Origin of the sequence: Hydrogenophaga sp. T2, assembly GCF_049843535.1 — a bacterium.
Classification (GTDB): Bacteria; Pseudomonadota; Gammaproteobacteria; order Burkholderiales; family Burkholderiaceae_C; genus Hydrogenophaga; species Hydrogenophaga crocea.
This window is the reverse complement of the sequence record NZ_JBBHZJ010000001.1, coordinates 390538-501709: the sequence shown is the minus strand read 5'-3', so window position 1 is coordinate 501709 and position 111172 is coordinate 390538. Positions and strand designations below refer to the sequence as shown.

106 protein-coding genes, 2 tRNA genes and 1 pseudogene (2 of these 109 running past the window's edge) are annotated in these 111172 nt (G+C 69.6%); 78 read left to right on the top strand and 31 right to left on the bottom strand.

Going from position 1 to position 111172, the window contains the following annotated elements; translation table 11 throughout:
- A protein-coding gene (locus tag WDZ95_RS02395; RefSeq protein WP_425776030.1) for an AEC family transporter crosses the window boundary here: on the bottom strand, positions 1 to 445 show its start. Its footprint begins 470 nt before the window's first position; only the first 445 of its 915 coding nucleotides appear in the window; the start codon lies at positions 443 to 445; its stop codon lies beyond the left edge, outside the window.
- Between the two features lie 123 nt (positions 446 to 568).
- Here WDZ95_RS02395 and WDZ95_RS02390 point away from each other — a divergent pair, with 123 nt between their 5' ends.
- Complete coding sequence (locus WDZ95_RS02390; protein WP_425776251.1) at positions 569 to 1543, top strand: tripartite tricarboxylate transporter substrate binding protein BugE; 975 nt, start codon at positions 569 to 571, stop codon at positions 1541 to 1543.
- A gap of 11 nt (positions 1544 to 1554) precedes the next feature.
- Positions 1555 to 2472, top strand: coding sequence for a site-specific tyrosine recombinase XerD (gene xerD, locus WDZ95_RS02385; protein ID WP_425776029.1), 918 nt, complete (start codon positions 1555 to 1557; stop codon positions 2470 to 2472).
- 6 nt (positions 2473 to 2478) lie between these two features.
- On the opposite strand, the gene WDZ95_RS02380 is transcribed toward xerD, so the two are convergent.
- The 4 genes from WDZ95_RS02380 to WDZ95_RS02365 all read right to left on the bottom strand — a co-directional run bounded on the left by WDZ95_RS02380 (position 2479) and on the right by WDZ95_RS02365 (position 6588).
- Positions 2479 to 3054 (bottom strand): DUF1439 domain-containing protein, encoded by a 576-nt coding sequence (locus tag WDZ95_RS02380; protein WP_425776028.1) that lies wholly within the window; start codon positions 3052 to 3054, stop codon positions 2479 to 2481.
- A gap of 34 nt (positions 3055 to 3088) precedes the next feature.
- Complete coding sequence (locus tag WDZ95_RS02375) at positions 3089 to 4564, bottom strand: sensor histidine kinase (protein ID WP_425776027.1); 1476 nt, start codon at positions 4562 to 4564, stop codon at positions 3089 to 3091.
- Entirely contained in the window at positions 4561 to 5589 is a 1029-nt protein-coding gene (locus WDZ95_RS02370; RefSeq protein WP_166227069.1) for a sensor histidine kinase, read from the bottom strand. Before WDZ95_RS02370 ends, WDZ95_RS02375 begins: the two co-directional genes overlap by 4 nt.
- Positions 5590 to 5736: 147 nt before the next feature.
- The gene (locus tag WDZ95_RS02365) at positions 5737 to 6588 is read right to left on the bottom strand and encodes a ferritin-like domain-containing protein (protein WP_425776026.1); all 852 of its coding nucleotides are present in this window, start codon (positions 6586 to 6588) and stop codon (positions 5737 to 5739) included.
- Between the two features lie 60 nt (positions 6589 to 6648).
- On the opposite strand from WDZ95_RS02365, the gene WDZ95_RS02360 reads away from it, so the two are divergent.
- Both WDZ95_RS02360 and WDZ95_RS02355 read left to right on the top strand, forming a co-directional pair.
- Positions 6649 to 7173: a gamma carbonic anhydrase family protein gene (locus tag WDZ95_RS02360; RefSeq protein ID WP_425776025.1), complete on the top strand. Its 525-nt coding sequence runs from the start codon at positions 6649 to 6651 to the stop codon at positions 7171 to 7173.
- 35 nt (positions 7174 to 7208) lie between these two features.
- Entirely contained in the window at positions 7209 to 8186 is a 978-nt protein-coding gene (locus tag WDZ95_RS02355) for an Hsp33 family molecular chaperone HslO (protein ID WP_425776024.1), read from the top strand.
- Here the strand turns inward: WDZ95_RS02355 and WDZ95_RS02350 are convergent, their stop codons facing one another.
- The 4 genes from WDZ95_RS02350 to WDZ95_RS02335 all read right to left on the bottom strand — a co-directional run bounded on the left by WDZ95_RS02350 (position 8187) and on the right by WDZ95_RS02335 (position 12225).
- Positions 8187 to 8831, bottom strand: coding sequence for an AAA family ATPase (locus WDZ95_RS02350; RefSeq protein WP_425776023.1), 645 nt, complete (start codon positions 8829 to 8831; stop codon positions 8187 to 8189).
- Between the two features lie 17 nt (positions 8832 to 8848).
- Positions 8849 to 9124 (bottom strand): septum formation initiator family protein, encoded by a 276-nt coding sequence (locus WDZ95_RS02345; RefSeq protein ID WP_425776022.1) that lies wholly within the window; start codon positions 9122 to 9124, stop codon positions 8849 to 8851.
- 104 nt (positions 9125 to 9228) lie between these two features.
- Positions 9229 to 10512: a phosphopyruvate hydratase gene (gene eno, locus WDZ95_RS02340; RefSeq protein WP_425776021.1), complete on the bottom strand. Its 1284-nt coding sequence runs from the start codon at positions 10510 to 10512 to the stop codon at positions 9229 to 9231.
- Positions 10513 to 10554: 42 nt separating this feature from the next.
- Complete coding sequence (locus WDZ95_RS02335) at positions 10555 to 12225, bottom strand: CTP synthase (protein ID WP_425776020.1); 1671 nt, start codon at positions 12223 to 12225, stop codon at positions 10555 to 10557.
- A 113-nt stretch (positions 12226 to 12338) separates the two neighbouring features.
- Here WDZ95_RS02335 and coaBC point away from each other — a divergent pair, with 113 nt between their 5' ends.
- The 3 genes from coaBC to WDZ95_RS02320 all read left to right on the top strand — a co-directional run bounded on the left by coaBC (position 12339) and on the right by WDZ95_RS02320 (position 15132).
- Complete coding sequence (coaBC, locus tag WDZ95_RS02330; RefSeq protein WP_425776019.1) at positions 12339 to 13550, top strand: bifunctional phosphopantothenoylcysteine decarboxylase/phosphopantothenate--cysteine ligase CoaBC; 1212 nt, start codon at positions 12339 to 12341, stop codon at positions 13548 to 13550.
- Positions 13551 to 13572: 22 nt separating this feature from the next.
- Positions 13573 to 14178 (top strand): nitroreductase family protein, encoded by a 606-nt coding sequence (locus WDZ95_RS02325; protein WP_425776018.1) that lies wholly within the window; start codon positions 13573 to 13575, stop codon positions 14176 to 14178.
- A gap of 87 nt (positions 14179 to 14265) precedes the next feature.
- On the top strand, positions 14266 to 15132 hold the full coding sequence (locus tag WDZ95_RS02320) for a putative selenate ABC transporter substrate-binding protein (protein ID WP_425776017.1): 867 nt from the start codon (positions 14266 to 14268) through the stop codon (positions 15130 to 15132).
- Between the two features lie 13 nt (positions 15133 to 15145).
- Here the strand turns inward: WDZ95_RS02320 and WDZ95_RS02315 are convergent, their stop codons facing one another.
- Positions 15146 to 16051 carry a LysR substrate-binding domain-containing protein gene (locus tag WDZ95_RS02315; RefSeq protein ID WP_425776016.1) on the bottom strand — a complete coding sequence of 302 codons (906 nt, stop codon included), beginning with the start codon at positions 16049 to 16051 and terminating at the stop codon, positions 15146 to 15148.
- Positions 16052 to 16204: 153 nt separating this feature from the next.
- Here WDZ95_RS02315 and WDZ95_RS02310 point away from each other — a divergent pair, with 153 nt between their 5' ends.
- From WDZ95_RS02310 to WDZ95_RS02255, 12 genes are all read left to right on the top strand, one after another.
- Complete coding sequence (locus tag WDZ95_RS02310; RefSeq protein ID WP_425776015.1) at positions 16205 to 16864, top strand: extracellular solute-binding protein; 660 nt, start codon at positions 16205 to 16207, stop codon at positions 16862 to 16864.
- 35 nt (positions 16865 to 16899) lie between these two features.
- Positions 16900 to 17934, top strand: a complete 1035-nt coding sequence (locus WDZ95_RS02305; RefSeq protein WP_425776014.1) for an amidohydrolase family protein — start codon at positions 16900 to 16902, stop codon at positions 17932 to 17934.
- Between the two features lie 20 nt (positions 17935 to 17954).
- On the top strand, positions 17955 to 18638 hold the full coding sequence (gene ligK, locus WDZ95_RS02300; protein ID WP_425776013.1) for a 4-carboxy-4-hydroxy-2-oxoadipate aldolase/oxaloacetate decarboxylase: 684 nt from the start codon (positions 17955 to 17957) through the stop codon (positions 18636 to 18638).
- Positions 18639 to 18647: 9 nt separating this feature from the next.
- Positions 18648 to 19580: an amidohydrolase family protein gene (locus WDZ95_RS02295; protein ID WP_425776012.1), complete on the top strand. Its 933-nt coding sequence runs from the start codon at positions 18648 to 18650 to the stop codon at positions 19578 to 19580.
- 1 nt (position 19581) lies between these two features.
- Entirely contained in the window at positions 19582 to 19956 is a 375-nt protein-coding gene (ligA, locus tag WDZ95_RS02290) for a protocatechuate 4,5-dioxygenase subunit alpha (RefSeq protein ID WP_166227053.1), read from the top strand.
- Positions 19957 to 19960: 4 nt separating this feature from the next.
- A complete protein-coding gene (locus WDZ95_RS02285; protein ID WP_425776011.1) occupies positions 19961 to 20824 on the top strand; it encodes a class III extradiol dioxygenase subunit beta in 864 nt (287 codons plus the stop codon).
- 2 nt (positions 20825 to 20826) lie between these two features.
- Positions 20827 to 21792, top strand: coding sequence for a Gfo/Idh/MocA family oxidoreductase (locus tag WDZ95_RS02280; RefSeq protein ID WP_425776010.1), 966 nt, complete (start codon positions 20827 to 20829; stop codon positions 21790 to 21792).
- Position 21793: 1 nt separating this feature from the next.
- The gene (locus tag WDZ95_RS02275) at positions 21794 to 22801 is read left to right on the top strand and encodes an aldo/keto reductase (protein WP_425776009.1); all 1008 of its coding nucleotides are present in this window, start codon (positions 21794 to 21796) and stop codon (positions 22799 to 22801) included.
- Positions 22802 to 22906: 105 nt separating this feature from the next.
- Entirely contained in the window at positions 22907 to 24082 is a 1176-nt protein-coding gene (locus tag WDZ95_RS02270; protein WP_425776008.1) for an acyl-CoA dehydrogenase family protein, read from the top strand.
- A gap of 101 nt (positions 24083 to 24183) precedes the next feature.
- A complete protein-coding gene (locus WDZ95_RS02265; protein WP_425776007.1) occupies positions 24184 to 24648 on the top strand; it encodes a Spy/CpxP family protein refolding chaperone in 465 nt (154 codons plus the stop codon).
- 29 nt (positions 24649 to 24677) lie between these two features.
- Positions 24678 to 25364 (top strand): response regulator transcription factor, encoded by a 687-nt coding sequence (locus tag WDZ95_RS02260; protein ID WP_425776006.1) that lies wholly within the window; start codon positions 24678 to 24680, stop codon positions 25362 to 25364.
- A gap of 6 nt (positions 25365 to 25370) precedes the next feature.
- Positions 25371 to 26690 carry a HAMP domain-containing sensor histidine kinase gene (locus WDZ95_RS02255; RefSeq protein WP_425776005.1) on the top strand — a complete coding sequence of 440 codons (1320 nt, stop codon included), beginning with the start codon at positions 25371 to 25373 and terminating at the stop codon, positions 26688 to 26690.
- 24 nt (positions 26691 to 26714) lie between these two features.
- Here the strand turns inward: WDZ95_RS02255 and WDZ95_RS02250 are convergent, their stop codons facing one another.
- The gene (locus WDZ95_RS02250) at positions 26715 to 27611 is read right to left on the bottom strand and encodes a LysR substrate-binding domain-containing protein (protein WP_425776004.1); all 897 of its coding nucleotides are present in this window, start codon (positions 27609 to 27611) and stop codon (positions 26715 to 26717) included.
- A gap of 64 nt (positions 27612 to 27675) precedes the next feature.
- On the opposite strand from WDZ95_RS02250, the gene WDZ95_RS02245 reads away from it, so the two are divergent.
- Genes WDZ95_RS02245 through WDZ95_RS02235 form a run of 3 tightly spaced genes read left to right on the top strand, consistent with a single transcriptional unit; the run spans position 27676 to position 30415 of the window.
- A complete protein-coding gene (locus WDZ95_RS02245; RefSeq protein ID WP_425776003.1) occupies positions 27676 to 29037 on the top strand; it encodes an acyclic terpene utilization AtuA family protein in 1362 nt (453 codons plus the stop codon).
- Entirely contained in the window at positions 29030 to 29392 is a 363-nt protein-coding gene (locus WDZ95_RS02240) for an AtuA-related protein (RefSeq protein WP_287469037.1), read from the top strand. The genes WDZ95_RS02245 and WDZ95_RS02240 overlap by 8 nt, the downstream gene beginning before the upstream one ends.
- Before the next feature lie 33 nt (positions 29393 to 29425).
- Positions 29426 to 30415, top strand: coding sequence for a Bug family tripartite tricarboxylate transporter substrate binding protein (locus WDZ95_RS02235; RefSeq protein WP_425776002.1), 990 nt, complete (start codon positions 29426 to 29428; stop codon positions 30413 to 30415).
- A 46-nt stretch (positions 30416 to 30461) separates the two neighbouring features.
- Here the strand turns inward: WDZ95_RS02235 and rpoD are convergent, their stop codons facing one another.
- The 5 genes from rpoD to WDZ95_RS02210 form a co-directional block, all read right to left on the bottom strand.
- The gene (gene rpoD, locus WDZ95_RS02230) at positions 30462 to 32831 is read right to left on the bottom strand and encodes an RNA polymerase sigma factor RpoD (protein WP_425776001.1); all 2370 of its coding nucleotides are present in this window, start codon (positions 32829 to 32831) and stop codon (positions 30462 to 30464) included.
- A gap of 297 nt (positions 32832 to 33128) precedes the next feature.
- Complete coding sequence (gene dnaG, locus WDZ95_RS02225; RefSeq protein WP_425776000.1) at positions 33129 to 35072, bottom strand: DNA primase; 1944 nt, start codon at positions 35070 to 35072, stop codon at positions 33129 to 33131.
- A 40-nt stretch (positions 35073 to 35112) separates the two neighbouring features.
- Positions 35113 to 36912: a gamma-glutamyltransferase family protein gene (locus tag WDZ95_RS02220; RefSeq protein ID WP_425775999.1), complete on the bottom strand. Its 1800-nt coding sequence runs from the start codon at positions 36910 to 36912 to the stop codon at positions 35113 to 35115.
- Positions 36913 to 36937: 25 nt separating this feature from the next.
- Positions 36938 to 37696 (bottom strand): 3-hydroxyacyl-CoA dehydrogenase, encoded by a 759-nt coding sequence (locus tag WDZ95_RS02215; RefSeq protein WP_166227039.1) that lies wholly within the window; start codon positions 37694 to 37696, stop codon positions 36938 to 36940.
- Between the two features lie 167 nt (positions 37697 to 37863).
- Positions 37864 to 38469: a hypothetical protein gene (locus tag WDZ95_RS02210; RefSeq protein WP_425775998.1), complete on the bottom strand. Its 606-nt coding sequence runs from the start codon at positions 38467 to 38469 to the stop codon at positions 37864 to 37866.
- Positions 38470 to 38668: 199 nt separating this feature from the next.
- On the opposite strand from WDZ95_RS02210, the gene ppk2 reads away from it, so the two are divergent.
- Positions 38669 to 39577: a polyphosphate kinase 2 gene (gene ppk2 / locus WDZ95_RS02205; RefSeq protein ID WP_425775997.1), complete on the top strand. Its 909-nt coding sequence runs from the start codon at positions 38669 to 38671 to the stop codon at positions 39575 to 39577.
- 60 nt (positions 39578 to 39637) lie between these two features.
- Here the strand turns inward: ppk2 and WDZ95_RS02200 are convergent, their stop codons facing one another.
- Positions 39638 to 40687, bottom strand: coding sequence for an extracellular solute-binding protein (locus WDZ95_RS02200; RefSeq protein WP_425775996.1), 1050 nt, complete (start codon positions 40685 to 40687; stop codon positions 39638 to 39640).
- Between the two features lie 88 nt (positions 40688 to 40775).
- Here WDZ95_RS02200 and WDZ95_RS02195 point away from each other — a divergent pair, with 88 nt between their 5' ends.
- Positions 40776 to 41708, top strand: coding sequence for a patatin-like phospholipase family protein (locus WDZ95_RS02195; RefSeq protein ID WP_425775995.1), 933 nt, complete (start codon positions 40776 to 40778; stop codon positions 41706 to 41708).
- On the opposite strand, the gene WDZ95_RS02190 is transcribed toward WDZ95_RS02195, so the two are convergent.
- Positions 41671 to 42369, bottom strand: coding sequence for a phosphatase PAP2 family protein (locus WDZ95_RS02190; RefSeq protein WP_425775994.1), 699 nt, complete (start codon positions 42367 to 42369; stop codon positions 41671 to 41673). The genes WDZ95_RS02195 and WDZ95_RS02190 overlap by 38 nt on opposite strands.
- 275 nt (positions 42370 to 42644) lie before the next feature.
- Here WDZ95_RS02190 and WDZ95_RS02185 point away from each other — a divergent pair, with 275 nt between their 5' ends.
- The 16 genes and pseudogenes from WDZ95_RS02185 to fabG form a co-directional block, all read left to right on the top strand.
- A complete protein-coding gene (locus WDZ95_RS02185; RefSeq protein WP_166227034.1) occupies positions 42645 to 42884 on the top strand; it encodes an acyl carrier protein in 240 nt (79 codons plus the stop codon).
- Positions 42885 to 42886: 2 nt separating this feature from the next.
- Complete coding sequence (locus WDZ95_RS02180; protein ID WP_425775993.1) at positions 42887 to 44143, top strand: beta-ketoacyl-[acyl-carrier-protein] synthase family protein; 1257 nt, start codon at positions 42887 to 42889, stop codon at positions 44141 to 44143.
- Positions 44144 to 44199: 56 nt separating this feature from the next.
- Positions 44200 to 44487 carry a phosphopantetheine-binding protein gene (locus WDZ95_RS02175; protein WP_287469030.1) on the top strand — a complete coding sequence of 96 codons (288 nt, stop codon included), beginning with the start codon at positions 44200 to 44202 and terminating at the stop codon, positions 44485 to 44487.
- The gene (locus WDZ95_RS02170) at positions 44484 to 45131 is read left to right on the top strand and encodes a hypothetical protein (RefSeq protein ID WP_425775992.1); all 648 of its coding nucleotides are present in this window, start codon (positions 44484 to 44486) and stop codon (positions 45129 to 45131) included. The genes WDZ95_RS02175 and WDZ95_RS02170 overlap by 4 nt, the downstream gene beginning before the upstream one ends.
- 4 nt (positions 45132 to 45135) lie before the next feature.
- A complete protein-coding gene (locus WDZ95_RS02165; protein ID WP_425775991.1) occupies positions 45136 to 46482 on the top strand; it encodes an AMP-binding protein in 1347 nt (448 codons plus the stop codon).
- Positions 46469 to 46801, top strand: a complete 333-nt coding sequence (locus WDZ95_RS02160; RefSeq protein WP_425775990.1) for a hypothetical protein — start codon at positions 46469 to 46471, stop codon at positions 46799 to 46801. The genes WDZ95_RS02165 and WDZ95_RS02160 overlap by 14 nt, the downstream gene beginning before the upstream one ends.
- Positions 46798 to 47706 carry an acyl-CoA synthetase gene (locus WDZ95_RS02155; RefSeq protein WP_425775989.1) on the top strand — a complete coding sequence of 303 codons (909 nt, stop codon included), beginning with the start codon at positions 46798 to 46800 and terminating at the stop codon, positions 47704 to 47706. Before WDZ95_RS02160 ends, WDZ95_RS02155 begins: the two co-directional genes overlap by 4 nt.
- Positions 47703 to 48278 (top strand): LolA-related protein, encoded by a 576-nt coding sequence (locus WDZ95_RS02150; protein WP_425775988.1) that lies wholly within the window; start codon positions 47703 to 47705, stop codon positions 48276 to 48278. The genes WDZ95_RS02155 and WDZ95_RS02150 overlap by 4 nt, the downstream gene beginning before the upstream one ends.
- Positions 48275 to 50632, top strand: coding sequence for an MMPL family transporter (locus tag WDZ95_RS02145; protein WP_425775987.1), 2358 nt, complete (start codon positions 48275 to 48277; stop codon positions 50630 to 50632). Before WDZ95_RS02150 ends, WDZ95_RS02145 begins: the two co-directional genes overlap by 4 nt.
- Before the next feature lie 11 nt (positions 50633 to 50643).
- The gene (locus WDZ95_RS02140; RefSeq protein WP_287469026.1) at positions 50644 to 51306 is read left to right on the top strand and encodes an alpha/beta hydrolase-fold protein; all 663 of its coding nucleotides are present in this window, start codon (positions 50644 to 50646) and stop codon (positions 51304 to 51306) included.
- On the top strand, positions 51303 to 52133 hold the full coding sequence (locus WDZ95_RS02135) for a polysaccharide deacetylase family protein (protein ID WP_425775986.1): 831 nt from the start codon (positions 51303 to 51305) through the stop codon (positions 52131 to 52133). The genes WDZ95_RS02140 and WDZ95_RS02135 overlap by 4 nt, the downstream gene beginning before the upstream one ends.
- Positions 52130 to 52849, top strand: coding sequence for an SAM-dependent methyltransferase (locus WDZ95_RS02130; RefSeq protein WP_166227023.1), 720 nt, complete (start codon positions 52130 to 52132; stop codon positions 52847 to 52849). The genes WDZ95_RS02135 and WDZ95_RS02130 overlap by 4 nt, the downstream gene beginning before the upstream one ends.
- A gap of 14 nt (positions 52850 to 52863) precedes the next feature.
- Positions 52864 to 54054: a beta-ketoacyl-[acyl-carrier-protein] synthase family protein gene (locus tag WDZ95_RS02125; RefSeq protein WP_425776249.1), complete on the top strand. Its 1191-nt coding sequence runs from the start codon at positions 52864 to 52866 to the stop codon at positions 54052 to 54054.
- Entirely contained in the window at positions 54051 to 54839 is a 789-nt protein-coding gene (locus WDZ95_RS02120; protein ID WP_425775985.1) for a beta-ketoacyl synthase chain length factor, read from the top strand. Before WDZ95_RS02125 ends, WDZ95_RS02120 begins: the two co-directional genes overlap by 4 nt.
- A 3-nt stretch (positions 54840 to 54842) precedes the next feature.
- Positions 54843 to 55307, top strand: coding sequence for a hydroxymyristoyl-ACP dehydratase (locus WDZ95_RS02115; protein WP_425775984.1), 465 nt, complete (start codon positions 54843 to 54845; stop codon positions 55305 to 55307).
- A pseudogene (fabG, locus tag WDZ95_RS02110) lies at positions 55304 to 55960 on the top strand (3-oxoacyl-ACP reductase FabG); the annotation flags it as partial. The gene WDZ95_RS02115 and the pseudogene fabG, both read left to right, overlap by 4 nt.
- Before the next feature lie 43 nt (positions 55961 to 56003).
- Here the strand turns inward: fabG and WDZ95_RS02105 are convergent.
- From WDZ95_RS02105 to WDZ95_RS02085, 5 genes are all read right to left on the bottom strand, one after another.
- The gene (locus tag WDZ95_RS02105) at positions 56004 to 56771 is read right to left on the bottom strand and encodes a glycosyltransferase family 2 protein (RefSeq protein ID WP_425775983.1); all 768 of its coding nucleotides are present in this window, start codon (positions 56769 to 56771) and stop codon (positions 56004 to 56006) included.
- 31 nt (positions 56772 to 56802) lie between these two features.
- Entirely contained in the window at positions 56803 to 57552 is a 750-nt protein-coding gene (locus WDZ95_RS02100; RefSeq protein ID WP_425775982.1) for a lysophospholipid acyltransferase family protein, read from the bottom strand.
- Positions 57549 to 58535 carry a hypothetical protein gene (locus WDZ95_RS02095; protein ID WP_425775981.1) on the bottom strand — a complete coding sequence of 329 codons (987 nt, stop codon included), beginning with the start codon at positions 58533 to 58535 and terminating at the stop codon, positions 57549 to 57551. Before WDZ95_RS02095 ends, WDZ95_RS02100 begins: the two co-directional genes overlap by 4 nt.
- A gap of 58 nt (positions 58536 to 58593) precedes the next feature.
- Entirely contained in the window at positions 58594 to 59925 is a 1332-nt protein-coding gene (locus WDZ95_RS02090) for an NAD(P)/FAD-dependent oxidoreductase (protein WP_425775980.1), read from the bottom strand.
- A gap of 304 nt (positions 59926 to 60229) precedes the next feature.
- Positions 60230 to 60772: a phasin family protein gene (locus tag WDZ95_RS02085; RefSeq protein WP_166227015.1), complete on the bottom strand. Its 543-nt coding sequence runs from the start codon at positions 60770 to 60772 to the stop codon at positions 60230 to 60232.
- A gap of 254 nt (positions 60773 to 61026) precedes the next feature.
- On the opposite strand from WDZ95_RS02085, the gene WDZ95_RS02080 reads away from it, so the two are divergent.
- The 8 genes from WDZ95_RS02080 to WDZ95_RS02045 all read left to right on the top strand — a co-directional run bounded on the left by WDZ95_RS02080 (position 61027) and on the right by WDZ95_RS02045 (position 68584).
- Positions 61027 to 62016 carry a histone deacetylase family protein gene (locus tag WDZ95_RS02080; protein WP_425776247.1) on the top strand — a complete coding sequence of 330 codons (990 nt, stop codon included), beginning with the start codon at positions 61027 to 61029 and terminating at the stop codon, positions 62014 to 62016.
- The gene (locus WDZ95_RS02075) at positions 62013 to 62462 is read left to right on the top strand and encodes an acyl-CoA thioesterase (RefSeq protein WP_425775979.1); all 450 of its coding nucleotides are present in this window, start codon (positions 62013 to 62015) and stop codon (positions 62460 to 62462) included. The genes WDZ95_RS02080 and WDZ95_RS02075 overlap by 4 nt, the downstream gene beginning before the upstream one ends.
- Positions 62459 to 63175: a nitroreductase gene (locus WDZ95_RS02070; protein ID WP_425775978.1), complete on the top strand. Its 717-nt coding sequence runs from the start codon at positions 62459 to 62461 to the stop codon at positions 63173 to 63175. The genes WDZ95_RS02075 and WDZ95_RS02070 overlap by 4 nt, the downstream gene beginning before the upstream one ends.
- A 32-nt stretch (positions 63176 to 63207) precedes the next feature.
- A complete protein-coding gene (locus WDZ95_RS02065; RefSeq protein ID WP_166227012.1) occupies positions 63208 to 63555 on the top strand; it encodes an FKBP-type peptidyl-prolyl cis-trans isomerase in 348 nt (115 codons plus the stop codon).
- A gap of 25 nt (positions 63556 to 63580) precedes the next feature.
- Positions 63581 to 64984, top strand: a complete 1404-nt coding sequence (locus tag WDZ95_RS02060; RefSeq protein ID WP_425775977.1) for a sodium:proton antiporter — start codon at positions 63581 to 63583, stop codon at positions 64982 to 64984.
- 26 nt (positions 64985 to 65010) lie between these two features.
- Positions 65011 to 66009, top strand: coding sequence for a 2-hydroxyacid dehydrogenase (locus WDZ95_RS02055; protein ID WP_425775976.1), 999 nt, complete (start codon positions 65011 to 65013; stop codon positions 66007 to 66009).
- On the top strand, positions 66009 to 67406 hold the full coding sequence (rmuC, locus tag WDZ95_RS02050; protein ID WP_166227009.1) for a DNA recombination protein RmuC: 1398 nt from the start codon (positions 66009 to 66011) through the stop codon (positions 67404 to 67406). The genes WDZ95_RS02055 and rmuC overlap by 1 nt, the downstream gene beginning before the upstream one ends.
- 62 nt (positions 67407 to 67468) lie before the next feature.
- Positions 67469 to 68584 carry an MFS transporter gene (locus tag WDZ95_RS02045; RefSeq protein ID WP_240936649.1) on the top strand — a complete coding sequence of 372 codons (1116 nt, stop codon included), beginning with the start codon at positions 67469 to 67471 and terminating at the stop codon, positions 68582 to 68584.
- On the opposite strand, the gene WDZ95_RS02040 is transcribed toward WDZ95_RS02045, so the two are convergent.
- Positions 68485 to 69207 (bottom strand): TetR family transcriptional regulator, encoded by a 723-nt coding sequence (locus tag WDZ95_RS02040; RefSeq protein WP_425775975.1) that lies wholly within the window; start codon positions 69205 to 69207, stop codon positions 68485 to 68487. The genes WDZ95_RS02045 and WDZ95_RS02040 overlap by 100 nt on opposite strands.
- 109 nt (positions 69208 to 69316) lie before the next feature.
- On the opposite strand from WDZ95_RS02040, the gene WDZ95_RS02035 reads away from it, so the two are divergent.
- The 3 genes from WDZ95_RS02035 to WDZ95_RS02025 are packed head-to-tail and all read left to right on the top strand — an operon-like array spanning position 69317 to position 75082.
- Entirely contained in the window at positions 69317 to 70525 is a 1209-nt protein-coding gene (locus WDZ95_RS02035; protein WP_425775974.1) for an efflux RND transporter periplasmic adaptor subunit, read from the top strand.
- 17 nt (positions 70526 to 70542) lie between these two features.
- Positions 70543 to 73701 carry an efflux RND transporter permease subunit gene (locus tag WDZ95_RS02030; protein ID WP_425775973.1) on the top strand — a complete coding sequence of 1053 codons (3159 nt, stop codon included), beginning with the start codon at positions 70543 to 70545 and terminating at the stop codon, positions 73699 to 73701.
- Positions 73691 to 75082, top strand: coding sequence for an efflux transporter outer membrane subunit (locus WDZ95_RS02025; RefSeq protein ID WP_166227004.1), 1392 nt, complete (start codon positions 73691 to 73693; stop codon positions 75080 to 75082). The genes WDZ95_RS02030 and WDZ95_RS02025 overlap by 11 nt, the downstream gene beginning before the upstream one ends.
- Before the next feature lie 87 nt (positions 75083 to 75169).
- On the opposite strand, the gene WDZ95_RS02020 is transcribed toward WDZ95_RS02025, so the two are convergent.
- From WDZ95_RS02020 to earP, 4 genes are all read right to left on the bottom strand, one after another.
- Positions 75170 to 76039: a TIGR00730 family Rossman fold protein gene (locus tag WDZ95_RS02020; RefSeq protein WP_166227003.1), complete on the bottom strand. Its 870-nt coding sequence runs from the start codon at positions 76037 to 76039 to the stop codon at positions 75170 to 75172.
- Positions 76040 to 76086: 47 nt separating this feature from the next.
- Positions 76087 to 76965 carry an AEC family transporter gene (locus WDZ95_RS02015; protein ID WP_166227002.1) on the bottom strand — a complete coding sequence of 293 codons (879 nt, stop codon included), beginning with the start codon at positions 76963 to 76965 and terminating at the stop codon, positions 76087 to 76089.
- Positions 76966 to 77029: 64 nt separating this feature from the next.
- Positions 77030 to 77584, bottom strand: a complete 555-nt coding sequence (gene efp / locus WDZ95_RS02010; RefSeq protein ID WP_166227001.1) for an elongation factor P — start codon at positions 77582 to 77584, stop codon at positions 77030 to 77032.
- Between the two features lie 86 nt (positions 77585 to 77670).
- Complete coding sequence (gene earP / locus WDZ95_RS02005) at positions 77671 to 78708, bottom strand: elongation factor P maturation arginine rhamnosyltransferase EarP (protein ID WP_425775972.1); 1038 nt, start codon at positions 78706 to 78708, stop codon at positions 77671 to 77673.
- 50 nt (positions 78709 to 78758) lie between these two features.
- Between earP and uvrC the strand changes: the two genes are divergently transcribed.
- Genes uvrC through WDZ95_RS01990 form a run of 3 tightly spaced genes read left to right on the top strand, consistent with a single transcriptional unit; the run spans position 78759 to position 82323 of the window.
- Positions 78759 to 80816: an excinuclease ABC subunit UvrC gene (gene uvrC / locus WDZ95_RS02000; protein WP_425775971.1), complete on the top strand. Its 2058-nt coding sequence runs from the start codon at positions 78759 to 78761 to the stop codon at positions 80814 to 80816.
- Between the two features lie 18 nt (positions 80817 to 80834).
- Positions 80835 to 81404: a CDP-diacylglycerol--glycerol-3-phosphate 3-phosphatidyltransferase gene (gene pgsA / locus WDZ95_RS01995; protein WP_425775970.1), complete on the top strand. Its 570-nt coding sequence runs from the start codon at positions 80835 to 80837 to the stop codon at positions 81402 to 81404.
- A gap of 58 nt (positions 81405 to 81462) precedes the next feature.
- Complete coding sequence (locus WDZ95_RS01990) at positions 81463 to 82323, top strand: DMT family transporter (protein ID WP_425776245.1); 861 nt, start codon at positions 81463 to 81465, stop codon at positions 82321 to 82323.
- Here WDZ95_RS01990 and WDZ95_RS01985 read toward each other — a convergent pair.
- On the bottom strand, positions 82280 to 83272 hold the full coding sequence (locus WDZ95_RS01985) for a LysR family transcriptional regulator (RefSeq protein WP_425775969.1): 993 nt from the start codon (positions 83270 to 83272) through the stop codon (positions 82280 to 82282). The genes WDZ95_RS01990 and WDZ95_RS01985 overlap by 44 nt on opposite strands.
- Positions 83273 to 83378: 106 nt before the next feature.
- Between WDZ95_RS01985 and WDZ95_RS01980 the strand changes: the two genes are divergently transcribed.
- The 7 genes from WDZ95_RS01980 to WDZ95_RS01950 all read left to right on the top strand — a co-directional run bounded on the left by WDZ95_RS01980 (position 83379) and on the right by WDZ95_RS01950 (position 89111).
- The gene (locus WDZ95_RS01980) at positions 83379 to 84464 is read left to right on the top strand and encodes a tartrate dehydrogenase (RefSeq protein ID WP_425775968.1); all 1086 of its coding nucleotides are present in this window, start codon (positions 83379 to 83381) and stop codon (positions 84462 to 84464) included.
- A gap of 262 nt (positions 84465 to 84726) precedes the next feature.
- Positions 84727 to 84999, top strand: coding sequence for an HU family DNA-binding protein (locus WDZ95_RS01975; protein WP_166226995.1), 273 nt, complete (start codon positions 84727 to 84729; stop codon positions 84997 to 84999).
- A gap of 20 nt (positions 85000 to 85019) precedes the next feature.
- Positions 85020 to 85095 (top strand) — tRNA-Val (locus WDZ95_RS01970).
- Positions 85096 to 85175: 80 nt separating this feature from the next.
- Positions 85176 to 87101 (top strand): SurA N-terminal domain-containing protein, encoded by a 1926-nt coding sequence (locus WDZ95_RS01965; protein WP_425775967.1) that lies wholly within the window; start codon positions 85176 to 85178, stop codon positions 87099 to 87101.
- A 39-nt stretch (positions 87102 to 87140) separates the two neighbouring features.
- Positions 87141 to 87216, top strand: a tRNA-His gene (locus WDZ95_RS01960).
- 172 nt (positions 87217 to 87388) lie between these two features.
- Positions 87389 to 88675: a tyrosine-type recombinase/integrase gene (locus tag WDZ95_RS01955; RefSeq protein WP_104301909.1), complete on the top strand. Its 1287-nt coding sequence runs from the start codon at positions 87389 to 87391 to the stop codon at positions 88673 to 88675.
- A 112-nt stretch (positions 88676 to 88787) separates the two neighbouring features.
- Positions 88788 to 89111 carry a hypothetical protein gene (locus WDZ95_RS01950; protein ID WP_146076039.1) on the top strand — a complete coding sequence of 108 codons (324 nt, stop codon included), beginning with the start codon at positions 88788 to 88790 and terminating at the stop codon, positions 89109 to 89111.
- Here the strand turns inward: WDZ95_RS01950 and WDZ95_RS01945 are convergent, their stop codons facing one another.
- Positions 89112 to 91889, bottom strand: a complete 2778-nt coding sequence (locus tag WDZ95_RS01945) for a conjugal transfer protein TraG N-terminal domain-containing protein (protein WP_425775966.1) — start codon at positions 91887 to 91889, stop codon at positions 89112 to 89114.
- A 246-nt stretch (positions 91890 to 92135) separates the two neighbouring features.
- Between WDZ95_RS01945 and WDZ95_RS01940 the strand changes: the two genes are divergently transcribed.
- On the top strand, positions 92136 to 93650 hold the full coding sequence (locus WDZ95_RS01940; protein ID WP_104301910.1) for a transposase: 1515 nt from the start codon (positions 92136 to 92138) through the stop codon (positions 93648 to 93650).
- A gap of 503 nt (positions 93651 to 94153) precedes the next feature.
- Here the strand turns inward: WDZ95_RS01940 and WDZ95_RS01935 are convergent.
- Positions 94154 to 95041 carry a LysR substrate-binding domain-containing protein gene (locus tag WDZ95_RS01935; protein ID WP_250195638.1) on the bottom strand — a complete coding sequence of 296 codons (888 nt, stop codon included), beginning with the start codon at positions 95039 to 95041 and terminating at the stop codon, positions 94154 to 94156.
- Positions 95042 to 95133: 92 nt separating this feature from the next.
- Here WDZ95_RS01935 and phnC point away from each other — a divergent pair, with 92 nt between their 5' ends.
- The 16 genes from phnC to WDZ95_RS01855 form a co-directional block, all read left to right on the top strand.
- Positions 95134 to 95982 (top strand): phosphonate ABC transporter ATP-binding protein, encoded by an 849-nt coding sequence (phnC, locus tag WDZ95_RS01930; RefSeq protein WP_375142782.1) that lies wholly within the window; start codon positions 95134 to 95136, stop codon positions 95980 to 95982.
- Positions 95943 to 96821 (top strand): phosphate/phosphite/phosphonate ABC transporter substrate-binding protein, encoded by an 879-nt coding sequence (phnD, locus tag WDZ95_RS01925; RefSeq protein WP_250195637.1) that lies wholly within the window; start codon positions 95943 to 95945, stop codon positions 96819 to 96821. Before phnC ends, phnD begins: the two co-directional genes overlap by 40 nt.
- A gap of 17 nt (positions 96822 to 96838) precedes the next feature.
- Positions 96839 to 97624, top strand: a complete 786-nt coding sequence (gene phnE, locus WDZ95_RS01920) for a phosphonate ABC transporter, permease protein PhnE (protein WP_250196698.1) — start codon at positions 96839 to 96841, stop codon at positions 97622 to 97624.
- A gap of 14 nt (positions 97625 to 97638) precedes the next feature.
- Positions 97639 to 98604: an NAD(P)-dependent oxidoreductase gene (locus WDZ95_RS01915; RefSeq protein WP_259373448.1), complete on the top strand. Its 966-nt coding sequence runs from the start codon at positions 97639 to 97641 to the stop codon at positions 98602 to 98604.
- Positions 98605 to 98767: 163 nt separating this feature from the next.
- A complete protein-coding gene (locus WDZ95_RS01910; RefSeq protein WP_250195636.1) occupies positions 98768 to 99511 on the top strand; it encodes a LysR family transcriptional regulator in 744 nt (247 codons plus the stop codon).
- A gap of 25 nt (positions 99512 to 99536) precedes the next feature.
- Complete coding sequence (locus WDZ95_RS01905; RefSeq protein ID WP_250195635.1) at positions 99537 to 100391, top strand: transposase; 855 nt, start codon at positions 99537 to 99539, stop codon at positions 100389 to 100391.
- A gap of 513 nt (positions 100392 to 100904) precedes the next feature.
- Positions 100905 to 101186, top strand: a complete 282-nt coding sequence (locus WDZ95_RS01900; protein ID WP_425775965.1) for a helix-turn-helix transcriptional regulator — start codon at positions 100905 to 100907, stop codon at positions 101184 to 101186.
- Between the two features lie 32 nt (positions 101187 to 101218).
- Complete coding sequence (locus tag WDZ95_RS01895; RefSeq protein WP_425775964.1) at positions 101219 to 101788, top strand: Hsp20/alpha crystallin family protein; 570 nt, start codon at positions 101219 to 101221, stop codon at positions 101786 to 101788.
- Between the two features lie 93 nt (positions 101789 to 101881).
- Positions 101882 to 104731: a heat shock survival AAA family ATPase ClpK gene (clpK, locus tag WDZ95_RS01890; RefSeq protein ID WP_425775963.1), complete on the top strand. Its 2850-nt coding sequence runs from the start codon at positions 101882 to 101884 to the stop codon at positions 104729 to 104731.
- A gap of 17 nt (positions 104732 to 104748) precedes the next feature.
- Entirely contained in the window at positions 104749 to 106179 is a 1431-nt protein-coding gene (gene cls / locus WDZ95_RS01885) for a cardiolipin synthase (protein ID WP_425775962.1), read from the top strand.
- A gap of 27 nt (positions 106180 to 106206) precedes the next feature.
- Complete coding sequence (gene ftsH, locus WDZ95_RS01880; RefSeq protein ID WP_425775961.1) at positions 106207 to 108087, top strand: ATP-dependent zinc metalloprotease FtsH; 1881 nt, start codon at positions 106207 to 106209, stop codon at positions 108085 to 108087.
- Complete coding sequence (gene trx-GI / locus WDZ95_RS01875; RefSeq protein ID WP_104301916.1) at positions 108084 to 108524, top strand: heat resistance system thioredoxin Trx-GI; 441 nt, start codon at positions 108084 to 108086, stop codon at positions 108522 to 108524. The genes ftsH and trx-GI overlap by 4 nt, the downstream gene beginning before the upstream one ends.
- 3 nt (positions 108525 to 108527) lie before the next feature.
- Positions 108528 to 108770, top strand: a complete 243-nt coding sequence (locus WDZ95_RS01870; RefSeq protein ID WP_104301917.1) for a potassium transporter KefB — start codon at positions 108528 to 108530, stop codon at positions 108768 to 108770.
- A complete protein-coding gene (locus tag WDZ95_RS01865) occupies positions 108767 to 109264 on the top strand; it encodes a phosphate-starvation-inducible PsiE family protein (protein WP_128001234.1) in 498 nt (165 codons plus the stop codon). The genes WDZ95_RS01870 and WDZ95_RS01865 overlap by 4 nt, the downstream gene beginning before the upstream one ends.
- Positions 109242 to 110207: a zinc metalloprotease HtpX gene (locus WDZ95_RS01860; RefSeq protein WP_425775960.1), complete on the top strand. Its 966-nt coding sequence runs from the start codon at positions 109242 to 109244 to the stop codon at positions 110205 to 110207. Before WDZ95_RS01865 ends, WDZ95_RS01860 begins: the two co-directional genes overlap by 23 nt.
- A 24-nt stretch (positions 110208 to 110231) precedes the next feature.
- Positions 110232 to 111172, top strand: the 5' portion of a protein-coding gene (locus tag WDZ95_RS01855) for a S1C family serine protease (RefSeq protein WP_104301920.1). Its footprint extends 211 nt past the window's final position; 941 of the gene's 1152 nt are visible here — the first part of the coding sequence; it begins with the start codon at positions 110232 to 110234; the stop codon falls past the right edge of the window.

Below are 111172 nucleotides of genomic sequence, written 5' to 3'. Positions count from 1 at the left end.
GCGCCATGGGCCAGACCGCGCCGATGTTGAAGATAGGCACGCAGAAACCGATGATCACGGCCACCATCAGCAGGCCTTGCGGCCCGGCCACGCGGTCGGCCAGCGCGAGCAGGATGAAGGAGTTGAAGCGAAAGCCCACCTGCGCGCTCGCGGCGTGCAGCCGCACGTCGATGAAGCGGCCCAGCAGCGGCCAGTGCGGCAGCGAATAGGTGAGGGCGATGGCGCACACCGCGAGCGAGATCGCCGCGCCCACCAGGCTGGAGGCGGCCGACAGATCGAGCGGGCTCTTCACGATGCTGTGGAACAGCAGCACCGGGAACAGAAAGTAATAGACCAGGCTCTCCACCTGCTCCCACACGGTGCGGTTGAGCTTGGTGAAGCGGCACACGAGGTAGCCGCAGAGGATGAGCGAGAAGTCGGGGAAGAGCAGTTGGGCAAAGTTCACCGCGCGAGCATAGCGGCACGCCGGGTTTCCCCTTATGTAGTGTCCCGAAGGCGCCAGGCGCGTTCAACTGGGTAAAGTCGGCGCTTCACATCCGTGTCATCCCCTCAGGAGAACCAACCCATGATGAACCGTCGCACCGCCCTGGCCAGTGCCGCCGCTATTGCCGCACTCGGAACCCAGGGCCTTGCCCTGGCGCAGGCGTTCCCCAGCAAGACGATCACGCTGCAGGTGCCGTTCGCACCCGGCGGCACCACCGACATCATCGGCCGCGTCATGTCCGAACCCCTGGGCAAGGCCCTGGGCCAGAGCGTGATCGTGCTCAACCGCGCAGGCGGCGGCGGGGTGGTGGGTGCGCAGGAGCTCTCGCGCCAGGCGCCCGACGGCCACTACATCGGCGTGGCCACGGTGTCGACCACCGCGGCCAACCCGGCGATCAACCCCAAGATCCCGTACGACACGCTCAACGACTTCACGCCCATCATCAACATCGCCGCCACGCCCAACGTGATCGCGGTGCACCCGAGCTTCCCGGCCAAGGATTTCAAGGGCTTCCTCGACGTCATCAAGAAGAACCCGGGCCGCTACAGCTACGCGAGCTCGGGCACGGGCGGCATCGGCCACCTGCAGACCGAGCTGTTCAAGAGCCTGACCAACACCTTCATCACGCACATTCCCTACCGCGGCGCGGGCCCGGCCCTCAACGACACCGTGGGCGGCCAGGTGCCCATCATCTTCGACAACCTGCCCTCGGCGCTGCCGCACATCCTCGCCGGCCGCCTGATCGCCATCGTGGTGGCCGCGCCGCAGCGCGTGGCCGCGCTGCCCAACGTGCCCACCTTCAAGGAAGTGGGCCTGGAGCCCGTGAACCGCATGGCCTACTACGGCCTCATCGGCCCCAAGGGCATGGCGCCCGAGGTGGTGAACAAGATCCACGGCGCCGCGGTCGAGGCGCTCAAGGACCCGGCGGTGCGCAAGCGCATCGAGGACACCGGCTCGCTCGTGGTGGGCAACTCGCCGGCCGAGTTCGCGGCCCAGATCAAGGCCGAGTTCGAGGTCTACAAGCAGGTGGTCGCCAAGCAGCAGCTCAAGCTCGAGTGACACCGAGCGCGATGCCCGACGCCCCCGCCGGCAGCGAACACGCGTCGCTGTCGGCCTTCATCGACAGCCTCTGGCTCGAAGAAGGCCTGTCGCGCAACACGCTCGACGCCTACCGCCGCGACCTTGCGCTCTTCGCCCAGTGGCTGGGCGAACGCGGCACGGCCCTGCCGGACGCGCAGGAAAGCGACATCCAGGCCTACTTCGCCGCGCGCCATGCGGCCAGCCGCGCCACCACGGCCAACCGCCGGCTCACGGTGTTCAAGCGCTTTTTCCGCTGGGCCCTGCGCGAGCACCTGATCACCGCCGACCCCACGCTGCGCCTGCTGCCCGCGCGCCAGCCGCTGCGCGTGCCCAAGACCCTGAGCGAGGCCCAGGTCGAGGCCTTGCTCGCCGCGCCCGACGCGGCCACACCGCTGGGCCTGCGCGACCGCGCCATGCTCGAACTGATGTACGCAAGCGGATTGCGCGTGAGCGAATTGGTCACGCTCAAGACCTGGCACGTGGGCCTGAGCGAACACGTGCTGCGCATCACCGGCAAGGGCAACAAGGAGCGTCTGGTGCCCTTCGGCGCGGTGGCGGGGCAGTGGCTGCAGCGCTACCTGGGCGAGGGCCGGCCCGCGATCCTGCAGGGCCAGTCGAGCGAAGACCTGTTCGTGACCTCGCGCGGCGCGCGCGCGGGCGAGGCCATGTCGCGCGTGATGTTCTGGCAACTCGTGAAGAAGTACGCCGTGCAGGCGGGCATCACCGCGCCGCTGTCGCCGCACACCCTGCGCCACGCCTTCGCCACCCATCTGCTCAACCACGGCGCCGACCTGCGCGCCGTGCAGATGCTGCTCGGCCACGCCGACATCTCGACCACCACGATTTACACCCACGTGGCGCGCGAGCGGCTCAAGAGCGTGGTGGCGCAGCACCACCCGCGGGGCTAGGGCCGCTCACAGCGGCTTGAGCACCAGCCCGATCACCAGCCCGTCTTTCGTGACCGTGATCGGCCCGGGCTGCATGCCCATGGTGTCGATGGCGCGCAGGTCGGACGGCTGCAGCTGGTGCAGCACCACTTCCTGCAGCGCGCGCTCGGCCACGGCGGGGGCGTAGGTGTTGAGCAGCTCCTGCGCGGGCGGCTGCATGTTGGGGAAGTTCAGCCGCGCCAGGCGCAGCTGGTGGGCGCGCACGGTGCGGTCGCTGGCCTCGTAGCGCAGCGCGAAGTCCACGTCGAAGCGGCCCGGGTGCACGCGCGAGAGCAGCGGGCCCGCCACCTCCACCGCCATCGCGGCGCGCAGGCGGTTCTGCTCGGGCAGCATCTGCAGGCGCGGGGCCTGCACGTCGAGATTGAGCACGCCGTGCACCGGGTAGCGCAGCGGGAAACGCTGCGCCACCATCTGTTGCAATTGCGCGGTGCTCACCGCGTAACCGGGCGGCTTGCCGCTGTCGGCGTCGGCGTCGGCCGCGTGCGCGGCGGCGGGCGCGCCGCTCAGGGCACCCAGAGCGAAGAAGAGGTGTCTGCGTCGCATGGCACCCCTTGCGATCCCCGCGCGGCCGCGAGGTTCACGCGCCGAGCGTGAAACGGATCGTGGCACCTTCGCCCGGCCGGCCTTCGGCCCAGATGCGGCCGCCGTGCCGGCCCACGATGCGCTGCGCGATGCTCAGGCCCAGGCCGGTGCCGCCATAGGTCTGTTCGCTGTGCAGGCGGAAGAAGGGGCTGAAGAGCTGCGCACTGTGCTTCATGTCGAAGCCGCAACCGTTGTCGCTCACCGCGTAGACCGGCTCGCCGTCCTGTTCCTCGGCGCTGAAGCGGATGTGGGCGCGTTCGCGCTCGCGGCTGAACTTCCAGGCGTTGCGCAACAGGTTGTCGAGCACGCTGCGGATCAGTGCCGGGTCGGCGGTGGCCATCAGCGAGTCGGGTGTGTCGAAGTCGACCGCCCGGCCCGGCTCGGCCTGGCGCAAGGCCTCGCCGATCTCGCGCGCCATCACGGCCAGGTCCACGGGCTGCGGGTGCAGGGGCGCGCGCGACAGCTTGGACAGGCCGAGCAAGGCCTCGATGAGTTCGCCCATGCGCCGCGCGGCCTGGCGCATGCGGTCGAGCATCTGGCGGCCGTCGTCGCCGAGCTGCTCGCCGTGCAGTTCCGTGAGGATCTCGCCCAGGCCCGCGATGGCGCGGATCGGCGAGCGCAGGTCGTGCGCGGCGGTGTGGCAGAAGGCCTCGAGTTCCTGCACGTGCTGGCGCAGTTCGGCGGTGCGCTCGGCCACGCGCTCTTCGAGTTGTTCGTTGGTGCGCAGCATCGCCAGGCGCGCGCGTTCGCGCGCGCTCACGTCCTGCACCACGCCGCGCATGCGGCCGTCGTCGGTGGTGGTGACGTCGATCTGCAGCCAGTGTTCGAGGCCTTCGGTGCTCACCAGGCTGAGCACGTGGCGCCGGTTCACGCCGGGGCGCAGGTCTTCGCGCATCTGCTCGCGGTCGGCGGCGCTCAGCCTGGCCAGGAAGGCGTCGACGGTTTGCGCCTGCCCGGACACGAAGCCCAGCGTGGCGCCGGGCGCGCCGTTCATGCGCACGGTGTCGTGCGCCAGGTCGATCTCGATCGTGCCCATCAGCGCGGCCTCGAGCGCCTGGTTCAGCAGCTGCTGGCTGTCCCTGAGCGCGGTCTGCACCTGGTGGCGTTCGAGCGCCATCTGGATGGTGGCGTGCAGCTCGCGTTCGGAGAACGGCTTGATGAGGTAGCCGTAGGGCTGGGTCTGGCGCGCGCGCTCCAGCGTGGTGTCTTCCGAGTAGGCGGTGAGGTAGATGATGGGCAGCGCGTGGTCGCGCGTGAGCATGCGCGCGAGCTCGATGCCGTCCATCTCGCCCTTGATGTGGATGTCCATGAGCACCAGGTCGGGCCGCTGGCTCGAGACCAGCGACAGGCCTTCGTTGCCCGATTCGGCCAGGCCGGTGACCTGGTAGCCCATCTGCTGCAAGCGCTGCTGCAGGTTGAAGGCGACGATGCCTTCGTCTTCGACGATGAGGATCTTGGGTTGCGCGCTCATGTGTCGCCTCCGAGTGCAAAGCGCAGCGTGAACCGCGTGGGCGCGGCCCGCTGCACCTGCAGGCTGCCATTGAGCTGACGCGCCAGCAGCTGCACCAGCTGCAGGCCGAGCGAGGGCGTGTGTTCAAGGTTCAGGTCGGCGGCGATGGGTTCGCCGTCGTTGCTCACCGAGAGCTCGACCTGGCGCTCGGCAAGCTGCTGGATGGAGACCTCGATGCGGCCGCTGCGCCCCTGGGCGAAGCCGTGCTTGAGCGCATTGCTCACCAGCTCGTTGATCACCAGGCCGCAGGGAATGGCTTCGTTGATGGGCAGCTGCACCTTGTGCGCGTCGACGACGATGTCGACCTTGCCGGCCACCGAGCGGTACGACTCGGTGAGGCTGGGCAGCAGGTCGTCGAGGAAGCGCTGGAAGTCCACGCGCGCGAAGTTGCGCGACTGGTAGAGCGTCTGGTGGATCAGCGACATCGAGCGGATGCGGTTCTGGCTGTCGCGCAGCACCTCCACCACCTCGTTGTCGCTCAGCTTGAGCGCCTGCAGGTCGAGCAGGCTGTGGATCACCTGCAGGTTGTTCTTCACGCGGTGGTGCACCTCGCGCAGCAGCAGGTCTTTCTGCGTGAGCGCGTCCTGGATGCGCTTTTCGGCCTGCTTGCGCTCCGACAGGTCCAGGATCACCGACAGGATCATGGTGCCTTCGCCGGTCTCCACCGGGTTGATGCCGATCTCGACCGGGAATTCGCTGCCGTCCTTGCGCAGGCCGCTGAGGTCGCGGCCCAGGCCCATGGGGCGCGCCGTGGTTTCGGCGAGAAAGCCCTGGCGGTAGCCCGGGTGCGCCGCGCGAAAGCGCGTGGGGATGAGCACCTCGACCGGGCGCCCGATGAGCTCGGGCGCGTCGTAGCCGAAGGTGGTTTCGGCCAGCTGGTTGACCCGCGTGATTTCGCCACGCTGGTTCACCACGATCATGGCCACCGGGATGCGGTGGAAGGCCTGCCCCAGGTAGTCGTCGAGCTCTATGCGTCTGTTGGTCATGCGCGGTGGGGATAGCTGAGGGCCATGCTATGCCATCGGGGGTATCGACACAGGGGGGTTTCCCTTGAACGGGGCATCTTGTGTGCCGGAATCATGATGAACACCACGCGCGCCGGGCCCGGGGCGGGCGCGATGGGGTCTTCGGTACTACTCGGGCTGGCCGGCCGCTGCGCCGGCCAGCTCCGCGAGCTCGGCCTCGCTGAAGCCGGCCGAGCGCCGGGCCTCGAGGTTGAAGGGCCCGCGCAGGCGCGGCGCGGCGTGCTGCCGCGCGAGCTGGCGGTAATGCGCCACCGGCGCCAGACCCTGGCGCCCGCACAGCCAGGCGTACCAGCGGTTGCCCACGGCGACGTGGCCGATCTCGTCGCGCAGGATCCGGTCGAGGATCTCCACCACGCGACGCGCCTCGGGCGTGTTCACCTGCCTGAGCCGTGCCTGGATCAGCGGCGTGGCGTCGAGCCCGCGCGCCTCCAGCGTGCGCGGCACCAGGGCCATGCGCGCGGTCACGTCGTGCCGGGTCTTCACGCACATTTCCCACAGGCCGTTGTGCGCGGGAAAGTCGCCGTAGGCGTGGCCCAGGGCCTGCAACTGCTCGCTAAGCAGGCCGAAGTGCGTGGCCTCTTCGTGCGCCACCTGCAGCCACTGGCGGTAGAAATCGGTCGGCATGGCGGCGAAGCGCCAGACCGCGTCGAGGGCCAGGTTGATGGCGTTGAACTCGATGTGCGCGATGGCGTGCACCAGCGCGGCCAGGCCTTCGCGCGTGAACGGCGATCGTTGCGCGACGGCGTGCGGTGCCACCAGCACCGGCCGTTCGGGCCGGCCGGGCAGGGGCTGGGCGGGGTCGGGCACGAGGGCGCTGGCGGCGTCCCAGGCCACGGTGTCATCGGCGCCCAGGGCGCGCCAGCGCTGCCAGAGTGCGTGCGTGCGCGCGGCCTTGTCGGCCGGTTCGGCGGTGCACAGCGCGGCCAGCGCCTCGCGGCGCAGCGATGGGGTGGGGGGCATCCCTACAATTCTAGGTTTGCGATCCCAAGCCTTTCCGACACCCATCCGCAGGAGACCCCGATGGCCTTGTACGAACTCGATGGCATTGCGCCGCAGCTGGCCGAATCGGCCTGGGTGGCCGACAGCGCCCAGGTCATGGGCAACGTGCAGCTCGCCGAGGGCAGCAGCGTGTGGTTCGGCGCCGTGCTGCGCGGCGACACCGAGACCATCACCGTGGGCCGGGACAGCAACGTGCAGGACGGCACCGTGATGCACGCCGATTACGGCTTTCCGCTGGTGGTGGGCGAGCGCGTGACCATCGGCCATCAGGTGATGTTGCACGGCTGCCAGATCGGCGACGAGACGCTGATCGGCATCGGCGCCACCGTGCTCAACGGCGCGAAGATCGGCAAGAACTGCCTGGTGGGCGCCCGTGCCCTGGTCACCGAGGGCAAGGAGTTTCCCGACGGCTCCATGATCCTGGGCAGCCCCGCGAAGGTCGTGCGTCAGCTCACGCCCGAGCAGATCGAGGGCCTGCGCCGCAGCGCGGCCCATTACGTTGAAAACGCCGAGCGTTACCGCAAAGGCTTGAAAAGCATCGGCTGAGCGCCATCTGCCGGTCTTTCGTTCGAAGGAAACCCGTGTCCGAGCTCCACAAATTCGTGTTCGAAGGCCTGCCCGTGCGGGGCATGCTGGTGCGCATCACCGACGCCTGGCAGGAGATCCTGCAGCGCCGTGAGCAGGCCGGCGGCTACCCGGTGGCCGTGACCGAGCTGCTCGGGGAGATGACGGCCGCGGCCACGTTGATGCAGGCCAACATCAAGTTCAATGGCGCACTGGTGATGCAGATCCAGGGCGACGGCCCGGTGAAGCTTGCGGTGGCCGAGATCCAGCCCGACCTGCGCCTGCGCGCCACCGCCACCGTGACCGGCGAGGTGGCCGACGACGCGCCGCTGTCGCACATGGTCAACGTGAACAACCAGGGCCGCTGCGCGATCACGCTCGACCCCAAGGACCGCCAGCCCGGCCAGCAGCCCTACCAGGGCGTGGTGCCGCTGTTCGGCGACCGCCACGAAAAGCTCGAGAAGCTCAGCGAGGTGATCGAGCACTACATGCTGCAGAGCGAACAGCTCGACACCCGGCTGGTGCTGGCCGCCAACGACCAGATGGCCGCGGGCCTGCTGATCCAGCGCCTGCCGCTGCAGGGCGAGGCCAACCTCGCGGGCCAGTCGACCCAGCGCGACGAGGACCAGATCGGCCGCAACGAGGACTACAACCGCATCGCCATCCTCGCCTCCAGCCTCAAGCGCGAAGAGCTGCTCACGCTCGACGCCGAGACCATCCTGCGGCGCCTGTTCTGGGAAGAAGACCTGCGCCGCTTCGAGCCGCTGCACGGCAACACGGGGCCGCGCTTTGCGTGCACCTGCTCGCGCGAGCGCGTGGGCAACATGCTGCGCACGCTGGGCCGCGACGAGGTTGAGTCCATCATCGAAGAGCAGGGCGGCGTACAGGTGAACTGCGAGTTCTGCGGCGCGGGCTACACCTTCGATCCGGTGGACGCTGCGCAGATCTTTCTGAAGGTGCAGAACCAGCCGCCCGGCAGCGACCAGCAGCACTGATCAGCCGCCGCGGCGCGCGATGAGCGCGCGAAACAGCCGGTGTTCGCACTCGGGGTCGCTGCAGGCTTCGCACTGCCAGCGGCCCGTGCCCTCGCGCAGCACCGGGTCGTCGGGCAACAGGCCGCGGCCCAGGGCCGTGGCCACTGCCGCGAGCGCGGCGCGCAGGCGCTGCGGGCCCTGTCCGTAGATGGTCTGGTAGGCCACGCCCGCGGCCTGCAGCTCGCGCCGCAGCAGGGCATCGATGGCTTCGCGCACCGCAGGGCTCTCACGGAAGAAGCCGTCGCTCTGCCAGGGCAGGTCCAGGCCCATGAGCAGCGTGAGGCCGATGCGCCGCTGCGCCGCGATCGCCTCGGGCCAGAGGCTGCGGTCGCCGAAGTAGTGCTCGCTGTAGGCCGCCACCACCAGGGCAGTGGTGTCGGCGATGACCACGCCGGCGCGGGCCTGCTCGATGAGGGCGGTCTGTTCGGCCGCGATGGCGGCCTGCTCGTGCGCCAGGGGCGCGCGGCCCGCGGCCTCGCACCAGGCGCGCAGGTGCTCGGGCACCAGGGCCGTGGCCAGGCCCTGCGCCGCCAGGGCCTCGTGGAGCTGCCGTGCCAGCGTGCTCTTGCCGCTGGATTCGCCGCCGAGCAGCGCGACGCTGAGCATGGGCGAGGGCGCGCGGCTCAGCGCGCGATCTGCACGAAGATTTCGTTGGGCTTGACCATGCCCAGCTCGCGCCGCGCGAGCTCTTCGACCATTTCCAGGCCTTCCTGCAGATCGCGCAGCTCGCTGGCGATCTGCTGGTTGCGCTGCTGCGCGTCGGCGTTGGCCTTTTGCTGGGCCACGAGCTCGCGCTCGAGCTTCTTCACCTGCGGCACGCTGCCGCGCCCGAACCACAGCTGGGCGTGCAGCACCAGCAGCAGTGCCACGAGCAAGCCGGGGATCAGGCGAGCACCCATTCAGAAACTCCCTTGAAGCCGGCCGCCGCGCCGGGCCGCCCCAAGCAAGGCCAGCCCCCATGGGGGGCAGCGACCCGCGGAGCGGCGGAGCGTGGGGGCGAACATCATTTCAGGTTGTAGAACGCGTCGCGGCCCGGGTACACCGCCACGTCGCCCAGGTCTTCCTCGATGCGCAGCAGCTGGTTGTACTTGGCCATGCGGTCCGAGCGCGAGAGCGAGCCGGTCTTGATCTGGCCGGCGTTGGTGCCCACGGCGATGTCGGCGATGGTGTTGTCCTCGGTCTCGCCGCTGCGGTGGCTGATGACCGCGGTGTAGCCCGCGCGCTTGGCCATCTCGATGGCGGCGAAGGTTTCGGTCAGCGTGCCGATCTGGTTGATCTTGATCAGGATCGAGTTGCCGATGCGCTTGTCGATGCCTTCCTTGAGGATCTTGGTGTTGGTGACGAACAGGTCGTCGCCCACCAGCTGCACCTGCTGGCCCAGGCGCTCGGTGAGCACCTTCCAGCCGTCCCAGTCGCCTTCGGCCATGCCGTCTTCGATGCTCACGATCGGGTACTTGTCGCACCAGGTGGCCAGCACGTTGGTCCATTCCTCGGCGGACAGCACCAGGCCTTCGCCTTCGAGGTGGTACTTGCCGTCCTTGTAGAACTCGCTCGAGGCGCAGTCGAGGCCGAGCGCGATCTGCTCGCCGGGCGTGTAGCCGGCGGCGCTGATGGCGTCGAGCAGCAACTGCAGCGCCGCTTCGTGGCCGTCGATGTTGGGCGCGAAGCCGCCTTCGTCGCCCACGGCCACGCTCATGCCCTTGTCGTGCAGGATCTTCTTGAGCGCGTGGAACACCTCGGCGCCCCAGCGCAGCGCTTCGCGAAAGCTCGGCGCGCCCACGGGGATGATCATGAGCTCCTGCAGGTCGAGGTTGTTGTTGGCGTGGGCGCCGCCGTTGATGACGTTCATCATCGGCACCGGCATCTGCACCGCGCTCATGCCGCCGAAGTAGCGGTACAGCGGCAGGCCGGCTTCTTCGGCGGCGGCGCGGGCCACGGCCATGGACACGGCCAGCATGGCGTTGGCGCCCAGGCGGCTCTTGTTTTCGGTGCCGTCGAGGTCGATCAGGGTCTTGTCCAGGAAGGCCTGTTCGGAGGCATCCAGGCCCAGCACGGCCTCGCTGATCTCGGTGTTGATGTGCTCGACCGCCTTGAGCACGCCCTTGCCCAGGTAGCGGGTCTTGTCGCCGTCGCGCAGCTCGATGGCTTCGCGCGAGCCGGTGGACGCGCCCGAGGGCACGGCGGCGCGGCCCATCACGCCGCTTTCCAGCAGCACGTCGCATTCAACGGTGGGATTGCCGCGGCTGTCCAGCACTTCGCGGCCGACGATGTCAACGATGGCACTCATGGATCAAGGGTCCTCAGGTTCAGAAAAAACGATCGACAGGTATCAGGCCACGGCCTTGCTCGGCTGGCGCTGGGCCTGGTGCACCAGCGCGGCCTTCACGTAGGCATTGAACAGCGGGTGGCCGGCCCAGGGCGTGGACTTGAACTCGGGGTGGAACTGCACGCCCACGTACCAGGGGTGCACGCTTTGCGGCAGCTCGACGATCTCGGTGAGCTGTTCTCGCTGCGTGAGTGCAGAAATCACCAGGCCGGCTGCGCGCAGCTGGTCGAGGTAGTTCACGTTGGCCTCGTAGCGGTGGCGGTGGCGCTCGGTCACCACGTCGCCGTAGATGCTGTGCGCCAGCGTGCCCTTGGCCACGTCGGAGCTCTGCGCGCCCAGGCGCATGGTGCCGCCGAGGTCGGAGTTGGCGTCGCGCACCTGGATGCTGCCGTCCTCGTTCTTCCACTCGGTGATGAGGGCGATCACGGGGTGCGGCGTGTCGGCTTCGAATTCGGTGCTGTTGGCGTCTTTGAGGCCGGCCACGTGCCGCGCGTATTCGATGGTGGCGACCTGCATGCCCAGGCAGATGCCCAGGTAGGGCACCTTGTGCTCGCGCGCGAAACGCGCCGCGCAGATCTTGCCTTCGACGCCGCGCTTGCCGAAGCCGCCAGGCACGAGGATGGCGTCGAAGTGCCCCAGCACCTGCGCCACGTTGGCGGGGGTGATGGTTTCCGAGTCGATGTACGAAATGGCGGCCTTGGCCTGGTTCTTCAGGCCCGCGTGGCGCAGCGCCTCGTTGAGCGACTTGTAGCTGTCGGACAGGTCGACGTACTTGCCGACCATGGCGATCTGCACCGTGGCCTTGGGGTGCTCGACCGCGTGCACGAGGTCGTCCCAGCGCTTGAGGTTGGCCGGCGGCGTGTTCAGGCGCAGCTTGTCGCAGATCAGGCCGTCGAGCCCCTGCTCGTGCAGCATGCGCGGCACCTTGTAGATGGTGTCCACGTCCCACATGCTGATCACGCCCCATTCGGGCACGTTGCTGAACAGGCTGATCTTGGCGCGCTCTTCGTCGGGAATGCGGCGGTCGGCGCGGCACAGCAGCGCGTCGGCCTGGATGCCGATCTCGCGCAGCTTCTGGGCGGTGTGCTGCGTGGGCTTGGTCTTGAGCTCGCCGGCGGCGGCGATCCAGGGCACGTAGCTCAGGTGCACGAAGGCCGAGCTGTTGGGACCCAGGCGCAGGCTCATCTGGCGCACGGCCTCGAGGAAGGGCAGCGACTCGATGTCGCCCACGGTGCCGCCGATCTCGACGATGGCCACGTCGACCGCGTCGGCCGTGCCTTCGCCCGAGCCCTTGCGGATGAATTCCTGGATCTCGTTGGTGACGTGCGGGATCACCTGCACGGTCTTGCCGAGGTAGTCGCCGCGGCGTTCCTTCTCGAGCACCGACTGGTAGATCTTGCCGGTGGTGAAGTTGTTGGCCTTGCGCATGCGCGTTTCGATGAAACGCTCGTAGTGGCCCAGGTCGAGGTCGGTCTCGGCGCCGTCGTCGGTGACGAACACCTCGCCGTGCTGGAACGGCGACATGGTGCCCGGGTCCACGTTGATGTACGGGTCGAGCTTGATGAGGGTGACTTTGAGGCCGCGCGATTCGAGAAGCGCGGCAAGCGACGCAGAAGCAATGCCCTTGCCCAGGGAGGACACCACACCGCCGGTGACGAACACGTATTTGGTCATGACTCGGGCGAGCCCGCGGGCTCGCTCAGGTGGGAAATTCCGATTATAGGTGGGGTGCCCCGCCCGCCCTGAGGCCCTCGGGGTTGTCCCGGGGCGCTGCTACATTGCGCCCCATGAGCGATCTCGCGGGAAAACACATCGTGCTCGGCCTCAGTGGCGGGGTGGCCTGTTACAAGGCGGCGGAGTTCTGCCGCGCCCTGATCAAGGCCGGCGCCACGGTGCAGGTGGTCATGACCGAGGCGGCCGAACACTTCATCACCCCGGTGACCATGCAGGCCCTGTCGGGCCGGCCGGTCTACAGCTCGCAGTGGGACGCCCGCGAGGGCAACAACATGCCCCACATCAACCTCAGCCGCGAGGCCGACGCCATCGTGATCGCGCCCGCGAGCGCCGATTTCATGGCCAAGCTGCTGCACGGCCGCGCCGACGACCTGCTCTCGCTGCTGTGCCTGGCGCGCCCGATCGAGCGCGTGCCGCTGATCGTGGCGCCCGCCATGAACCGCGAGATGTACGCCCACCCGGCCACGCAGCGCAACCTCGCGCAGCTGCGCGCCGACGGCACCGTGGTGCTGGGCGTGGGCTCGGGTGACCAGGCCTGCGGCGAAACCGGCGACGGCCGCATGCTCGAGCCGCACGAGCTGCTCGACGAGCTCATCGCCCACTTCCAGCCCAAGCGCCTCGCGGGCCGCCACGTGCTGATCACCGCGGGCCCCACCTTCGAGGCGATCGACCCGGTGCGCGGCATCACCAACCGCAGCAGCGGCAAGATGGGCTTTGCCATCGCCCGCGCCGCGCGCGAGGCCGGTGCGCAGGTGACGCTGGTCGCCGGCCCCGTGGCCTTGCCCACGCCGCGCGGCGTGCAGCGCGTGGACGTGCAATCGGCGCTGGACATGCAGCGCGCGGTGCAGGCCAGCGCCGACGCGGCCGACGTGTTCATCGCCGCCGCGGCGGTGGCCGACTGGCGGCCCGCCACCGAGGCCGGCCAGAAGATCAAGAAAGACGGCAGCGGCGCTGTGCCCGCGCTGGCTTTTGTGGAGAACCCCGACATCCTCGCCAGCGTGGCCGCCAGTGCGCGTGCGCAAAGCGGCGCGCTCTATTGCGTGGGCTTCGCCGCCGAAAGCCACGACCTGCTGGCCCACGCCCAGGCCAAGCGCGCGCGCAAGGGCGTGCCGCTGCTGGTGGGCAACATCGGCCCCGACACCTTCGGCCTCGACCACAACGCGCTGCTGCTGGTTGACGCGCAGGGCGCGCGCGAACTGCCGCGCGCCGACAAGCACTCGCTGGCGCGCGCGCTGGTGGCCGAGATCGCGCAGCGCCTGGGCTGAGCGCCGCGAGCCCGTGCCCCGAATGGACACCCCCGCCAGCCCGGCCGATCCCCTGACCCCCTGGCTCACGCGTGTCTCCGTGGGCACGCGCCACCTGCGCAGCCCCGCGCCCAGCCCGGCCGATCTGCTGCGCATGACCGAGGCGGCCCTGCGCGCCCCGGACCACGCGGGCCTGGTCCCGTTTCGGTTCGCCGCGGTGCGCGGCGGCGCCCGCGAGCGGCTCGGTGCGCTCTTCGAGCGGGTGGCGCTGGCGCAAGGCAAGGCCCCCGAGCAGGCGCTGCGCGACCGCGCGCGCGCCACCGACCCACCGCTGCTGGTGGCCGTGATCGCGCGCATCGACGCCGGCCACCCGCTGGCCACCGTGCACGAGCAGTGGATCGCGCTCGGCGGCGCGCTCAGCAACTTCCTCACGGCGGCCCACGCCATGGGCTACGGCGGCAAGATGCTCTCGGGCAGCAAGGTGCGCGCCGAGGCCGTGATGTCGGCCTTCTGCCGCCCGGGCGAAAGCCTGGTGGGCTGGATGGTGTTGGGCACGCCGCAGGGCCAGGGCCGCCCCAAGTTCCACAAACCCCGCGCCGATGCGGTGTTGACCGACTGGATGGCGCCGGGCGACACGCCGGGCCAGTAACATCCGCCGCCGGCCTGACGCCTTCCCTTGTCTGCAAGGCGTCGGCCGTTTCTTCGAGTCCGTTCCTCTCTTCATCAGGAAGCCGCCATGAGTCTCCGTTCCTTCTTCCAACCCGTTCGCGGCGTGCTGCTGCTGGCCGCCGGCCTGATCGCCTTCGGCGCGCAGGCCCAGGCCGTGTTCCGCGTCACCACCATCCCCGAAGAAGCCGCCACCGAGCAGGTGCGCAAGTTCACGCCGCTGGCCCAGTACCTCGAGAAGCAGCTCGGCGTGAAGGTGGAATTCACCCCGGTGAACGACTACCCCGCGGCGGTGGAAGCGCTGGTGAACAAGAAGGTCGATCTGGTGTGGTTCGGCGGCTTCACCTTCGTGCAGGCCAACCTGCGCTCGGGCGGCAAGGTGGTGCCGCTCGCGCAGCGCGAAGAAGACACCAAGTTCCAGTCGGTGTTCATCGCCAAGACCGATTCGGGCATCAAGTCGCTGGCCGACATGAAAGGCAAGCAGGTGTCGTTCGGCTCGCAGAGCAGCACCTCGGGCCACCTCATGCCGCGCAGCTTCCTGCTGCAGGCCAACATCAACCCCGAGAAAGACTTCGCGCGCGTGGCCTACAGCGGCGCGCACGACGCGACCATCGCCTCGGTGGTGAGCGGCAAGGTCGACGCGGCGGCGCTCGACATCACGGTGTGGCGCAAGTTCGTGGGCGAGAACAAGGTCGACACCAAGGCGGTCGATGTGTTCTACACCACGCCCGGCTACTTCAACTACAACTGGTCGGTGCACGCCGACATGCCCAAGGCCATGCAGGACAAGGTCAAGGCCGCGCTGATCGGTCTGTCGCCCGCGGTGCCCGAGCAGGCCGAGATCCTCAAGCTCAACCGCGCCACGCGCTACATCGAGACCCGGCCCGAGAACTACAAGGGCCTGGAGGCGGCGGCGCGCAGCGCGGGCCTGATCTGAGCGCCGCGCGCGCTCAGGCCCGGCTCACCGCCTCCAGCGTTTCCGCGATCAGCCCCAGCGTCTGCTGCTGCGTGAGCGTGGCCGGGCGTTGTGAGCTGGTGGCCAGGCTCAGCCGCGTGCGCAGCGGCGGCGTGATGCCGCGCAGGCTGTAGGCCGAGGGCCGGACCGAGCTGGCCACCGCGTTGCGCGAGAGCAGGGCGGCGCCCGCGCCGTCGGCCACCAGGTCGAGGATGGCCGACACGCCGTCGATCTCCAGCGCCACGGTCGGCCGGCAGCCGATGTTGGCGAGCTCGGCCTCCACCTGCATGCGCAGCGCGTTGGGCCGGCTCGGGATGATCAGCGGCACGTCGGCCAGCTCGCGCAAGGGCAGCGGCGAGGGCGGGGGGTCTTCGCTCAGGCCCGGCGGGCGCGGCTGCACCAGCCACAGCGCTTCCTCGCGCAGCGGCTGCAATTCGATCTCGGGCATGGGCTGCGCGTTGTAGAGCAGCGCGATGTCGATGCGCCCGGTGAGCAGCCACTCCTGCATGCTGGTCGACAGGCCCTCGCTGATCGACAGGCTGGCCTCGGGCAGGCGCTGGCGGAAGGCACGCGTGAGCGGCACCGTGAGCACACGCGCCAGGCTGGGCGGCAGCGCCAGCGCCACCCGGCCCGCGAGCGAACCGCGCACCCGGCCCAGCTCTTCGCGCGCGCGCTCCACCTGGTGCAGGATGCCGCGCCCGTGGGCCAGCAGCAGCTTGCCGGCCTCCGTGGGCGTGGCGCCGCGGCCGTTGCGCACCAGCAGGGTCTGGCGCAGCTCCACCTCGAGCAGGCGCACCTGGCGCGACAGCGCGGGCTGGGCCACGTCGAGCGCGATGGCGGCGCGCGTGAAGCTGCCGAGCTCGGCCACGCGCACGAAGTATTCGAGTTGTTTGAGGTCCATGGGGCTGCAGATCCGAGATATCGGATTTTGTTCTAGCTGATAGCCCGACGTGTGGGTTTTCGCACAGCGGCGGGCTGGCCACAATGCGCGGCCATGCCCAACACCCCATCCGCCCCTTCCACCCCAGCCGGCGCCCTGCGGGGCATTTCGTCCATGGCCACCCGCCTGGTGCTGGCCGAGCTCACCGCGGCCTACACCGCGCGCAGCGGCCAGGCCGTGGCCATCGAGTCGGTGGGCGGCGTGGACGCGGCCAAACGCGTCGCGGCCGGCGAGGCCTTCGACCTGGTGATCCTGGCCAGCGACGCGATCGACAAGCTGATTGCGGCCGGCCACCTGCGGCCCGGGCGTGTGGACCTGGTGCGCAGCGGCGTGGCCGCCTGCGTGCGCGAAGGCAGCCCCCTGCCCGACCTCTCGAGCGAAGCGGCCGTGAAGGCCGCGGTGCTGGCCGCCGAGCGCATCAGCTACTCCACCGGCCCCAGCGGCGTGGCGCTGCAGAAGCTGTTCGAGCGCTGGGGCATGGCCGACGCGGTGGCTGGCAAGACGGTGCAGGCGCCCCCGGGCGTGCCCGTGGCCTCGCTGGTGGCCAAGGGCGAGGTGGCGCTGGGCTTTCAGCAACTGAGCGAGCTGCTCAACGTGCCGGGCATCACCATCGTGGGCCCGCTGCCCGAGGCCATCCAGATCGTCACCGTGTTCAGTGCGGGCATCCCCGCGAACACCGCGCGCGCCGACGCGGTGCGCGCGCTGCTGGCCTTCATGAACACGCCCGAGGCCGACGCCGCCAAGCAGCGCCAGGGCATGTCCGCCGCGGCCTGAGTCTTTCCAACACCAGAACACCCCAAGGAGACCCCATGTCACTGATCATCGATTGCCACGGCCACTACACCACGGCCCCAAAGGCGCTGGAGAACTGGCGCAACGCCCAGATCGCGGGCATCAAGGACCCGGCGCAGATGCCCAAAGCGGCGGACCTGAAGATCAGCGACGACGAGCTGCGCGAGTCCATCGAGACCAACCAGCTCAAGCTCATGAAGGAGCGCGGCAGCGACATCACGCTGTTCAGCCCGCGCGCGAGCTTCATGGCCCACCACATTGGCGACTTCGCCGTGTCGAGCACCTGGGCCGCGATCTGCAACGAGCTCTGCCACCGCGTGTCCACGCTGTTCCCCGAGCACTTCGTGCCCGTGGCCATGCTGCCGCAGTCGCCCGGCGTCGATCCGGCCACCTGCATTCCCGAGCTGGAGAAGTGCGTCAAGGAATACGGCGCGGTCGGCATCAACCTCAACCCCGATCCCTCGGGCGGCCACTGGACCAGCCCGCCGCTGACCGACCGCCACTGGTACCCCATCTACGAAAAGATGGTGGAGTACGACCTGCCCGCCATGATCCACGTGAGCACGAGCTGCAACGCCTGCTTCCACACCACCGGCGCGCACTACCTCAACGCCGACACCACGGCCTTCATGCAGCTGATCCAGGGCGACCTGTTCAAGGACTTCCCCACGCTGAAGTTCCTGATCCCGCACGGCGGCGGCGCGGTGCCCTACCACTGGGGCCGCTTCCGCGGTCTGGCGCAGGAGATGAAGAAGCCGCTGCTGACCGAGCACGTGCTCAACAACGTGTTCTTCGACACCTGCGTGTACCACCAGCCCGGCATCGACCTGCTCAACACCGTGATCCCGGTGAAGAACGTGCTGTTCGCCTCCGAGATGATCGGCGCGGTGCGCGGCATCGACCCCACCACGGGCCACTACTACGACGACACCAAGCGCTACATCGAAGCCTCGAAGATCCTGTCGGCCGACGACAAGCACGCGATCTACGAAGGCAATACGCGCCGCGTGTTCTCGCGCCTGGACGCGCGCCTCAAGGCCAAGGGCCTGTAACCGCTTTCGAAGGAACCGACATGTACGAACTTGGCGTTGTCTACCGCAACATCCAGCGCGCCGACCGCGCAACCGCCGACGCGCTCGCCGCGCTGGGCTCGGCCACCGTGCACGAGGCCATGGGCCGCGTGGGCCTGCTCAAGCCCTACATGCGCCCGATCTTCAGCGGCGCACAGGTGAGCGGCACGGCCGTCACCGTGCTGCTGCACCCGGGCGACAACTGGATGATGCACGTCGCGGCCGAGCAGATCCAGCCGGGCGACATCGTGGTGGCGGCCGTCACGGCCGAGTGCACCGACGGCTACTTCGGCGACCTGCTGGCCACCAGCTTCCAGGCCCGCGGCGCGCGCGCCCTGGTGATCGACGCCGGCGTGCGCGACGTGAAGACCTTGAAGGAAATGAACTTCCCGGTCTGGAGCAAGGCCATCAGCAGCAAGGGCACCATCAAGGCCACGCTGGGCTCGGTGAACATCCCGGTGGTGTGCGCGGGCATGTGGGTCACGCCCGGCGACGTGATCGTGGCCGACGACGACGGCGTGGTCTGCGTGCCGCGCGAGAAGGCCGCGGCCACGCTCGAGGCCGCGCGCAAGCGCGAGGCCAACGAAGGCGAGAAGCGCGACAAGCTCGCCAGCGGCGTGCTCGGCCTGGACATGTACAAGATGCGCGAACCGCTGGCCGCCGCCGGCCTGCGCTACATCGACTGAAAGCACGCGATGAGCAAACCGACTTCCGGCGACTTCACCAAGACCGCGGGCTGGCTCGACTGGTTCGACGGCCCGAGCCAGCCGCGCTTTGTGCTGCCTGCGGGCAGCGTGGACGCGCACTGCCACGTGTTCGGCCCCGGCGCCGAATTCCCCTACGCGCCCGAGCGCAAGTACACGCCCTGCGACGCGAGCAAGCAGCAGCTGTTTGCGCTGCGCGACCACCTGGGCTTTGCGCGCAACGTGATCGTGCAGGCCACCTGCCACGGCGCCGACAACCGCGCCATGGTCGACGCCTGCCTGGCGTCCAACGGCAAGGCGCGCGGCGTGGCCACCGTCAAGCGCAGCGTGACCGACGACGAACTGCAGCGCCTGCACGCCGCGGGCGTGCGCGGCGTGCGCTTCAACTTCGTCAAGCGCCTGGTCGACTTCACGCCCAAGGACGAACTGATGGAGATCGCGGGCCGCATCAAGGCCCTGGGCTGGCACGTGGTGATTTACTTCGAGGCCGTGGACCTGCCCGAGCTCTGGGACTTCTTCACCGCGCTGCCCACCACCGTGGTGGTCGACCACATGGGCCGCCCCGATGTGAGCAAGCCCGTGGACGGCCCCGAGTTCGCCCTGTTCCTCAAGTTCATGCGCGAGCATGAAAACGTGTGGAGCAAGGTGAGCTGCCCCGAGCGGCTCTCGGTCAGCGGCCCCAAGGCGCTCGACGGCGAGCAGGCCGCGTACCGCGACGTGGTGCCGTTTGCGCGCAAGGTGGTCGAGACCTTCCCCGACCGCGTGCTCTGGGGCACCGACTGGCCGCACCCCAACCTCAAGGACCACATGCCCGACGACGGCCTGCTGGTCGACTTCATCCCGCACATCGCGCCCACCGCCGCGTTGCAGAAGAAGCTGCTGGTGGACAACCCGATGCGCCTTTACTGGCCCGAGGAGGTCTGACATGGCCCTGGACAAACCCTACAAGGACGTGCCCGGCACGACCATCTTCGACGCCGATCAAAGCCGCAAGGGCTACTGGCTCAACCAGTTCTGCATGAGCCTCATGAAGGCCGAGAACCGCGAGCGCTTCAAGAAGGACGAGCGTGCCTACCTCGACGAGTGGGCCATGAGCGAAGAGCAGAAGCAGGCCGTGCTCGCGCGCGACCTCAACCGCTGCATCGCGCTCGGCGGCAACATCTACTTCCTCGCCAAGATCGGCGCCACCGACGGCAAGAGCTTCCAGCAAATGGCGGGCTCCATGACCGGCATGTCCGAAGAGGAGTACCGCAACATGATGATCAACGGCGGGCGCGACCCGAAATGGGGAAGGAGCTGACACCATGGCACGCATCACCGCATCCGTGTACACCTCGCACGTGCCCGCCATCGGCGCGGCGCTCGATCTGGGCAAGACCCACGAGCCGTACTGGCAGCCCGTTTTCAAGGGCTACGAGTACTCCAAGCAGTGGATGAAGGAGAACAAGCCCGACGTGATCTTCCTGGTCTACAACGACCACGCGACCGCGTTCAGCCTGGACATCATCCCCACCTTCGCCATCGGCACCGCGGCCGAGTACCAGCCCGCCGACGAGGGCTGGGGCCCGCGCCCCGTGCCCAAGGTCATCGGCCACCCCGAGCTCGCCTCGCACATCGCGCAGAGCGTGATCCAGCAGGACTTCGACCTCACCATCGTGAACAAGATGGACGTGGACCACGGCCTCACCGTGCCCTTGTCGCTCATGTGCGGCGAGCAGGACCCGGTCAAGGGCGCGTGGCCCTGCCCGGTCATTCCGTTCGCGGTCAACGTGGTGCAGTACCCGGTGCCCAGCGGCCGCCGCTGCTTCAACCTGGGCCAGGCGATCCGCAAGGCGGTGGAGAGCTACGACGAAGACCTCAACGTGCACATCTGGGGCACGGGCGGCATGAGCCACCAGCTGCAGGGCCCGCGCGCGGGCCTGATCAACAAAGACTTCGACAACCGGTTCCTCGACCTGCTCGAGACCAACCCCGCCGCGGCCGCCGACATCCCGCACATCGACTACGTGCGCGAGGCCGGCAGCGAGGGCATCGAACTCGTGATGTGGCTGATCGCGCGCGGCGCGATGGCCGACGTGGCGGGCGGTCCGCTGCCCAAGGTGAAGCACCGCTTCTTCCACGTGCCCGCGAGCAACACCGCCGTGGGCCACCTGATCCTGGAGAACTGAACATGAGCAACAAGACCATCAAAGTCGCGCTGGCCGGCGCGGGCGCCTTCGGCGTCAAACACCTGGACGGCATCAAGAACATCGACGGCGTCGAGGTGATCTCGCTGATCGGCCGCGAGCTCGACAAGACCCAAGAGGTCGCGGCCAAGTACGGCATCGGCCACGTCACCACCGAGCTTGCCGAATCGCTGGCCATCCCCGAGCTCGACGCGGTGATCCTGTGCACGCCCACGCAGATGCACGCCGAGCAGAGCATCGCCTGCCTCAAGGCCGGCAAGCACGTGCAGGTGGAGATCCCCCTGGCCGACAGCCTGGCCGGTGCACAGGCCGTGGTCGATCTGCAGAAGCAGACGGGCCTGGTGGCCATGTGCGGCCACACGCGCCGCTTCAACCCCAGCCACCAGTACGTGCACCAGAAGATCGCCGCGGGCGAGTTCAACATCCAGCAGATGGATGTGCAGACCTATTTCTTCCGCCGCACCAACACCAACGCGCTGGGCCAGCCGCGCAGCTGGACCGACCACCTGCTGTGGCACCACGCCGCGCACACGGTCGACCTGTTCGCCTACCAGGCCAACAGCCCCATCGTGCAGGCCAACGCCATCCAGGGCCCGATCCACCCGGTGCTGGGCATCGCCATGGACATGAGCATCCAGCTCAAGGCCGCCAACGGCGCCATCTGCACGCTCTCGCTCTCCTTCAACAACGACGGCCCGCTCGGCACCTTCTTCCGCTACATCGGCGACACCGCGACCTACATCGCGCGCTACGACGACCTGTTCAACGGCAAGGAAGAGAAGATCGATGTCTCGAAGGTCGATGTGAGCATGAACGGCATCGAGCTGCAGGACCGCGAGTTCTTCGCCGCCATCCGCGAGGGCCGCGAGCCCAACGCCAGCGTGGCCCGCGTGTTCGCCTGCTACCAGGTGCTGCACGACCTCGAGCAAAAGCTCAACGCCCAGGGCTGACATGCAACAGCGCGCGCTCGGCCCCTTCACCGTCTCGGCCATCGGCCTGGGCTGCATGAACATCTGCCACGCCTACGGCCCGCCGGTGCCCGACGCGCAGGCCGAGCGCCTGCTGCTGGCCGCGCTCGACGACGGCGTGACCCACTTCGACACCGCGGCGCTCTATGGCTTTGGCGCCAGCGAGACCACGGTGGGCCGCGTGCTCTCGGCGCACCGCAGCCGCTTCACGCTGGCCAGCAAGTGCGGCATGCAGGGCGTGGACGTGAAAGGCGACGGCCAGCTGGTGCGCGTGATCGACGGCCGCCCGGCCACGCTGCGCGCCACCTGCGAGGCCGCGCTCAAGCGGCTGCGCACCGAGGTCATCGACCTGTACTACCTGCACCGCTGGGACAAGCAGGTGCCGATCGAAGAGAGCGTGGGCGCGCTTGGCGACCTGGTGCGCGCGGGCAAGATCCGCGCGGTCGGCCTGTCCGAGGTGTCGGCCGCCACGCTGCGCAAGGCGCACGCCGAACACCCGATCGCCGCGGTGCAGACCGAGTACTCGCTGTGGACGCGCAACCCCGAGATCGCGGTGCTTGAGGCCTGCCGCGAGATCGGCGCGGCCTTCGTGGCCTTCAGCCCCACCGGGCGCGGCTTCCTCGCCGGCGACCTCGACCCCGCCGCTTTCGACGCCAAGGACATCCGCCGCAGCATGCCGCGCTTCGCCGCCCCGCACTGGGCCGCCAACCAGCGCCTGCTGCCGGCCTACCGCGCGATCGCGGCCGAGGCGGGCTGCACGCCGGCACAGTTGTCCCTGGCCTGGGTGCTGCACAAGGCGCCGCACATCCACGCCTTGCCGGGCACGGCCAACCTCGACCACCTGCACGAGAACAACCGCGCGGCCGACGTCGTGCTGAGCGCCGACCTGATGCAACGGCTCGACGCGCTCATCAACCCGCGCACCGTCAGCGGCAGCCGCTACAGCGACCAGGCCAACCGCGAGGTGGACACCGAGGTCTTCGCCGACTGAGGCCGCAGCCGGGCGGTCGTCCGGTCGCGCGGCTGTCACCCAGGTGAGCGGCGCGCGGCCGATCCGCCGCTATGGTGCGGGGCATCTTCCTCCGATGCCCCCGCCATGAACTTCGACCTCTCCGACGAACTGAAAGCGCTGCAGCAGCGCACCCGCGACTTCATCCGCGAGCAGGTGCTGCCGCTGGAGAGCGACCCCCGCCAGGACAGCCACGGCCCGCACCCGGCGCTGCGCGACGAGCTGGTGGCGCGCGCCCGCGCGGCCGGGCTGCTCACGCCGCATGCTTCGGTCGAACTGGGCGGGCTGGGCCTGTCGCACACCGCCAAGGCCGTGGTGTTCGAAGAGGCGGGCTATTCCTGGCTCGGCCCCACCGCGCTCAACATCCACGCGCCCGACGAAGGCAACATCCACCTCATGGAGGCGGTGGCCTCGCCCGCGCAGAAGGCGCGCTGGCTGGTGCCGCAGGTGCAGGGCCGCACGCGTTCGTGCTTCGCCATGACCGAGCCCGCGCCCGGTGCGGGCGCCGACCCCGGCATGCTGCAGACCACCGCGGTGCGCGACGGCCAGGGCTACCGCATCAACGGCCGCAAGTGGTTCATCACCGGCGCCGACGGGGCCGACTACGCGATCGTGATGGCGCGCATGGAAGACGGCACCGCCACCATGTTCCTCGCCGACATGGACCAAGCCGGCATCGTGCTCGAGCGCAACATGGACGCCATGGACCGCTGTTTCACCGGCGGTCACGGCGTGCTGCGCTTCGACAACCTCTACGTGCCCGATGCCGACATCCTGGGCGAGCCCGGCAAGGGCTTTCGCTATGCGCAGGTGCGGCTGGCGCCCGCGCGGCTCACCCACTGCATGCGCTGGCTCGGCCAGGCGCGGCGCGCGCACGACATCGCAGTGGATTACGCGCGCCGCCGCCAGGCCTTCGGCCGGCCGCTGGCCGAGCACGAGGGCGTGGGCTTCATGCTGGCCGACAACGACATGGACCTGCAGACCGCGCGCCTGCACATCTGGCACACGGCCTGGCTGCTCGACCAGGGGCAGCGCTGCAACTTCGAGTCGAGCCGCGCCAAAGTGGTGTGCTCCGAGGCCGAGTGGCGCGTGGTGGACCGCTGCGTGCAGATCCTGGGCGGGCAGGGCGTGACCGGCGAGACCGCGGTCATGCGCATCTTCACCGACATGCGGGCCTTCCGCATCTACGACGGCCCGAGCGAGGTGCACCGCTGGAGCATGGCGCGCAAGATCGTGCAGGGCGAGGCCGTGGCCGCACCCTGAGCCGAAACAAAACGACATCAAGCGATACCGCCCCGAGACCCGGTGTCGGGGGCCCGATCGCACCATGGCGGCCTGTTCAACACCGTTCCGGAAGGACCGCCATGAAACCCTGGATCCGTCGCACCCTCATAGTCCTCACCAGCGTCACCGTGCTCGCCGGGGGCCTCGCGGCCTGCGGCCACCGCCCCCACCACGGCCCGGCCTCGCCCGAGCAGGTGGCCGAGTGGCGCGGCAAGGCGGTCGAGCGTGTCAGCCGCAAGCTCGATCTCGACACCGCCCAGCGCCAGAAGCTCGACGTGCTGGCCGACAAGCTCGTGGCCCAGCGCCAGGCCATGATGGGCCCGGCCGGCGAGCCGCGCGAGGCCATGCGCGCGCTGGTGGCGGGCGAGAAGTTCGACCGCGCGCGCGCCCTGCACCTGCTCGACGAAAAGACCCGCGTGTTGCAGGTGGCCACGCCCGAGGTCATCAACGCCCTGGCCGACTTCTACGACAGCCTCAACCCGACGCAGCAGGCCGAGGTGCGCGGCTTCCTGGAGAAGCGCCGCGGCTGGTTCCAGCGCGGCTGAGGGGGCGGACGCGGTGTGAGAATGCGCGCATGCCCCGCATCCTGCTGATCGACGACGACACGCAGCTCGGCCCGCCGCTGGCGAGCTACTTCCGGCGCTTCGACCTGGCGCTGGTGCAGGCGTTTCGGCCCAGCGAAGGGCTGGCCGAGCTGCGCCGCGGCGGCTTCGATGCCGCGATCCTCGACGTGATGCTGCCCGAGATGGACGGCTTCGAACTCTGCCGCACCATCCGCAAGGAAAGCGACCTGCCCATCGTGATGCTCACCGCGCGCGGCGACGTGATGGACCGCGTGGTGGGCCTGGAGATGGGCGCCGACGACTACCTGCCCAAGCCCTTCGAGCCGCGCGAACTCGTGGCCCGCGTGCAGACCGTGCTGCGCCGCCGCGTGGCCGCGCCCGCGCCGCGGCCCGAGCCCGGCGTGCTGGCCTTCGAGGGCCTGCGCATCGACCCCGCGCGGCGCGAGGTGTGGCGCCAGGGCGAACGCGTGGAGCTCACCGGCACCGAGTTCGAGCTGCTGCACCTGCTCGCCCGCGAGGCCGGGCGCGTGCTCAGCCGCGACGACATCCTCAACCACCTGCGCGGCCACGAGGCCGATCTGCTCACGCGCGCGGTCGACATCGTGGTGAGCCGGCTGCGCCGCAAGCTCGAACCGCTCGACTGCATCAAGACACTGCGCAACGCGGGCTATTCGCTCGCGCTGCGGCGAGAGGCCTGAGCGGCCATGAAGCGCTTTCACCGCCTTCGCCATTCGGTCAAGCTGCGTTTGCTGGTGGTGTTCCTGCTGCTCGCGTTCGCGGTGGCCTTCATCTTCATCGGCGGTGCGCAGCGCGCCTTCACCCTGGGCTGGAAAGAGGCGGCGCAGCCCCTGCTCATGGACTACGTGAGCCGGCTGGCCAGCGAGATCGCGCCCCAGGGGACACCCGATATCGAACGCGCACGGGCGCTCACCGAGCGCATGCCCATCATCACCGTCGACATCGCCGGCCCGCGTGTGCAATGGCGCTCGCACCCGGACTCGCCGCGGCCACACTGGCGGCGCGACAGCGGGCCCGGCCGCGACGAGGCCTACTGGCAGGCGCTGGTGCAGCGGCCCACGGCCGACGGGCACCTCATCGAATTCGGCATCAACGAATCGGCCATCGAAGCGCGGCCCCGCATGTTCGGGTGGGCGCTGCTGTCGCTGCTGCTCGTGACCGCGCTGGCCTTCGGGTACCTGCGCCGGCTGCTGCGCCCGCTCGACGACATCCGCGCCGGCGCCATGCGCTTCGGCGCCGGTGACTTCGGCCAGCCCATCGCACTGCCGCCGCGCCGCCGCCACGACGAGCTCGGCGAACTCGCGGCCACCATCAATACCATGGGCCACGACATCGAGCAGATGCTGCAGGCGCAGCGCGCGCTGCTGCTGGCCATCAGCCACGAGCTGCGCAGCCCGCTCACGCGCGCGCGGCTCAACACCGAGCTGCTGCCCGAGACCGCCGAGGTGAACCCGCAGCGCGAAGCGCTGCTGCGCGACCTCGGCGAAATGGCGCGCCTCATCAACGACCTGCTCGAGAGCGAACGCCTGGCCGGTCGCCACGCGGTGCTGCAACGCGAACCCACCGACCCGGCCGCGCTCGCGCGCGAGGTGATCGACGAACTCGCGGCGGTGCGGCCCGAGGCGCAGCGCACCGTGCTGCACGTGGCCGAGGGCCTGCCCCCAGTGCCGCTCGATCGCGTGCGCATGCGCCTGCTGCTGCGCAACCTGCTCGACAACGCCCTACGGCACGCGGGCGACGCGGCGGCGCCGGTGGAACTGCACCTGGCGCACGCCGACGGTGGCGTGCGCTTCGTGGTGCGCGACCACGGCCCGGGCGTGCCCGAAGAACGCCTGTCGCAACTGGGCCAGGCCTTCTACCGCCCCGACAGCGCCCGCACGCGCGACGCGGGCGGGGTGGGGCTGGGCTTGTACCTGTGCCGGCTGGTGGCGCAGGCGCACGGCGGGCGCTGCGAGATCGGCAACGCGCACCCGGGGTTGCGGGTGAGCGTGACCTTGCCCGCCTGAGCGCGCGGCCCCTGCCCCGGGGTCTCAGGCCCGCGGCCGGTTCGCCATCAGCAGCTCGTAAAGCCCCTGCGCCGCCGACGACAGCGCGCGGTCGGCGCGGCGCACCAGGAACACCTGCCGCTTGAGCCCGGTCGACACCACCGGCCGCGCGCGCAGCTCCGGGTGGTCGAAGTGGAACAGCGTGAGCGAGGGCACGATGGAAATGCCCAGGCCTTCGCGCACCATGGCGGCCACGGTGCTGAGCTGCTCGAGCTCCATCAGCGTCTGCAGCCTGTTCGGGTAGATCGCGGCCTCCACGTACTGGCGCACGCTGCTCGAGCGCGCAAGCTGGACGATGGGCCAGGCCGCGAGCTCGGCCAGCTTGAGCTTGCCGCTCGCGCGCGCCAGGGGGTGGTCGCGGCGGAACACGGCGTGGAACTGGTCGCTGCAGAAGCGCTCGGTGCGCAGGCCGTTGGTGTGGGCGCGCGTGGAGGCGAGCGCGAAGTCGGCGCTGCCCGCGCGCACGCGCGCCACGCAGTCGTCGGACAGCACGTCGGCCACGTCGAGCTCGATGCCCGGGTGCTCGCGGTGGAAGCGCGCCAGCAGCGGCGGCAGCCAGCCCGCCGCCAGCGAGGGCAGGGCGGCGATGGCCACCCGGCCGCGCCGCCGCGCGACGTGGTCGCGCACGTCGCCCACCGCGGCCTCGGCGTCGCTGAGCAGGCGCTGCGCCGCGCGCAGAAAGGCCTCGCCCTCGGCCGTGAGTTCCACCTGGCGCGTGGTGCGGTCGAACAGGCGGCCGCCCACGTGTTCTTCGAGCGCGCGGATCAGCGCCGAGAACGCGGGCTGCGACAGGTGGCACAGCGCGGCCGCTCGCGTGAAGTTGCGCTGGTCGGCCAGGGCCACGAAGGCGCGCAGTTCGCGGGTCGACAGATTGATCTGCATGACCGATGAATGTATCGGCATTTTGAGTTTTGCGGATCAGTGGCCGGCCCCTACAGTGCCGCCCATGAGCAGACAGGAGACATTGCGCATCGCCTCGGCCGCGGGTTTTTCGGGCGACCGTGCCGATGCCGCCGGCCCGGTGGTCGACGCGCTGGTGCGCGCGGGCGGCCCGGCCTGCCTGATCTTCGAGACCCTGGCCGAGCGCACCCTCGCACTCGCCCAGCTGGCGCGGCGCGAAGACCCCGCGCGCGGCTACGAGCCGCTGCTGGGCGAGATGCTGTCGCCCGTGCTGGCGCGCTGCCTGCGGCATGGCATCCGCATCGTGAGCAACTTCGGCGCGGCCAACCCGGTGGGCGCGGCGCTGCACATCCACCGGCTGTGCGCCGACCAAGGCCTGCGCGCACCGCGCATCGCGGTGATCGAGGGCGACGACGTGAGCGGCGAGCCGCACCGGCCTGCACTGCGCGAGGCCTTGCCCGGGCTCGATGGCCTCGCGCTGGTGAGCGCCAACGCCTACATCGGCGCCGAAGCCATCGCAGACGCCTTGCGCGCGGGCGCCGAGATCGTGGTGGCGGGGCGCGTGGCCGACCCCTCGCTCACGCTCGGGCCGGCGCTGCACCACTTCGGCTGGGCGCTCGACGACTGGGACCGCCTGGCCGGCGCGACCATGGCGGGCCACCTGCTCGAGTGCGGCACGCAGGTCACGGGCGGCTACTACGCCGACCCCGGCCTGAAAGACGTGCCCGGCCTCGCGAACCTGGGCTACCCGATCGCCGAGTTGCACGCCGACGGTGGCTGCGTGATCACCAAGCCCGAGGGCACGGGCGGTCTGGTGGACCGCCACACCGTGACCGAGCAACTGCTCTACGAACTGCACGACCCCACGGCCTACCTCACGCCCGACGTGGTGGCCGACATCGGCGCGGCCGAGCTCGACGAGATCGGCCCCGACCGCGTGCGCCTGCGCGGCGTGCGGGGCCACCCGCGGCCCACGCACCTGAAGGTGAACGTGTGCCACGAAAGCGGCTGGCTGGCCGAGGGCGAGGTGTCGTACGCCGGGCCGCGCGCCGAGGCGCGCGCACGGCTCGCGGCCGACACCGTGCGCGAGCGCATGGGGCCGGGCGTGTCCCTGCGCGCCGACCTGATCGGCGTGGCCAGCGTATGGGCCGACGACCACGGCCGCTGGCTCGCCGACCTGCCGCCGGGCGACGCGCGCGACGTGCGCCTGCGCCTGGCCATGCGCCACAGCGACCCGGCGCGCGCGCGCCGCCTGCTCAACGAGGTGACCGCGCTCTACACCTGCGGCCCGGCGGGTGGCGGCGGCATCCGCACCGCGCTGCGGCCCACGCTGGGCACGCTCTCCTGCCTGCTGCCGCGCGCGCAGGTGCCCACGCGCTTCGTGATGGTGGAGGCCGCGCATGCCTGAGGACATCACCGTGCCCCTGTGGCGCGCCGCCCATGGCCGCACCGGCGACAAGGGCGACCGCTCCAACATCAGCGTGATCGCCTGGGCGCCCGAGTTCTACGCGCTGATCGAAGCGCAGATCACGCCCGAGGTGGTGCGCGAGCACTTCCGCCACCGCCGGCCCACGGCCGTGCACGTGCACCGGCTGCCGCGCCTGCACGCGCTCAACGTGGTGCTCGACGCGGCGCTGGACGGCGGCGTGAACGACGCACTCAACCTCGACAGCCACGGCAAGAGCCTGTCGTTCCATCTGCTGGAGCTGCCGCTGCGCGTGCCCGGCCCCCTGGTTTCCCGGTTGCGCGGCCCCGCCGAGTGACGCCCTTTCGCTCTACACACACAGGAGACACCCATGCATTCGTTCTTCACCGCCCCGTTTTCGCGACGCCGCCTGGCCGTGCTGGCCGCGGCCGCGCTCGCGCTGCCCGCGGCCCTGGCCCAGGGCAATGGCTTCCCCGGCAAGCCCATCACCTTCGTCGTGCCCTTCGCGGCCGGCAGCGCCACCGACAGCCTCGCGCGTGCGGTCGGCCAGTCGGTGGCCGAGAAGGGCGGCCAGCCGGTGGTGGTGGACAACAAGGCCGGCGCCAGCGGCGCCATCGCCGCGCAGCAGGTGGCGCGCGCGCCGGCCGACGGCTACACCGTGCTCATCACCACCAACACCACACACGCGGCCAACGAGCATCTTTACAAGAAGCTCAGCTACGACCCGGTGAAAGACTTCGCGCCGATCTCGGGCCTGGGCAAGGGCGGCCAGATCATGGTGGTGCGCGCCGATTCGCCCTACCGCAGCGTGGGCGACGTGCTCGCGGCCGCGCGCCAGGCGCCGGGCAAGCTCTCGTTCGGCAGCGGCAGCTCGTCGAGCCGCGTGGCGGGCGAGCTGTTCCAGCAGATGGCCCAGGTTCAACTGCTGCACGTGCCCTACCGCAGCAACCCCATGGGCATCACCGACCTGCTCGGCGGCCAGATCACCATGATGTTCACCGACGCCTCCACCGGCGTGCCCCAGATCACCGCGGGCAAGCTGCGCGCGCTGGGCGTCACCTCGAGCAAGCGCACCGCGGTGCTGCCCGACGTGCCCACCATCGACGAGGCCGGCGTGAAGGGCTACGACATGGGCTACTGGTTCGCCGCCTACGCACCCGCGGGCACGCCCGCGCCGGTGGTGGCGCGGCTCAACCAACTCGTGGCCGAGGCGCTCAAGAGCCCGGCGGTGCTGCAGTTCTTCGCCAGCAGCGGCGGCGAGGTGTTCCCGACCACGCCCGAGGCGCTCGCGAAATTCCAGGCCGCCGAAACGGCCAAGTGGGGCAAGGTGATCAAGGCCGCGGGCATCGAGCCCGAATGAAAAAAGGGAGCCCTCGGGCTCCCTTTTTTTGGGTCGGCTCGCGCGATCAGAGCGAGTCGATGAAGCTGCGCAGTTTGTCGCTGCGGCTGGGGTGCTTGAGCTTGCGCACCGCCTTGCTCTCGATCTGGCGGATGCGTTCGCGCGTGACGTCGAACTGCTTGCCCACCTCTTCCAGCGTGTGGTCGGTGGACATCTCGATGCCGAAGCGCATGCGCAGCACCTTGGCCTCGCGCGGCGTGAGGCTGTCGAGGATCTCCTTGACCACTTCGCGCAGGCCGGCCTGCATGGCGGCCTCGATCGGGGCGGTGTTGGTGGTGTCCTCGATGAAGTCGCCCAGGTGCGAATCGTCGTCGTCGCCGATGGGGGTCTCCATCGAGATCGGCTCCTTGGCGATCTTCATGATCTTGCGGATCTTGTCCTCGGGCATCTCCATCTTCTCGGCCAGGATGGACGCATCGGGCTCGAAGCCGAACTCCTGCAGGTGCTGGCGGCTGATGCGGTTCATCTTGTTGATGGTCTCGATCATGTGCACCGGGATGCGGATGGTGCGCGCCTGGTCGGCGATCGAGCGCGTGATGGCCTGGCGGATCCACCACGTGGCATAGGTCGAGAATTTGTAGCCGCGGCGGTACTCGAACTTGTCGACCGCCTTCATCAGGCCGATGTTGCCTTCCTGGATCAGGTCGAGGAATTGCAGGCCGCGGTTGGTGTACTTCTTCGCGATCGAGATCACCAGGCGCAGGTTGGCCTCGATCATCTCTTTCTTGGCGTCGCGCGACGAGGCTTCGCCTTCGTTCATGCGCTTGTGGATGCCCTTCAATTGCTCGATGGGCACCACCACGCTGTTCTGGATGTCGATCAGGCCTTGCTGCAGTTCCTGCACCGGCGGGATGTTGCGCTCGAGCACGGTGCTCCAGGGCTTGCCGGCGGCGGCCTGCTTCTCGACCCACTTGAGGTTGAGCAGGTTGGGCGGGAACTCCTTGATGAAGGTTTCCTGCGGCATGCCGCACTTGTCCACGATGATCCGGCGCAGCTCGCGCTCTTTCTTGCGGATCTCGTCGACCTGGCCGCGCACCGTGCTGCACAGCTTCTCGATGGCCTTCGCGGTGAAGCGAATGGTCATCAGCTTCTCGGTGATGGCCTGCTGCGTCTTGGTGTAGTTGGCGCTGCCGTAGCCTTCCTTGTCGTAGGCCTTGTGCAGTTTCTCGAACATCTCGCGCAGCGCGTCGAAGCGCTCGAGCGCTTCGCGCTTGAGTTCTTCGAGCTTGCGGGTCAGGGCCTTGGAGCCGCCCTTGCCGTCGTCGTCGTCGGCCTCGTCGTAGTCGTCGAAGTCTTCTTCGGCCACGTAGTCGTCGGCCTCGTCGGCGTCGGCGAAGCCGTCGACCACGGTGGAGATCACCACCTTGCCTTCGCGGATCTCTTCGGCCATGGCCAGGATCTCGGCGATGGTGGCGGGCGATTCGCTGATCGCCTCCATCATGCTGTGCAGACCGCCTTCGATGCGCTTGGCGATCTCAATCTCGCCTTCGCGCGTGAGCAGCTCCACCGTGCCCATCTCGCGCATGTACATGCGCACCGGGTCGGTGGTGCGGCCGAATTCGCTGTCCACGGTGGACAGGGCGGCTTCGGCTTCCTCTTCCGCTTCCTCTTCGGTGGCGGCGGTGGGGCCGGTGTTGTTGAGCAGCAGGGTCTCGGCGTCGGGCGTCTGTTCGTAGACGGCCACGCCCATGTCGTTGAGCAGCGAGACCACCACCTCGAGCGTTTCGGCCTCGACCAGCTTGTCGGGCAAGTGGTCGTTGATCTCGCCGTGCGTGAGGTAGCCGCGGGTCTTGCCGAGCTTGATCAGGGTCTTGAGGCGCTCGCGGCGGGCGCGGGCTTCTTCTTCGGACAGGATGGTCTCGTCGAGACCGAATTCCTTCATCAGCGCGCGCTCTTTGGCCTTGCTGATCTTCATGCGCAGCGGCTTGGCCTTCTCGGTCGGCTGCGCTTCCTCGGTCGTCACCTCTTCGACGACGTCTTCGACCAGGTCCTCGCCATCGAGGTCGTCGACCAGGTCGTCGCCCAGGTCGTCTTCGTCCTTGGCAGCGGCCTTGCCGGCGGCGGGCTTGCGGCCGCGCTTGGCGGCCGGCTTGTCGGCGGCGGCCTTGGCCGGGCGGCCGGGCTTCTTCTTGGCGGGCACGGCCTCGTCGAGCAGCTCTTCGCCGAGCGCTTCGGGCTTGGCCTTCTTGGCGGTGCTGCTGGCAGAGGTCTTGGCGGCCGGGGCCTTTTTGGCCGGCGCCGCCTTGGCGGGGGTCTTGGTCGTCACTGCAGGGGCTTTCTTGGGAGAAGCCGCCGGTTTGGCCTGGGCCGCAGGCGCCTTCTTGGCGGTGGCCTTGGTGTTGGAAGCAGCGGACGCACTGGCTTTCTTCGCGGGCATGGAGACCTCAAAAAAATCGTCGAACGGGACCGGCAGAACACACTGAAGCCGCCAGAAGACCCTTAGCTGGGGCCGAACCGGTGGTTTGGAAGGGCACTCGGACCCACCGCGCGCCGGTGCGGGTGGGCCTGCAAGCTGTGGGGGCGAACATTTGGTGTGCAGTCCTTGCGGGGTTCCTCGCGCCGCCTCGGGTGAGGAGGGCGGCGGGGTGGCCAGGAAAGTGATCCATGTAGCCCTTGCAGGAGGGCCGGGCCGGTGCCGGAGGTGCTGCTGTCGCGCTTGCGGTGCAACCGTGGATTATACCGGCGAGGCGCCGATCTGGTGCTCCAGCGCCTTGCGTTGGGCCTGGATGTCGGCATAACGCCGCAGTTCGGCCGGGTCGCTGCCGGCGCGGGCGATGGCCTCGTTCTCGAGCACCTTCAGGCGGTCGATGCGCAGGCGCAGCATCACGTGGGCCAGTTCTTCGGCGTCCTGCTCGGCGCCCGGGGTGAGCGCCACCTGCTCCACCGCCTGGTGGGCCAGGGCCTCGTGCGGCTGCTCGCGCAGGATTTCGCGCAGCACCGCCCAGGGCTGCGGGCCGTGCTCGTGGATCTGAGATTCGAGCCAGGCGAACAGCACACCGTGTGCGCCGGGCAGTTCGGCCAGCAGGTGGTGGTCGTCGGCCGAGAGCGCGTCCCAGGCCGCGGGGTTGGACAGCAACAGGCCGAGCGCGCGGTCTTCGCGGCTCACCAGGCCGCGGCGCGCGCCGGCCGGGCCGCGCCGTTCGGCGCGCTCTGAACGTCCGTAGCGGCCCTGGCGGTCCGACGGGCCCGGGCCGCCGGCCTGGCGCGGGCGCCAGGCACGCTCGTTGTCGCTGCGCGGCGGTGCACCGTCGTCGGGCCCGGCCGCACGGCGCTGGCCCGGGGTCCCGCTGCCCGCGCGGCCCGTGGGGGCCGACCAGAGCCGCTCGAGGTCGGTGGTGTCGAGGCCGGCGCCGTGGGCGATTTCGCCCAGCAGCTGGCGCTTGAGCGCGCCTTCGGGCAGGGCGGTCCAGAGCGGGCGGGCCTGGCTGGCCATGCGTGCGCGGCCTTCGGCGCTCTTGAGGTCGCAATCGGCGGCCGCGGCCTCGAGCAGGAAGCGCGACAGCGGCACGGCCTCTTTCACACGCTCGGCGAATGCCTCGGTGCCGTGCTCGCGGATGTAGCTGTCGGGGTCGTGCTCGGCTGGCAGGAACAGGAACTTCACGCTGCGCGTGTCGCTGGCCCAGGGCAGGGCGGCATCGAGCGCCTTGCGCGCGGCGCGCCGGCCGGCGGCGTCGCCGTCGAAGCTGAAGACCACCGCGTCCGTGAAGCGGAACAGCTTTTGCACGTGGTCGGGCGTGCAGGCCGTGCCCAGCGTGGCCACGGCGTTGGCGAAGCCGAGCTGCGCGAGCGCCACCACGTCCATGTAGCCCTCGGTGACCAGGGCGTAGCCGTGCTGGCGGATGGCGGTGCGCGCCTCGAACAGGCCATAGAGCTCGCGGCCCTTGCTGAACACCGGCGTTTCGGGCGAGTTCAGGTACTTGGGCTCGCCCTTGTCGAGCACGCGCCCGCCGAACCCGATGCACTCGCCCTTGACGTTGCGGATCGGGAACATGATGCGGTCGCGGAAGCGGTCGTAGCGCTTGGCCTGGCCGTCCTGGCCTTTTTCGTCGGCGTGTTCGATCACCAGGCCCGATTCGGTGAGCAGTGGCGAGGCGTAGTCGGGAAACACGCCGGCCAGATGGCGCCAGCCCTCGGGCGCGTAGCCCAGGCCGAAGACTTTGGCGATCTGGCCCGAGAGCCCGCGCCGCTTGAGGTAGTCGACCGCGCGCGGCGAGCCCTTGAGCTGCTGCTGGTACGACTTGCCGGCCTTCTCCAGCACGTCGGTGAGCGTGGCCTGCTGCTGGCGCTGCTGCGCAGCGCGCTCGCGCTCCTGCGGCGAGATGTCTTCGTCGGGCACCTGCAGGCCCACCTGCGAGGCCAGTTCCTTCACCGCCTCCACGAAGCCCATGCCCACGTGCTCCATGAGGAAGCCGATGGCGTTGCCGTTGGCACCGCAGCCGAAGCAGTGATAGAACTGTTTGGTCGGGCTGACGCTGAACGAGGGCGACTTCTCGCCGTGGAAGGGGCACAGCCCCATGAAGTTGGCGCCGCCCTTCTTGAGCTGCACGTAGCGGCCCACCACGTCGACCACGTCGACGCGGCTGAGCAGTTCCTGAATGAAGCTCTGGGGAATGGCCATGGCGGGAGGGGGGCAACTTTAACCCCTGGCCCCGGGGGGCTCAGTCGCCGCCCACGATGCCCTCGCGCCGCGGGTCGGCCCCGCCCAGCCATCGCCCGCCGCGACGCACCAGGGCCTGGGCGCCGCTGGTCATGTCCACCGCTTCCACCGTGTGGCCCAGCGCCTGCAGCGCCTGCACGGTGGCGGTGGGGAAGCGGTCTTTCTCGAGCAGCAAGGGGCCGCCCAGGCTGCCGAAGTTGGGCAGGTCGAGCGCGGCCTGGGGGTGCAGGCCCCAGTGCAGCGTGCCCCACAAGGCTTTGGCCGTGTAGTGGATGATGAGCGCGCCCCCGGGGCTGCCCGCACTCATCAGCGGGGTGCCGGTCTCGGCGTCGAACACCAGCGTGGGCGCCATGGACGAGCGCGGGCGCTTGCCCGGCTGTACGCGGTTGGCCACCGGGCGGCCTTGTGCGTCGGCGGGGGTGAAGCTGAAGTCGGTGAGCTCGTTGTTGAGCAGGAAGCCGCCGGGCCGCGACGGGTCGGTGGTGACCATGAGGCGCGCGCCGAACGCGGCTTCGATGGTGGTGGTCATGGCCAGCGCATGGCCCTGGCCGTCGACGATGCTGATGTGGCTGGTGCCCGATTCGGGCTGGGCCGGCATGGGCGCGAAGGCCAGCGCGGCGCCGCCCGCGGGCCGGCCGGGCGCCACCTGCGGCATGCGCTGCGGGCCGATGAGCGCGGCGCGCGCGTTGAGGTAGTCGGGGTCGAGCAGCAGGCGCCAGTCGCCGCCGGGCGCGGGCACGAAGTCGGGGTCGGCGAGGTACTGGGCGCGGTCGGCGAAGGCCAGGCGCGAGGCCTCGGTGTAGGCGTGCAGCCAGTCGGCGCCGGGGCGGCCTTCGCGCAGGCCCGCGAGCGCCTGCGGTGTGCGCGACAGCAGGCCCAGGATCTGCGCCACCGCGATGCCGCCCGAACTGGGTGGCGGAAAGCCGCACAGGCGCACCCAGCGCCCGCCCGCGCGCTGCGGCTGGCACAGCGCTTCGCGCTCGCGAGGCTGGTAGTGGCGCAGGTCGTCGAGCGAGAGCGCGCCCGGCAGCCTGGGGTGCTGGCGCACCTTGGCGACGATGGCGTTGGCGATCGGGCCTTCGCTCATCGCCAGCGGGCCAAGGGCGGCGATCTGCCGCAGCACCGCCGCGAGTTCGGGGTTGCGCAGCACGTGGCCCACGGGGTGGGGCTGGCCGTCGGCGCGAAAAAAGTAGGCGCGGGCGACCGGGTCTTGCGGCAGGGCGGTCTCGGCGGCCAGCAAGGTGTGCAGGCGCGGGCTCACCGCGAAGCCGCGCTCGGCGAGCGCGATGGCGGGGTCGAACAAACGGGCCCAGGGCAGGCGGCCGTGCTGGCGATGGGCCAGGGCCAGCATGGCCACGGCGCCCGGCACGCCCACCGAGCGGCCGCTGGCCACGGCCTGGGCAAAGGGCAGGGGTTTGCCCTGGGCGTCGAGGAACAGGCGTTCGTCCACCGCCGCGGGGGCGGTCTCGCGGCCGTCGAAGGCCTGCACGCGCCGGCCGTCCCAGTGCAGCAGGAAAGCGCCGCCGCCGATGCCGCTCGATTGCGGCTCGACCAGCGTGAGCACCATCTGCACGGCAATCGCCGCGTCGACCGCGCTGCCGCCTTCGCGCAGGATGGCGACGCCCGCTTCGGTGGCCAGCGGGTTGGCCGCGGCCACGGCAAAACGCCCGAAGGACCAGCCGGGCTTGGCGGTGTAACCGGAGGCCGCCTCGGGGGCCGGAGGCAGGGTCGGCGCGGCAGGCGGCTGCGCGCAGGCCGCCAGCAGGAGGGACAGAACCAGGGGGTAGGGCCAGCGCTTCATGCGCGCGACTCTACGCCCCTGGGGCTCATTTCGGCGCCAGGCGGATCGCGCCGTCGAGGCGGATCACTTCGCCGTTGAGCATGTCGTTCTCGATGATGTGCTTGGCCAGCTTGGCGTAGTCCTCGGGCGTGCCGAGGCGGCTCGGGAAGGGCACGCCGGCGGCCAGCGCGTCCTGCACCTCTTTGGGCATGCCGAACAGCATGGGCGTGCCGAAGATGCCGGGGGCGATGGTCATGTTGCGGATGCCGTTGCGCGCGAGGTCGCGCGCGATCGGCAGGGTCATGCCGACCACACCGCCCTTGGTGGCGCTGTAGGCGGCCTGGCCGATCTGGCCGTCGTAGGCCGCCACGCTGGCGGTGTTGATGAGCACGCCGCGCTCGCCCGTGGCCTCGGGCTCGTTCTTGCTCATGGCGTCGGCGGCCAGGCGGATCATGTTGAAGGTGCCGACCAGGTTGACCATGATGGTCTTGGTGAACACGGCCAGCGAATGCGGACCGTTCTTGCCCACGGTCTTCTCGGCCGGCGCGATGCCCGCGCAGTTGACCAGGCCCACGAGCTTGCCGAGCGACACGGCCTTGGCGACCACGGCCTGGCCGTCGGCTTCGCTGCTCACGTCGCACTTCACGAACACGCCGCCGATGGCCTGGGCCACGGCCTCGCCCTTTTCGGCCTGCATGTCGGCGATGACGACTTTGCCGCCATTGGCCGCGAGCATGCGCGCCGTGCCTTCACCGAGGCCCGAAGCCCCGCCGGTGACGATGAAAACCTTGCCTGCAATCTCCATGCGGGTGCTCCTCTGGGTGCCGCGGACGGCGGTTGACGTTGACGTAAACGTCAATTATGCCGTGAGTGCCGCGCCTGCCTGACCCGACCGTCACAAAGCAAAACACCCGACAGCCATGAAAGGGCTGCCGGGTGTTGAAGGAGGCGCGCCGGTGCGCCGCGGCCACGTCAGTCGGGTGCCTCTTCGGACGAGTCAACGATGGACTCGAGTTCGGCCCAATCGATGCTTGGGATGGACGACAGGGGCGTGCGTTTCCAGCCTTCGAACTCGAAGCGTTTGCTGCCTTTGTCGGCAATGGCCGGCGATGGCGTGACGGGGGTTGCCTGAACCGCTTCAGTGGCCACTTCTGCACGGGGCTGGTGGCGTTGCTTTTCAGCCTCGGCGAGGATTTTCAGGCAGGCCTGGTATTCGCTCGTCACCTTTCCCTTGTCGAGCCCGAGATGCTTGTCGGTGATGAGGCGATGGGCAGCACTGCGGACCGAATGGTTTTCGTGGTTCAGGTACTGCGTGGCCGCTCGGCGCTGGTATTTCGCAGAGGCCTTGGCCGCGTGCCATCTGGCGATGGACCACTTCTTGCCGTGGCTGTCGGCCTTGAATCCGAAATCGTCACCGCTTTTGGTGGGTTTGAGCACGAGGAACTTGGCCGGCTCGCTATTGATCGACAGTTCCGCGAGCTGCTGCGTTTTCTGGAAGACATATGCAGGAACGGCGGCTTTGATGGGCGGGGGCGCGGAATTGAACAGGCCCGAAATGGCTTTGCTGAGAGGCTTCATGGGTGTGGGGTGGATACGCGTTGAACAGGGGCGATCGTGGGTAACGGTGCGGTGGCGCAGGTTCGCCGGCCATGTTCGATCCGGGCGAATGGCCGATGCGGCCATGCCGCTGGCGGGCGTGGCGGATGTCTGTGACAGTCATCCAGATGTCACCAAGATCGATCAAGCTCACGGGGTTTGTGACCTGCACCCGCCACCCATGCCCACCCCCTCCGACGACCTCCTGCGCCGCGTCAGCGACGACCTCATCGACGGCTACGACGAAGAGCTTGAGATGGAGATCGAGGACGATGACCGGCCGGATGGCCTCGACCCGGCCGAGGCCATGCGGCGCCGCGAGGCGCGCCGCACCTACTTCCGCGAGCTGTTCCGCCTGCAGGCCGAACTCGTGAAGCTGCAGGACTGGGTGGTGCACACCGGCCACAAGGTCGTGGTGGTGTTCGAGGGCCGCGACGCGGCCGGCAAGGGCGGGGTGATCAAGCGCATCACGCAGCGGCTGAACCCGCGCGTGTGCCGCGTGGTGGCGCTGCCCGCGCCCAACGACCGCGAGCGCACCCAGTGGTACTTCCAGCGCTACGTGACGCAACTGCCCGCGGGCGGCGAGATCGTGTTGTTCGACCGCAGCTGGTACAACCGCGCGGGCGTCGAGCGCGTGATGGGCTTTTGCAACGAGGAGCAGGTCGAGGAGTTCTTCCGCACCGTGCCCGAGTTCGAGAAGATGCTCGTGCGTTCGGGCATCCAGCTCGTGAAGTACTGGTTCTCCATCTCCGACGAGGAGCAGGAAGCGCGCTTCCTTGGCCGCATCCACGACCCGCTCAAGCAGTGGAAGCTCAGCCCCATGGATCTCGAAAGCCGCCGCCGCTGGGAGCACTACACCAAGGTCAAGGAAGAAATGCTCGCGCGCACCCACACGCCCGAGTCGCCGTGGTGGGTGGTGCCGGCCGACGACAAGAAGACCGCGCGCCTGAACTGCATCCACCACCTGCTGTCGCTCATTCCTTACCACGAGGTCGAGCGGCCTTCCATCACGCTGCCCGAGCGCATCCGCCACGAGGGCTACCGCCGCCACCAGGTGCCCGGCGAGATCTACGTGCCGCAGGTGTACTGAAGCGGTACACCCAAAAAAAACGCCCGCAGCGCGGGCGTTTGGTTCAGGGGCAAAGCCCGTTCACTTGAAGCCGACGCGGTCCAGCATCTGCTGCACCTTGGTGAGGTTCTTGGACACGGCCGCCAGCGGCACGGTCTCGAGCTTGAAGTGGTCGCCGCCCATGGCGCTGAGCGCCGGGTTGTTGAGCTTCACGCCCTTGGCGGCCGCGAACTCGTTGTTGCCGTCGGCGAAGTACTGCTGGGCCGCGGGGCTGGCCAGGTACTCCATGAAGGCGATGGCGTTGTCGCGGTTCTTGGCGTACTTGGCCACGGCCGCGCCCGCGATGTTCACGTGCGTGCCCGAGGTGGCCTGGTTGGGGAACACCACCTTGACCTTCTCGGCCACGGCCTTGTCTTCGGGCTTGTCCGATTTGAGGATGCGGGCCATGTAGTAGCTGTTGGCGATCGCCACGCCGCACTCGCCCGAGGCCACGCCGCGGATCTGGTCGGTGTCGCCGCCCTTGGGGGCGCGCGCCTGGTTGGCCACCAGGCCCTTGAGCCACTCTTCGCCCTTCTGGTCGCCCAGGCGTTCGACCACGGTGGCGAACAGCGAGATGTTGTACGGGTGCGAGCCCGAGCGCGTGCAGAGCAGGCCCTTGAGCTTGGGATCGGCCAGTTGCTCGTAGGTGGCCACGTCTTCGGCCTTCACGCGCGTCGGGTCATACACGATCACGCGGGCGCGGGTCGAGAAGCCGGTCCAGGTCACGCCGTCGGCCGTGGGCGTGGCGCGCAGGGTCGCGGGAATGGCGTCGTCGAGCTTCTTCGACTTGATGGGCTGGAACAGGCCCTGGGCGTCGGCCGAGGCCATGCGCGCGGCATCCACCATCAGCACGATGTCGGCGGGCGAGGCCGCGCCTTCGGCGCGCAGGCGCGACACCAGGCCAGCGTCGTCGGCTTCCACGCGGTTGATCTTGATGCCCGTGGCCTGGGTGAAACCGCTGTAAAGCGCTTCATCGGTCTGGTAGTGGCGGGCCGAATAGATGTTGAGCACCTTGTCCTGCGCCTGGGCGGCACCGGTGGTCAGGGCGGCCGCGGCCAGCAGGCCGAGCGTGAAACGGCGGGAGATGTTCATGAATGTCACTTTCCGGAACTTGAAAGGGCGCTTTGGGACAATCGGGCGCTTGTCAGCGTCGGGTGCGGCGCATCGTATCAGAACGAGAATGGTTCTTACTAAGTATCTTGGTCGTGTTGTGGGCCTTTGCGCCCTGGTGGTTCTCGTGGGGTGTTCGACCGCCCCCACCGTCGTGGATCTGCCCGAGCCGCCGCCTGCCGTCACGCCGCCGACGCCGCCGGTGGTGCTGACGCGGCCACCGCGCCTGGGCCTGGCCCTGGGCGGGGGCGCGGCGCGCGGTTTTGCGCACATCGGGGTGATCCAGGAGCTCGAACGCGCGGGCATCCGGCCCGATCTTGTGGCCGGCACCTCGGCCGGCAGCCTGGTGGGCACCTTGTACGCCAGCGGCATGAACGGCGCCGAGCTCGAGCGTGTCGCCTTGCAGATGCAGGAGGCCGAGATCACCGACTGGTCGCTGCCCATCCTGGGCCGCGGGCTGCTGCGCGGCGAGGCGCTGCAGCGTTACGTGCGCAAGGCGGTCGACGGCAAGCTGCTCGAGAACATGGCGCTGCCCCTGGGTGTGCTGGCGACCGATCTGCAGACCGGCCGCGGGGTGCTGTTTCGCCGCGGCGACGCCGCCACCGCGGTGCGCGCGTCGAGCGCAGTACCGGGCGTGTTCTCGCCAGTGAAGATCGGTGAAACCGAGTATGTGGACGGTGGGCTGACCGCGCCCGTGCCGGTCCGCCAGGCGCGCGAGATGGGGGCCGAGGTGGTGCTGGCGGTGGATGTGTCCAGCGTGCCCGAACACAACCCCGCGGTCGGCAACCTCGAGGTGGTGCTGCAGACCTTCGCGATCATGGGCCAGAACATCAACCGGCACGAACTCAGCACCGCCGACGTGGTGCTTCGCCCCGCGCTCAATGGCATGAGCGGGGCCGATTTTTCGGCGCGCAAACGCGCGATCGAGGCCGGTCGCCAGGCGGCCCGCACCGCGCTGCCGCAGATCAGAGAGGTGTTGCTCGCGAAGCGCCGGCCGCTGTAGCGAGCACCAGCGGCCGCCAGCGGCGCAGCGACAGCCATGCGAACAGCAGGCCGGCCGCGGCGCCCGCGAGCACGTCGAGGAACACGTGCTGGCGGATCGCCATGGTCGACCACACGATGGCCAGGCACTGCAGCGCATTGAGCGCGCGCAGCCAGCCCGGGGCGCCGATCTCGCGCAGCTGGTGGCGCAGCCAGAAAGCGGCATGCACCGCGGCCGCCACGTGCAGCGACGGGCAGGCGTTGCTCGCGGCGTCCAGGCCCTTGAGGAAGGCGAGTTCGGGGTGGGCGGACCAATCGATGTCGAAGACCGGTGTCTGCGTGGGCCAGAGCCAGAAGATCGTCAGGCACACCAGGCACAGCAGCGCGATCCACACGCCGTAGCGCACCAGCGCCCAGAAACCCACGATCAGCGCGGGCGGCAGCGACACGTAGATCCAGAGCCAGCCATACGCGTAGATGGCCGCGGGCGTGAACGGCACCCAGTGGTCGATGGCCAGCAGCGGCACTTCGACGGGGGGCCTCGACGGGTGGTGCAGCACCCAGAAGTAGGCCTGGAAGAACAGCACCATGAAGGCGGTGGTGCCCGCTGCCTTCAGGTACCACAGGGTCCAGAACCGGGCGGCGAGCCGGTGCGTCCAGCCTGGGGTCGGGTGTGTGTTCAAGGGCTTTCGGGCAGGCGGCGGTGCGCTGTTTGGGGGGTATCGGCGCGAATGTAACCCAGGCCCGTGACGCCATTTGCAGGCGCTCGGGCCAAGGCGGCTCCCAGGGGGTGGATCGCTATAATCCGCCGCTTTCTCAGCGCGACCCAGGGCATTCCCGAAGGGCCTGCCCGCCGCTGCAGCGGTGGTGCTCCACGATCGGCCCGTGCGTGTACCCGAGCGCTTCCAACAAAGATTTTGGCCGGGCGGCAGCAGAGCCGGCACCGAGAGGGAATGACGTGAACTCCATCGAACTGATCCGCCGGTTCCTCGTGGACCGCCTGGGCGTGGCCGAAGCCGCCGTGGTGCCCGAGGCCGTGCTGGCCGACCTGGGCGTCGACTCGCTCATGCTCGCCGAGCTCATGTTCGAAGCCGAGGACCGCATGGGCATCGACATTTCGTCCGATCAGACGCCGCCCAGGACCGTGGCCGAGATGGTCGCGATCATCGATTCGTTGTCGCCGGTCAAGACGGGGTGAGCATGGCGCGGCGTCGCGTCGCGGTCACCGGCCTCGGGGTGGTCAGCCCCTACGGCGGTGGTCTGGACGATTTCTTCGAGCGTGTGCTGGCCGGTGAATCGGCGGTGCGCTGGATGGCGGTGGACGAAAAGCCGCGCCCGATCCAGACCCCTTTTGTGCTGTGCCAGGGCTTCGAGCCCGAGCGTGAACTGGGCAAGCCGCTGGCCTCCATGATGGAGCGCTTCTCGCAGCTCGGCGTGTCCGCCGCCTTTGCGGCCTGGCGCGATGCCGGTTTCGCGAAATCGGCCGCCGACGACGGCAGCGACCGCAGTGCCTGGGGCTGCTTCTGGGGCACCGCGCTGGGTGGTCTGTCGGCCCACGAACGCGGCTCGCGCGAGCTCTGGCTCAACGGCCGCGAGCGCGTGTCGCCGTTGTCGGTGGTGATGGGCATGAACAACGCGGCCAACGCGCACATCTCCATCCAGTTCGGCCTGGGCGGTGTGAGCAGCAGCCACACGGCGGCCTGCGCCTCGTCCACCATCGCCATCGGCGAGGCCTTCCGCCGCGTGCGCGCGGGCGAGGCGCCGGTGATGGTCACGGGCGGGTCCGACATCTGCCAGTCCATGAGCGTGGTGCGCGCCTGGGAGGCCATGCGCGTGCTGGCCAAGGGCGACGCCGACACCGCCTGGCGCGCCTGCCGCCCCTTCGCCCAGGACCGCGATGGCCTGGTGCTCGGCGAGGGCGGCGCGGCCCTGGTGCTCGAAGACTGGGACCACGCCGTGGCGCGCGGCGCGCGCATTCACGCCGAGCTGCTCGGTTATGCCACCAACTGCGACCACACCCACCTCGTGCGGCCCGACCGCGCGGGCCAGGTGCGGGCCCTGAACGCCGTGCTGGCCGACGCCGGGCTTGCGCCTGCAGACATTGGTTACATCAACGCCCACGGAACCGCCACGCCCGAGGGCGATCCGATCGAGATCCAGTCCTTGCGCGACGTGTTCGGTGCCCTGGCCCCGCGCCTGCCCGTGAGTTCGACCAAGTCCGTGCACGGCCACCTGCTGGGTGCGGCCGGGGCGATCGAGGCCGTGGTGACCGCGCTGGCCGTGCGCGAGCAGGCCATCCCGCCCACGGCGCACCTGCGCGACCGCATCGATCCCGCCTGCGAGGGCGTGGACCACGTGCTCGAAGGCCGCCGCGCGAGCGGCCTGCGCGCGGCCCTGAGCAACTCGTTCGCGTTCGGGGGCAGCAACGCGGTGCTGGCCTTTGGCGCGCCCGCCTGACGTCCCGTTACACACCTCCCGATTACCACCTTCCGTTCCCCGAGGAAAACCCCACCATGCAGGAAGATGCCGTTCAACCCGAAGCGATCGACCGGCTCGTGCCCGAACTGGTGCAGCTCATCATCGAGGCGCTGAACCTCGAGCTGACCGTGCAGGACGTGGACCCCGACGCGCCGCTGTACGGCGAGGGCCTGGGCCTGGACTCGATCGACATGCTCGAGATCTCGCTGGTGATCTCCAAGCGCTACGGCTTCCAGATGCGCTCGGACAACGAGAACAACCAGCAGATCTTCGCCAGCCCGCGCTCGCTCGCGGCCCACATCGCGCGCCACCGCACCACATGAAGCTGCGCGCCGCCGGCTCCGGGCTGGTGCTGCTGGGCTGGATCGCCGCGTCGCACCTGGGCAGCACGGGGCGCGGGCCCATGGACCTGCACGTGGCGGTGGCGGTGGCGCCGCTGGTGCTCGCGGTTTTCGTCGTCGCGGCGCGCTGGCGCTCGCTGCTCCTCAAGTTGTTGCTTGCGCTGGCCTGCGCCGGCCTGCTGTGGGGGCTGTGGCCGCTGCTGCGCCAGCAGGTCGCCTTTCTCTACTACCTGCAGCACCTGGGCGTGCACCTGGCGCTCGCCGCGCTGTTTGGCGCCAGCCTCATGGGCGGGGCCGAGCCCCTGGTCACGCGCATGGCGCGCGGCATCTTCGGGCCCGATCTTTCGCCGCGCAACCTGCGCTACACGCGCCAGGTCACCTGGGCCTGGACCGTGTTTTTCCTGCTCAACGCCAGCGTGTCCACCGGCCTGTTCCTGTTGGCACCGCGCGAGGTCTGGTCGGTGCACGCCAATGTGCTCACCGGCCCGCTGCTGGGGCTGATGTTCCTGCTCGAATCGCTCTGGCGCCGCTGCGTGCTGCCGCCCCACGAGCGGCCCGGCCTGGCCACGGTGGTGCAGGCCTGGCGCCGCGACCACGAGCGCCGGCGTGGCGCGCACCGACCCTGATCCCATGAGCCGCTCCCCCCTGATCACGCGCCACGGCCTCGACGACGTGCTCGCCTGGTGCCCCGAAGGCCCGGTGCGCGTGCGCGAGTTCCTGGCCGACGCCCTGGCCTTTGCCGCGCAGCTGCCGGCGCAGGGCCAGCTCATCAACCTGTGTGAAGACCGCTACCGCTTTGCCGTGGGGTTTGCGGCCGGTCTGCTGTGCGGCAAGACCAGCCTGCAGCCCTCGTCGCAGGCGCCGCACAGCCTGCGCCAGGTGGCCGAGGACTATCCCGGTTCGGTGTGCCTGGTCGACGCCACCGCCGCGCCTGCCGACCTGCCGGCCCTCGTGGTGCCCGCGCGCGCGGGGCAGGGCGGGCCGCTGCCCGAGGCCGTGCCCCTTATCGACGACGCGCAGGTGGCGGCCATTCTGTTCACCTCGGGTTCCACCGGCCGGCCGCAGCCGCACCGCAAGCACTGGGGCCGTCTGGTGCGCAACGGCCAGGCCGAGGCCGCCGCGCTGGGCCTGCTCGAGCGCCCCTGTTCGCTGGTGGGCACGGTGCCGGTGCAGCACAGCTACGGCTTCGAGTCGACCCTGCTGCTCGCGCTGCATGGCGGCTGCCGTTTCTGGTCGGGCAAGCCCTTCTACCCGCAGGACATCGCCGACGCGCTGGCCGCCGTGCCCGCGCCGCGCATGCTCGTCACCACGCCGTTTCACCTGGGCAACTGGCTGGCGGCGGCGCTGCCCAGCGTGCCGCTGGAGCGCGTGCTCTCGGCCACCGCGCCGCTGGCCGAAGGCCTGGCGCGCCAGGCCGAGGCCGCCTGCGGCGCGCAGGTGCACGAGATCTACGGCTCCACCGAGTCGTCGGCGCTGGCCAGCCGGCGCACGGTGCAGGGCGCGCCCTGGACCCTGATGCCGCAGGTGGCCCTGCGCATCGAGGCCGACGTGGCCACCGCCTCGGGCGGTCACGTGGAGGGCGAGGTGCCGCTGGCCGACGTGCTCGAGCCGCTGCCCGACGGCCGCTTCGTGCTGCACGGCCGCATCGCCGATCTGGTCAACATCGCGGGCAAGCGCACGTCGCTGGCCTACCTGAACCAGCAGCTCGCGGGCCTGCCCGGCGTGGTCGACGCGGCCTTCTACCTGCCTGACGGCGCCGACGACGCGCCCGGCATCACCCGCCTCGCGGCCTTCGCGGTGGCGCCGCAGCACAGCGCCGCGCAGCTCATGGCGCTGCTGCGCGAGCGGCTCGACCCGATCTTCCTGCCGCGCCCGCTGGTGCTCTTGCCCGGCCTGCCGCGCAACGCCACCGGCAAGCTCACGCGCGAGGCGCTGGGTGCCCTGTACCGGCGGGAGGTTTTGCATGAGCGCGCCTGAGGCCGCCCCCGCCTTCGCCCTGGAGCGCGACTGGGTGGTGCCCGCCGACCACCCGGCCTTCGCGGGCCACTTCCCGGGCCAGCCCATCCTGCCCGGCGTGGTGCTGCTCGACCAGGCCCTGCAGGCCGCGCGCACGCTCGCGCCCGGCGCCGCACGCTGGGCGTTGCCGCAGGCCAAGTTCCTGCGCACCGTGGCGCCCGGGCAGTTGCTGCGGCTGCGGCTGCGCGCGCTGCCGTCGTCGGCCTTCGCCTTCGAGTTCCTGCACGCCGGCGTGGTGGTGGCGCAGGGTCAGCTCAAACCCGAACCGGCCGCGCCATGACGCAGCCCGGCGCGGCCCGCCCCGACTGGCGCAACCAGCCCGAGCGCAGCAACGCCTGGCTGCTGCGCTTCATGGTGCGCCTGTCGCTGCTGCTCGGCCGCTCGCTGAGCCGCGTGGTGCTGCACGGGGCCACGGCCTATTTCGTGCTGTTTGCGCCCCGCGCGCGGCGCGCGAGCCGCGATTACCTGGCGCGTGTGCTCGGCCGGCCCGCGCACGGGCGCGAGGTCTACCGCCACCTGTTCAGCTTCGCCACCACGGTGCACGACCGCGTGTTCCTGCTCAACGACCGCTTCGACCTGTTCGACATCGAAATCGAAGGCGGCGAGGCGCTGCTGCAGGCCATGAAGGGCGGGCAGGGCGTGCTGCTCATGGGCGCGCACCTGGGCAGCTTCGAGGTGCTGCGCTGCGTGGGCCGCCGCCACCCCGACATCCGCGTGGCCATGATGATGTTCGAGGACAACGCGCGCAAGGTGGCCGACGCCCTGCGCGCCATCAACCCCGACGCGCGCCAGGACGTGGTGGCCCTGGGCCAGCCCGACTCCATGATCGAGGCCTCGCGGCGCCTCGAACAAGGCCAGCTCGTGGGCCTGCTGGTCGACCGCTCGCTCACGCGCGAGGACCGCGTGCCGCACGACTTCCTCGGCGCGCCCGCGGGCTTCCCGCTCGCGCCCTGGCACATGGCCACGGTGCTGCGCGCGCCGGTGTTCTTCATGGCCGGCCTGTACCTGGGCGGGCGGCGCTACCGGCTGGTGTTCGAGCCCATTGCCGACCTGCGTGGTGCACAACGCGCGCAGCGCGCGGCGCAGTCGCGCCAGGCCCAGGCAGACTACGTGCGATGCCTGCAGGCCCACTGCCGCGCCGCGCCCTACAACTGGTTCAACTTCTTCGACTTCTGGAACGCATGATCACCCGCCGGATTGGTCTGCTCGCGCTGCTGCTGCTGCCCCTGGGCGCGGCCCGCGCCGCCGACGACATCGACCGCCTGATGGCCGAACTGGCCGCCAACCCCGGCGGCACGGTGCGCTTTGTCGAGAAGCGCCACATGGCCATGTTCGACAAGCCGCTCGAATCGAGCGGCGAGATGAGCTACTACCCGCCCGACTGGCTCGAACGCCGCACCCTCAAGCCGCGGCCCGAGCGCGTGCTGCTGGAAAAAGACACGCTCACGGTCGAACGCGAGCGCCGCCGCTTCAGCATGCCGGTGTCGCAGCGCCCCGAGGTGATGGCTTTCGTGGCCAGCGTGCGCAGCACGCTCGCGGGCGACCGCGTCGGGCTCGAGCGCCACTACGCGCTCGCCTACCAGGGCAACCGCCAGCGCTGGACGCTCACGCTGGTGCCGCGCGAGCCGCGCATGCTGGCCATCGTCACGCGCATTGCGATCAGCGGCGAGCAGGCGCTGGTGCGCCACATCGAATACCAGCAGGCCGACGGTGACCGCTCCGAAATGAGCATCAGCGCGCCGGTGAGCAAGCCATGAGCCGCGCGCGGCTGCCGCGCGCCGGCGTGGTGATCGTGGTCTGGGCCCTGCTGCTGGGCCTGGGCGCGTGGTTCGTCGCGAACACGCGCTTCACCACCGACCTGTCGTTCTTCCTGCCCGCCAAGCCCACCCCCGCGCAGCAGGTGCTGGTGGAGCAGCTTCGCGAGGGGGTGGTCTCGCGCCTGCTGATGGTGGCCATCGAAGGCGGCGACGAAGCCGCGCGCGGCCAGGCCTCGCGCGCGCTGCGCGAGCGGCTGGCCCAGGGCGACACCTTCGTGGCGGTGCAGAACGGCGAACTCGAAGCCTTCGACAAGGAGCTTGGCGTGCTGCTGCAGCACCGCTACCAGCTCAGCCCCGCGGTGAACGCGCAGCGCTTCGAGCCCGAGCCCCTGCGCCAGGCCATCCTCGACGGCATCGACCTCGTTTCTTCGCCCGCGGGCCTGTTGTTCAAGCCGCACTTCACGCGCGATCCCACGGGCGAGATGCTGGAGGTGCTCACGGGCTGGCAGTCGCAGGGCCAGATCGCCATGGCCGATGGCGTCTGGGTGTCGCGCGACGGCGCGCGCGCGCTGCTGCTGCTGCAGACGCGCGCCGCGGGCACCGACACCGACGGCCAGGCCGCGGCCATCGAACGCGTGCGCGAGGCCTTCGCGGCCGTGGCGCGCGAGCACGCCGGGCTGCGGCTCGAGATCTCCGGCCCGGGCCTGTTCGCGGTGCAGGCGCGCGCGGCGATCCAGGGCGACATCGCCCAGCTCACGCTGTTCAGCGCGATCGGCATCAACCTGCTGCTGTTCGCCATGTACCGGCGCGTGCGCCTGCTGCTGTTCACCACCGTGCCGGTCATCAGCGGTTCGGTGGCGGGCCTGGTGGCGGTGGGCTTGGCGCACGACTCGATCTTCGCCATCACCGCCGGCTTCGGTGCCGCGCTCATCGGCGAGGCGGTCGACTACGGTATCTACTATTTCGTGCAGTCGGGCCGCGCCGCGCGCGAGGCCTGGCAGCGGCGCTACTGGCCCACCATCCGCCTGGGCGTGGCGACCTCGGTGTGCGGCTTCGGCGCGCTGCTGTTCGCGGGCTTTCCGGGTCTGGCCCAGCTTGGCCTGTACGCGCTCACCGGCGTGATCACCGCGGCCGCGGTCACGCGCCTGGTGCTGCCGGCCATGGCCGGCGACCTCACGGTGCGCACGCCGCAGTTGCCCGCGTTCGTGGTGCCGCTGGTGCAGCGCCTGCGTGTGCTGCGCTGGCCGGTGCTGGCGCTGGGCGTGCTGGCGCTGGCCCACATCGTCGAGCACCGGCAGGCGCTGTGGGAGCCCAACCTGTCGGCGCTGTCCTCGGTGAGCGCCGAAGAAGCGCAGCGCGACACGCAGTTGCGCCGCGACCTCGGCGCGCCCGATGCGCGCTACATCGTGGTGGTGCGCGCGCCCAGCCGCGAGGCCGCGCTGCAGGGCGCCGAGGCCGCGGGCCGGCGCCTGGCGCCGCTGGTGGAGCAGGGCCTGATCGGCGGCTTCGACAGCCCCGCGCGCTTCCTGCCCAGCGAAGCGCTGCAGCGGCAACGCCAGCAAAGCCTGCCCGCGCCGGATGTACTGCGCGCCAGCCTGGCCCGCGCCACCGAAGACCTGCCGCTGTCGGCCGCGCGGCTGGCGCCCTTCGTGCAGGACGTGGCCGCCGCGCGCAACGCCCCTGCGCTCACCGCGAAAGACCTCGAAGGCACGGCGCTCGCGCTGGCCGTCGATTCGCTGCTGCAGCCGCACGGCGACGCCTGGACCGCGCTGCTGCCGCTGCGCCCCGCGGCCACGTCCGAGGGCTCCGACATCCCGGCCCAGGCGGTGCGCGACGCGCTCGCGGGCAGCGGCGTGCTCTTCCTGGACCTCAAGACCGAGTTCGAAGCCGTCTACGGCGACTACCTCGACGAGGCCATCACGTTGTCGCTGGCCGGCATGGCCGCCATTGCGCTGCTCATGGCGGCGGCGCTGCGCCACACGCGCCGCCTGGTCGCGGTGCTGCTGCCCATCGCGGTCACGGTGGTGATCGTGATCGCCGGCCTGCACGCGCTGGGCGTGCGGCTGCACCTGCTGCACCTGGTGGGCGTGCTGCTGATCGTGGCCGTGGGCTCGAACTACGCGCTGTTCCTCGAGCGCTGGCAGCGCGACGAGAACGGCGACCCGCAGTCGCTGCTGTCCATCATGGTGGCCTGCGCCACCACGGTGATCGGCTTCGGCGCGCTCGCGAGTTCGTCGGTGCCGGTGCTCAGCGCCGTGGGCCAGACCGTGGCGCCCGGCGCCTTGCTCGCGCTGCTGCTGTCGGCCGTGCTCGCGCCGCGTGCCACGCCCGCCGCCGGGGGGCCGCGCGCGTGAGAATCCTGCCCATGGCGCGCCACGCCGCGCCCGCGCCCGTGCGCCTGTGCTGGCTGCCCGGCGCGGCCATGCGCGCCGAAGACATCGCCGCCCAGCCATGGGGCGCGGCGCTCGCCGCGCACGGCTTCGCGGCCGACATGGACGCCATCGACCTCGAACCCGAACGCCTCGACGGCGCCGACGCGATCGACCGCTGCGCGGCCGAGGTGCTGCGGCCGGCGCGCGAAGCGGGCCAGCGCGTGTGGCTCGCGGGCATCTCGCTCGGCGGCTGGCAATCGGTGCTGTGCGCGGCGCGCCATCCCGGGCTGGTGGACGGCCTGTGCCTGTTCTCGCCCTACCCGGGCGACCGCCTGGCCTGGCGCCGCATCGCGCAGGCCGGCGGGCTCGATGCCTGGACGCCCGAACCGCACGAAAGCGACCCGGCGCTGGCCGTGTGGGCCTGGTGGCGGCGGCCGCCGCGCAGCCTGCGCGTGTGGCTGGGCTATGGCAGCGCCGACCGCTTCGGCGACGGCATGGACCGCATGGCCGAGCGCCTGCAGGGCGCGCCCGACCGGCACGCCGTGCACCGCATCGACGCCGATCACGACTGGGCCTGCTGGCACCGGCTCTGGGGGGACTTTCTCCACCACGGCCTGGCGCCGTGGCACGCTCGGGGCCCCGGAGCCTCCGCATGAACCCGACCGCCACCGCCCCGCGCCCCTGGCGCCCCGCACCCGCGCTGCCCGCCAGCGCGCTGCTGCATGGCGCAGCGCTGGGGCTGGGCCTGTGGCAGCCGGGCTGGTGGCCCTGGCTGGCGTCGGCCGTGGTCGCCAACCACGCGGCGCTGGTGGCGGGCAGCCTGTGGCCGCGCTCGCAGTGGCTGGGCGAAAACTGGACGCGCCTGCCCGCCGCGGCCGCGGCCCGAGGCGCCTTCGCGATCACCATCGACGACGGCCCCGACCCCGAGGTCACGCCGCGCGTGCTCGACGCGCTCGACGCGCTCGGCGCGCGCGCGAGCTTCTTCTGCATCGGGCACCGCGCGCAGGCCCACCCGGCGCTGTGCCGCGCCATCGTCGCGCGCGGCCACCGCGTGGAGAACCACGGCCACAGCCACTCCAACGCCTTCTCGCTGTTCGGGCCGCGGCGCATGCGCGCCGACATCGCCACCGCGCAGCGGGTGCTGGCCGACATCACCGGCCAGGCGCCGCGTTTCTTCCGGCCCACCGCGGGCCTGCGCAACCCCTTCCTCGATCCGGTGCTGCACGGCCTGGGCCTGGTGCACGCAAGCTGGACGCGCCGCGGCTACGACACCCGCACGGGCGACGTGACCACGGTGCACCGCCGTCTGGCGCGCGGCTTCGCCGCCGGCGACATCCTGCTGCTGCACGACGGCCACTGCGCGCGCGCGCCCGACGGCCAGCCCGTGCTGCTGCACCTGCTGCCGCGGCTGATGGCCGACGCGCAGCGCCTGGGCCTGCGGCCCGTGACCCTGGCCGACACGCTTTCTCCCCCGTCCCCATGAGCCACGCTTTCATCCGAGACCTCGTCGACCACGCGAGCAGCCGCTTCCGCGCGGGTGGGCCTTTCGCCTACCACTACGCACGCGGCAAGCTGGGCCACGACACCATCTTTCACCACGTGTTGAGCCACGGTCTGCTGGGCGGCGCCACGCGCGTGCTCGACCTCGGCAGCGGCCAGGGCAGCCTGTTCTCGTGGCTGCTCGCGGCGCAGCAGATGGCCGAACGCGGGCACTGGCCCGCCGGCTGGGCGCCGGCGCCGCGCGCCACCGAGCTGCGCGGCATCGAACTCATGCCGGCCGACGTGGAGCGCGCGCGCCAGGCCTTCGGCGCCGACCACCCGGTGGTGCGCATCGAGCTCGGCGACATGACCGAGAGCGCGCTCGGCCAGCCCGAGGCCGTGACCATCCTCGATGCGCTGCACTACGTCGACGTGGACCGCCAGCGCGCGCTGCTGCGCCGCATCCGCGAGGCGCTGCCGCGCGGCGGCGTGTTCCTCACGCGCATCGGCGACGCCTCGGCGGGCTGGCGTTTTCACGTGTGCAACGGGGTCGACAAGGTCGTCACCTTTGCGCGCGGCCACCGCCTGCCGCGCCTGCACTGCCGCCCGCTGGCCGAGTGGCGCAGCGATCTCGAGGCCCTGGGCTTCGAGGTGAGCCACCGCGACATGAGCGGGCGCAAGCCCTTCGCCAACGTCATGCTGCATTGCCGGGTGCGCTGATGCAGGCCTTCGTCATGCCACCGGTCGCCATCACCGCGCACACCGCCACCTCCTGCCTGGGGCAGGGCGTGGCCGCGCACACCCGGGCGCTGCGCGAGGGCCGCAGCGGCCTCACGCCCTGCCGCTTCGAAACCGTGGACCTGCCGACCTGGATCGGCGAGGTGCCCGGCGTGGACGCCGTGGCCTTGCCCGCGGGCCTGGAGCGCTTCGACTGCCGCAACAACCGCCTGGCCTGGCTCGCGCTGCAGGCCGACGGCTTCGCCGAGCGCGTGCGCGCGGCCGTGGCCCGCTGCGGTGCCGACCGCGTGGGCGTGTTCGTGGGCACCAGCACCTCGGGCATTCTCGAGACCGAGCTCGCCTACCGCCGCCGCGACCCGGCCAGCGGCGCGCTGCCGCCCGACTTCCACTACGCCACCACGCACAACACCTACTCGGTGGCCGACTTCGTGCGCACGGCCTTCGGCATCGAGGGCATGGCCATGAGCCTGTCGAGCGCGTGCTCGTCGAGCGCCAAGGTGTTCGCGGCCGCGGCGCGCCAGCTGCAGGCCGGCACCATCGACGCGGCCGTGGTGGGCGGCGTCGATTCCTTGTGCCTGACCACGCTCTACGGCTTCGCCTCGCTGCAGCTCACCTCGCCGCAACCCTGCCGCCCGGGCGACGCCGCGCGCGACGGCATCTCCATCGGCGAGGCCGCGGCCTTCGCGCTGCTCGAGCCGGGCCAGGCGCCCGCGCCGCTGCGCCTGCTGGGCGTGGGCGAGTCGAGCGACGCGCACCACATGTCGGCGCCGCACCCCCAGGGCCTGGGCGCGCAGCGCGCCATGGCCGCGGCGCTGCGCAGCGCGGGCCTGCAGCCGGGCGACATCGACTACATCAACCTGCACGGCACGGCCACGCCCGCCAACGACGCGGCCGAGGGCCTGGCCGTGGCCGCGCTGTTCGGCCGCGGCGTGCCCTGCTCGTCGACCAAGGGCGCCACCGGCCACACGCTGGGCGCGGCGGGTGCGCTCGAAGCCGTGGTCTGCGCCATCGCGCTGGCCGAGGGCTGGCTGCCCGGCAGCCCGGGCACCGAGGCGCTCGACCCCGCGATCGACATCGACTACCGCCGCGAGGGCAGCGCGCTGCCCGGCATGCGCCACGTGCTGTCGAATTCCTTCGGCTTCGGCGGCAGCAACGCGAGCCTGGTCTTCAGCAAAGGAAGCGCATGAGCCTGCCCACCCTCTGGCTGCATGGCATCGGGCTGATCGCACCGGGTCTCGATCATTGGACGCAGGCGCGCGCCGTGCTGCGCGGCGAAGCCGCATGGGTGAACGCGCCCACGGTGCTGCCGCCGGCCGATCGCCTGCCCGCGGCCGAGCGCCGGCGCGCCAGCCGCGTGGTGCGCGTGGCGCTCGCGCTCGGCCTGCAGGCGCTCGACGGCCAGGACCCGGCCGACATCGCCACCGTCTTCACCGCTTCGGGCGCCGACGGCCACAACTGCCACGCGCTGTGCGAACAGCTCGCGGGCGAAGACCGCGCGATCTCGCCCACGCGCTTCCACAACTCGGTGCACAACGCGGCCGCGGGCTACTGGGGCATCGCCACGCGCTCGATGGCGCCCAGCCAGGTGCTGTGCGCGCACGACGCGAGCTTCGGCGCGGGCTGGCTCGACGCGCTCGGCCAGCTCCAGACCGAAGACGAGGTGCTGCTCGTGGCCTACGACAGCGAGTACCCCGAGCCGCTGCACGCCTGCCGCCCCTTGCCCGACGCCGCGGGCCTGGCGCTGTGGCTGGGCCGCGCGCCACGCGCGCACAGCCTGGGCCAGGTGCAGACCGCGCTGGTGCGCGGCGCCGCCGATGCCATGGCCGACGCGGGCCTGGAGGGCCTGCGCGCCGCCTTCCCCTCGCTGCGCGCGCTGCCCCTGCTCGAACGCATCGCGCGCGGCGACACCGCGCCGGCCACCGTCGAATACCTGGCGCCGCAGCACCTGCAGCTGCGCTTCACCCCGCGTTGACCCATGAGCCCTGACGCCACCCTCGAGCGCGACGCGATCGCGCGCCGCATTCCCCACCAGGGCCGCATGTGCCTGCTCGACCGCGTGCTGCACTGGTCCGCGTCGGCCATCGAGTGCGAAGCCTGGCCCGACCCCGGCGACACCCACCCGCTGCGCCACGAAGGCGCGCTGTCGGCCGTGCACGCGGTGGAGTACGCGGCCCAGGCCATGGCGGTGCACGGCACGCTGCTTGCGGGCCGTGACGATCCGCCCAAGGCCGGCTACCTTGCGAGCGTGCGTGGCGTGCAGTTGCACCGCGATACGATCGAGGCCGCCGACGCGCCGCTGCGCATCCGCGCCGAGCGCCTGTCGGGCGACGGCGGCAGCGTGCTCTACCAGTTCCGCGTCGAGGGCGCGCGCGGCGCCCTGGCCGACGGCCGCGCGGCCGCGGTGCTCGATGCCGCGGCCGTGACCGGGGGCGCGGCATGAAGCGCGCGCTGGTCACGGGCGGCAGCGGCGGCCTGGGCGCGGCCATCGCGCAGCGCCTCGCGCAAGACGGCTTTCATGTGCTCATCCACGCCAACCAGGGCCTGGAACGCGCCGAGGCGCTCGCGCAGCGCCTGCGCGACGCCGGCGGCAGCGCCGAGGCCCTGCGCTTCGACGTCACCGACCGCGAGGCCTGCGCGCAGGCGCTGGCCGCGGTGGTCGAGGCCGGCCCGGTGCAGGTGCTGGTGAACAACGCGGGCATCCACGACGACGCGGTGCTCGCGGGCATGCGCGGGGAGCAATGGGACCGCGTGATCGACGTCTCGCTCAACGGCTTCTTCAACGTCACGCAGCCGCTGCTGCTGCCCATGATCCGCACGCGCTGGGGCCGCGTGATCAACATCAGCTCGGTCTCGGGCGTGATGGGCAACCGCGGCCAGGCCAACTACGCGGCGGCCAAGGCCGCGCTGCACGCGGCGGGGCGCTCGCTCGCGCTCGAGGTGGCCTCGCGCGGCATCACCGTGAACGCGGTGGCGCCGGGCATCGTGGACACCGGCATGGCCACCGAGGCCTTCGACGCCAATGCCATCAAGCAGCTCGTGCCCATGCAGCGCGCGGGCCGTGCCGACGAGGTGGCCGCGCTTGTGGCCTTCCTGGCCAGCGAGGCCGCGGGTTACATCAGTGGCCAGGTGATCGGCATCAACGGCGCGATGGCCTGAGCCGGCGCGCCAGCAGCAGCGGCAACCGCAGCACGAAGCCCGTGAACAGGCGGGTGTGCATCCAGCTGAGCAGGGCGTTGTCGCGCAGGTATTTGAAGTGCGACACGCCGCCCTCGTCGGGCTGCAGGTAGCGCACCGGCGCGTCCACGTTGATCGGCCGCACGCCGGCCCAGCACAGCCGCACCACGGCCTCGGGGTCGAAATCGAAGCGGCGCATGAAGCGCGTGCCCTGCATCACGCGCACCAGCGCCGCGATCGGGTACACACGAAAGCCGTAGAGCGAATCGCCCACACCCATGCCCAGGGTTTCGAGGTTGGCCCAGGCGTTGGACACGCGCCGGCCCTGCACGCGCAGCGCGGGCGCCTCGGGGCCGAACACCGGTTTGCCCAGCACCATGGCTTCGGGAGCGGCCGCCGACGTGGCCATGAAGGTCGGGATGAGCTCGGCCGGGTGCTGGCCGTCGGCGTCCATGGTGAGCGCGTGCGTGAAGCCTTCGGCGGCCGCGGCCTGCAGGCCCGCGAGCACGGCCGCGCCCTTGCCCTGGTTGTGCGGAAGCACGATCACGCGCAGCTGCGGGTCTTGTTCGGCCATGGCCTGTACGGCGGCGGTGGAGTGGTCGGTGCTGCCGTCGACCACCACCCACACCGGCGCCCATTGCGCGCGCGCCGCGCGCACCGTGGCGGCGAGCAGGTCGCCGGGGTTGTAGCTGGGGATCAGGACGAGGTGGGTGCGGGACGTGTGGGGCATTGCGGGCGTCTGGGGCATGGGGCGGAGCATGTCACGCGGCGGTGTGCGGTCCGGCCCGCAATTCGTCGTCGAAATGTTGCTGCAGTGCCTGATTGAAACCGCGCGCGTCGTCGGGCGGGTCGAAACGGCGGCCCAGGCGCACCCGCACCACCAGCGGCAGCGAGGGGCGTCGCCACAGCGGCCACTGCTTGCCCAGGTAGGGCGTGGAGAAATCGATCAGCACCGTCTGCACCGTGGCGCGCGTGCGCTGCGCGAGCAGGCCGATCGAGGGCAGCAGCGGGTTCACCGGCCAGCGCGTGGTGCGCGTGCCTTCGGGGAACAGCACCACCTGGCCGCCTTCGTTGAGCACGCGGCGGCAGCGCAGCACCACGTTGAGCAGGTTGTCGTTGCGGATGTAGCGCGCGAGCCGGGCCGCCGCGCCGAACATGGGGTTGTCCATCAGGCCGGCCTTCATGATGCAGACCGCATCGGGCAGGCGCGAGATCAGCAGCACCGCGTCGAGCAGGCTCGGGTGGTTGGCCACGATGATCATCGGGCCCTCGCGCGGCAGTTGCTCGAGCGCGCTGAGGTCAAAGCGGCAGCCGCACAGGCGCTCGAGCGCGAACAGGTAGAAGCGGAATGTGAGGGTGGCCACGCGCCGCCCCAGCGGCTGGCCCCAGCGCCGCGGCAGCACGCGGTACAGCACCATGGCCAGCGGGAACCAGCTCAGGCAGAGCAGGGCGAGCAGGCCCAGGCCCGTGACCATGGCCAGGTGCTCGCGCAGCGCGTGCAGGACCTTCATGCGCGCGCCACCGGCGCGATGGCCAGCGATTCGACCTCGACCAGCAGGTCGTGGCGGCACACATCGGCCTGCAGCAGCGTGAGGCTGGCGCCGCCCAGGTGGCGTTGCAGCGCACGGCGCACCGCATCCATGTGCGCGGCGTGGCGGACGTAGGCGCGGTGCACCAGGCTGTCGGGCCCGACGCCGCCACAGCGGCTGTGGCGGCGCGCCGCGCCGAGCACGGCGTGGATGTTGCGCGCCGTCTCCTCGCACTGGGCGGTCACGTCACCCGGATGCACGCTTTCGTGGCCCACGATGCTGGCCGTGCCCGAGACGAACAACAACTCGTGCGGGCCGTGCCAGGCCAGGGCGGCGCGCGCGAACACCGGCGGGCGCGGGCCGTATTGCGCCGGGTAGTGGAAGGCGCTGACCTGGCGCGGGTTCTCGATCGGGCAGGGCGCCGTGCGGCCCGCCACGAAGGCGATGGACAGCGGTCCGCCCGTGCAGCCCAGCGCACTGGCCGCGGGCACCAGGTGTTCGGTGGCCGCGCCCGCGGCGCGGTAGGCGTCGTGGCGGCCCTGGTTGAACCAGCGGTAGCGCTCCAGGCCGTCGTCGTCGCGGTTGATCTCGGCCAGGTAGTTCCAGACCCGCCACAGGTGCGGCATGCCTTGCGCCTGCAGCAGGGCGAACAGTCGGCCATAGGCCTGTTCGCTGAGCGTGCGCAGGCGTTCGCCGCGGCCCGGACCGGGTCGTTCGTCGAGCTCGATCAGGCCGAACAGCAGATCGGGCGTGGCGCGCCAGTGCAGGCCCGGCTCGCGGCCTTCGTTCACGGCTTCGTCCACGCACCAGGTCTCGCGCCAGCCGGCGTCGGCGGCGGCCGGGGCCATGTGCAGGCGCTGTTCGGGCCAGGCCGGCGCGCCCGGCGCGCCCCGGACGGCGGCGCCGCCGAGTGCGTGGCGCGGGTCGGCGGGCGGGGCGTTGACCAGCAGGTGAATCCCGCTCACCGGCTTCGCTCCGGGGGATATGCCACGGCGGGGGCGCGGGCTCGCTTGCGCCGTTCCCTCATGAGCCCGTGGGCAGAGCACTGCCGGGGCGGATGTTGCGTTTGCGCTGCCGCCAGGCGCGCCAGCTGCGCAGCGGGTTGCCCAGGTTGACGGCGAAGTACAGGCTCTTGAACGCCAGCAGCGACAGCCCGATCGGCGTGCGTCCGAACAGATCGCCCGCGAGCACCGACAGCAGGGCCTCTTTCATGCGCAGGGGGTTGCGCGGGTACATGAAGAAGCCGCGCATGGTCGGGTTGGTCATGCGGTAGATGAACCACGAGAACGCGCGCGGGCCGTGGCGCATGTGGCGGTCGAAGGCGCGCAGCGCGGCCGGCGCCTTGCCGGGCTCACGCAGGCAGGTATCGACCGTGCGTGCGCCCACCTGCGCGCTGCTCATGGCCAGCCACACGCCCGAGGAGAACACCGGGTCAATGAAGGCGTAGGCGTCGCCCAGCAGCAGAAAGCCCTCGCCGTGGCTCAGGCGCGAGGTGTACGAGTAGTTGCCCGTGGCCTCGGCGGGCGTGACCATCTCGGCATCGTACAGCCGCTCGGCCAGGCCGGGGCAGCTGGCGATGTTGTCGAGCAGGAACTGCTGCAGGCTGCGCTCGCCGCGGGTCTTCATGTGGTACGGCCAGGTGACCATACCCACGCTGGTCGCGCCGTCGCTCAGCGGGATGAACCAGAACCAGCCGTGGTCGAACCAGAACACGGTGATGTTGCCCTCGTCGTGGCCGCTGAGCCGGCGCGCGCCGCGGAAGTGGGCGTAGATCGCCGCGCTGTTGTGGTCGGGGTTCTTCTGCTTGGCCTGCAACTGGCCCGCGAGCAGGGTGTCGCGCCCGGTGCAATCGAGCACGAAGCGCGGCCGCCATTCGGTGCGCAGTCCCTGCGCATCGACGCTGGTGACGGTATCGAGCCGCTGGCGGTCGCCGGACCAGGCGAGCTCGGTCGCACGCGTGCCTTCGTGCACCTCCACGCCCTGGGCCTGCGCGTTGCGCAGCAGCAGGTGGTCGAAGTCGGCGCGCTTGACCTGGTAGGCCGTGGGCATGGACTTGTCCCAGGCGTCGGCGAAGTAATAGGTCTGGGTGTGGCTGTGCTGCGGGGAGACGAATTCGGCGCCCGGCTTGAGCATGCCGATCGCGCGCACCGCTTCGCCCACGCCGAGTTCGTCGAGCAGGGGCATGTTGGCGGGCAGCAGCGACTCGCCAATGTGGAAACGGGGGTGGTGGTCCTTGTCGATCAGGACCACCTGGTGGCCTTGGCGGGCGAGCAGCGTCGACGCGGTCGAGCCGGCCGGTCCGCCGCCAATCACCAGAACGTCGCAGGTCCGAATCGCGGGGTCGGCAGGGTGCATGGCGTCTCACGGGCTGCCCTGCGCCGGCGGGTCGGACGACCCAGCCGGCCAGGGGAGCGGGGATTTTAGAAGCCCGCCAGGGGCAATACCCCGGGCGCCAGGCACAAAAAAAGGCCCCCACCGCAGGGTGGGGGCTTCGAAGGGTCCGATGAAATCGAATTTCGAAAGGGACCCGAGGAGACAACCAGAAAAAAACCGGGGCAGCAGGCCTTGCGAAAGAGCTTACGGTCGACTGCCTCGACTCAATTGTGGGCAACCGACCGGAAGTCAAGTGCTGCGATCAGCGGCGCCGAAGGCGCGCTTTTCAGCGCTTCTTGGCGGCGGTCTTGGTGGCGTTGACGGCGGTGGCCGTGACGGTGTTGAAGTTGGCTTCGGCCATTTCGGTCGCTTGCTTGACCGCCTTCTGCACGGATTCGATGGCGTTGTTGGCGGCGGACACGGCGCTCTTCATCACGGCGACGGCGCTTTCCGAGCCGGCGGGCGCGTTCTTGGAGGCGTTGTCGACCACGGCCATGAACTTCTTCTGCGCGTCCGCGGCGGTGGCTTCGGCGGCCTTGCTGAATTCGGCGCCGGTGCCCGAGGCGATGTCGTAGAGGTGGCGGCTGTAGGCCACCGACTTCTCGGCCATGGGCTGCACCATGCTGGCCTGCAGGCTCAGCAGTTCCTGGGCGTCCTTGACGCTCAGCAGGGCCTGGGTGTTGTTGGCGGACTCGGACAGCGCGGCCTTGGTGGCCTGGATGTTCAGTTCAACGAGCTTCTCGACGCCTTCGAACGCCTTCTGGGTCAGGCCGAAGAGGGTGTCGAATTGGGCTTTCTGGGCGGCGATGAGTTGTTCGGCGGTCAGCATGTCGGTACTCCTTGAGGGGTGGATGGAAGAGGGCACTCACGGTTGCGGCGTGGACGCTGGTGCTTGTGGATCCAAGCGTCCCTCCCGTCCGTTTATGCTGCGCTGCAACATGGCTCGAATTATAGAGATCGATCGGCCGTGTGCAAGCGGTTTTTGTTGCGCTGCAACATTCTAGGGATGCGGTTCTAAATCCCGGGCCCGGGCAGCGGCATCGGGGCCCGGCCACAATGCGCGCGCCCTGCGACAGCCCCACCGTGCACGCCTTCTACGCCGACCATTTCGTGTTGCCCCTGCCCAGCGGGCACCGCTTCCCCATGGCCAAGTACGCCCGGCTGCGCGAGCGGCTGGCGACCGAGCTGCCCGAGGTGGATCTTCACGAGGCCCTGCCGGCCACCGACGGCGAGCTGGCCCTGGTGCACACGCCGGCTTACATCGACGCGATCGCGCACGGCACGCTGGCGCCGGCACTGCAACGCGAGATCGGCTTTCCCTGGAGCCCGGCGATGGCCGAGCGCGCGCGCCGCTCGGTGGGCGCGACCCTGCAGGCCGCGCGGCGCGTGATGGCGCAGGGCGGCGGGTTGGCGGCCAACCTCGCGGGCGGCACGCACCACGCCTATGCCGACAAGGGCGGCGGCTTCTGCGTGTTCAACGATTTCGCGGTGGCTGCGCGCCTCATGCAGGCCGAACACCTGCGGCGCCACGGCCCGCGTGCGCCGCTGCCGGTGGCCATCGTGGACCTCGACGTGCACCAGGGCAATGGCACGGCACGCATCTTCGCCAACGACGCCAGCGTGTTCACGCTCTCGCTGCACGGCGCCAAGAATTTCCCGTTCCGCAAGGAACCCAGCGACCTCGACGTGGAGCTGCCCGACGGCGTGCGCGACGACGAGTACCTGCACGCGCTCGACCTCGCGCTCGACGAACTCGAGCGGCGCTTCGAGCCCGGCCTGGTGCTGTACCTCGCGGGGGCCGATCCGCACGAGGGCGACCGGCTCGGCCGCCTCAAGCTGAGTTTCGACGGCCTGGAGGCGCGCGACCGTCGCGTGATGGGCTGGGCCGCGCGGCGCGGCCTGCCGCTGGTGTTCGCCATGGGCGGCGGTTACGGCCATGATCTGGAGGCGACGGTGCAGGTGCAAGTCAACACCTACCGCGTCGCGCTCGAGCACGAGCGGCGCTGGCAGGCGCAAGCGCTGCGGTCGGCGACAACCCCCGCCGGCATGCGCTGGCACAATGCCCGCCCATGACCGCGAACGCCCCGGCCCCTCGCCCGACCCCGCGGCCCCGCAGCGACTTCCGCGCGTTCCGCGCCATCTCCACGCGCTGGGCCGACAACGACGTCTACGGGCACGTCAACAATGTCATCTACTACAGCTGGTTCGACACCGCCGTCAACGCGCACCTGATCGAAGCCGGTGCGCTCGACATCCACGCCGGCGGCGTCATCGGCCTGGTGGTGGAAACGCAGTGCCATTACTTCGCACCGCTGGCCTTCCCGCAGACCGTGTGGGCCGGCGTGCGCGTGGCGCACCTGGGCAGTTCCAGCGTGCGCTACGAAGTCGGCCTGTTCGCCGACGGCGCCGAGACCACGGCCGCCCACGGGCACTTCGTGCACGTGTACGTGGACCGCGAGACGCGCCGCCCCGTGCCCCTGCCGGCCGCCCTCAAACACACCCTGGAGACCCTGCGATGAACCTGGCCGAGACCGTGATCGACCCCGCGAGCGTGGACGCCGCCATCACCACGCGCATGTCGGCGCGCGCCTTCCTGCCCACGCCGGTGCCGCGCGAGACCATCGAGCACATCCTCGACGTGGCGCGCCGCGCGCCCTCGGGCACCAACACCCAGCCCTGGAAGGTCTACGTGCTGCAGAACGCGGTGCGCGACGAACTCGTGAAGCAGGTGGTGGCCGCGCAGGACGCCATCTACGCCAACCCGGCGCTGGCCGCCGAGTACCGCGAGGAATACGACTACTACCCCGAGAAATGGATCAGCCCCTACATCGACCGCCGGCGCGAGAACGGCTGGGGGCTGTACGGCCTGCTGGGCATCCAGAAAGGCGAGAAGGACAAGATGCACGCGCAGCACCAGCGCAACTTCCGCCTGTTCGACGCGCCCGTGGGGCTGATGTTCACGCTCGACCGCGCCATGGGCCGCGGCTCGCTGGTCGACTACGGCATGTTCCTGCAGAACATCATGGTGGCTGCGCGTGGCCAGGGCCTGCACACCTGCCCGCAGGCGGCCTGGAACGGCTTTGCCAAGATCATCCTGCCCCTGATCGGCGCCGGCCCCGACGAAATGCTGGTCTGCGGCATGGCCCTGGGCTACGCCGATCCCGACGCGCCGGTCAACGGCTTTCACACCCCGCGCGAGCCCGTGTCTGCGTTCACGCAGTGGCTCGGCTGAACCTCATTCATCCCCATCACAGGAGACCCCCGATGATCACCACCCCCAGCGGCCTGCAATACGAAGACACCGTGGTCGGCCAGGGCGACGAAGCCCGCGCCGGACGCCCCGTGCAGGTGCACTACACCGGCTGGCTCTACCAGGACGGCGTGGCCGGCCGCAAGTTCGATTCGAGCAAGGACCGCGGCCAGCCCTTCGAATTCCCGCTGGGCATGGGCCACGTCATCAAGGGCTGGGACGAAGGCGTGCAGGGCATGAAGGTGGGCGGCACGCGACGCCTCGTGATCCCGGCCGAACTCGGCTACGGCGCGCGCGGCGCGGGCGGTGTGATCCCGCCCAACGCCACGCTGCTGTTCGAAGTCGACCTGCTGGCCGTCTGATCCGGAGTTGCCGATGACACACGGGATGCCCAGGGCAATGGTCCTGCTGGCCGGGGCCATGCTGCCCGGCCTGGCTTTTGCTGCCGATCTCGACGGCAGCCAGCTCTCGGCCTGGTGGGGCCTGCCTTTCGCGGGCGTGCTGCTGTCGATCGCGCTCATGCCGCTGGTGGCGCCGATGTTCTGGCACCACCACTTCGGCAAGGTGTCGGCGGCCTGGGCGCTGGCCTTCCTGCTGCCCTTCGCGGCCACTTTCGGCGCCGGCGCCACCGGCGCGGCCGTGGTGCACGCGGCGCTGGCCGAGTACATCCCGTTCATCATCTTGCTCACCGCGCTGTTCACGGTGGCCGGCGGCATCTACGTGCGCGGCAACCTGCACGGCAGCCCCGGCCTGAACACCGCCATCCTCGCGATCGGCGCGGTGCTCGCGAGCTTCATGGGCACCACGGGCGCCTCCATGCTGCTGATCCGCCCGCTGATCCGCGCCAACGACAACCGCAAGCACCAGGTGCACGTGGTGGTGTTCTTCATCTTCATCGTGTCCAACGCCGGCGGTGCGCTCACGCCGCTGGGCGATCCGCCGCTGTTCCTGGGTTTCCTCAAGGGCGTCGACTTCTTCTGGACCGTGGTCCACATGTGGGCCAAGACCGGCTTCCTGATCGGCGTGCTGCTCGCGCTGTTCTACGCGATCGACTGGTGGTACTACCACCGGCGCGAAGAGATCCGCCCGGTCGACCCCACGCCCGACACGCCCCGCCTGGGCTTCGAGGGCGGCGTGAACTTCGCGCTGCTCGGCGTGGTGGTGGCGCTGGTGCTCATGAGCGGCCTCTGGAAGTCGCCGGTGGTGTTCAACATCGCGGGCACCGAGGTGGGCCTGCCCGGCGTCGTGCGCGACGTCGGCCTGATCATCGTGACCCTGCTGTCGCTGCGCCTGACGCCCGCGAGCGCACACGAGAACAACCAGTTCAACTGGGCGCCCATGCAGGAAGTGGCCAAGCTGTTCGCCGCCATCTTCCTCACCATCATCCCGGTGATCGCCATGCTCAAGGCCGGTGTGGACGGCCCCTTCGCCGCAGTGATCCGCGCGGTGACGCTGCCCGACGGCTCGCCCAACAACGCCATGTACTTCTGGGCCACGGGCGCGCTGAGCTCGTTCCTCGACAACGCGCCCACCTACCTGGTGTTCTTCAACACCGCGGGCGGTGATCCGCAGGTGCTCATGAACGCGCTCGCGCCCACGCTGATCGCGATCTCCGCCGGCGCGGTGTTCATGGGCGCCAACACCTACATCGGCAACGCCCCCAACCTCATGGTCAAGGCGATCGCCGAAGACCGCGGCGTGAAGATGCCCAGCTTCTTCGGCTACATGGCGTGGTCGGTGTGCATCCTGGTGCCGCTGTTCGCGCTCATGACCTGGATCTGGTTCGTCTGACACAACCCCAACAAGGAGACATTCGCATGGCCGCCAAGCCCGCCATCCTCGTGAGCCGCAAGATCTTCCCCGACGTGGTGGAGCACTTGCGCGCACATTTCGAGGTCGACCACAACGACACCGACGGCGTGCTCACGCCGGCCCAGCTGATCGAGCGGCTGCAGGGCAAGGTGGGCGCCATGACCACGGGCAGCGAGCGCATCGACGGCGCGGTGGCCGCGGCCTGCCCGGCGCTGCGCATCGTGGCCAACATCGCGGTGGGCTACAACAACTTCGACGTGCCCGCGCTGAGCGCGGCCGGCGTGGTGGCCACCAACACGCCCGACGTGCTCACCGAGACCACGGCCGACTTCGGCTTCGCGCTGCTCATGGCCACGGCGCGCCGCCTCACCGAGAGCGAACACTTCCTGCGCGCGGGCCAGTGGAACCGCTGGGCGCTCGACATGTTCGCCGGCGCCGAGGTGCACGGCAGCACGCTGGGCATCCTGGGCATGGGCCGCATCGGCCAGGCCATTGCGCGCCGCGGCGCGCTGGGCTTCGGCATGAAGGTGATCTACCACAACCGCTCGCGCCTGGACGCCGCCACCGAGGCCGAGTGCAAGGCCACCTACGTGGACAAGGCCACGCTGCTGCGCGAGGCCGATCACCTCATCCTGGTGCTGCCCTACAGCGCGAGCAGCCACCACGCCATCGGCGCGGCCGAGATCGCGCAGATGAAGCCCACGGCCACGCTGATCAACATCGCGCGCGGCGGCATCGTCGACGACGCGGCACTTGCGCAGGCCCTGAAGGAACGCCGCATCGCCGCGGCCGGCCTCGACGTGTTCGAGGGCGAGCCCCGGGTGCACCCCGATCTGCTCACCGTGCCCAACGTGGTGCTCACGCCGCACATCGCGAGCGCCACCATCCAGACGCGCCGCGCCATGGCCATGCTCGCGGCCGACAACCTGATCGACTACCTCGTGAAGGGTCAGCCGCGCACGCCGCTCAATGCCGAGATCATCGGCAAGGGGGCGCGCGCCTGATGGACACCGCCTTGCTCGTCGCGCTGCTGGTGCTCGCGCTGGCGGGCGTGGGGCTGCAGCTCGTGCTGGCGCTGCGCAAGCCCGCGCCCGGGCCCGAACCCCTCCCCATGGCCGACGAACTCGCGCACCGCCAGGCGGTGCTCGCGCAGCTGCAGCAGATCGCCCAGCGCGTGGACCACGTGGAAGGCGAGCTGCGGCGCGAGGTGACCGACAACGCGCGCAACGCGCGCCAGGAGCAGCTCGAAGGCCTGAGCCGCTTCCAGGCCTCGATCACCGCGCAATCGGCCGAGACCACGCGCACGCAGAACGCCCAGCTCGATGCCTTCGCGCAGCAGCTCGTGCAGCTGCGCGGCGCGCTCGGCGACACGCTCACGCGCCAGCTGCAGGACATGAGCGAGGCCAACGCGCGCCGCCTGGCCGAGATCCGCACCACGCTCGACGCCCAGCTCGCGCAGCTGCAGCAGGGCAACGCGGCCAAGCTCGACGAGATGCGCGCCGTGGTCGACGAGAAGTTGCAGAGCACGCTGCAGGCGCGCCTGGGCGAGAGCTTCAAGCAGGTGGCCGACCGGCTCGAGCAGGTGCACAAGGGCCTGGGCGAGATGCAGACGCTCGCGCAGGGCGTGGGCGACCTCAAGCACCTGCTCACCAACGTCAAGACGCGCGGCATGTTCGGCGAGGCCCAGCTCGGGGCTTTGCTCGAGCAGGTGTTCGCGCCCGACCAGTACGCGACCCAGGTGGTCACGCGCCCGGGCACGCGCAACCCGGTCGACTTCGCGGTGCGCCTGCCCGGCCGTGGCGAAGACGGCGCGCCGTGCTGGCTGCCCATCGACGCCAAGTTTCCCAACGAAGACTACGAGCGCCTGCTCGACGCGCAGCAGCGCGCCGACGTCGAAGGCGTGGAGCTCGCGGCCAAGGCGCTCGAGCAGCGCATCCGCCTCGAGGCCAAGAGCATGGCCGAGAAATACCTCGAGCCGCCGCACACTACCGATTTCGCGATCCTGTTCCTGCCCACCGAAGGCCTGTACGCCGAGGTGCTGCGCCGCCCGGGCCTGATGGAGCTGCTGCAGCGCGAGCACCGTGTCACGCTGGCCGGGCCCACCACGCTCATGGCCATGCTCAACTCGCTGCAGATGGGCTTTCGCACGCTGGCGCTGGAAAAGCGCAGCAGCGAGGTCTGGCAGGTGCTGGGCGCGGTCAAGACCGAGTTCGGCAAGTTCGGCGACGTGCTGGCCAAGGTCAAGGGACAGACGCAGACCGTGCTCAACACGCTCGAGCAGGCCGAGGTGCGCAGCCGCGCCATGGGCCGCGCGCTCAAGACCGTCGAGGCCCTGCCGCAGGAGCGCAGCAGCGCGCTGCTGCCGCTCGACACCGACCCCGCCGACCGGGACGCCCCTTGAACCCGCGCCTACGTGTCGATCTGGCGCGGCTGATCGCCTCGCAGATCTGCGTGCACGGTTGCATGACGGGCTTTCGCATGGCCGCGCCGCTGATGGCGCTGCGCGAAGGCCACAGCCCCTTGTTCGTGGGCATCCTGCTCGCGCTGTTCGCGCTCGCGCCGGTGTTCCTGGCGCTGCCCGCGGGCCGCTTCGCCGACCGGCACGGCCTGCAGCGCCCGGTGCGCGTGGCCGTGACCGTGGCCAGCCTGGGCGGCCTGCTGGCCGTGGTCTGGCCCACGTTCTGGGTGCTGTGCCTGTCGGCCACCGCCTGCGGCGCGGCCAGCGGCATGGCCATGATCGCGCTGCAGCGCCACGTGGGCCGGCTCGCGCACGACGCCACCGAGCTGCGCCAGGTGTTCAGCTGGATGGCGGTCGGCCCCTCGATCTCCAACTTCCTGGGCCCGCTCACCGCCGGCCTGTTCATTGACTTCGCGGGCTTTCGCTGGGCCTACCTCGCGCTCGCGCTGCTGCCCTGGCTGGCCTGGTGGCTGGTGCGGCGCACGCAAGAGCTGCCGGCCGAGCTGCGCCCCGCCAGCGAGGGCGGCAAGCGCTCGTCCTGGGACCTGTTGCGCAACGCCGACTTCCGCCGGCTCATGCTGATCAACTGGATGCTGTCCTCGTGCTGGGACGTGCACACCTTCCTGGTGCCCGTGCTGGGCCACGAGCGCGGCCTGAGCGCCACCACCATCGGCGCCATCCTCGGTGGCTTCGCGCTCGCGGCCACCGCGATCCGCCTGCTCATGCCCTGGCTCGCCGAGCGGCTGCGCGAATCGGCCGTCATCGGCGGCGCCATGGCCGCCACCGCGCTGCTGTTCGCGGCCTACCCGCTGGTGCACGTGGCCTGGGGCATGGCCGCGCTGTCGGTGCTGCTGGGCTTTGCCCTGGGTTCGGTGCAGCCCATGATCATGAGCATGCTGCACCAGATGACGCCCACGCACCGCCACGGCGAGGCGCTGGGCCTGCGCGCCATGGCCATCAACGGCTCGAGCGTGGCCATGCCGCTGCTGTTCGGCACCGCGGGCGCGGCGGTGGGCGTGGCCTACGTGTTCTGGGCCGTGGGCGCGGCCGTGGGCTCGGCCTCGCCCGTGGCCTGGCGCCTGCGCGCGCCCGCGGCGCGGCCCGAGCGCACGCGCTTCTGAGGGCCGAAGCCCAGGCCCGCGAGGAAGGTGTCGAAGGTCTGGCGGCCGCGTTGCACGAGGTCGAAGGCCTGTGGGTCGAGCATCCAGTTCTGGATCAGGCCGTCGATCAGGTTGTGCAGGCCCAGCGCCGCCGCCGCCACGGGAATGGGCAACTCGACGCCCTCGCGCCGAGCGGCCGCTTGCAGCGTGGTGCGCATCTCGGCCACGCAGGCGTTGCGCACCCGCAGGTGGCGCTCGCGCACGGCCTGCATCTCGTCGGTGTATTCCACCTTGTGCGTGGCCACCTCGAACACGCGGCGCGTGCGCTCGTCGGTGGCGGTCTGGCGCAATGCGTGTGTCATGGAATCGCGCAAGGATTGCAGCGGATCCGCCTGCGCCGCCGCCGTGCGACCGACCTCGGCGAGCGAGGACTCCATGGGCATGGTCACGCGCTCCATCATGGCGTTGAACAGGTCGGCCTTGTCGCGGAAGTGGTGGTAGACCGCGCCGCGCGTGGCGCCGGCCGCGGTCGCGATGTCGGCGAGGGTGGTGCTGGACACGCCCTTGGCCTGGAACAGGCGCTCGGCGGCGTCGAGCAGCCGGCTTCTGGTTTCCAGGGCTTCGGACTTGGTGCGGCGGACCATGAATGGGCTTTTCGTGAGCGAGGGATTACAGAGCCGTAACTATACATACATACGTGTATGTATACTCGTCGCCTTCGTTCGAAGCCACCCGAACCCCGAGGTCTCTCCCATGCCATCGTCGACGTCACTGCCGCGCCCGCGCGCGGCCCGCACCCTTGTTGCCCTGGCCATCGTGGCCGCCCTGGCCGCCTGCGGCAAATCGCAGGCCCCGGCCCAGGCACCCGGCGGTGGCATGCCGCCGCCCGAGGTGGGTGTGGTCACCGTGCAGCCCGGCGACATCGGTCTGGTCAACGAGCTGCCCGGCCGGCTGGAGGCCTCGCGCGTGGCGCAGGTGCGCGCCCGCGCCGCGGGCATCCTGCAGGAGCGGCTGTTCCGCGAGGGCAGCGATGTGAAAGCCGGCCAGCGCCTGTTCCGCATCGACCCCGCGCCCTACCAGGCCACGCTGCAGAGCGCGCAGGCCACGCTCGCGCGCGCCGAGGCCAACCTGGGCCAGGCCAGGGCGCTCGCCGAGCGTTACGCGCCGCTGGTGAAAGAGAACGCCATCAGCCAGCAGGAATACGCCAATGCGCTGGCCGCACAGAAGCAGGCCGAAGCCGACGTGGCCGCGGGCCGCGCCGCGGTGCGCACCGCGCAGATCAACCTGGGCTATGCCGACGTGACCGCGCCGATCGCGGGCCGCATCGGCCGCGCGCTCGTGACCGAGGGCGCGCTGGTGGGGCAGGGCGAGGCCACGCAGCTCGCGGTGATCCAGCAGATCAACCCCATGTACGTGAACTTCACGCAGTCGGTGGGCGAGGTCTACCGGCTGCGCCGCGCCTTCGAGGCTGGCCAGCTCAAGGGCGCCAGCCGCGACAGCGCCAAGGTGCGCGTGGTGCTCGAAGACGGCAGCACCTATGGCCGCGAGGGCAAGCTGCTGTTCTCCGATCTCACCGTCGACAGCACCACCGGCCAGGTCGCGCTGCGCGCCGAGATCCCCAACCCCGACGGCCAGCTGCTGCCCGGCCTGTACGTGCGCGTGCGCCTGGAGCAGGCCACGGCGAGCAACGCCGTGCTGCTGCCGCAGCAGGCCGTCACGCGCACCGCGCAGGGCGACAGCGTCATGGTGGTCGACGCCGAGGGCAAGGTGGCGCCGCGCAACGTGAAGCTCGGCGGCGAGCAGAACGCGCAGTGGGTGGTGCTCGAAGGCCTCAAGGCCGGCGAGCAGGTGGTGGTCGACGGCTTCCAGAAGATGCGGCCCGGCGCGCCCGTGAAACCCGTGCCCTGGCAGCGCCCCGGCGCCGCGCCCGCGGCCGCGCAGCCGGCGCAGAAGACGAGCTGAACCAGGACGGTTGACCCATGGCCAAGTTCTTCATTGACCGACCCATCTTCGCGTGGGTGATCGCGCTGTTCATCACGGTGATGGGCGCGGTCTCGATCACGCAGTTGCCCATCGCGCAGTACCCGCCGGTGGCGCCGCCTTCCATCTCGATCAACGCCACCTACCCCGGCGCGTCGGCCCAGACGCTCGAGGACTCGGTGCTGTCCATCATCGAGCAGGAAATGAACGGCTCGCCCGGCCTGATCTACATGGAGTCGGTGGCCCAGGCCAACGGCACCGGCTCGATCACGCTGAGCTTCCAGCCCGGCACCAACCCCGCGCTCGCGCAGGTGGACGTGCAGAACCGCCTCTCGCGCGCCTCGCCGCGCCTGCCGGCGGCGGTGACGCAGCAGGGCGTGCGCGTGGACCAGGCGCGCAACAACTTCCTGCTCTTCACCATCCTCACCAGCGACGACCCCAAGTGGGACCCGGTGGCGCTGGGCGACTACGCCACGCGCAGCGTGCTGCCCGAGCTGCAACGCGTGCCCGGCGTGGGCCAGGCGCAGCTGTTCGGCACCGAGCGCGCCATGCGCATCTGGATCGATCCGGCCAAGCTGCTCGGCTACAACATGAGCGCGGCCGACGTGACCGCCGCGATCCGCGCGCAGAACGCGCAGGTGTCTGCCGGTGAGATCGGCGCGCTGCCCAACCTCGCGGGCCAGGGCATCTCGGCCACGGTGGTGGTCAGCGGCCAGCTCAGCTCGGTCGAGGCCTTCGGCAACATCGTGCTGCGCTCCAACCCCAACGGCGCCACCGTGCGCCTCAAGGACGTGGCGCGCATCGAGCTCGGCGCCCAGGCCTACGCCACCTCGGCGCGCCTGAACGGCAAGCCCTCCACCGGCATCGGCGTGCAGCTCTCGGCCAGCGGCAACGCGCTGGCCACGGCCAACGCGGTGCGGGCCAAGCTCAACGAACTCGAGCGCTTCTTCCCCGAGGGCATGAGTTGGGAGATCCCCTACGACAGCTCGCGCTTCGTGAAGATCTCCATCCAGCAGGTCGCGCAGACCCTGCTCGAAGCCGTGGCGCTGGTGTTCCTGGTGATGTTCCTGTTCCTGCAGAACTTCCGCTACACGGTCATTCCCACCATCGTGGTGCCGGTGGCGCTGCTGGGCACCTTCGCCACGCTGCTGGCCATGGGCTTCTCGATCAACGTGCTCACCATGTTCGGCATGGTGCTGGTGATCGGCATCGTGGTGGACGACGCCATCGTGGTGGTCGAGAACGTCGAGCGCATCATGAGCGAAGAGGGCCTGCCGCCGCTGCAGGCCACGCGCAAAGCCATGGGCCAGATCTCGGGCGCCATCATCGGCGTGACCGTGGTGCTGATCTCGGTGTTCGTGCCGCTCGCGTTCTTCAGTGGCTCGGTGGGCAACATCTACCGCCAGTTCGCGGCCGTCATGGGCGTGTCCATTGCGTTCTCGGCCTTCATGGCACTGTCGCTCACGCCCGCGCTGTGCGCCACGCTGCTCAAGCCCATTCCCAAGGGCCACCACGTCGAGAAGAAGGGCTTCTTCGGCTGGTTCAACCGCGGCTTCGCGCGCACCACCAACGGCTACACCAGCCTGGTGGGCAAGCTGCTGCCGCGCGCCGGCCGCATGCTCATCGTCTACCTGGCGATCGGCGCCGCGGCGGCCTGGGTGTACCGCAGCCTGCCCACCTCGTTCCTGCCCAACGAAGACCAGGGCACCATGCTCGTGAACGTGCAGCTGCCCCCGGGCGCGACGCAGGAGCGCACCCTGGCCGTGATGCAGCAGGTGGAAGACTTCGTGCTCAAGCAGCCCGAGGTGCAGAGCATGGTGAGCGTGCTGGGCTTCAGTTTCTCGGGCCAGGGCCAGAACGCCGCACTCGCCTTCGTCACGCTCAAGGACTGGGCCGAGCGCCACGCGCCCGGCAGCTCGGCCGAGGCCATCGCGGGCCGCACCTTCGGTGCGCTCATGGGCATTCGCGACGCCTTCATCTTCCCGCTGAGCCCGCCGCCCATTCCCGAACTCGGTGCGTCCTCGGGCTTCAGCTTCCGCCTGCAGGACCGCGCCGGCCTGGGCCGCGAGGCGCTGCTCAAGGCGCGTGGCCAGCTGCTGCAGGCCGCGTCGCAGAGCCCGGTGCTCACCCAGGTGCGCCCCGACGGCCTCGAAGACGCGCCGCAGCTGCAGCTCGAGATCGACCGCGACCGCGCGCAGGCGCTGGGCGTGGGCTTCGAGGCCATCAGCAGCGCCATCGGCACCGCGCTCGGCTCGACCTACGTGAACGACTTCCCCAACGCGGGCCGCCTGCAGCGCGTGGTGGTGCAGGCCGATGCCGCGGCGCGCATGCAACCGGCCGACCTGCTGCGCCTCAACGTGGTGAACAGCCAGGGCCAGGCCGTGCCGCTGTCGGCGTTCGCGTCGACCAAGTGGGTCACGGGCCCGATGCAGACCGTGCGCTACAACGGCTACCCCACCATGCGCATCAGCGGCAGCGCGGCCCCGGGCCAGAGCACGGGCGCCGCCATGGCCGAGATGGAGCGCATTGCGGCGCAACTGCCGCAGGGCATCGGCTTCGAATGGACCGGCACCTCGCGCGAGGAAAAGCTCGCGGGCTCGCAGGCCATCGTGCTCTACGGCTTCGCCATCCTCGCGGTGTTCCTGTGCCTGGCCGCGCTTTACGAGAGCTGGACCATCCCGCTGTCGGTGATCCTGGTGGTGCCGCTGGGCGTGGTGGGGGTGCTGCTGGCCACGCTGCTGCGCGGCTACCAGAACGACGTGTACTTCCAGGTGGGCCTGATCACCATCATCGGTCTGTCGGCCAAGAACGCCATCCTGATCATCGAGTTCGCCAAGGACGTGCAGGCCCAGGGCAAGAGCGCGATCGAGGCCGCGCTCGCGGCGGCCAAGCTGCGCTTCCGTCCCATCATCATGACCTCGATGGCCTTCACGCTGGGCGTGGTGCCGCTGGCCATCGCCTCGGGCGCGGGCTCGGCGAGCCAGCGCGCGATCGGCACCGGCGTGATCGGCGGCATGATCACCGGCACCATCCTCGCGGTGATCTTCGTGCCCCTGTTCTTTGCCGTGGTGCGGCGCCTGTTCAAAGGCAGCGAACGCCAGCACCAGCGCGACCTCGAAAGCGCCCGTGCGCATGGAGCCTACAGCGATGAATCGTGATTTCACCGTCCGCCTGAGCCCGCTGGTGGCGGCCCTGGTGCTGGCCGGCTGCTCGATGATCCCCACCTACGAACGCCCCGCGGCGCCGGTGCCTTCGGCCTTCCCGGCCTCGGCGCAGACGCCCGAGTCGCCGGGCGCGCGCAGCGCGGCCGACACCGCGTGGCGCGACTTCGTGCAGAACCCCCAGCTGCGCACGCTGATCGAGCGCGCGCTGGCCAACAACCGCGACCTGCGCGTGGCCACGCTCAACATCGAGCGCGTGCGCGCGCAGTACCAGATCGCGCGCGCCAACCAGTACCCGACCATCAACGCCGCGGCCACGGGCAACCGCCAGCCCAACGGCAACGGCGGCATCCAGAGCACCTACAGCGTGGGCCTGGCCACCAGCGCCTGGGAGATCGATTTCTTCGGCCGCCTCGGTGCGCTCAAGGAAGCCGCGCTGGCGCAGTACCTGGCGAGCGAGCAGGCGCGCAATGCCGCGCAGACCAGCCTGATCTCGGCCGTGGCCAGCAGCTGGCTGAGCCTGCAGGCCAACGAGTCGCTGCTGTCCATCACGCGCGACACGCTGGCCACGCGCGAGGACTCGCTGCGCCTGACCCGGCTGCGCTTCGACAACGGCGCCACCTCGGCGCTCGATCTGCGCCAGGCCGAATCGCTCGCGGCCACCGCGCGCGCGGCCTACGCGCAGCAGCAGCGCGCCCGCGCTCTCGATGCGAACGCGCTGAACCTGCTGGTGGGCGAGCCCGTGCCGGCCGAGCTGCTGCAGGTGGTGGACGCCGACAGCGCGGTGCTGGCCGACGCGCCCGCGGGCCTGCCCTCGGACCTGCTCACGCGGCGCGCCGACATCCGCCAGGCCGAACAGGCGCTGATCGCGGCCAACGCCAACATCGGCGCGGCGCGCGCCGCTTTCTTCCCGCGCATCTCGCTCACCGCGAGCGTGGGCACGGCGAGCAACCAGCTCTCGGGCCTGTTCAAGGACGGCTCCTGGGGCTTCACGCTGGCGCCGCAGGCGCTGCTGCCGATCTTCGACGCCGGCCGCAACCGCGCGGGCCTGCAGTCGGCGCAGGCCGAGCGCGACATCGCGGTGGCGCAGTACGAAAAGGCGATCCAGACCGCATTCCGCGAAGTGGCCGATGCGCTCGCGGGCCGCGCCACGCTGGCCGAGCAGCGCCAGGCCCTGCGCGACCAGGTGGTGGCCGAGACCGAGCGCCTGCGCCTGGCCGATCTGCGCTACCGCAATGGCGTGGCCAGCTTCCTCGACGTGCTCGACGCGCAGCGGTCGCTGTTCGCGGCGCAGCAGGCCGAGGCGCAGGTGCGGCTGGCGCTGCAGCAGAACCGCGTGGCGCTTTACGCCGCGCTGGGCGGTGGCTGGAAAGAATAAGTGCCCCCACGCTCCGCCGCTGCGCGGGTCGCTGCCCCCCGAGGGGGCTGATCCGGCTTGGGGCGGCCCGGCGCCGGATCGGGTCGCTCAGGCCGCCAGGCCGTAGAACTTCACGATGACCTCCCAGGCCGCCTGGGGGTCATCGACGAAGTGGAACAGCTCGAGGTCTTCGGGCGAGATCGTGCCTTCTTCCACCAGCACCTCGAGGTTGAGCAGGCGCTTCCAGTAGTGGGTGCCGTAGAGCACGATGGGCACGGGCTTGGCCTTCTTGCACTGCACCAGCGTGATCACCTCGAACAGCTCGTCGAGGGTGCCGAAGCCGCCCGGGAAGGCCAGCAAGGCCTTCGCGCGCATCATGAAGTGCATCTTGCGCAGCGCGAAGTAGTGGAACTTGAAGCTCAGCTCGGGCGACACGTAGGGGTTGGCCGCCTGCTCGTGCGGCAGCGCGATGTTCAGGCCCACGGTCAGTGCGCCTTCGTCGTGCGCGCCGCGGTTGGCGGCCTCCATCACGCCCGGTCCACCGCCGGTGCAGATGTAGAGCTGCTCGTGCTTGGGGCAAGTCGCGCTGTAGCGCGCCACCAGTCGCGCGAACTCGCGCGCGCGGTCGTAGTAGTGGGCGTTGCGAACCAGGGCCTGGGCCTTGGCGATCGCGCGCGCATCGCCCGCGGCTTCGGCGGCCTGCAGCACGGCCTCGGCCTCGCCGCGTTCGCGAAAGCGCGCGCTGCCGAACACCACCACCGTGTGCTCGATGCCCAGCTGTTGCTGCGTGAGGTCGGGCTTGAGCATTTCGAGCTGGAAGCGGATGCCGCGGGTCTCGCGGCGCAGCAGGAACTCGGGGTCGGCGAAGGCCAGGCGGTAGGCGTCGGCCTGCAGCGGGTGGCCGTTGTCCGAATGGGCCTGCAGCTCGGCCCAGGCGTCGGCCAGGCGGCGTTCGGTGATGTCCTGATTGGCTTCCATGATGACGACTCCGTTGGGTGTGGGGGATCTTCCCGCGTGAGCGGGGTTCACAAGGCGAGGGCCAGCGCGAGCGGCACGAACACCACCGCGAGCGCGTTGCCGACCAGGATCGAGGCCGCGACTTTCTCGGGCTCCTGCTGGTAGCGGTCGGCCAGCATGTACTGGATGACGGCGGGGGGCAGCGCGCTGAACAGCAGCAACTGGCCGCGTGCCGCCCCCTCGAGCTGCAGCGCCCAGGCGAGCGGGATCGCGAGGCCCAGGCCGATGAGCGGCCGGGCGACCGCGCCCAGCAGCCCCAGCGCCAGCCCCTGCCGCGTGAGGCCGGTGAGCCGCACGCCCAGGGCGAACAGCAGCAGGGGCAGCGAGGCTTCGCCCAGCAGCTTCATGCCCGAGGCGATGAGCGCGGGCGGGCGCAGCTCGGTGAAGGCGCTGAAGAAGCCCAGCACGGTGGCGATCATGAGCGGGCTGGTGAGCAGGTCGCGCGTGCGCGCGGCGCGGCTGGTGATGCGCGCACCGATCGAGAAGTGCAGCAGGTTGCTCACCGAGAACAGGGCCACGGCCGCGCCGAAGTGCGCCGGCCCGAAGGCCAGCAAGGCCAGCGGCAGGCCCATGTTGCCGCAGTTGTTGAACATCACCACCGGCACCAGCGTGCGCGCTTGCGCGCCCGTGGCGCGCGAGAGCGGCCAGGCCAGCAGGCCGCAACCCAGGATCAGCACCGTGCCCGCCACCAGCAGCGGCGCCTGGCCATCGAGATCGAAATCGCGCGAGGCCAGGGCGGTGTAGACCAGCAGCGGCGCCAGCACGTCGAGCGCGATGCGGTTGAACACCACCAGGTCGGTGGGCTTGCGCCGGGCGTAGCCGTAGCCGATGGCCACGATCAGGAACACCGGAACGATGATCTCGGCGATGCGGGCAATGAGGTCCATGGGCGGGTGCAATGCAGAAGGGCTCCCTGCGGAGCCCTTCGTGTCTTTCGACGGATGCCCGCGGTCAGACGCGCTTGCGGTATTCGCCGGTGCGGGTGTCGATTTCGATGCGGTCGCCCTGGTCGACGAACAGCGGCACGGCCACTTCGAAGCCGGTGGCGATCTTGGCGGGCTTGAGCACCTTGCCCGAGGTGTCGCCCTTGACGGCGGGTTCGGTCCAGGTGATTTCGCGCACCAGGCTGGTGGGCAGCTCGACCGAGATGGCCTTGCCTTCGTAGAACACCACCTCGACGGCCATGCCGTCTTCGAGGTAGTTCAGGGCGTCGCCCATGTTCTCGGCTTCCACCTCGTACTGGTTGAAGTCGGCGTCCATGAACACGTACATGGGGTCGGCGAAGTAGGAGTAGGTGCACTCCTTGTGTTCCAGGATGATCTGGTCCATCTTGTCGTCGGCCTTGAAGACGACTTCGGTGCCGATGTTGCCGAGCAGGCCCTTGAGCTTCATGCGCACGGTGGCCGCGCCACGGCCGCCACGGGCGTACTCGGTGCGCAGGACGATCATCGGGTCCTTGCCGTGCATGATCACGTTGCCGGCGCGGATTTCTTGGGCGATTTTCATAGGGGGTTCCGGTTGGGGCGCCCGAGGGCCGGGCACGGAGGGGGCCAGGGTCTGGCGCCCGGCCGGTTGTCGCAAAGCCCGCGATTTTAGCCCTTTGTGGCCACGAAGCCGGCGAGCTGGGTGGCCAGGTCGTCGCGGGCCCACAGACGCTCGCGCGCCGCGCGCACCGCTTCGCCCCAGGCCTCCACGGCGCGCCAGCCGGGCCAGGCCGCGGGCCGGGCGTCCATGCCGTTCCAGCGGCGGTGCCATTCGCGCAGGTCGGCCGGAGCGTCGAGCCAGTCGAGGAACGCCTCGAGCTTGGCGTGGTGGGCGTCGTCGTGCTGCGGGTAGATCTGCCACACGAAGGGCTTGCCGGCCCAGAGCGCGCGCACCAGCGAATCCTCGCCGCGCACGAAGTTCAGGTCGCTGGCCCACAGCAGCCCGTCGAAGCCGCGCTGATCGAGGTGGGGCAGGGCGTGGCGCTGCGCGCCCGGCGCCAGCGGCAGGCCGGCGCTGGCGGCGGTGGCGCGGCCCGCGGTCACGAGCCAGTGGGCGTCCGCACTGGCCATCAGACCGGGCAGGGCCGCCGGCTCGTAGCAGAACAGGGTGATCCAGCGCGCACCGGCCGCTGCGGGCAGGCCCTGCGCGGCGCGCCAGGCCGCGGGGTCGAAGGCGGCCTGGCGCGCGGCCAGGTCGTCCTCGCGCAGCAGGCCGCCGGTGCGCGCGGTGAAGCCGGGGTAATAGAACCACTTGGTGAGGCCGCGGCCCGGCCCGCTCAGCACGGGCGAGGGCAGGCCGTGCTGGCGTTCAACAAAGCCCTCGGCGCTCAGGTACTCGAGGTTGATCCACACCGGGTCCACCTGGCGCGCGGCCACGAAGGCCTCGGGCAGTTCGCAGCCGAAGGCCTCGATCCACACCGGGCCGGGCGTGTGGCCCTGCGCATCGAAGGGCTCGCGCCAGGGCAGCACGGTCACGCCGGGCGCGCCCTGCGGCGCCATCCAGGCCAGCGGCGCGGGGTCGTCGATCCACAGCCGCACGGGCGTGCCGCGCGACGCGAGCTGCGCGGCCAGGCGCCAGCACACGCCGGCGTCGCCGTAGTTGTCGATGACGCGGCAGAAGAGATCCCAGGGGGCGGTGCTCGGCATGGCGCGATCTTGCACCAGCCGCGCGCCGGGCCGAGGCCACAATACGCGCCATGTCCGAGGCGCATTCCGAACAACTGCTGAGCGAAGTGGCCGCGCTGCCCGCGCTGCCCGGGGTCTACCGCTACTTCGATGCGCAGGGTCAGCTGCTCTACGTGGGCAAGGCACGCAACCTCAAGAAGCGCGTGTCGAGCTACTTCCAGAAGAACCACGACGGCACGCGCATCGGCCACATGGTGAGCCGCATCGTGCGGCTCGAAACCACGGTGGTGCGCAGCGAGGCCGAGGCCCTGCTGCTCGAGAACAACCTCATCAAGACGCTCAACCCGCGGTTCAACATCCTGTTCCGCGACGACAAGAGCTACCCCTACCTCAAGATCACCGGCACGCGCGACGCCGCGAAATCGGCCGGGCGCACCACCAGCGCGTCCACGCTGTTCCCGCGCATGGCCTACTACCGCGGCGCGGTGGACAAGCGCCACAGCTACTACGGCCCTTACCCCAGCGCCTGGGCGGTGAAGGAATCGATCCAGCTGCTGCAGAAGGTGTTCAAGCTGCGCACCTGCGAAGACACGGTGTTCGCCAACCGCACGCGGCCCTGCCTGCTCTACCAGATCAAGCGTTGCAGCGGGCCCTGCGTCGATCTGATCCACCAGGCCGAGTACCTCGCCGACGTGGCCAACGCCGAGCGCTTCCTGCGCGGCGAAACCCAGGCCGTGCTGCAGACGCTGGAGTCGCGCATGCTCGAACACGCCGACAGGCTCGAATTCGAGCAGGCGGCCGAGATCCGCAACCAGATGAGCGCACTCTCGCGCGTGCTGCACCAGCAGACCATGGAGACCGGCACCGACCAGGACGTGGACATCCTGGCCGTGAAGGTGCAGGGCGGGCGCGCCTGCGTGAACCTGGCCATGGTGCGCGGCGGCCGCCACCTGGGCGACCGGCCGTACTTTCCCGCGCACGTGGACGACGCGAGCGCGATCGAGGAGCTGATGGCCGACGGCGCCGCCGCCGACGCCAACCAGGCCACCGACCCGGCCGAACGCACCGCGCTGCGCGTGCTCGAGGCCTTCATCGCGCAGCACTACATCGGCGCCCCCATGCCGCCCGTGCTCGTGACCAGCCACGCCGTGGGCAAGCCGCTGCTGGACGCGCTCACCGCGCAGACCGGCCAGAAGGTGCACGCGGTGCACAACCCGCGCGAGCACCGCCGCCTGTGGCTCGAGATGGCGCAGAAGAACGCGGGCATCGCGCTCGCGCGCCTGCTGGCCGAAGAGGGGAGCCAGCAGGCGCGCACGCGCGCCCTGGCCGAGGCGCTGCAATTGCCTGACGACGAGCTCGAGGCGCTGCGCATCGAATGCTTCGACATCTCGCACACGGCGGGCGAATCGACCCAGGCCTCGTGCGTGGTGTTCGAAGGCCACAAGCTGCAGAACAGCCAGTACCGGCGCTACAAGATCGAGGGCATCACGCCCGGCGATGACTACGCGGCCATGCGCCAGGTGCTCACGCGCCGCTACGGCCGCATTGCCGAGGCGCTCAAGGCCGAGCAGGACGGCGCGGCGCTGCCGGCCGGCACCACGGTGGCGGTCGAGGGCGAGTCCGAGGCAGAAGCCGAAGCCGTGTCTGCCACCGAAAAAGACCTGCCCGCCACGGGCCCGCGCATGCCCGACATCGTGCTGATCGATGGCGGCAAGGGCCAGGTGGGGGTGGCGCGCGAGGTGTTCACGCAGCTCGGGCTCGACCTGGCCTGCATCGTGGGCGTGGAAAAAGGCGAGGGCCGCAAGGTGGGTCTCGAAGAACTCGTGTTCGCCGACGGCCGCGCCAAGGTCTATCTGGGCCACGACTCGGCCGCGCTCATGCTGGTGGCGCAGATCCGCGACGAGGCGCACCGCTTCGCGATCACCGGCATGCGCGCGCAGCGCGCCAAGGTGCGCACCGGCGGCAGCCAGCTCGAAGACATCCCCGGCGTGGGCCCGAAGAAGCGCGCGCGGCTGCTGCAGCGCTTCGGCGGCGTGCGTGGCGTGGGCGCGGCAAGCGTGGAAGACCTGGCGACGGTCGAAGGCATCTCGCTGGAGCTGGCCGAAGCCATTTACCGGGCGCTGCACTGAGCCCCCCATAATCGCCCCATGTTCTTCAACCTCCCCACCCTGCTGACCTGGGCCCGCATCGTGGCCATTCCGCTCATCGTGGGGGTGTTCTATCTCGATGGCCTGAGCCGTGCCGAGCAGAACCTCGTGGCCACGGCGATGTTCATCGTCTTCGCGCTCACGGACTGGGCCGATGGCTACCTCGCGCGCAAGCTCAACCAGACCTCGGCCTTCGGCGCCTTCCTCGACCCGGTGGCCGACAAGTTCCTGGTGTGCGCGAGCCTGCTGGTGCTGGTGCACATGGACCGCGCCGACGTGTTCGCCGCGCTCATCATCATCGGCCGCGAAATCGCCATTTCCTCGCTGCGCGAGTGGATGGCCATCATCGGCGCCACCAAGAGCGTGGCGGTGCACATGATCGGCAAGGTCAAGACCACGGTGCAGATGGTGGCCATTCCCTTCCTGCTGTTCGACGGCCGCCTGCTCGGCCTGATCGACACCCGCGTGTGGGGCGGCTGGCTGCTGTGGCTCTCGGCCGTGCTCACGGTGTGGTCCATGGTTTATTACCTGCAGAAGGCGCTGCCCGAGATCCGCGCCCGTTCGCGTTGACGCGCCCAAGGCCTTTCGCTTGAACGCTTCCGCCCCCGACAACGGCTGGCTGCGCGCCATGCCCTGGGTGTTCGTGCTGATCTGGAGCACGGGCTTCATCGTGGCGCGCTACGGCATGCCGCATTCACCGCCGCTGTCCTTCCTGGCCATGCGCTACGCGCTGTCCATCCTGTGCTTCCTGCCCTGGATCGTGTGGGCCGGCGTGAAGTGGCCCGCCAGCCGTGCGCAGTGGCTGCACCTGTCGGTGGTGGGCGTGCTCATGCACGCGGGCTACCTCGGTGGCGTGTGGGCCGCGGTCAAGGCCGGCATGGGCTCGGGCCTGTCGGCGCTCATCGTGGGCCTGCAACCCGTGCTCACGGCCATCTGGCTCAGCGCCATGGGCGGCGCCCAGGGGCAGGTCTCACGCCGCCAGTGGCTGGGGCTCTTGCTGGGCTTCGCAGGCCTGGTGCTGGTGGTGTGGCGCAAGCTCGTCGAAGGTTCGCCGGGCGACCAGGCCAATGCGCACAACCTGGCGTATGCGGTGTTCGCGCTGTTCGCCATCACCGCGGGCACGCTCTACCAGAAGCGCTTCGTGCAGGCCTGCGACGTGCGCACCGCCAACACCACGCAGCTCATCGCGGCCTTCGTCGTCACGCTGCCGCTGGCCCTGGTGGAAACCGAGGCCATGCACTTCACGCCCGGCTTCATGGGCGCCATGGCCTGGTCGGTGCTGGGCCTCACCCTCGGCGGCAGCTCGCTGCTGTACCTGCTGATCCAGCGCGGCGCGGCGGCCTCGGTGGCCAGCCTCATGTACCTGGTGCCACCGTGCACCGCGCTCATGGCCTGGCTGCTGTTCGGCGAGCCGATCACGGCGCTCACCGTGGCCGGCATCGCGCTCACCGCGTTCGGCGTGAGCCTGGTCGTGCGCGCGCCGCGCTGAGCGGCGCCGTCGCAGGGGCAGGCGCGGGCCGCCAGGGCTCGTCGCGGAAGGCCTCGGCCAGCGCGGCCACCAGCAACTTGATGCGCTTGGGCGATTGCGCCTGCCAGGGCGCGAGCCAATGGATGTCGGCGTCGCGGTGGCTCCACTCGGGCAGCAGGTGCACGAGCGCGCCGCTGGCGATCTGCGGCGCCACGTCCCACAGGCTGCGCAGCATCACGCCGTGGCCCGCGAGGCACCAGTCGCGCACCAGTTCGCCCGAGTTGCTCGTCATGGGACCGGCCACAGCCACGCGCCGCACCGTGCCTTCGCCCTCGCGCTGCAGGGCCCAGTGGTCCTGCCGGTGCGGCATGGCGTCGGTGTGCTCGCGCACCACCAGGCAGTGGTGCATGGCGAGCTCGTCGAGCGATTGCGGCGTGCCGTGCACCGCGAGGTAGGCCGGCGCGGCCACCAGCACGCGGCGGTTGGGCGCGAGCCGGCGCGACACCCATTCGCCCGCGCGCTGGTCGGGCGCGCCCCAGAGCCAGACCGCGCCATCCAGGCCCTCGGCCGCGAGGTCGGGCAGCCGCTCGGTGAGCTGGAGCTGGATGGACACCGCCGGGTGCTGGGCCTGGAAGCGCGCGAGCGCCGGGCCCACCCAGCGGCGGCCGAAGCCGAAGGTGGCGGCGAGCCGGATCGGGCCCGCGGGCTCGGCCTGCCGTTCACGCAGTTCGGCCTCCAGCGCCTCGAAACCGCGCAGCAGCTCGGCCGCGCGCTGCGCCAGGGTCTCGCCCTCGGCCGTTGGGCTCACGCGGCGCGTGGTGCGCTGGAACAGGCGCACGCCCAGCGCGGCCTCGAGCGCGGCCAGCCGGCGCGTGACGGCCGAGGGCGTGAGCCCCAGCGCCTGGGCCGCGAGCGCCAGGCTGCCCTGCTGGCGCACGGCGTTGACCATCTCCAGATCGCTGCGGTCCATTCGTTCCTCGGATTCAACAATGAATGCAGGAATTATTGCGAATGAATCCTATACATTGCGTGCATCCCGTCGGCGCGCGGCGCCCCAACCCCCAGGAGACTCCCCCATGAGCAAACACCGCATCGCCGTCATCGCCGGCGACGGCATCGGCACCGAAGTCATGCCCGAGGGCCTGCGCGTGCTCGAGGCCGCGGCCTCGCGTTTCAACATCGACCTGCAGTTCGACCACTTCGACTTCAGCAGCTGCGACTACTTCGAGAAGCACGGCAAGATGCTGCCCGACGACTGGAAGGACCAGATCGGTGGCCACGACGCGATCTACTTCGGCGCCGTGGGCTGGCCCGACAAGGTGCCTGACCACATCTCGCTCTGGGGCTCGCTGCTGCTGTTCCGTCGCGAGTTCGACCAGTACATCAACCTGCGCCCCGCGCGCCTCATGCCCGGCGTGACCGCGCCCGTGGTGCGCCGCGACGGCTCGCCGCGCGCGCCGGGCGAAATCGACATGGTCATCGTGCGCGAAAACACCGAGGGCGAATACAGCAGCGTGGGCGGGCGCATGTACGGCGGCACGGCGCGCGAGATCGTGATCCAGGAAACCGTGATGTCGCGCCACGGCGTCGACCGCGTGCTGCGCCACGCCTTCGAGCTCGCGCGTTCGCGCCCCAAGAAGCACCTCACCAGCGCCACCAAGAGCAACGGCATCGCCATCACCATGCCGTACTGGGATGAGCGCGTGGCCGAGATGGCCAAACAGTATCCGGATGTGAAAGTGGACAAGTTCCACATCGACATCCTCACCGCGCACTTCGTGCAGCGGCCCGACTTCTTCGATGTGGTGGTGGGCAGCAACCTGTTCGGCGACATCCTGTCCGACCTCGGCCCCGCCTGCACCGGCACCATCGGCATCGCGCCCAGCGCCAACCTCAACCCCGACCGCACCCATCCCTCGCTGTTCGAGCCGGTGCATGGCTCGGCGCCCGACATCGCGGGCAAAGGCATCGCGAACCCCATCGGCCAGATCTGGTGCGGTGCGCTCATGCTCGATTTTCTCGGCCACCGCGCGGCCCACGACGCGGTGCTGGCCGCCATCGAGGCCGCGCTGGAGCCGGGCAGCGGCGCGCCGCGCACGCCCGACCTGGGTGGCCAGGCCGGCACCAGCGACCTTGGGCGCGCGATCGCCTCGCGCATCTAGTCGCTTCATGGAAAGCCCGTAGCGAAGCACCCCGGTGGCCGTTCACTGGTGCGACTAGAATCCCCGCTCGCGTGGCCCACGCGCCTCGGAGTCCGATGTCGTGTTGACACGCTCCGCGGCACGTGGGTCTAATCGTTCGAAGCACGCCGGACCATCCAGGCCGCGGCCTGCGACCCCCGGGCATCCGGGCCCGGCCCAGCACCGCTGGTGGCCAGCGGCCCACCCAAAACGATCCAACCTATCCTTTGCAGAGGGGCTTTTCGTGAACAAAACTGAACTCGTCGAACACATCGCCAAGCACGCCGACATCTCCAAGGCGGCTGCCACGCGCGCGCTCGACTCCACCATCGCCGCCATCCGCACCACGCTCAAGAAGGGCGGCACCGTTTCCCTGGTGGGTTTCGGCTCGTTCGGCGTGACCAAGCGCCCGGCCCGCAAAGGCCGCAATCCCCGCACCGGCGCCGAGATTAAAATCAAGGCCGCCAAGGTGCCGAAGTTCCGTCCCGGCAAGGCACTGAAGGACGCGGTCAACTGACCCGGCCTCGCAAGCACTGGGGGTGCTTAGCTCAGTCGGTAGAGCGGCGCCCTTACAAGGCGTAGGTCGGCGGTTCGACCCCGTCAGCACCCACCACAAAAAAAAGGCGAACACGGGTTCGCCTTTTTTATTGTTCAAAATCCGGCGTTTGATCCAGCCATCACAGGGTATCCCGCATGTTCGACATCATCCGCGATCGCAAGAAGTTCCTGATGGGCTTCCTGCTGATCCTGATCATCCCGTCCTTCGTGTTGTTCGGCGTGGAAGGCTATACGCGCTTCAATGAAGGCGGCGCTGCGGTGGCCAGTGTCGATGGCAAGAAGATCAAGCGCGCCGAGTGGGACCAGGCCCACCGCCAGGAGGTCGAGCGCCTGCGCGCCATGGTGCCCAACATCGACTCGGCTTTGCTCGACAGCGACATCGCGCGCTACGAATCGCTCGAACGCCTGGTGCGCCAGCGCGTGCTGGCCGCGGCCGTGGCCAAGCTCAACCTGTACACGCCCGACCAGCGCCTGGCGCGCGAACTGCAGCAGAACCAGGCGATCGCCTCGCTGCGCAAGCCCGATGGCTCGCTCGACGTCGAGGCCTACCGCCAGCTGCTCTCGCGCCAGGGAATGACGCCCGAGATCTTCGAAGCCTCGGTGCGCGCCGACCTGTCGCAGCGCCAGGTGCTGCAGGGCGTGCAGGCCACGGGCTTCGCCTCGAGCGCGATGGCGCGCGCCACGCTCAACGCCTTCTTCGAGCAGCGCGAGCTGCGCGTGAAGACCTTCACCGCGCGCGACTTCGCGGCGCGCGTGAACCCGAGCGACGCCGACATCGAGGCCTTCTACCAGCAGAACCAGGCGCTGTTCCAGGCGCCCGAGCAGGCCGACGTGGAGTACCTGGTGCTCGATGCCGCCGCGCTGCAAAAGGGCATCAGCATCAGCGAAGCCGACCTGCGCAGCTACTACGACCAGAACGCCTCGCAGCTCAGCGGCGCCGAAGAACGCCGCGCCAGCCACATCCTGCTCAGCGTGCCCAATGGCGCCACGCCCGAGCAGAAGGCCGAGGTGCGCAAGAAGGCCGAGGCCCTGCTGGCCGAGGCCCGGGCCAACCCCGCGAAGTTCGCGGAACTCGCCAAGGCCAACTCGCAAGACCCGGGCTCGGCCGCCAACGGTGGCGACCTCGACTTCTTTGGCAAGGGTGCGATGGTGCCGCCGTTCGAGCAGGCGGTGTTCGCGCTGCGCAAAGGCCAGATCTCCGACATCGTCGAAACCGACTTCGGCTTCCACATCATCCAGCTCACCGACATCAAGGCCCCGCCCGTGAAGAGCTTTGCCGAGCTGCGCCCGCAGCTCGAAGCACAGCTGCGCCAGCAGCAGGCGCAGCGCCAGTACGCCGAGGCGGCCGACACCTTCAGCAACCTGGTGTACGAGCAGCCGCAGAGCCTGCAGCCCGCGGCCGAACGCCTGAAACTCACGGTGCAGACCGCCAAGGGCGTGCTGCGCACCCCGGCCACGGGCCAGACCGGCCCGCTCGCCAACGCCCGCCTGCTGGGCGCGCTGTTCGCGCCCGAATCGATCTCGAGCAAGCGCAACACCGAAGCCATCGACGTGGGCGGCAGCCAGCTCGTGGCCGCGCGCATCGTCGAACACCGCCCCGCGCACACCCAGCCGCTGGCCGAGGTGCGCGAGCAGGCCCGCAGCCGCCTGGTGGCGCAGCGCGCCGCCGAACTCGCGAAAGAAGAGGCTGAAAAACAACTGGCCGCCTGGAAGGGCGGCGCCGACGCCGCGGCCATGGGCCCGGTGCTCAAGGTCTCGCGCGAAACCGCCCCATCGATCGACCCGCGCGTGCTCGATGCCGCGCTGGCCGCCGACCCCAAGGCCCTGCCGGCCTGGATCGGTGTGCCCCTGGGCCAGCAGGGCCACGCCGTGGTGCAGGTCGTCAAGGTGCTGCCGCGCGCCGAGGTGCCGGCCGAGCGCCAGGCGCAAGAGGTGCAGCAGGTGGGCCAGGGCTGGTCGGGCGCCGAAAGCGAGGCCTACTACGAAACCCTCAAGGCGCGCTTCAAGGCCCGCATCCTGGTGCCCAAGCCGGCCGAGAACGCCACGCCGCCCGTACGCTGAAATGCAGCCATCCGCGCAGGCTATAATGCGCGGCTTGCGGTGGCTGTAGCTCAGTTGGTAGAGTCCCAGATTGTGATTCTGGTTGTCGTGGGTTCGAGTCCCATCAGCCACCCCATCCCAGCGTTTCATCAGGTCCCATGCCGGACCGAACTTCCCGCTAAATCAACGACTTAGACAGTCGCTTGAGTCAGGAAGGCTCCTGTCGTCCCACGGCAGCGCAGCGAAGTTGGGGGAACATCTGGGGGAACAAATGGCGTGTTCGCAGCCATTTGACGTTTTGTTCCCCCATGCTCACCGACAAGCAGTGCAAGAACGCGAGTTGCGACGCGGGTAGGCCCCGCGTGCGCCTGGCCGATTCCGGCGGTCTGTACCTGGAGGTCTCGCCCTCTGGGTCCAAGCGCTGGTTCTGGAAGTACCGCTTCGACGGGAAGGAGAAGCGCCTTGCCCTCGGGGCCTATCCAGATCTGGGTCTGAAGGAGGCCAGGGTCGCACGTGATGATGCGCGCAAGCAACATCAGTCCGGCGCAGATCCGGTGCTCACGCGGCAGGTGGAGCGCCTCAGTTCCCGGTTCGACGCCAACGCCAGCTTCGAGGTGACCGCGCGTGAGTTCCACGCGACCAAGAAGGTCGGCTGGAGCGATCACTACGCCAAGCGCTGGATGGAGCGCCTCGAGAAGGACATCTTCCCCTGGCTGGGCAAGCTTCCGCTCTCCCAGATCGGCGCACCGATGCTGCTGCAGACGCTGCGGCGCGTCGAGGCACGTGGCACGCGCGAACTGCCACACTCTCTGCTGGAAGCCTGCGGGCAGGTGTTTCGATATGGCGTTGCCACCGGACGTTGTGAGCGCAGCCCCGCTTCGGATCTGCGCGGCGCACTGAAGCCGGTGCTGACCAGACACGTCTCGGCGATCGTCGAACCGGATCAGGTCGGCGACTTGATGCGCGCGATCGACAGCTACCACGGTCACCCCGTTACCCGGGCGGCACTGCTTCTGTCGGCGCTGCTCTTCCAGCGGCCAGGGAACATCCGGCAGATGGAGTGGGCCGAGCTGGATCTCGAGGCAAGGATGTGGGCGATACCCTCCGCCAAGATGAAGCGGACAAAGCGGGAGAAGATCAACGGAAGGCCGCATCTGGTTCCGCTCGCCACCCAGGCTGTAGACGCTCTGAAGGACCTGATGCCGCTGACCGGCCGAGGGCGATACGTGTTTCCGTCCCTGATCAGTGCCAAGCGGCCGATGAGCGAGAACACGGTCCGCGTTGCCCTGCGCCGGCTGGGCTTCGACAACGAGACGATGACTCCCCATGGATTCCGGGCGATGGCCCGTACCGTGATGGTGGAGCGGCTCAACGTGGCGCCGGACGTGATCGAGGCGCAGCTGGCACATGGGAAGTCCGGCCCGCTGGGCGCTGCCTACGACAGGGCGGAGTTCATCGAACAGCGGCGCGAGATGATGAAGGCTTGGGCGGACTATTTGGACGAACTCAAGACCAAGCCGCTGGGCAGACCTCGCGAGAAGGATCGGACTGCAGACGGGACGCATCGAACAGAAGGTTGCGCGCCACCTGCATGAAGGCGCCTGCGTCGGCTGCGTAGCGGCCTCGGTCCCGGAACAGCCTGTAGCCGCTTTTTGCGATCACGTAATTCACACTGTGCGTCCTGCAATTGACGTTTGTGAGGAGACCATGAGACGCCTCCTTCTCTTGTTGGTCGTTGCTGCATTTGCAGCAGTCGGCTGGACGTCTGGGGCTGACAGCGGAGTGGGAACGCAGGTCGTGCTGGCAGGCATTGCTGCGCTGTTTGGGATCGCAATAGGTGGTGCGCTGTTCCGGCGCAAGGCGCGAGCGACCCGAAACGATGTCGATACTGGTCACGATATTCCTGGAATGGGAACGTCTACGGCCGACATCGCAGCCAACTACTGGCGGGACAGGGGCCACCCGCCGCTCATGAAGCCACCATCGCCGCCGCCGGATCAGCACATCCACGATCCGGACCGGCTGGCCTGACTACCTTCGCTTCAGCAGGTCCTTCACTGCGTCGGCAGCGCCCTCGGCGGACTCCTTGGCATCCGCAGCTACTTGCTTGGCGGCGCGCTTGAGCAGTGATTGCCCTGCAACCAAGGTTCCATCCTCGCTTCGCCCGGCGTCAGCAGCCGAGTTCAACGCGCCGCTCTGTTGCTGAACACCTTCGCGGATCGCCTGGCCGCGCCGTGAAACTGCGTCACGGAGTGTGCCGGGCGCAATCGGTGGAGGTACAGCTCCAGATGGCAGACCGGGCTGGCGAGCGACTGCAGCATCGCCAGTGCGTTTCACGCTCTCGACATCTGGGCCCTCGGCCAGCTGATTGACCTGACGCGCATGTTGCGTCCTGAGGGACTCAAATGACAGCGGCACGGCAGTACCGTCAGAGAGGGTCCGGTTCGGTCCGAGTGACTGCCTAGCAAGCTCGGCCTCCATCAGGGCACGGGCGGCGGCACTCGTGCCACCGTACTGCTCGGCGTACCGTGTGAACATGGCGAGGTTGTGCGGGTCCTGGGCAATGTCGAGCGCGATCACCTCACCCCGTTCATAGGCTGCGCTCACGCGCTCCGCATAGGCGCTCCGATCTGAGAGACCGGCCTCGGCGCGCGAACTCCGGGTAGAGCTCGAGTTCAAGCGTGAAGACAGTTCACGTGCCTCGCGGGCGTCAGATGCGACAACCGACGCGAAGCTTGAGTCGCGGGACACTCGGTCGCCGAACTGCTTGAACTCGGCCAACTGCTCCGAGGTCAAGGCGCCCAGTACCCTCTGCTGGTCTGCCGAAAGCCCCGCCAGGTATCCCTTCTCTGCGTTGGCAGTTGCTCGAGCGCCGGCAACTGGTGTGGAGACACCGAGATGACCAGAGGCGCCGAAAGCGATTCGTGCGACTTGCGACTGGCTCATCCCCGTGCTGTCGGCGACGCTCCTCGTGATCTGGTCCAACCGGTTCAGCGTCTGCCCCAACTGCTCGAAGCTGCTGGATGTCGACCCCGTGCTGCTCCGCGATGACTTCAGCTTTGCCAAGCCCTTGGTGAATGCCTCGGACAGCACCGCCGAACGCTCGGTGCTGGCAGCGACCGCCTCGCTGCGGGCTGCGTCGACCTGGCGGCTCGCGTCCTGCACGTCCTGCTCGCTCACACGCATCGAGACGACCCGGGACGCGTAGCCCTGGTTGCGCAGCAGGCTCACGGCGGTCCGGCCGGTCAGCATGTTCGACGAGAAGGTGTTGCCGCTGATGTCGTTCTGCCAGTTGCTCATGAACGCGGACGTCCGGTTCGGCGCAAGCCGGATCTGGTCCATCGAGACATTGCCCATGCTCAGGTTGCCCGCGGCGGCACCTGCCGTGGCGCCGGCCACCATCGACTGCAGGCCTGAGAGGCCGCCCACCAGCGCGGTGCCAAAGGTCTCCATCCGCTTGAGCGCCGCCCAGGCGATGAACGGGATGCTGATGGCGAGGTAGCCGACAACGGCCTCGCCGGAGATCGCCCGGGAGTAGATCGTCGATGCCGTCTGCAGCGACAGAGCCTTGGCGCCGCTGCCAAGGTCGGCTGCTGCCGCGAGGTCGTAGGCGGCATAGATGGATGCCATGTAGTTGAGCACGGCGTACAGCGGTGGCCAAAGCTGGATCCAGATCAGCACCGCGGCATAGCCCTTGAAGGCCAGCATGGTCTCGCGCCCGCTGGTCAGCAGCATCAGCAGGACGAGGAGGGGGAACAGCGCGTAGGTGATGGCCTCGATCACGTTGCGGAACACCGGCAGCGCCTGCTCGGCGACCTTGCCGGCGTTCAGCCAGGCCGCGTTCTGCTGCGCCACGGACTGCGCCCGCCCGACAGCCAGCACCATGGCCGCCGGGTCGTTCACCTTCTGACCGATGATGTTGCTGGTGTCGTTGATCGCATTGAGCACTGCGTTCTGGCGGATCAGGTCGGCCGCTGTCGCTGCCGCGGTCGCGATGCTGTTCTTCAGGTAGGCCTGCTGGATCTGCCCGGCGATGGCAGAGTTGGCGGCTGCCGCCGGCAGCGTCGGATTCAGCTGGAAGGCGAGCTTGCCCTGGATGCGGGTCAGCTGAGCCGGGATCCGGCCGTTCAGGTTCGTGTAGGCGTTCGGGCAGGTGTCGACGGTGATCGAGCCGCCAGCGCTGGTCAGGGTCGTGAAGCGGGCCGGGTTGGGAGATGCCATCAGCGCCCACACGTCGTCCGAACTCGAGAACGTGCCCGGATCGACCGTGCCGTCGATCAGGTCGTACATCGTGCAGTTGTGGATGAAGTTGACCAGGTCCGTGCGGAAGTTCGGATCCTGGAAGGCGACGCCTCCAGTCTCCCGGATGAGGCGGTTGCCGAACATCAGGCCGTTCTTCTCGTAGCTCAGTTCGCTCGGCAGGGCGCCGACACCCGGGATGACCTGGAATGCCGTCTCGAACAGGCCCGTGAGCGTGTGCCCGACCGTGCTGGTGACGCTGCCGAGGAAGGCCACGCCGAAGGGGACGTTGGCCACCACCTTGACGGCGGATCCGCCGGTCTTGTCGACGACGCCCACGGTCACCCGCGGCACGATGAGGACGGAGAACACCAGCAGCACCGTGGCCAGCCACTTCCAGCCCTGCAGCTTCTCGGGCGCGAAGGCGTAGGCCACCAGCGCCGCGATGAACCCGCAGAAGGCCACGGCGGCGACCGCCGCCATGTAGTCGCCAGAGCCGTGGATGGTTGCCGCAGCGTTGAAGATGCCGAACAGGCTGTCGGCGTTCTGGTAGGCGTAGATCTCCCACATGCGTCGCTCCAGGGGGAGCGTGGATCCTGAAGCGATGTGACGATGGCGTCGGCCAGGAACGACCTCAAAAGCACGGGGATATCGGCACTAAGGTGAACGACGGACTCCCGCCGGGGCTGGCCCACCCCAACCGGCTGCACCCGGTGGAGGGCCATCTTCTTGCACCCACAAGCCCGACCGAAGGGCGATGGCGAGTGCAGGGCGATGCTGGGACGGTAGAGGTCCCCATCGAGTCCTCTGCATGCCGTGCACGCCGCCCGCCAGCCCGGTTCCTTACCCGGCTTGGCCAGCCGGCTCCACTACGAACGCCACCGACCGGAGCAGACCACGCTGTACCGCCTGGTCCAGCAGCATGCGGCCAGCTTCATCGCCCACACCGAGGCCAGCACGGACGCCGAGTTGCCGCGGTTCATCAAGGACGAGTTCGACGCCTTCCTCGAGTGCGGCATCCTGGCGCATGGATTCCTGCGGCTACGCTGCGGCGAGTGCGGCCACGACAAGCTGCTGGCCTTCAGCTGCAAGCGCCGGGGATTCTGCCCCTCTTGCGGCGCCCGGCGCATGTCGCAGACCGCTGCGCACCTGGTCGACCACGTCATCCCGCACGTGCCGGTGCGGCAATGGGTGCTGTCGCTGCCGATCCCGCTGCGCGTGCTGCTGGCCGCGCAGCCGGAACTGGTCACGCCGGTGCTGCAGGTGGTGCAGCGCGTGGTCACGCGACATCTGCTGCGGCAGGCGGGGCTCAAGGCTGACGAAGGTCACGGCGGCGCCGTCACGCTGATCCAGCGCTTTGGCTCGGCCGCCAACCTCAACATCCACCTGCACTGTCTGGTACTGGACGGGGTGTACTGCTGCGACGCCGATGGTTCGCCGGCCTTCATTGAGGCGGATGCGCCCACCGACGACGAATTGCACGCGCTGCTGCAGACCGTCATCGCCCGGCTGATGAAGATGCTCACGCGCCGGGGCGTGCTGGTCGAAGACATGGGCCAGACCTACCTGGCCGAGCCGGATGCCGACGGCGAGGAGGCGCGCACGCTGCGGCCGCTGCAGGCCGCGGCCATCACCTACCGAATCGCCTTCGGGCCGCGCGCCGGGCAGAAGGTGCTGACCCTGAGAGGCGCGATGCCGCGCGAGGACTCGGCCCGCCAGCCGCTGTGCGCCGACATCGACGGATTCAGCCTGCACGCCGCGGTGCGGGTCGAAGCCCATGACCCCAAGCGGCTGGAGCAGCTGTGCCGCTACATCACCCGGCCGGCGCTTTCCGACGAACGGGTGCAGGTCAATGCCGCCGGGCAGGTCGAGCTGAAGCTGAAGACACCGTGGCGCGACGGCACGACGCATCTGGTCTTGAGCCCGCTGGAGTTCATGCAGCGGCTTGCGGCGCTGGTTCCCCGGCCGCGTCTGCATCTCATCAGGTTCCACGGCGTGCTGGCGCCCAACGCCAAGCTGCGGTCCCTGGTGGTGCCGCAAGGGCCCGAGGTGGAGGAACGGGCCACCGCAGCCGTTGCCGCCAGCGAATGCGTGGTCCAGACCGAGACTAACCCGGACCGGCCGGACCGACCGCACCGAATTGCTTGGGCGCGGCTACTCAAGCGCGTGTTCGACATCGACATGCAGCACTGCCCCAACTGCGGCGCCGGGGAGCTCAAGATCATCGCGGCCATCCTGGAGCGACCGGTGATCGAGAAGATCCTGACCCACCTGGGACTGGATCCGCAGCCGCCGCCCAGAGGCCGAGCGCGCGAGGCGCGGCAAGACTGAAGCCGCCTGAGCCGCGTCGACCGTCCCGGACACCGTACACATCACAAAGGGCTGCGCAGCCTGGCGCCAGTGGCCGGTGGCGCTGCGCCCGCGTGCGGACTGGATGGCGGAAAACACAGGGTCAACCCCGAGATCAAGGCCCAACGAGCGCGAGGCGAGCCGTCAGGGCGGGCCGAATCCAGACAAGGCAACGGCTCAGGCGCCAGTTCCAAGCCATCCAGGCAGGCATCGGCTGCCCACCCAGGGCTGAGTCGGGCTTTCCAGGCTTTTCACAGACCAGACCGTTTGAAATTCCTATGCGCCAGCGCACGCCCGGTTGCCGCTGTGCTGTCCGGGGCGGGGCCAACTCCGCCGGGGGCCGGGTGTTCGGATGGCTCTGGCATCGGGCGAGTTGACTGCATCCAGGGTGTGTCGGCGGCCAGTCTAGCGACTTGATGTCAGTGCGAGGTGCTGCAGCGGGTCGATCGACCTTTGGCAAGGCGCCGTCCCGCCTGGCGCGCAGGTCAACTCGACGCGGCACGAAACTCGGCGGCGATGTCAAAGAAGGTGGCCACCAGCGGCGAGGGCCGCCGTTCGCGCCGGCACACCAGGTGCACGTGCGTGGCCATGTCGCTGTCCTGCACCGGCAGGCGCACCAGCCGGGCGTCCGGCACGTAGGCCGGCTCGGCCACCACGCCCAGGCCCATGCTCTGGGCCACGGCCTCGCGCACCGCCTCGCGGCTGCCCATCTCGATGGCCACCTGGAAACCCAGGCCGCGGCGCCGCATCGCGTCTTCGAACACCCGGCGTGTCGTCGAGCCTTCCTCGCGGATCACGAAGCGCTGATGCTGCAGATCGGCCATCGTCAGGGCGGCGCGCCGGGCCAGCGGATGATCGGCCGCCGCGAAGACCACCAGCGCTTGCCGGCGGTGCTCGACGCACTCCAGCGCCGGGTCGTCCACCGGGTTGAGCACCAGGCCGACATCGCCCTGATGATCGAGGATGCGTGAGGCGATCGACCGTGAATCGCCGACCCGCACGACGAGGTTCACCTGCGGATGCCGCCGTGCGAAGACACGCAGGATCGGCACGAGGTTGTAGGGTCCGATTGCGTGGATGACCAGCCGGCCGGCATATCGGTTCTGCGCGGCCAGCAGCAAGGCGTGGGCATCCTCCTCGGCGCTGAAGACGCGCCGCGTGTGCTCCAGCAGGGTTCGGCCGAAGTCGGTGAGTTCGAGGCGCCGGCCGCGGCGCCGGAACAGCTCGACGCCGTGGCTCTGCTCGAGCCGCTGGATGTGGGCCGACAGCGTGGGCTGCTGCAGCCCGAGCGTACGCGCGGCAGCGGTCATGCTGCCGGCGCGGGCGGTGGCGTCGAAGGCCCTCAGCGCGGCCAGGAGGCTGGTGCCGGTCATGGGCGATCCATAGATGGCGTCGATGAAGACCCCGCATTGTTCGGACGAAAACGTCACCGTGATGACACAGAAGCTGCACAGACTCCGGGCCCATGACGCCGCTTCCTTCATCGCATGCCGACTGGCTGATGCAACTGCGCGACGTGCGCGTGGCCTACCCCGGCGGCGTGCAGGCGCTCGCGCCGACCCGGCTCGACGTGGCCCCGGGCGAGTTCCTCGTGCTGCTCGGCGCCTCGGGCGCGGGCAAGTCCACGCTGCTGCGCTGTCTGAACGGGCTTGTGCGCCCGACCGCGGGCGAGGTGCGTGCGAACAACGTGCCCGGCGGCGTGCTGACGTCGCGTCATCTGCGTGAACACCGCCGTCGCTGCGGCATGGTCTTCCAGCAGCACCATCTGATCGGCCGCCAGACCGTGCTGGCCAACGTGCTGATGGGCTGCCTCGCGCAGCACCACCCGCTGCGCACGCTGTGGCCGTGGAGCCGCAGCGACCAGATCCGCGCGCTGGAAGGGCTGGATCGTGTCGGCCTGCTCGACAAGGCGCTGGCGCGTGCGGACACGCTCTCCGGCGGTCAGCAGCAGCGCGTGGGCATCGCGCGTGCGCTGGTGCAGTCGCCCACGCTGCTGCTGGCCGACGAACCGGTGGCCAGTCTCGACCCGGCCACCGCCGAGAGCGTGATGAGCCTGCTGCACCGGATCTGCAAGGGCGATCGGCTCACCGCCGTGGTCAGCCTGCACCAGGTGGGCCTGGCACGCCGTTATGCCGATCGCATCGTCGGCCTGCGCGGCGGCCGTGTCGTCTTCGATGGCCCGCCCGAGGCGCTCACCGCGCAGCGCGAGGCCGAGCTCTATGGCGCGCCTGCACCGCAGCGCGCCGCCCCCGAGGTATCCAACCAGGAGTTGCCATGTTCCGCCGCCGTCTCGCCCTTGCCGCTGTCGCTCTGAGCGCGCTCGTCACCACCCTGCCGGAGTTCGCACAGGCCCAGGGCCGCGACCCGGCGCGGTTGCGTGTCGCGCTGCTGCCCGACGAGAACGCTTCGAGCCTGATCCAGAACGCGCAGCCGCTGAAGGTCTATCTCGAGCAGACGCTGAAGAAGGACATCGAGCTGGTGGTCACCACCGACTACTCGTCGATGATCGAGGCGATGCGCTTCGGCCGCATCGAGGTGGCCTACTTCGGCCCGTTCTCCTACGTGCTGGCGAAGTCCAAGGCGCCGGCCATCGAGCCCTTCGCGGTGGGGGTCGAGCGCGGGTCGCCCACCTATCAGTCGGTGCTGATCGCCACCGCCGGCGGCCCGGTCAAGTCGCTCGACGACATCCGCGGCAAGGCCTTCGGCTTCGGCGACCAGGCGTCGACCTCCAGCCACCTCGCGCCGCGCGCGCACCTGCTGAAGAAGGCGAAGCTCGACGGCGAGCGCGACTACCGCGTGGTGCACCTCGGCACCCACGACGCGGTGGCCCGCGCGGTGCAGGCCGGGCAGGTGCCGGCCGGCGCACTCTCCAAGCCCATCCTCGACAACCTGGTCAAGCGCGGCACCATCGACGCCAGCCGGGTCGTCGAGCTCGATCTCTCGGCGCCGATCCCGAACTATCCGATCGTCATGCAGGGCAACCTCGCGCCGGAGTTGAAGCGGCGCATCCGCGACGCCTTCCTGACGATGAAGGACAAGGAGGTGCTCAAGGCCTTCCGCGTCGAGGCCTTCGCGCCGACCACCGACGAGGCCTACGACGTGCTGCGCGACACCGCCAGCGTGCTCAAGCTTGATCTCGGGAGCATGAAGTGACGGGTGCCAGTGCCACGATGCAGGCGCTGCTGGCCGAGGACGGCCGGCGCCGCCGCCGCACGCTGGCCGGTGCGGCGCTGCTGCTCGCCGCCTCGGTGCTGGCGCTGGCCGCCACCGGCTTCTTCGATGCGGAGCGTTTTGCCGATGGCCTGCCGGCGCTGATGCAACTCGGCTCGGAGATGGTGCCGCCCAACTTCGCGCGCTGGCAGAGCTGGCTCAAGCCGCTGCTGGACACGCTGGCGATGTCGGTCGCCGGGACCGCGCTGACGGTGATCGTCTCGCTGCCGCTGGCGTTGCTGGCCTCGCCCAACACCACACCGCATCCGGCCGTGCTGCGGGTCGCGCGCACGATGATGGCGGCCTTCCGCTCGGTGCCCGAGATCATCCTCGGCATCATCTTCGTGGCGGCGGTCGGCTTCGGCGCGCTGCCCGGCGTGCTGGCGCTGGCGCTGCACTCCACCGGCATGGTGGCCAAGTTCTATGCCGAGGCGATCGAGCACGTCGACGCCAAGCCGCTGGAGGCCGCCACGGCCGCGGGCGCCAGCCGCCTGCAGGTGATCACGCATGCGGTGCTGCCGCAGGTGCTGCCGCAGCTGGCCGACATCACCATCTACCGCTGGGAGTACCACTTCCGCGCCTCGGCCGTGCTCGGCATCGTCGGTGCGGGGGGCATCGGCTTCGAGCTGATGGCAGCGCTGCGGCTGATCAAGTACGACGAGGTCTCGGCCATCCTGCTGTCGGTACTGGCCTGCGTGCTCGTCGTCGACGGGCTGGGTGCGGCGCTGCGCCGCCGATTGAAGTGACAAGGAGCGATCGCGTGCACCGCATCGTCATCAGCCAGCCCATCCATGCCGAGGTGCTGATGCGCCTGCAGACCGCCGGCGAGGTGGTGATGAACCCGGGCCCCGAGCCGTGGAGCGCCGAGCAGCTGGCCGGCCACCTGCGTGAGGCCGATGCCTGGATGGCCTTCATGACCGACCGCATCGACGCGGCGGTACTGGCCCAGGCGCCGCGCCTGCGCACGGTGGCCTGTGCATTGAAGGGCTTCGACAACTTCGACCTCGCTGCCTGCGAGCGTGCCGGCGTGCAAGTGAGCTTCGTGCCGGATCTGCTCACCGAGCCCACCGCCGAGCTGGCCATCGGCCTGGCGATCGCCGCGGGGCGGCATGTGCTCGAGGGCGATCGGCGCGTGCGGGCCGGCTATGCCGGCTGGCGCCCGGCGCTCTACGGCACCGGCCTGCATGGGTCCACCGTGGCGGTAGTGGGCCTCGGCGCGGTCGGGCGTGCCATCGTCGACCGGCTGCAGGGCTTCGGTTGCGCGGAGATCCTCGGCGTGGACCCGCAGCACCGCGATGCGCGCACGCGTGCGGTCGGCCTGCGCGATGCCTTGCAGCGCGCGCACTACGTGCTGCTGGCCGTGCCACTCACCGAGGCATCGCGCCACCTGATCGACGAAATGGCGCTCGCCGCTGCGCGCCCGGGCCAGCTGCTGGTCAACGTCGGCCGCGGTTCGGTCGTCGACGAGCGCGCCGTGCTCGCCGCCTTGCAGAGCGATCTCCTCGGCGCCTATGCCGCCGATGTCTTCGAGATGGAAGACTGGAACCTGCCCGATCGCCCGAGCGCCATTCCCGAGGCGCTGCTGCGGCATCCCCGAACGGTGTTCACGCCGCATCTCGGCTCGGCGGTGCGCGAGGTGCGCCTGGCCATCGAGCAGCGCGCGGCCGACAACCTGCTCGCGGCACTCGCCGGCCGCGCCGTGGCCGATCTGGCGACGCCGGCGTGACGGTCCTGCCGGGAAGAGGGCCTCCATGGAATGAATCGTGGCAGGGTGGACTCTTGACCTTGACATCGTGTGAAGGTCAAGACTGCCGACCCTGATCCCGACGCGGGCTTGCGGCGGCGCGGCCGCTGCGGCAGCGTCGAACCTCTTCTGTGGAGATGCCGGAATGGACCGTCACCAGGCCTTTCAATGCTTCTGCCGCGTCGTCGAGACCGGCGGCTTCGCCGCCGCGGCGCGCGATCTCGATCACTCGCCATCGATGGTCACCAAGACCATCCAGCAGCTGGAGGAGTGGACCGGCAGCCGCCTGCTCGCGCGCACCACGCGGCGCATGCAGCTCACCGAAGCCGGCGAACGCTTCTACGCCTACTGCCGGCGCGTGCTCGACGACACCGAGCGCACGCTCGGCGCCCTGCGTGCTGCGCACGGCGAGCTCAGCGGCCGGCTGGTGCTGGCGGTACCGGTCTCGCTGACGCTGTCCTTCATGAAGGACCATCTCCACGCGTTCCAGTCGGCCCACCCGGGCATCGAGCTGGAGCTGAGGCTGTCGGACCGCCCTGTGGACCTCGTGCGCGACGGGGTGGACGTGGCGCTGCGGGGGCAGGCGCAGCTCGAGGACTCGTCGCTCGTGGCCGTGCCGCTGATGGTGCTGCAGCGCGCGGTGGCAGCGGCCCCGGATTACTGGCGGCGCCACGGCAAGCCCGATCACCCCTCGGCGCTGGCGACGCACAACGGCCTGGCCTACACGCTCGGCGCCGACGCCACGCGCTGGCAGTTCAGCGGCCCCGGGGGCGCCAGCCACACGGTGGAGGTGCATGGCAGCTTCCGCGCGGACAACAGCCTGATGCTGATCGACGCGATGCTGCGCGGCGTGGGAGTCGGCCTCGTGCCCACGGTGATGATGCGCTGAGGCGGATGCGCCCACCGACGACGAATTGCACGCGCTGCTGCAGACCGTCATCGCCCGGCTGATGAAGATGCTCACGCGCCGGGGCGTGCTGGTCGAAGACATGGGCCAGACCTACCTGGCCGAGCCGGATGCCGACGGCGAGGAGGCGCGCACGCTGCGGCCGCTGCAGGCCGCGGCCATCACCTACCGAATCGCCTTCGGGCCGCGCGCCGGGCAGAAGGTGCTGACCCTGAGAGGCGCGATGCCGCGCGAGGACTCGGCCCGCCAGCCGCTGTGCGCCGACATCGACGGATTCAGCCTGCACGCCGCGGTGCGGGTCGAAGCCCATGACCGCAAGCGGCTGGAACAGCTGTGCCGCTACATCACCCGCCCGGCGCTTTCCGACGAACGGGTGCAGGTCAATGCCGCCGGGCAGGTCGAGCTGAAGCTGAAGACACCGTGGCGCGACGGCACGACGCATCTGGTCTTGAGCCCGCTGGAGTTCATGCAGCGGCTTGCGGCGCTGGTTCCCCGGCCGCGTCTGCATCTCATCAGGTTCCACGGCGTGCTGGCGCCCAACGCCAAGCTGCGGTCCCTGGTGGTGCCGCAAGGGCCCGAGGTGGAGGAACGGGCCACCGCAGCCGTTGCCGCCAGCGAATGCGTGGTCCAGACCGAGACTAACCCGGACCGGCCGGACCGACCGCACCGAATTGCTTGGGCGCGGCTACTCAAGCGCGTGTTCGACATCGACATGCAGCACTGCCCCAACTGCGGCGCCGGGGAGCTCAAGATCATCGCGGCCATCCTGGAGCGACCGGTGATCGAGAAGATCCTGACCCACCTGGGACTGGATCCGCAGCCGCCGCCCAGAGGCCGAGCGCGCGAGGCGCGGCAAGACTGAAGCCGCCTGAGCCGCGTCGACCGTCCCGGACACCGTACACATCACAAAGGGCTGCGCAGCCTGGCGCCAGTGGCCGGTGGCGCTGCGCCCGCGTGCGGACTGGATGGCGGAAAACACAGGGTCAACCCCGAGATCAAGGCCCAACGAGCGCGAGGCGAGCCGTCAGGGCGGGCCGAATCCAGACAAGGCAACGGCCCAGGCGCCAGTTCCAAGCCATCCAGGCAGGCATCGGCTGCCCACCCAGGGCTGAGTCGGGCTTTCCAGGCTTTTCACAGACCAGACCGTTTGAAATTCCTATGCGCCAGCACTTGTAGGCTCCCGATCAAACCTTTACCTATCGCCGGATCGGACTGCCCCAGCACACCCTCTCTGGAAATTTGAGTCACATCAATCGCCCAGCAGGTCGCTGGATGTTGACTCTTGAATTTCGGCATGTTAGGCGCAATATCTTGCAAAGTCTTGCAAGAATTTCCTCAGGCGAGGCCGCGTTACGACGGAACTTGTGGGGGTGGTATGACAGCGCGCCAGCAGGCGATCTGCACACTCGACGAGTTGGCTGCCTACTTGAAAGTCGGCAAGCGGACGCTCTACCGGCTCGCCGCGCACGGGGAAATTCCGGCCTTCAAGGTCGGCGGGACGTGGCGGTTTCGTCAAAGTGAAATCGATCAATGGATCAATGATCAGATCCAAGCAGGCAGAAAGAAGGAGCTGATACGCACAGATGAGCAGCCGAAGTCAGCGAAACATCCCGTGTTGCCTGGGCGCGCTATCCATAGCCGCAGGCAAGCGGATTGAGTGAGTCTTCAATTGATTTCTGGAGGTATGACATGGACATTGATTTCAAGAAATTGGCTCCCTGGAACTGGTTCAAGAAGGAGCAGGAAGAACAACAGAGCACGGCCTCGCTGCCGGTGCAGCGCAATGACCTGCCGGTGGCGGGTGGGCCCGTCAGTCCCATCCTGCAATTGCATCGCGATATCGACCGCCTGTTCGACGACGCGTTTCGAGGCTTCGGTTTCCCGACGCTGGCCATGCCACGCTGGCCGTCGGACTGGCCGGGCATGCTGAAGCCGGCGCTGGACATCCAGGAGACCGACAAGCAGTACAAGATCGCCCTGGAAGTACCCGGCGTCGAGGAAAAAGACATCCAGATCACGCTCGACAACGACGTGCTGCTGGTGCGCGGTGAAAAGCATCAGGAGCAGGAAACGAAAGACGGCGGTTTCCACCGGGTGGAGCGCTCCTACGGCAGCTTTCAGCGCGCTCTGAACCTGCCGGCCGATGCCAACCAGGACACGATCAAGGCCGCTTTCAAGAACGGTGTGCTCACGATCACGATGGAAAAGCGCGAGGCCAGTACGCCCAAGCAGGGGCGCTCGATCCCGATCAACGGCTGACGCGGGGCAGCGCGTTTTTCTCAAAAACCACAAAGAGATGAGGCACCGTGATCGGCGGTGCCTCGTCAGATCAATCTTTACAGGAGCATCAGCATGGCCAGAAAACAATGCCAAGTCTGCGGCCAGCCCGCCACGGTGCGGGTGGAAGCCAATCTCAATGGTCGCCACAGCACCATGCTGTTGTGTGACGATCACTATCGCCAACTGGTGCGCCAGCAAAAGCGCACCGTCTCACCGCTGGAAGCCTTGTTCGGCTCGCGCAGCGGGCTGTTCGAAGACTTCCTTGGCAGCGACTTCTTCCGCATCGGTGACGACGCACCGTCCATGGCGGCCGATACCGACGAGGTCGTCGATGCCTCGTTCGGCGAACCCGCCCCGGCCGGTACGGGCACCGCGCGCCGTCGCGGCAGTGGGCTCGCCAGCCGTATCAGCGAACAGTCCGAGGCCCTATTGCAGGAGGCCGCCCGACACGCTGCAGAGTTCGGGCGCGCCGAAGTCGATACCGAACACCTGCTGCTGGCGCTATCCGACAGCGACGTGGTCAAGACCATCCTGGGGCAGTTCAAGATCAAGGTCGATGACCTCAAGCGCCAGATCGAATCCGAAGCCAAGCGCGGCGATAAGCCGTTCGAGGGCGAGATCGGCGTGTCGCCCCGGGTCAAGGACGCGCTCAGCCGTGCTTTCGTGGCCTCCAACGAACTCGGCCACTCTTATGTCGGGCCGGAGCATTTCCTGATCGGGCTCGCCGAGGAAGGCGAAGGTTTGGCGGCCAACCTGCTGCGCCGTTACGGCCTCACGCCGCAAGCGCTGCGCCAGCAGGTAAGCAAGGTGGTCGGCAAAGGGGCCGAGGATGGCCGCGCCGAGACGCCGACCAACACGCCGGAACTCGACAAGTATTCGCGCGACCTCACCAAGATGGCGCGCGAGGGCAAGCTCGATCCGGTCATCGGCCGCGCGCAGGAGATCGAGACGACCATCGAAGTGCTGGCCCGGCGCAAGAAGAACAACCCGGTGCTGATCGGCGAGCCCGGCGTCGGCAAGACCGCCATCGTCGAAGGGCTGGCGCAGCGCATGGTCGCCGGCGAAGTGCCCGAGACGCTGCGCGACAAGCGCCTGGTGGAACTCAACATCAACGCCATGGTGGCAGGCGCCAAGTACCGCGGCGAGTTCGAGGAGCGCGTGCAGAAGGTGCTCAAGGAAGTGACCGAGCACCAGGGCGAGCTGATTCTCTTCATCGACGAGGTGCACACCATCGTCGGTGCAGGCCAGGGTGGCGGCGAAGGCGGGCTGGACGTGGCCAACGTGTTCAAGCCGATGATGGCGCGCGGCGAACTGAACCTGATCGGCGCCACCACGCTCAACGAGTATCAGAAGTACATCGAGAAGGACGCCGCGCTGGAGCGTCGCTTCCAGCCGGTGATGGTGCCCGAGCCGACGGTAGCGCAGACCATGATGATCCTGCGCGGCCTGCGCGACACCTTCGAGGCGCACCACAAGGTCAGCATCACCGAGGATGCGATCATCGCTGCCGCCGAGTTGTCGGACCGCTACATCACCGCGCGCTTTTTGCCTGACAAGGCCATCGACCTGCTCGACCAGGCGGCCGCACGCGTGAAGCTGTCGGCCACGGCCCGCCCGGTGGCGGTGCAAGAGCTGGAGTCCGAACTGCACCAGCTGCGGCGTGAGCAGGACTATGTGGCCTCGCGCAAGCAGTACGACAAGGCCGCCGAGCTGGGCAAGCACATCGAGGCCAAAGAGGCCGAACTCAAGAAGCTTGTCGAGGAATGGGAACGCGAGCGCGCCTCGGGCAGTGCCGAAGTCAAAGCCGAGCATGTCGCGCAGATCGTCTCGCGCCTGACCGGCATTCCGGTCAACGAGCTGACGGTGGAAGAACGCGAGAAGCTGCTGCATCTGGAGCAGCGGCTGCACGAGCGCCTGGTGGGCCAGGACGAAGCAGTGAGCGCGGTGGCCGATGCCGTGCGGTTGTCGCGCGCGGGCCTGCGCGAAGGCGGCAAGCCGGTGGCGACTTTTCTGTTCCTCGGGCCGACCGGCGTGGGCAAGACCGAGCTCGCCAAGGCGCTGGCCGAGTCCATCTATGGCGATGAAGGTGCGCTGCTGCGCATAGACATGTCCGAGTACGGTGAACGCCATACCGTGGCACGCCTGGTGGGCGCGCCTCCGGGTTATGTGGGCTACGACGAGGGCGGCCAGCTCACCGAGAAGGTGCGCCGCAAGCCCTACAGCGTGTTGCTGCTGGACGAGATCGAAAAAGCGCACCCCGACGTCTACAACATCCTGCTGCAGGTGTTCGACGACGGGCGGCTCACCGACGGCAAGGGCCGGGTGGTGGATTTCACCAATACCATCATCATCGCCACCTCGAACTTGGGCTCGGACATCATCCAGCGTCGGCTGAAGGCCCGTGGCGCCGCCGGCGAGGAATACGAGAAGACCAAGTCCGAGGTGATGGACGTGCTGCGCGGACACTTCCGCCCCGAGTTCCTCAACCGCATCGACGAGATCATCGTCTTTCATGCGCTGGGCAAGGAGGAGATCCGCCATATCGTCGGCCTGCAGCTCGATCGTGTGGCCCGCAACGCCGCCAGCCAGGGCGTGACGCTGACCTTCGATCAGACCTTGATCGATCACTTCGCGGAGGAAGGCTACAAGCCCGAGTTCGGCGCGCGTGAGCTCAAGCGGCTGATCCGCAGCGAGCTGGAAACTGCTCTGGCGCGCGAGATGCTGGGTGGCGGTATCGGCAAGGCCGATCACGCCAGCGCCCGCTGGGACGACAAGGCCGAACGGGTGGTCTTCGAGCGCCAGGAGCCACCCGCGAAGCCGGCCGAGCCTGAGAAGCCCGATGCCGCGAACGCGGCCGAGACGCCGCCGAGCGACGCGAGCAAGCCTGCGCGCAAGAAGAAGTCAGCGGGCGGCGAATCTTGAGTCATGGGGAGGCTGTCGTGTCCGACCCCAACGGGCTGACATGGGCAGCCACCCTCGTGTCGCTGGCGGTCGCTATCCCCACAGCGGGGCACGCGGTCATCTACAAGCGTGACCCTCGATCGGCCACGCTGTGGGTGCTGCTGATCGCGCTGTTGCCGCTGGGCGGTTCGCTGCTGTATGGGCTGTTCGGCATCAACCGTTACCAGCGGCGGGCGCGGCGGCTGTTTCCGGGGGCAGATCCTGCTGTTCGGCAGGACCTCGCGCCTACGATGCCCCAGGCCGTATCGGCGCCGCTTGCCGGTCTGGCCCACCTGGTGGGACGCGCCACCGGCCAGTCGCTGACCAGCGGCAACCGCATCGAGCCGCTTGTCGATGGCGAGCAGGCCTACCAGGCCATGCTCGCCGCCATCGAATCGGCGCGGTACAGCGTCGCCTTGGCCTCGTACATCTTCGACAGCCAAGGCATCGGGGCGCAGTTCGTCGATGCGCTGCGCCGGGCTCATGAGCGCGGCGTGCAAGTGCGGGTGCTGATCGACGACGTGTATGCCCGCTGGACGCCCCGCAGCGCCTACCGCGCCTTGCAGCGCGCCGGCGTTCCGGCGGCGACGTTCAACCCGACGTTGATTCCCGCGCGCCTGCATGCCGCGCATCTGCGCAATCACCGCAAGCTGCTGGTGATCGATGGCGAGACGGGTTTCACCGGCGGCATGAACATCTTCAGCCCGTATTGGCGGCCCGATGCGCCGGGCCGGGCCTGTCACGATTTGCACTTTCGTCTGCGCGGGCCGGTGGTTGCGCATCTGATGCGGTGCTTCACCGACGATTGGTGCGATACCACGGGCGAGCGGCTCAACGAGGGTCTCTGGGGCGAACCGCCCGCAACGGCTGATGAGCAAGGAACCTCTTGGGCGCGCGGCATCGAGGCCGGTCCCGATGAGGCCCTGGACCGGCTGCGCTGGACCTTCATGGGCGCTTTGAGCGCGGCGAAGCATTCGGTGCGCATCTGGACACCTTACTTCGTGCCCGATCAGCCGATGATCGCGGCGCTAAGCACGGCCGCGTTGCGCGGCGTGCGTATCGACGTGCTGACGCCCGCAAACGGCGACCATCCCACGGTGCAATGGGCCGCACGCGCCCACTACTGGCAGGTGCTGGAGCACGGTGTGCGCATCTTCGAACGGCCGGGCCCGTTCGACCACAGCAAGCTGATGCTGATAGACGGCCAGTGGTGCTGCCTGGGTTCGGCCAATTGGGATGCGCGCAGCCTGCGCCTCAACTTCGAGTTCAATGTGGAGGTGTACGACACCGCGCTGTCTACGCGGCTGGAATCCCTTTTTGATGCCGCCCGTGATGCATCGAACGAGATATCGGCCATGGCGTTGCGCGCCCGCCCGCTGGCCATCCGCTTGCGCGACGGGGTGGCCCGTCTGTTCACCCCCATTCTCTAGCGGCACGACTTGCGAGGAACATTGCCCATGGAAAAGAAAGATCAATGGAACATTGGCTACTGGATCGTCGCCGGCCTGTTGCTGCTGACGCTGCAGAACTACTGGCAGGCGGCCAAGACCGTCGAGCCCGTGCCCTACAGCGAATTCGAGAAGGCGCTGGCCGAGGGGCGCGTCGCCGAAGTGCTGGTGTCGGACCGCACGGTCACCGGGCGCCTGAAATCGCCGGACAGCCGGGGCAAGACCACCATCGTGGCCACTCGCGTCGAACCCGACCTGGCCGAGCGGCTGTCCAAGTACGACGTGCCTTACGCGCGGGTGGTGGAAAGCACCTGGCTACGTGATGTGCTCTCCTGGATTCTGCCGGCGGTGGCCTTCTTCGGCGTCTGGTTCTTCCTGTTCCGCCGCTTCGCCGAGAAGCAGGGCATGGGCGGCTTCCTGAGCATCGGCAAGAGCCGCGCCAAGGTGTTCATGGAGAAGAACACCGGCGTCACCTTTGCCGATGTCGCGGGTGTCGATGAGGCCAAGGCGGAGTTGGTTGAGATCGTCGATTTCCTCAAGAATCCGCAGGAGTATGGACGGCTCGGGGCGCGCATTCCCAAGGGCGTGTTGCTGGTCGGCCCACCGGGCACCGGCAAGACATTGCTGGCCAAGGCTGTTGCCGGCGAGGCGGCGGTGCCCTTCTTCTCCATCTCCGGATCAGAGTTTGTCGAGATGTTCGTCGGCGTGGGTGCAGCGCGCGTGCGCGACCTGTTCGAGCAGGCCCGCGGGCAGGCGCCGGCCATCATCTTCATCGACGAGCTCGATGCGCTGGGCCGCGCGCGCGGCGTCGGCGGCCCCATCGGCGGCCACGACGAGCGCGAGCAGACCCTCAACCAGCTGCTCACGGAGATGGACGGCTTCGACAGCTCGGTCGGGCTGATCATCCTCGCCGCCACCAACCGCCCCGAAATCCTCGACCAGGCGCTGCTGCGCGCCGGTCGCTTCGACCGTCAGGTGCTGGTGGACCGGCCCGACAAGAAGGGACGGCTGGACATCCTGAAGGTTCATGTCAAGAAGGTGACGCTGGCCCAGGATATCGATCTCGAACAGGTGGCTGCGCTGACCACGGGCTTTTCGGGTGCAGACCTCGCGAACCTGGTCAACGAGGCCGCGCTGGCCGCGACCCGACGCAAAGCGTCCGCCGTGGAGTTGCAGGACTTCACCGCCGCCATCGAGCGCATCGTGGCGGGCCTGGAGAAGAAGAACCGAGTACTCAATCCCAAGGAGCGGGAAACCGTGGCCTATCACGAGATGGGCCATGCGCTGGTGGCGCTGGCGCTGCCCGGCACCGACCCCGTGCACAAGATCTCAATCATCCCGCGCGGCATCGGCGCGCTGGGCTACACGCTGCAACGCCCCACCGAAGACCGCTTCCTGATGACGCGCGCCGATCTGGAACACAAGATCGCCGTGCTGCTGGGCGGTCGTGCGGCCGAGAAGCTCGTGTTCGGCGAGCTGTCCACCGGGGCTGCCGATGACCTCGCACGGGCCACCGACATTGCCCGCGACATGATCACCCGCTTTGGCATGGACGAAGGACTGGGCTACATCGCCTTCGAGGCGCAGCGGCCCCGCTTTCTCGATACACCGGAACTGGCCCACGGCGGCTGCCGGGTGGCCGAATCGACCCAGGCGCGCATCGATCAGGCCATCCGCGACATCGTGATGGGCGTGTTCGAGCGCGCCTACCGGATCCTCGACACCAACCGCGCGGTGCTGGAGCGCTGCGCGCGCGAACTGCTGGCGCGGGAAACCCTGGACGAAAACGACATCCGTCAGCTGACCCAGGGGCTGAAGTCCGAATCCCGCGAGTCGGCGCCCCCCCAGTCCGAAACCTCACTCTCTACATCCCAAGGGGCCACACCATGAGCGAACACCTTCACATCGTCTGCCCGCATTGCCAGTCCATCAACCGTGTGCCGGCCGCCAAGCTCGCGGATCAACCTAACTGTGGCCGCTGCCAGCAGCCCTTGTTCACGGGCGAGCCCATCGAGTTGACCACGGCGACATTCGGGCGCCACGTGGAGCGCAGCGATCTTCCTTTGCTTGTCGATTTCTGGGCGCCGTGGTGCGGGCCTTGCAAGATGATGGCACCGCAGTTTCAGCAAGCGGCGCGCCAGCTCGAACCCAGTATCAGGCTGGCGAAGGTGAACACCGAGGCTGAGCCCCACCTGGCCGCGCAGTTCGGTATCCGCAGCATTCCGACGCTGGCCCTGTTCCAAGGTGGGCGGGAGATTGGGCGTCAGGCGGGCGCCATGGGCGCGCAGGACATCGTGCGCTGGGCGACGGCGCAGGTTGGGCGCTGATCGATGCTGGGCCTGCTGAGCGTCACGCTGATATTGCTAGCGGGGTGCAGTGTGGCGGCCGTGATGCCGGCTGCGTTCGGAGTGCCCACCTTGCTGGGTTATCAGCAGTCCTTTGCCGCAGCCCTTGGGCTGACGGACCAGGCAATGTCGGCGCTGGACATGCCGGCCGAGATAGTCGAACGAAGCATCAGTGCAATGCGCCATCGTCCCGTCAGCGGCAATTTCGCAGGGAGTCCATCTTCATGAAATCAACACGCCTCAACCCATTTCAGGTCTTGCGTGACCAGTGGGCCATCATGAGTTTTTACGAGCGCTTTGAGTGGGTCATCGCGCTCGTGCTGTCGGCGGTGATTGCCGTCATCATCGTGGTGTCGCTTCTCCAGCTCATCTCTATCGTATTCACGCTGCTGGTCCTCGATGCCTTCAATCCCCTGGACCACAAGGTGTTCCAGAGCGTGTTCGGCATGATCATGACACTTTTGATTGCGATGGAGTTCAAGCATTCCATCGTGCGCGTGGCGCTGCGTCGGGACAGCATCATCCAGGTCAAGACCGTGATCCTCATCGGCCTGATCGCGCTGGCACGCAAGTTCGTGGTCCTCGACCCCGACACGAGTCCCGCCAAAATCGCCGCGCTGGCAGGCGCCACACTTGCGCTTGGTACCACTTACTGGCTGCTGCGCGATCGCGACGACCGCGTCGCCGAGAGATCTGGGCATGAATCGTCATCATCCCAGTGACCTGCGCGCTGCGTGGTTGCAACATCGCTGGCTCAACCGCCTGCAGACCGGGCTGCTGGCCCTGACCCTGGTCGGGATCGCGTCCGCTGCGGGGAGCCTGCTGTTCGGCGAAGGCGGCTCTTGGCTCGCGCTGTCTGCAGTTGCAGGCGCGCTGCTGCTGGAGCCGGCAGCAGCGTCGGCGCTGACCCTGCGCCTGTATCGCGCACGGGCACTGCACCCGCACGAAGCCCCCGAGATTTGGGCCATGTTGCGCGAACTGTCCGCCCGTGCCGGTTTGTCCGCCACGCCGGTGCCGCACTACGTGCCCAGTGCCGTCGTCAACGCCTTCGCTATCGGCTCGAAGCAGCATGCATCGATCGCCCTCACCGATGGCCTGCTGCGCAACCTGAGTTCGCGCGAACTGGCGGGTGTGCTCGCGCACGAGGTCGCGCACATCGCCAATGAGGATCTGCGTGTCATGGGGCCGGCGGATTCCGTCAGTCGCCTCACGAGCCTGCTGGCGATGGTCGGATCCATCACTATTGTGTTCAGCTTGCCCGCACTGCTGGCCGGCGCGGTGGCGGTCAATTGGCCTGGACTGCTTCTGCTGGCCGCCTCGCCCCAACTGGCCCTGCTCGCACAGCTCGGCTTGTCTCGCGTGCGTGAGTTCGACGCTGACCGCCTCGCTGCGGAACTGACTGGCGACCCGCAGGGGCTTGCGTCCGCGCTGGCGAAAATCGAGCGGGTCAGCCGCTCCTGGCGCGCCTGGTTGTGGCCGGGATGGGGCAATCCCGAACCCTCCTGGTTGCGCACGCATCCGGCCACGCAAGAACGCATCTCACGCCTACTGACGTTGGCGCCTGGGCCAGCATCAGCGTTGCCACTCCACGCGCCCCATTTCTTGCCGGAATCCGCTTTGACGCCGCGCCCACCGCGCTGGCGCCCGAGCGGGCTGTGGCGCTGATTGCCTATCAACAGGAGACTTCTCATGGCCTACCCCGACCCGTACCAACGTCCCGCGCCGGACCACTTCGTCCGGCGCTGGCTCTTCATCACCGCCTGTATTGCCGCGCTCATGCTGCTGTGGCAGTTCCTGCCCGCCATCGAGGCCTGGTTCAGTCCGCGCGAGGCGGCAGAACGCACTGTGACGGCGCGTGGCGATCTGGCGGCGGACGAGAAAGCCACCATCGAACTGTTCGAGAAATCGCGCGCCTCGGTGGTCTACATCACTACCGCACAATTGGTACGCGATGTCTGGACGCGCAACGTCTTCTCCGTGCCGCGCGGCACTGGCTCGGGCTTCATCTGGGACGACGCCGGCCACGTCGTCACCAACTTCCACGTCATCCAGGGCGCGTCCGAAGCCACCGTCAAACTCGCCGATGGCCGCGACTACCAGGCCGCGCTGGTGGGGGCCAGCCCAGCACACGACATCGCCGTACTCAAGATCGGCGTCGGCTTCAAACGCCCGCCTGCCGTGCCGGTCGGCACCAGCGCCGACCTCAAGGTGGGACAGAAGGTGTTTGCTATCGGCAACCCCTTTGGCCTGGACTGGACGCTCACCACCGGCATCGTCTCCGCGCTCGACCGCTCGTTACCGGGAGAAGCGGGCGGCCCGGCCATTGATCACCTGGTTCAGACCGACGCCGCCATTAACCCCGGCAACTCGGGCGGCCCCCTGCTCGATTCGGCCGGTCGGCTTATCGGCATCAACACGGCGATCTACAGCCCCTCCGGCGCCTCGGCCGGGATCGGTTTTGCCGTGCCGGTGGACACCGTCATGCGGGTAGTGCCGCAACTCATCAAGACCGGCAAATACATCCGCCCGGCGCTTGGCATCGAGGTGGACGAACAGCTCAATCAGCGCCTGCTTGCGCTGACGGGAAGCAAGGGCGTGTTCGTGCTGCGTGTCACCCCCGGCTCGGCAGC

Excerpts from the sequence above, each read along its gene's own strand:
- WDZ95_RS02375 (WP_425776027.1), bottom strand. The coding sequence starts at position 4,564 with ATGAGCGCGCAACCCAAGATCCTCATCGTCGAAGACGAAGGCATCGTC.
- rmuC (WP_166227009.1), top strand. The coding sequence starts at position 66,009 with ATGGACACCGCCTTGCTCGTCGCGCTGCTGGTGCTCGCGCTGGCGGGC.
- WDZ95_RS02345 (WP_425776022.1), bottom strand. The coding sequence starts at position 9,124 with ATGGGTGCTCGCCTGATCCCCGGCTTGCTCGTGGCACTGCTGCTGGTG.
- WDZ95_RS02025 (WP_166227004.1), top strand. The coding sequence starts at position 73,691 with ATGAATCGTGATTTCACCGTCCGCCTGAGCCCGCTGGTGGCGGCCCTG.
- WDZ95_RS01990 (WP_425776245.1), top strand. The coding sequence starts at position 81,463 with ATGCCCTGGGTGTTCGTGCTGATCTGGAGCACGGGCTTCATCGTGGCG.
- WDZ95_RS02315 (WP_425776016.1), bottom strand. The coding sequence starts at position 16,051 with ATGGACCTCAAACAACTCGAATACTTCGTGCGCGTGGCCGAGCTCGGC.
- WDZ95_RS02265 (WP_425776007.1), top strand. The coding sequence starts at position 24,184 with ATGAAACCCTGGATCCGTCGCACCCTCATAGTCCTCACCAGCGTCACC.
- WDZ95_RS02195 (WP_425775995.1), top strand. The coding sequence starts at position 40,776 with ATGGTTCTTACTAAGTATCTTGGTCGTGTTGTGGGCCTTTGCGCCCTG.
- WDZ95_RS02125 (WP_425776249.1), top strand. The coding sequence starts at position 52,864 with ATGCCACCGGTCGCCATCACCGCGCACACCGCCACCTCCTGCCTGGGG.
- WDZ95_RS02030 (WP_425775973.1), top strand. The coding sequence starts at position 70,543 with ATGGCCAAGTTCTTCATTGACCGACCCATCTTCGCGTGGGTGATCGCG.
- WDZ95_RS02365 (WP_425776026.1), bottom strand. The coding sequence starts at position 6,588 with ATGCCCCCCACCCCATCGCTGCGCCGCGAGGCGCTGGCCGCGCTGTGC.
- WDZ95_RS02160 (WP_425775990.1), top strand. The coding sequence starts at position 46,469 with ATGAGCGCGCCTGAGGCCGCCCCCGCCTTCGCCCTGGAGCGCGACTGG.
- rpoD (WP_425776001.1), bottom strand. The coding sequence starts at position 32,831 with ATGCCCGCGAAGAAAGCCAGTGCGTCCGCTGCTTCCAACACCAAGGCC.
- WDZ95_RS02285 (WP_425776011.1), top strand. The coding sequence starts at position 19,961 with ATGGCACGCATCACCGCATCCGTGTACACCTCGCACGTGCCCGCCATC.
- WDZ95_RS02015 (WP_166227002.1), bottom strand. The coding sequence starts at position 76,965 with ATGGACCTCATTGCCCGCATCGCCGAGATCATCGTTCCGGTGTTCCTG.
- WDZ95_RS02055 (WP_425775976.1), top strand. The coding sequence starts at position 65,011 with ATGGCCGCCAAGCCCGCCATCCTCGTGAGCCGCAAGATCTTCCCCGAC.
- WDZ95_RS02065 (WP_166227012.1), top strand. The coding sequence starts at position 63,208 with ATGATCACCACCCCCAGCGGCCTGCAATACGAAGACACCGTGGTCGGC.
- WDZ95_RS02105 (WP_425775983.1), bottom strand. The coding sequence starts at position 56,771 with ATGCCCCACACGTCCCGCACCCACCTCGTCCTGATCCCCAGCTACAAC.
- pgsA (WP_425775970.1), top strand. The coding sequence starts at position 80,835 with ATGTTCTTCAACCTCCCCACCCTGCTGACCTGGGCCCGCATCGTGGCC.
- WDZ95_RS02320 (WP_425776017.1), top strand. The coding sequence starts at position 14,266 with ATGAGTCTCCGTTCCTTCTTCCAACCCGTTCGCGGCGTGCTGCTGCTG.
- WDZ95_RS02280 (WP_425776010.1), top strand. The coding sequence starts at position 20,827 with ATGAGCAACAAGACCATCAAAGTCGCGCTGGCCGGCGCGGGCGCCTTC.
- WDZ95_RS02215 (WP_166227039.1), bottom strand. The coding sequence starts at position 37,696 with ATGGAGATTGCAGGCAAGGTTTTCATCGTCACCGGCGGGGCTTCGGGC.
- WDZ95_RS01985 (WP_425775969.1), bottom strand. The coding sequence starts at position 83,272 with ATGGACCGCAGCGATCTGGAGATGGTCAACGCCGTGCGCCAGCAGGGC.
- phnE (WP_250196698.1), top strand. The coding sequence starts at position 96,839 with ATGCAGGCGCTGCTGGCCGAGGACGGCCGGCGCCGCCGCCGCACGCTG.
- WDZ95_RS02165 (WP_425775991.1), top strand. The coding sequence starts at position 45,136 with ATGAGCCGCTCCCCCCTGATCACGCGCCACGGCCTCGACGACGTGCTC.
- clpK (WP_425775963.1), top strand. The coding sequence starts at position 101,882 with ATGGCCAGAAAACAATGCCAAGTCTGCGGCCAGCCCGCCACGGTGCGG.
- WDZ95_RS02040 (WP_425775975.1), bottom strand. The coding sequence starts at position 69,207 with ATGGTCCGCCGCACCAAGTCCGAAGCCCTGGAAACCAGAAGCCGGCTG.
- WDZ95_RS01980 (WP_425775968.1), top strand. The coding sequence starts at position 83,379 with ATGAGCAAACACCGCATCGCCGTCATCGCCGGCGACGGCATCGGCACC.
- WDZ95_RS02260 (WP_425776006.1), top strand. The coding sequence starts at position 24,678 with ATGCCCCGCATCCTGCTGATCGACGACGACACGCAGCTCGGCCCGCCG.
- phnC (WP_375142782.1), top strand. The coding sequence starts at position 95,134 with ATGACGCCGCTTCCTTCATCGCATGCCGACTGGCTGATGCAACTGCGC.
- dnaG (WP_425776000.1), bottom strand. The coding sequence starts at position 35,072 with ATGGCCATTCCCCAGAGCTTCATTCAGGAACTGCTCAGCCGCGTCGAC.
- WDZ95_RS02270 (WP_425776008.1), top strand. The coding sequence starts at position 22,907 with ATGAACTTCGACCTCTCCGACGAACTGAAAGCGCTGCAGCAGCGCACC.
- WDZ95_RS01895 (WP_425775964.1), top strand. The coding sequence starts at position 101,219 with ATGGACATTGATTTCAAGAAATTGGCTCCCTGGAACTGGTTCAAGAAG.
- WDZ95_RS02255 (WP_425776005.1), top strand. The coding sequence starts at position 25,371 with ATGAAGCGCTTTCACCGCCTTCGCCATTCGGTCAAGCTGCGTTTGCTG.
- efp (WP_166227001.1), bottom strand. The coding sequence starts at position 77,584 with ATGAAAATCGCCCAAGAAATCCGCGCCGGCAACGTGATCATGCACGGC.
- ligK (WP_425776013.1), top strand. The coding sequence starts at position 17,955 with ATGTACGAACTTGGCGTTGTCTACCGCAACATCCAGCGCGCCGACCGC.
- earP (WP_425775972.1), bottom strand. The coding sequence starts at position 78,708 with ATGCCGAGCACCGCCCCCTGGGATCTCTTCTGCCGCGTCATCGACAAC.
- WDZ95_RS02220 (WP_425775999.1), bottom strand. The coding sequence starts at position 36,912 with ATGAAGCGCTGGCCCTACCCCCTGGTTCTGTCCCTCCTGCTGGCGGCC.
- WDZ95_RS02360 (WP_425776025.1), top strand. The coding sequence starts at position 6,649 with ATGGCCTTGTACGAACTCGATGGCATTGCGCCGCAGCTGGCCGAATCG.
- WDZ95_RS02245 (WP_425776003.1), top strand. The coding sequence starts at position 27,676 with ATGAGCAGACAGGAGACATTGCGCATCGCCTCGGCCGCGGGTTTTTCG.
- WDZ95_RS02145 (WP_425775987.1), top strand. The coding sequence starts at position 48,275 with ATGAGCCGCGCGCGGCTGCCGCGCGCCGGCGTGGTGATCGTGGTCTGG.
- WDZ95_RS02020 (WP_166227003.1), bottom strand. The coding sequence starts at position 76,039 with ATGGAAGCCAATCAGGACATCACCGAACGCCGCCTGGCCGACGCCTGG.
- WDZ95_RS02170 (WP_425775992.1), top strand. The coding sequence starts at position 44,484 with ATGAAGCTGCGCGCCGCCGGCTCCGGGCTGGTGCTGCTGGGCTGGATC.
- WDZ95_RS02200 (WP_425775996.1), bottom strand. The coding sequence starts at position 40,687 with ATGAACATCTCCCGCCGTTTCACGCTCGGCCTGCTGGCCGCGGCCGCC.
- WDZ95_RS01910 (WP_250195636.1), top strand. The coding sequence starts at position 98,768 with ATGGACCGTCACCAGGCCTTTCAATGCTTCTGCCGCGTCGTCGAGACC.
- WDZ95_RS02085 (WP_166227015.1), bottom strand. The coding sequence starts at position 60,772 with ATGCTGACCGCCGAACAACTCATCGCCGCCCAGAAAGCCCAATTCGAC.
- ligA (WP_166227053.1), top strand. The coding sequence starts at position 19,582 with ATGGCCCTGGACAAACCCTACAAGGACGTGCCCGGCACGACCATCTTC.
- WDZ95_RS02275 (WP_425776009.1), top strand. The coding sequence starts at position 21,794 with ATGCAACAGCGCGCGCTCGGCCCCTTCACCGTCTCGGCCATCGGCCTG.
- WDZ95_RS02100 (WP_425775982.1), bottom strand. The coding sequence starts at position 57,552 with ATGAAGGTCCTGCACGCGCTGCGCGAGCACCTGGCCATGGTCACGGGC.
- WDZ95_RS02070 (WP_425775978.1), top strand. The coding sequence starts at position 62,459 with ATGAACCTGGCCGAGACCGTGATCGACCCCGCGAGCGTGGACGCCGCC.
- WDZ95_RS01955 (WP_104301909.1), top strand. The coding sequence starts at position 87,389 with ATGCTCACCGACAAGCAGTGCAAGAACGCGAGTTGCGACGCGGGTAGG.
- WDZ95_RS01935 (WP_250195638.1), bottom strand. The coding sequence starts at position 95,041 with ATGACCGGCACCAGCCTCCTGGCCGCGCTGAGGGCCTTCGACGCCACC.
- WDZ95_RS02130 (WP_166227023.1), top strand. The coding sequence starts at position 52,130 with ATGAGCCACGCTTTCATCCGAGACCTCGTCGACCACGCGAGCAGCCGC.
- WDZ95_RS02305 (WP_425776014.1), top strand. The coding sequence starts at position 16,900 with ATGTCACTGATCATCGATTGCCACGGCCACTACACCACGGCCCCAAAG.
- WDZ95_RS02090 (WP_425775980.1), bottom strand. The coding sequence starts at position 59,925 with ATGCACCCTGCCGACCCCGCGATTCGGACCTGCGACGTTCTGGTGATT.
- WDZ95_RS01870 (WP_104301917.1), top strand. The coding sequence starts at position 108,528 with ATGCTGGGCCTGCTGAGCGTCACGCTGATATTGCTAGCGGGGTGCAGT.
- WDZ95_RS02120 (WP_425775985.1), top strand. The coding sequence starts at position 54,051 with ATGAGCCTGCCCACCCTCTGGCTGCATGGCATCGGGCTGATCGCACCG.
- WDZ95_RS02045 (WP_240936649.1), top strand. The coding sequence starts at position 67,469 with ATGACGGGCTTTCGCATGGCCGCGCCGCTGATGGCGCTGCGCGAAGGC.
- eno (WP_425776021.1), bottom strand. The coding sequence starts at position 10,512 with ATGAGTGCCATCGTTGACATCGTCGGCCGCGAAGTGCTGGACAGCCGC.
- coaBC (WP_425776019.1), top strand. The coding sequence starts at position 12,339 with ATGAGCGATCTCGCGGGAAAACACATCGTGCTCGGCCTCAGTGGCGGG.
- trx-GI (WP_104301916.1), top strand. The coding sequence starts at position 108,084 with ATGAGCGAACACCTTCACATCGTCTGCCCGCATTGCCAGTCCATCAAC.
- xerD (WP_425776029.1), top strand. The coding sequence starts at position 1,555 with ATGCCCGACGCCCCCGCCGGCAGCGAACACGCGTCGCTGTCGGCCTTC.
- phnD (WP_250195637.1), top strand. The coding sequence starts at position 95,943 with ATGTTCCGCCGCCGTCTCGCCCTTGCCGCTGTCGCTCTGAGCGCGCTC.
- WDZ95_RS01865 (WP_128001234.1), top strand. The coding sequence starts at position 108,767 with ATGAAATCAACACGCCTCAACCCATTTCAGGTCTTGCGTGACCAGTGG.
- WDZ95_RS02140 (WP_287469026.1), top strand. The coding sequence starts at position 50,644 with ATGGCGCGCCACGCCGCGCCCGCGCCCGTGCGCCTGTGCTGGCTGCCC.
- WDZ95_RS02335 (WP_425776020.1), bottom strand. The coding sequence starts at position 12,225 with ATGACCAAATACGTGTTCGTCACCGGCGGTGTGGTGTCCTCCCTGGGC.
- WDZ95_RS02310 (WP_425776015.1), top strand. The coding sequence starts at position 16,205 with ATGGCCACCCGCCTGGTGCTGGCCGAGCTCACCGCGGCCTACACCGCG.
- WDZ95_RS01900 (WP_425775965.1), top strand. The coding sequence starts at position 100,905 with ATGACAGCGCGCCAGCAGGCGATCTGCACACTCGACGAGTTGGCTGCC.
- WDZ95_RS02325 (WP_425776018.1), top strand. The coding sequence starts at position 13,573 with ATGGACACCCCCGCCAGCCCGGCCGATCCCCTGACCCCCTGGCTCACG.
- WDZ95_RS02155 (WP_425775989.1), top strand. The coding sequence starts at position 46,798 with ATGACGCAGCCCGGCGCGGCCCGCCCCGACTGGCGCAACCAGCCCGAG.
- WDZ95_RS02380 (WP_425776028.1), bottom strand. The coding sequence starts at position 3,054 with ATGCGACGCAGACACCTCTTCTTCGCTCTGGGTGCCCTGAGCGGCGCG.
- WDZ95_RS02135 (WP_425775986.1), top strand. The coding sequence starts at position 51,303 with ATGAACCCGACCGCCACCGCCCCGCGCCCCTGGCGCCCCGCACCCGCG.
- WDZ95_RS02115 (WP_425775984.1), top strand. The coding sequence starts at position 54,843 with ATGAGCCCTGACGCCACCCTCGAGCGCGACGCGATCGCGCGCCGCATT.
- WDZ95_RS02035 (WP_425775974.1), top strand. The coding sequence starts at position 69,317 with ATGCCATCGTCGACGTCACTGCCGCGCCCGCGCGCGGCCCGCACCCTT.
- WDZ95_RS02240 (WP_287469037.1), top strand. The coding sequence starts at position 29,030 with ATGCCTGAGGACATCACCGTGCCCCTGTGGCGCGCCGCCCATGGCCGC.
- WDZ95_RS01945 (WP_425775966.1), bottom strand. The coding sequence starts at position 91,889 with ATGTGGGAGATCTACGCCTACCAGAACGCCGACAGCCTGTTCGGCATC.
- ppk2 (WP_425775997.1), top strand. The coding sequence starts at position 38,669 with ATGCCCACCCCCTCCGACGACCTCCTGCGCCGCGTCAGCGACGACCTC.
- WDZ95_RS02210 (WP_425775998.1), bottom strand. The coding sequence starts at position 38,469 with ATGAAGCCTCTCAGCAAAGCCATTTCGGGCCTGTTCAATTCCGCGCCC.
- WDZ95_RS02060 (WP_425775977.1), top strand. The coding sequence starts at position 63,581 with ATGCCCAGGGCAATGGTCCTGCTGGCCGGGGCCATGCTGCCCGGCCTG.
- WDZ95_RS01965 (WP_425775967.1), top strand. The coding sequence starts at position 85,176 with ATGTTCGACATCATCCGCGATCGCAAGAAGTTCCTGATGGGCTTCCTG.
- WDZ95_RS02180 (WP_425775993.1), top strand. The coding sequence starts at position 42,887 with ATGGCGCGGCGTCGCGTCGCGGTCACCGGCCTCGGGGTGGTCAGCCCC.
- WDZ95_RS02350 (WP_425776023.1), bottom strand. The coding sequence starts at position 8,831 with ATGCTCAGCGTCGCGCTGCTCGGCGGCGAATCCAGCGGCAAGAGCACG.
- WDZ95_RS02175 (WP_287469030.1), top strand. The coding sequence starts at position 44,200 with ATGCAGGAAGATGCCGTTCAACCCGAAGCGATCGACCGGCTCGTGCCC.
- WDZ95_RS02250 (WP_425776004.1), bottom strand. The coding sequence starts at position 27,611 with ATGCAGATCAATCTGTCGACCCGCGAACTGCGCGCCTTCGTGGCCCTG.
- uvrC (WP_425775971.1), top strand. The coding sequence starts at position 78,759 with ATGTCCGAGGCGCATTCCGAACAACTGCTGAGCGAAGTGGCCGCGCTG.
- WDZ95_RS02295 (WP_425776012.1), top strand. The coding sequence starts at position 18,648 with ATGAGCAAACCGACTTCCGGCGACTTCACCAAGACCGCGGGCTGGCTC.
- WDZ95_RS01860 (WP_425775960.1), top strand. The coding sequence starts at position 109,242 with ATGAATCGTCATCATCCCAGTGACCTGCGCGCTGCGTGGTTGCAACAT.
- WDZ95_RS01950 (WP_146076039.1), top strand. The coding sequence starts at position 88,788 with ATGAGACGCCTCCTTCTCTTGTTGGTCGTTGCTGCATTTGCAGCAGTC.
- WDZ95_RS02390 (WP_425776251.1), top strand. The coding sequence starts at position 569 with ATGAACCGTCGCACCGCCCTGGCCAGTGCCGCCGCTATTGCCGCACTC.
- WDZ95_RS02075 (WP_425775979.1), top strand. The coding sequence starts at position 62,013 with ATGACCGCGAACGCCCCGGCCCCTCGCCCGACCCCGCGGCCCCGCAGC.
- WDZ95_RS02150 (WP_425775988.1), top strand. The coding sequence starts at position 47,703 with ATGATCACCCGCCGGATTGGTCTGCTCGCGCTGCTGCTGCTGCCCCTG.
- ftsH (WP_425775961.1), top strand. The coding sequence starts at position 106,207 with ATGGAAAAGAAAGATCAATGGAACATTGGCTACTGGATCGTCGCCGGC.
- WDZ95_RS02235 (WP_425776002.1), top strand. The coding sequence starts at position 29,426 with ATGCATTCGTTCTTCACCGCCCCGTTTTCGCGACGCCGCCTGGCCGTG.
- WDZ95_RS02370 (WP_166227069.1), bottom strand. The coding sequence starts at position 5,589 with ATGACCAACAGACGCATAGAGCTCGACGACTACCTGGGGCAGGCCTTC.